General features: G+C 62.4%; 110 protein-coding genes, 1 tRNA gene and 1 pseudogene (2 of these 112 cut by a window edge). 42 read left to right on the plus strand and 70 right to left on the minus strand.

The window, feature by feature from the left end:
• The 4 genes from J4P02_RS14705 to J4P02_RS14720 form a co-directional block, all read right to left on the minus strand.
• Positions 1–591, minus strand: the start of a protein-coding gene (locus J4P02_RS14705; RefSeq protein WP_426191408.1) for an ATP-binding protein. 780 nt of this gene lie to the left of the window's left edge; 591 of the gene's 1,371 nt are visible here — the first part of the coding sequence; its start codon is at positions 589–591; the stop codon falls past the left edge of the window.
• Positions 567–1,232: a response regulator gene (locus J4P02_RS14710; RefSeq protein WP_426191410.1), complete on the minus strand. Its 666-nt coding sequence runs from the start codon at positions 1,230–1,232 to the stop codon at positions 567–569. The genes J4P02_RS14705 and J4P02_RS14710 overlap by 25 nt, the downstream gene beginning before the upstream one ends.
• Before the next feature lie 115 nt (positions 1,233–1,347).
• Positions 1,348–1,782: a hypothetical protein gene (locus J4P02_RS14715; RefSeq protein ID WP_426191412.1), complete on the minus strand. Its 435-nt coding sequence runs from the start codon at positions 1,780–1,782 to the stop codon at positions 1,348–1,350.
• Positions 1,783–1,810: 28 nt separating this feature from the next.
• Positions 1,811–2,578, minus strand: a complete 768-nt coding sequence (locus J4P02_RS14720; RefSeq protein ID WP_426191414.1) for a hypothetical protein — start codon at positions 2,576–2,578, stop codon at positions 1,811–1,813.
• A gap of 314 nt (positions 2,579–2,892) precedes the next feature.
• Between J4P02_RS14720 and J4P02_RS14725 the strand changes: the two genes are divergently transcribed.
• The 3 genes from J4P02_RS14725 to J4P02_RS14735 are packed head-to-tail and all read left to right on the plus strand — an operon-like array spanning position 2,893 to position 5,176.
• On the plus strand, positions 2,893–4,134 hold the full coding sequence (locus tag J4P02_RS14725; RefSeq protein ID WP_426191416.1) for a type II and III secretion system protein family protein: 1,242 nt from the start codon (positions 2,893–2,895) through the stop codon (positions 4,132–4,134).
• A 47-nt stretch (positions 4,135–4,181) separates the two neighbouring features.
• Positions 4,182–4,910, plus strand: coding sequence for a tetratricopeptide repeat protein (locus tag J4P02_RS14730; protein WP_426191650.1), 729 nt, complete (start codon positions 4,182–4,184; stop codon positions 4,908–4,910).
• Between the two features lie 2 nt (positions 4,911–4,912).
• The gene (locus J4P02_RS14735; protein ID WP_426191418.1) at positions 4,913–5,176 is read left to right on the plus strand and encodes a DUF3613 domain-containing protein; all 264 of its coding nucleotides are present in this window, start codon (positions 4,913–4,915) and stop codon (positions 5,174–5,176) included.
• Between the two features lie 118 nt (positions 5,177–5,294).
• On the opposite strand, the gene J4P02_RS14740 is transcribed toward J4P02_RS14735, so the two are convergent.
• From J4P02_RS14740 to J4P02_RS14800, 13 genes are all read right to left on the minus strand, one after another.
• Positions 5,295–6,257 (minus strand): type II secretion system F family protein, encoded by a 963-nt coding sequence (locus tag J4P02_RS14740; protein ID WP_426191420.1) that lies wholly within the window; start codon positions 6,255–6,257, stop codon positions 5,295–5,297.
• Positions 6,258–6,284: 27 nt separating this feature from the next.
• Positions 6,285–7,271, minus strand: coding sequence for a type II secretion system F family protein (locus tag J4P02_RS14745; protein WP_426191422.1), 987 nt, complete (start codon positions 7,269–7,271; stop codon positions 6,285–6,287).
• Complete coding sequence (locus J4P02_RS14750) at positions 7,268–8,704, minus strand: CpaF family protein (RefSeq protein WP_426191424.1); 1,437 nt, start codon at positions 8,702–8,704, stop codon at positions 7,268–7,270. Before J4P02_RS14750 ends, J4P02_RS14745 begins: the two co-directional genes overlap by 4 nt.
• 3 nt (positions 8,705–8,707) lie before the next feature.
• A complete protein-coding gene (locus J4P02_RS14755) occupies positions 8,708–9,925 on the minus strand; it encodes an AAA family ATPase (RefSeq protein WP_426191426.1) in 1,218 nt (405 codons plus the stop codon).
• Positions 9,919–10,422, minus strand: a complete 504-nt coding sequence (locus J4P02_RS14760) for a TadE/TadG family type IV pilus assembly protein (protein WP_426191428.1) — start codon at positions 10,420–10,422, stop codon at positions 9,919–9,921. Before J4P02_RS14760 ends, J4P02_RS14755 begins: the two co-directional genes overlap by 7 nt.
• Positions 10,422–10,892 carry a TadE/TadG family type IV pilus assembly protein gene (locus J4P02_RS14765; RefSeq protein WP_426191430.1) on the minus strand — a complete coding sequence of 157 codons (471 nt, stop codon included), beginning with the start codon at positions 10,890–10,892 and terminating at the stop codon, positions 10,422–10,424. The genes J4P02_RS14760 and J4P02_RS14765 overlap by 1 nt, the downstream gene beginning before the upstream one ends.
• A 9-nt stretch (positions 10,893–10,901) precedes the next feature.
• A complete protein-coding gene (locus J4P02_RS14770; protein WP_426191432.1) occupies positions 10,902–12,236 on the minus strand; it encodes a TadE/TadG family type IV pilus assembly protein in 1,335 nt (444 codons plus the stop codon).
• Between the two features lie 36 nt (positions 12,237–12,272).
• Positions 12,273–13,079 (minus strand): Flp pilus assembly protein CpaB, encoded by an 807-nt coding sequence (gene cpaB / locus J4P02_RS14775; RefSeq protein ID WP_426191434.1) that lies wholly within the window; start codon positions 13,077–13,079, stop codon positions 12,273–12,275.
• Between the two features lie 12 nt (positions 13,080–13,091).
• A complete protein-coding gene (locus J4P02_RS14780; RefSeq protein ID WP_426191436.1) occupies positions 13,092–14,414 on the minus strand; it encodes an AAA family ATPase in 1,323 nt (440 codons plus the stop codon).
• A gap of 14 nt (positions 14,415–14,428) precedes the next feature.
• On the minus strand, positions 14,429–14,947 hold the full coding sequence (locus tag J4P02_RS14785; protein WP_426191438.1) for an A24 family peptidase: 519 nt from the start codon (positions 14,945–14,947) through the stop codon (positions 14,429–14,431).
• Positions 14,948–14,976: 29 nt separating this feature from the next.
• Positions 14,977–15,168, minus strand: a complete 192-nt coding sequence (locus J4P02_RS14790; protein ID WP_426191440.1) for a Flp family type IVb pilin — start codon at positions 15,166–15,168, stop codon at positions 14,977–14,979.
• A gap of 439 nt (positions 15,169–15,607) precedes the next feature.
• Positions 15,608–15,826: a hypothetical protein gene (locus J4P02_RS14795; RefSeq protein ID WP_426191442.1), complete on the minus strand. Its 219-nt coding sequence runs from the start codon at positions 15,824–15,826 to the stop codon at positions 15,608–15,610.
• Positions 15,771–15,962 carry a Flp family type IVb pilin gene (locus J4P02_RS14800; RefSeq protein WP_426191444.1) on the minus strand — a complete coding sequence of 64 codons (192 nt, stop codon included), beginning with the start codon at positions 15,960–15,962 and terminating at the stop codon, positions 15,771–15,773. Before J4P02_RS14800 ends, J4P02_RS14795 begins: the two co-directional genes overlap by 56 nt.
• Positions 15,963–16,292: 330 nt before the next feature.
• Between J4P02_RS14800 and J4P02_RS14805 the strand changes: the two genes are divergently transcribed.
• On the plus strand, positions 16,293–17,168 hold the full coding sequence (locus J4P02_RS14805; protein WP_426191446.1) for a response regulator transcription factor: 876 nt from the start codon (positions 16,293–16,295) through the stop codon (positions 17,166–17,168).
• Between the two features lie 80 nt (positions 17,169–17,248).
• On the opposite strand, the gene J4P02_RS14810 is transcribed toward J4P02_RS14805, so the two are convergent.
• From J4P02_RS14810 to J4P02_RS14890, 17 genes are all read right to left on the minus strand, one after another.
• A tRNA-Lys gene (locus tag J4P02_RS14810) sits at positions 17,249–17,324 on the minus strand.
• A 63-nt stretch (positions 17,325–17,387) separates the two neighbouring features.
• Positions 17,388–18,089 carry a 7-cyano-7-deazaguanine synthase QueC gene (queC, locus tag J4P02_RS14815; protein ID WP_426191448.1) on the minus strand — a complete coding sequence of 234 codons (702 nt, stop codon included), beginning with the start codon at positions 18,087–18,089 and terminating at the stop codon, positions 17,388–17,390.
• 1 nt (position 18,090) lies between these two features.
• A complete protein-coding gene (gene queE, locus J4P02_RS14820) occupies positions 18,091–18,738 on the minus strand; it encodes a 7-carboxy-7-deazaguanine synthase QueE (RefSeq protein WP_426191450.1) in 648 nt (215 codons plus the stop codon).
• 166 nt (positions 18,739–18,904) lie between these two features.
• Positions 18,905–19,729, minus strand: a complete 825-nt coding sequence (gene ybgF, locus J4P02_RS14825) for a tol-pal system protein YbgF (protein ID WP_426191452.1) — start codon at positions 19,727–19,729, stop codon at positions 18,905–18,907.
• A gap of 6 nt (positions 19,730–19,735) precedes the next feature.
• Positions 19,736–20,233: a peptidoglycan-associated lipoprotein Pal gene (gene pal / locus J4P02_RS14830; RefSeq protein ID WP_003227510.1), complete on the minus strand. Its 498-nt coding sequence runs from the start codon at positions 20,231–20,233 to the stop codon at positions 19,736–19,738.
• A gap of 53 nt (positions 20,234–20,286) precedes the next feature.
• On the minus strand, positions 20,287–21,567 hold the full coding sequence (tolB, locus tag J4P02_RS14835) for a Tol-Pal system beta propeller repeat protein TolB (protein ID WP_426191455.1): 1,281 nt from the start codon (positions 21,565–21,567) through the stop codon (positions 20,287–20,289).
• A gap of 17 nt (positions 21,568–21,584) precedes the next feature.
• Positions 21,585–22,646: a cell envelope integrity protein TolA gene (tolA, locus tag J4P02_RS14840; RefSeq protein ID WP_426191457.1), complete on the minus strand. Its 1,062-nt coding sequence runs from the start codon at positions 22,644–22,646 to the stop codon at positions 21,585–21,587.
• The gene (gene tolR / locus J4P02_RS14845) at positions 22,646–23,098 is read right to left on the minus strand and encodes a protein TolR (protein WP_426191459.1); all 453 of its coding nucleotides are present in this window, start codon (positions 23,096–23,098) and stop codon (positions 22,646–22,648) included. Before tolR ends, tolA begins: the two co-directional genes overlap by 1 nt.
• Positions 23,099–23,111: 13 nt before the next feature.
• Positions 23,112–23,807: a protein TolQ gene (tolQ, locus tag J4P02_RS14850; protein WP_426191460.1), complete on the minus strand. Its 696-nt coding sequence runs from the start codon at positions 23,805–23,807 to the stop codon at positions 23,112–23,114.
• Positions 23,797–24,264, minus strand: coding sequence for a tol-pal system-associated acyl-CoA thioesterase (gene ybgC / locus J4P02_RS14855; protein ID WP_426191461.1), 468 nt, complete (start codon positions 24,262–24,264; stop codon positions 23,797–23,799). The genes tolQ and ybgC overlap by 11 nt, the downstream gene beginning before the upstream one ends.
• Positions 24,265–24,402: 138 nt before the next feature.
• On the minus strand, positions 24,403–25,461 hold the full coding sequence (gene ruvB / locus J4P02_RS14860) for a Holliday junction branch migration DNA helicase RuvB (protein WP_426191463.1): 1,059 nt from the start codon (positions 25,459–25,461) through the stop codon (positions 24,403–24,405).
• On the minus strand, positions 25,462–26,070 hold the full coding sequence (gene ruvA, locus J4P02_RS14865; RefSeq protein WP_426191465.1) for a Holliday junction branch migration protein RuvA: 609 nt from the start codon (positions 26,068–26,070) through the stop codon (positions 25,462–25,464).
• A 114-nt stretch (positions 26,071–26,184) separates the two neighbouring features.
• Positions 26,185–26,709 (minus strand): crossover junction endodeoxyribonuclease RuvC, encoded by a 525-nt coding sequence (ruvC, locus tag J4P02_RS14870; RefSeq protein ID WP_426191467.1) that lies wholly within the window; start codon positions 26,707–26,709, stop codon positions 26,185–26,187.
• 126 nt (positions 26,710–26,835) lie between these two features.
• Positions 26,836–27,582, minus strand: coding sequence for a YebC/PmpR family DNA-binding transcriptional regulator (locus tag J4P02_RS14875; protein WP_426191469.1), 747 nt, complete (start codon positions 27,580–27,582; stop codon positions 26,836–26,838).
• A 113-nt stretch (positions 27,583–27,695) separates the two neighbouring features.
• Complete coding sequence (gene aspS, locus J4P02_RS14880; protein ID WP_426191471.1) at positions 27,696–29,471, minus strand: aspartate--tRNA ligase; 1,776 nt, start codon at positions 29,469–29,471, stop codon at positions 27,696–27,698.
• A gap of 97 nt (positions 29,472–29,568) precedes the next feature.
• Entirely contained in the window at positions 29,569–29,790 is a 222-nt protein-coding gene (locus tag J4P02_RS14885; protein WP_426191473.1) for an FmdB family zinc ribbon protein, read from the minus strand.
• A gap of 187 nt (positions 29,791–29,977) precedes the next feature.
• The gene (locus J4P02_RS14890; RefSeq protein ID WP_426191475.1) at positions 29,978–30,451 is read right to left on the minus strand and encodes a Dps family protein; all 474 of its coding nucleotides are present in this window, start codon (positions 30,449–30,451) and stop codon (positions 29,978–29,980) included.
• 463 nt (positions 30,452–30,914) lie between these two features.
• On the opposite strand from J4P02_RS14890, the gene J4P02_RS14895 reads away from it, so the two are divergent.
• Positions 30,915–31,520 (plus strand): cold shock domain-containing protein membrane protein, encoded by a 606-nt coding sequence (locus J4P02_RS14895; protein ID WP_426191477.1) that lies wholly within the window; start codon positions 30,915–30,917, stop codon positions 31,518–31,520.
• Positions 31,521–31,587: 67 nt separating this feature from the next.
• Here the strand turns inward: J4P02_RS14895 and J4P02_RS14900 are convergent, their stop codons facing one another.
• Together J4P02_RS14900 and J4P02_RS14905 are read right to left on the minus strand one after the other, a co-directional pair.
• Entirely contained in the window at positions 31,588–31,794 is a 207-nt protein-coding gene (locus J4P02_RS14900) for a SlyX family protein (RefSeq protein ID WP_426191479.1), read from the minus strand.
• Between the two features lie 3 nt (positions 31,795–31,797).
• A complete protein-coding gene (locus J4P02_RS14905; protein ID WP_426191481.1) occupies positions 31,798–32,223 on the minus strand; it encodes an HIT domain-containing protein in 426 nt (141 codons plus the stop codon).
• Positions 32,224–33,157: 934 nt separating this feature from the next.
• On the opposite strand from J4P02_RS14905, the gene J4P02_RS14910 reads away from it, so the two are divergent.
• Entirely contained in the window at positions 33,158–34,471 is a 1,314-nt protein-coding gene (locus J4P02_RS14910; RefSeq protein WP_426191483.1) for an OprD family porin, read from the plus strand.
• 284 nt (positions 34,472–34,755) lie between these two features.
• On the opposite strand, the gene J4P02_RS14915 is transcribed toward J4P02_RS14910, so the two are convergent.
• Together J4P02_RS14915 and J4P02_RS14920 are read right to left on the minus strand one after the other, a co-directional pair.
• On the minus strand, positions 34,756–35,595 hold the full coding sequence (locus J4P02_RS14915; protein WP_426191485.1) for a mechanosensitive ion channel family protein: 840 nt from the start codon (positions 35,593–35,595) through the stop codon (positions 34,756–34,758).
• A gap of 137 nt (positions 35,596–35,732) precedes the next feature.
• Positions 35,733–36,218 (minus strand): YajQ family cyclic di-GMP-binding protein, encoded by a 486-nt coding sequence (locus J4P02_RS14920; protein ID WP_426191487.1) that lies wholly within the window; start codon positions 36,216–36,218, stop codon positions 35,733–35,735.
• A gap of 143 nt (positions 36,219–36,361) precedes the next feature.
• Between J4P02_RS14920 and J4P02_RS14925 the strand changes: the two genes are divergently transcribed.
• From J4P02_RS14925 to J4P02_RS14935, 3 genes are read left to right on the plus strand one after another with little or no spacing between them, the layout of a single operon-like run.
• Entirely contained in the window at positions 36,362–37,279 is a 918-nt protein-coding gene (locus tag J4P02_RS14925; protein ID WP_426191489.1) for a putative 2-dehydropantoate 2-reductase, read from the plus strand.
• Between the two features lie 45 nt (positions 37,280–37,324).
• Positions 37,325–39,361 carry a sensor histidine kinase gene (locus J4P02_RS14930; protein WP_426191491.1) on the plus strand — a complete coding sequence of 679 codons (2,037 nt, stop codon included), beginning with the start codon at positions 37,325–37,327 and terminating at the stop codon, positions 39,359–39,361.
• A 2-nt stretch (positions 39,362–39,363) separates the two neighbouring features.
• Complete coding sequence (locus J4P02_RS14935; protein WP_426191493.1) at positions 39,364–39,951, plus strand: cob(I)yrinic acid a,c-diamide adenosyltransferase; 588 nt, start codon at positions 39,364–39,366, stop codon at positions 39,949–39,951.
• 51 nt (positions 39,952–40,002) lie between these two features.
• Here J4P02_RS14935 and J4P02_RS14940 read toward each other — a convergent pair whose 3' ends face one another.
• The 3 genes from J4P02_RS14940 to secA form a co-directional block, all read right to left on the minus strand.
• Positions 40,003–40,947, minus strand: coding sequence for a Nudix family hydrolase (locus J4P02_RS14940; protein ID WP_426191495.1), 945 nt, complete (start codon positions 40,945–40,947; stop codon positions 40,003–40,005).
• A 97-nt stretch (positions 40,948–41,044) separates the two neighbouring features.
• On the minus strand, positions 41,045–42,262 hold the full coding sequence (argJ, locus tag J4P02_RS14945) for a bifunctional glutamate N-acetyltransferase/amino-acid acetyltransferase ArgJ (protein ID WP_426191497.1): 1,218 nt from the start codon (positions 42,260–42,262) through the stop codon (positions 41,045–41,047).
• A gap of 119 nt (positions 42,263–42,381) precedes the next feature.
• On the minus strand, positions 42,382–45,123 hold the full coding sequence (gene secA / locus J4P02_RS14950; protein ID WP_426191499.1) for a preprotein translocase subunit SecA: 2,742 nt from the start codon (positions 45,121–45,123) through the stop codon (positions 42,382–42,384).
• A gap of 322 nt (positions 45,124–45,445) precedes the next feature.
• Here secA and J4P02_RS14955 point away from each other — a divergent pair, with 322 nt between their 5' ends.
• Positions 45,446–45,901: a DUF721 domain-containing protein gene (locus J4P02_RS14955; protein WP_426191501.1), complete on the plus strand. Its 456-nt coding sequence runs from the start codon at positions 45,446–45,448 to the stop codon at positions 45,899–45,901.
• Between the two features lie 14 nt (positions 45,902–45,915).
• On the opposite strand, the gene J4P02_RS14960 is transcribed toward J4P02_RS14955, so the two are convergent.
• Positions 45,916–47,397: a helicase HerA-like domain-containing protein gene (locus J4P02_RS14960; protein ID WP_426191503.1), complete on the minus strand. Its 1,482-nt coding sequence runs from the start codon at positions 47,395–47,397 to the stop codon at positions 45,916–45,918.
• A gap of 194 nt (positions 47,398–47,591) precedes the next feature.
• Here J4P02_RS14960 and J4P02_RS14965 point away from each other — a divergent pair.
• Together J4P02_RS14965 and J4P02_RS14970 are read left to right on the plus strand one after the other, a co-directional pair.
• Positions 47,592–48,623: pseudogene (locus tag J4P02_RS14965) on the plus strand (HAMP domain-containing protein); the annotation flags it as partial.
• A gap of 93 nt (positions 48,624–48,716) precedes the next feature.
• Positions 48,717–49,481 carry a methyl-accepting chemotaxis protein gene (locus tag J4P02_RS14970; RefSeq protein ID WP_426191652.1) on the plus strand — a complete coding sequence of 255 codons (765 nt, stop codon included), beginning with the start codon at positions 48,717–48,719 and terminating at the stop codon, positions 49,479–49,481.
• Between the two features lie 306 nt (positions 49,482–49,787).
• Here J4P02_RS14970 and purU read toward each other — a convergent pair whose 3' ends face one another.
• A complete protein-coding gene (gene purU, locus J4P02_RS14975) occupies positions 49,788–50,636 on the minus strand; it encodes a formyltetrahydrofolate deformylase (protein WP_011063040.1) in 849 nt (282 codons plus the stop codon).
• A gap of 348 nt (positions 50,637–50,984) precedes the next feature.
• On the opposite strand from purU, the gene mvaT reads away from it, so the two are divergent.
• Positions 50,985–51,359 (plus strand): histone-like nucleoid-structuring protein MvaT, encoded by a 375-nt coding sequence (gene mvaT, locus J4P02_RS14980; RefSeq protein WP_426191506.1) that lies wholly within the window; start codon positions 50,985–50,987, stop codon positions 51,357–51,359.
• 104 nt (positions 51,360–51,463) lie between these two features.
• Here the strand turns inward: mvaT and sbcB are convergent, their stop codons facing one another.
• Positions 51,464–52,891 carry an exodeoxyribonuclease I gene (gene sbcB, locus J4P02_RS14985; protein ID WP_426191508.1) on the minus strand — a complete coding sequence of 476 codons (1,428 nt, stop codon included), beginning with the start codon at positions 52,889–52,891 and terminating at the stop codon, positions 51,464–51,466.
• Between the two features lie 182 nt (positions 52,892–53,073).
• Here sbcB and J4P02_RS14990 point away from each other — a divergent pair, with 182 nt between their 5' ends.
• Genes J4P02_RS14990 through J4P02_RS15015 form a run of 6 tightly spaced genes read left to right on the plus strand, consistent with a single transcriptional unit; the run spans position 53,074 to position 59,846 of the window.
• Complete coding sequence (locus J4P02_RS14990; protein WP_426191510.1) at positions 53,074–53,799, plus strand: RDD family protein; 726 nt, start codon at positions 53,074–53,076, stop codon at positions 53,797–53,799.
• Positions 53,796–54,776 carry a stage II sporulation protein M gene (locus tag J4P02_RS14995; protein WP_426191512.1) on the plus strand — a complete coding sequence of 327 codons (981 nt, stop codon included), beginning with the start codon at positions 53,796–53,798 and terminating at the stop codon, positions 54,774–54,776. Before J4P02_RS14990 ends, J4P02_RS14995 begins: the two co-directional genes overlap by 4 nt.
• Positions 54,763–56,313 (plus strand): DUF4129 domain-containing protein, encoded by a 1,551-nt coding sequence (locus tag J4P02_RS15000; protein ID WP_426191514.1) that lies wholly within the window; start codon positions 54,763–54,765, stop codon positions 56,311–56,313. Before J4P02_RS14995 ends, J4P02_RS15000 begins: the two co-directional genes overlap by 14 nt.
• Entirely contained in the window at positions 56,310–57,479 is a 1,170-nt protein-coding gene (locus J4P02_RS15005) for a DUF4350 domain-containing protein (RefSeq protein WP_426191516.1), read from the plus strand. Before J4P02_RS15000 ends, J4P02_RS15005 begins: the two co-directional genes overlap by 4 nt.
• The gene (locus tag J4P02_RS15010; RefSeq protein WP_426191518.1) at positions 57,476–58,501 is read left to right on the plus strand and encodes an AAA family ATPase; all 1,026 of its coding nucleotides are present in this window, start codon (positions 57,476–57,478) and stop codon (positions 58,499–58,501) included. Before J4P02_RS15005 ends, J4P02_RS15010 begins: the two co-directional genes overlap by 4 nt.
• Before the next feature lie 13 nt (positions 58,502–58,514).
• Positions 58,515–59,846, plus strand: a complete 1,332-nt coding sequence (locus J4P02_RS15015) for a DUF58 domain-containing protein (protein ID WP_426191520.1) — start codon at positions 58,515–58,517, stop codon at positions 59,844–59,846.
• Between the two features lie 13 nt (positions 59,847–59,859).
• Here J4P02_RS15015 and J4P02_RS15020 read toward each other — a convergent pair whose 3' ends face one another.
• Positions 59,860–60,219 (minus strand): PilZ domain-containing protein, encoded by a 360-nt coding sequence (locus J4P02_RS15020; RefSeq protein WP_426191522.1) that lies wholly within the window; start codon positions 60,217–60,219, stop codon positions 59,860–59,862.
• Positions 60,220–60,436: 217 nt separating this feature from the next.
• A complete protein-coding gene (locus J4P02_RS15025; protein ID WP_426191524.1) occupies positions 60,437–60,811 on the minus strand; it encodes a tetratricopeptide repeat protein in 375 nt (124 codons plus the stop codon).
• 157 nt (positions 60,812–60,968) lie between these two features.
• On the opposite strand from J4P02_RS15025, the gene pyk reads away from it, so the two are divergent.
• The gene (pyk, locus tag J4P02_RS15030) at positions 60,969–62,420 is read left to right on the plus strand and encodes a pyruvate kinase (RefSeq protein WP_426191526.1); all 1,452 of its coding nucleotides are present in this window, start codon (positions 60,969–60,971) and stop codon (positions 62,418–62,420) included.
• A gap of 97 nt (positions 62,421–62,517) precedes the next feature.
• Here the strand turns inward: pyk and J4P02_RS15035 are convergent, their stop codons facing one another.
• Genes J4P02_RS15035 through J4P02_RS15045 form a run of 3 tightly spaced genes read right to left on the minus strand, consistent with a single transcriptional unit; the run spans position 62,518 to position 65,333 of the window.
• Positions 62,518–63,267, minus strand: coding sequence for an enoyl-CoA hydratase-related protein (locus tag J4P02_RS15035; RefSeq protein WP_426191528.1), 750 nt, complete (start codon positions 63,265–63,267; stop codon positions 62,518–62,520).
• A gap of 28 nt (positions 63,268–63,295) precedes the next feature.
• On the minus strand, positions 63,296–64,234 hold the full coding sequence (locus J4P02_RS15040; protein ID WP_426191530.1) for an iron-sulfur-binding ferredoxin reductase: 939 nt from the start codon (positions 64,232–64,234) through the stop codon (positions 63,296–63,298).
• Positions 64,227–65,333, minus strand: coding sequence for a diguanylate cyclase domain-containing protein (locus J4P02_RS15045; protein ID WP_426191532.1), 1,107 nt, complete (start codon positions 65,331–65,333; stop codon positions 64,227–64,229). The genes J4P02_RS15040 and J4P02_RS15045 overlap by 8 nt, the downstream gene beginning before the upstream one ends.
• Before the next feature lie 337 nt (positions 65,334–65,670).
• Here J4P02_RS15045 and J4P02_RS15050 point away from each other — a divergent pair, with 337 nt between their 5' ends.
• From J4P02_RS15050 to J4P02_RS15065, 4 genes are all read left to right on the plus strand, one after another.
• A complete protein-coding gene (locus J4P02_RS15050; protein WP_426191534.1) occupies positions 65,671–67,194 on the plus strand; it encodes a fumarate hydratase in 1,524 nt (507 codons plus the stop codon).
• 151 nt (positions 67,195–67,345) lie between these two features.
• Complete coding sequence (locus tag J4P02_RS15055) at positions 67,346–69,112, plus strand: ATP-binding protein (protein WP_426191536.1); 1,767 nt, start codon at positions 67,346–67,348, stop codon at positions 69,110–69,112.
• Positions 69,106–70,440 carry a sigma-54-dependent transcriptional regulator gene (locus J4P02_RS15060; protein ID WP_426191538.1) on the plus strand — a complete coding sequence of 445 codons (1,335 nt, stop codon included), beginning with the start codon at positions 69,106–69,108 and terminating at the stop codon, positions 70,438–70,440. The genes J4P02_RS15055 and J4P02_RS15060 overlap by 7 nt, the downstream gene beginning before the upstream one ends.
• Before the next feature lie 252 nt (positions 70,441–70,692).
• The gene (locus J4P02_RS15065; RefSeq protein WP_426191540.1) at positions 70,693–72,015 is read left to right on the plus strand and encodes an MFS transporter; all 1,323 of its coding nucleotides are present in this window, start codon (positions 70,693–70,695) and stop codon (positions 72,013–72,015) included.
• A gap of 98 nt (positions 72,016–72,113) precedes the next feature.
• On the opposite strand, the gene J4P02_RS15070 is transcribed toward J4P02_RS15065, so the two are convergent.
• Entirely contained in the window at positions 72,114–72,869 is a 756-nt protein-coding gene (locus J4P02_RS15070; RefSeq protein WP_426191542.1) for a hypothetical protein, read from the minus strand.
• Positions 72,870–73,244: 375 nt separating this feature from the next.
• Between J4P02_RS15070 and J4P02_RS15075 the strand changes: the two genes are divergently transcribed.
• A complete protein-coding gene (locus J4P02_RS15075) occupies positions 73,245–73,541 on the plus strand; it encodes a hypothetical protein (RefSeq protein ID WP_426191544.1) in 297 nt (98 codons plus the stop codon).
• Positions 73,542–73,702: 161 nt separating this feature from the next.
• Positions 73,703–74,332, plus strand: coding sequence for a flavin reductase family protein (locus J4P02_RS15080; RefSeq protein WP_426191546.1), 630 nt, complete (start codon positions 73,703–73,705; stop codon positions 74,330–74,332).
• A gap of 8 nt (positions 74,333–74,340) precedes the next feature.
• On the opposite strand, the gene J4P02_RS15085 is transcribed toward J4P02_RS15080, so the two are convergent.
• Complete coding sequence (locus J4P02_RS15085; RefSeq protein WP_426191548.1) at positions 74,341–74,580, minus strand: hypothetical protein; 240 nt, start codon at positions 74,578–74,580, stop codon at positions 74,341–74,343.
• 42 nt (positions 74,581–74,622) lie between these two features.
• Entirely contained in the window at positions 74,623–74,988 is a 366-nt protein-coding gene (locus J4P02_RS15090; protein ID WP_426191550.1) for a putative quinol monooxygenase, read from the minus strand.
• Between the two features lie 331 nt (positions 74,989–75,319).
• On the opposite strand from J4P02_RS15090, the gene J4P02_RS15095 reads away from it, so the two are divergent.
• Entirely contained in the window at positions 75,320–76,255 is a 936-nt protein-coding gene (locus J4P02_RS15095) for an AraC family transcriptional regulator (RefSeq protein ID WP_426191552.1), read from the plus strand.
• A 43-nt stretch (positions 76,256–76,298) separates the two neighbouring features.
• Here the strand turns inward: J4P02_RS15095 and J4P02_RS15100 are convergent, their stop codons facing one another.
• A complete protein-coding gene (locus J4P02_RS15100) occupies positions 76,299–77,936 on the minus strand; it encodes a 5-guanidino-2-oxopentanoate decarboxylase (RefSeq protein WP_426191554.1) in 1,638 nt (545 codons plus the stop codon).
• Between the two features lie 139 nt (positions 77,937–78,075).
• Here J4P02_RS15100 and J4P02_RS15105 point away from each other — a divergent pair, with 139 nt between their 5' ends.
• Entirely contained in the window at positions 78,076–78,957 is an 882-nt protein-coding gene (locus J4P02_RS15105; protein ID WP_426191556.1) for a LysR substrate-binding domain-containing protein, read from the plus strand.
• Positions 78,958–79,011: 54 nt separating this feature from the next.
• Here the strand turns inward: J4P02_RS15105 and J4P02_RS15110 are convergent, their stop codons facing one another.
• A complete protein-coding gene (locus tag J4P02_RS15110) occupies positions 79,012–79,626 on the minus strand; it encodes an NAD(P)-dependent oxidoreductase (protein WP_426191558.1) in 615 nt (204 codons plus the stop codon).
• Positions 79,627–79,695: 69 nt separating this feature from the next.
• Positions 79,696–80,580 (minus strand): MBL fold metallo-hydrolase, encoded by an 885-nt coding sequence (locus tag J4P02_RS15115; protein WP_426191560.1) that lies wholly within the window; start codon positions 80,578–80,580, stop codon positions 79,696–79,698.
• 113 nt (positions 80,581–80,693) lie between these two features.
• On the opposite strand from J4P02_RS15115, the gene J4P02_RS15120 reads away from it, so the two are divergent.
• The gene (locus J4P02_RS15120) at positions 80,694–81,599 is read left to right on the plus strand and encodes a LysR family transcriptional regulator (protein WP_426191562.1); all 906 of its coding nucleotides are present in this window, start codon (positions 80,694–80,696) and stop codon (positions 81,597–81,599) included.
• Positions 81,600–81,692: 93 nt separating this feature from the next.
• Positions 81,693–81,872 (plus strand): hypothetical protein, encoded by a 180-nt coding sequence (locus J4P02_RS15125; RefSeq protein WP_426191564.1) that lies wholly within the window; start codon positions 81,693–81,695, stop codon positions 81,870–81,872.
• Here J4P02_RS15125 and J4P02_RS15130 read toward each other — a convergent pair.
• Positions 81,865–82,770, minus strand: coding sequence for a helix-turn-helix domain-containing protein (locus J4P02_RS15130; protein WP_426191566.1), 906 nt, complete (start codon positions 82,768–82,770; stop codon positions 81,865–81,867). The genes J4P02_RS15125 and J4P02_RS15130 overlap by 8 nt on opposite strands.
• A 455-nt stretch (positions 82,771–83,225) precedes the next feature.
• Here J4P02_RS15130 and J4P02_RS15135 point away from each other — a divergent pair, with 455 nt between their 5' ends.
• A complete protein-coding gene (locus tag J4P02_RS15135; RefSeq protein WP_426191654.1) occupies positions 83,226–84,677 on the plus strand; it encodes an MDR family MFS transporter in 1,452 nt (483 codons plus the stop codon).
• 33 nt (positions 84,678–84,710) lie between these two features.
• Here the strand turns inward: J4P02_RS15135 and J4P02_RS15140 are convergent, their stop codons facing one another.
• The 4 genes from J4P02_RS15140 to J4P02_RS15155 all read right to left on the minus strand — a co-directional run bounded on the left by J4P02_RS15140 (position 84,711) and on the right by J4P02_RS15155 (position 88,593).
• Positions 84,711–85,547 (minus strand): cache domain-containing protein, encoded by an 837-nt coding sequence (locus J4P02_RS15140; RefSeq protein WP_426191568.1) that lies wholly within the window; start codon positions 85,545–85,547, stop codon positions 84,711–84,713.
• 116 nt (positions 85,548–85,663) lie between these two features.
• Complete coding sequence (locus J4P02_RS15145) at positions 85,664–86,500, minus strand: ATPase (RefSeq protein ID WP_426191569.1); 837 nt, start codon at positions 86,498–86,500, stop codon at positions 85,664–85,666.
• 105 nt (positions 86,501–86,605) lie between these two features.
• On the minus strand, positions 86,606–87,598 hold the full coding sequence (locus J4P02_RS15150; RefSeq protein ID WP_426191571.1) for an NAD-dependent epimerase/dehydratase family protein: 993 nt from the start codon (positions 87,596–87,598) through the stop codon (positions 86,606–86,608).
• Positions 87,599–87,693: 95 nt separating this feature from the next.
• Entirely contained in the window at positions 87,694–88,593 is a 900-nt protein-coding gene (locus J4P02_RS15155; RefSeq protein WP_426191573.1) for a LysR family transcriptional regulator ArgP, read from the minus strand.
• Between the two features lie 111 nt (positions 88,594–88,704).
• Between J4P02_RS15155 and J4P02_RS15160 the strand changes: the two genes are divergently transcribed.
• The 8 genes from J4P02_RS15160 to J4P02_RS15195 all read left to right on the plus strand — a co-directional run bounded on the left by J4P02_RS15160 (position 88,705) and on the right by J4P02_RS15195 (position 98,164).
• Entirely contained in the window at positions 88,705–89,109 is a 405-nt protein-coding gene (locus J4P02_RS15160; RefSeq protein WP_426191575.1) for an ACT domain-containing protein, read from the plus strand.
• A 2-nt stretch (positions 89,110–89,111) separates the two neighbouring features.
• Positions 89,112–89,714, plus strand: coding sequence for a LysE/ArgO family amino acid transporter (locus J4P02_RS15165; protein ID WP_426191656.1), 603 nt, complete (start codon positions 89,112–89,114; stop codon positions 89,712–89,714).
• Between the two features lie 176 nt (positions 89,715–89,890).
• Entirely contained in the window at positions 89,891–90,487 is a 597-nt protein-coding gene (locus J4P02_RS15170) for a superoxide dismutase (protein ID WP_426191577.1), read from the plus strand.
• A 302-nt stretch (positions 90,488–90,789) separates the two neighbouring features.
• On the plus strand, positions 90,790–92,841 hold the full coding sequence (locus J4P02_RS15175) for a putative bifunctional diguanylate cyclase/phosphodiesterase (protein ID WP_426191579.1): 2,052 nt from the start codon (positions 90,790–90,792) through the stop codon (positions 92,839–92,841).
• A 163-nt stretch (positions 92,842–93,004) separates the two neighbouring features.
• Complete coding sequence (locus J4P02_RS15180; RefSeq protein ID WP_426191581.1) at positions 93,005–94,345, plus strand: imelysin family protein; 1,341 nt, start codon at positions 93,005–93,007, stop codon at positions 94,343–94,345.
• A gap of 190 nt (positions 94,346–94,535) precedes the next feature.
• Positions 94,536–95,957, plus strand: a complete 1,422-nt coding sequence (locus tag J4P02_RS15185; RefSeq protein ID WP_426191583.1) for a di-heme oxidoredictase family protein — start codon at positions 94,536–94,538, stop codon at positions 95,955–95,957.
• 42 nt (positions 95,958–95,999) lie between these two features.
• Positions 96,000–97,064 (plus strand): imelysin family protein, encoded by a 1,065-nt coding sequence (locus J4P02_RS15190; RefSeq protein WP_426191585.1) that lies wholly within the window; start codon positions 96,000–96,002, stop codon positions 97,062–97,064.
• A 2-nt stretch (positions 97,065–97,066) separates the two neighbouring features.
• On the plus strand, positions 97,067–98,164 hold the full coding sequence (locus J4P02_RS15195; RefSeq protein ID WP_426191658.1) for a DUF1513 domain-containing protein: 1,098 nt from the start codon (positions 97,067–97,069) through the stop codon (positions 98,162–98,164).
• 92 nt (positions 98,165–98,256) lie between these two features.
• On the opposite strand, the gene J4P02_RS15200 is transcribed toward J4P02_RS15195, so the two are convergent.
• From J4P02_RS15200 to colR, 5 genes are all read right to left on the minus strand, one after another.
• Positions 98,257–98,481 (minus strand): hypothetical protein, encoded by a 225-nt coding sequence (locus tag J4P02_RS15200; protein ID WP_426191587.1) that lies wholly within the window; start codon positions 98,479–98,481, stop codon positions 98,257–98,259.
• Between the two features lie 2 nt (positions 98,482–98,483).
• Complete coding sequence (locus J4P02_RS15205; RefSeq protein ID WP_426191589.1) at positions 98,484–99,197, minus strand: lipopolysaccharide kinase InaA family protein; 714 nt, start codon at positions 99,195–99,197, stop codon at positions 98,484–98,486.
• 4 nt (positions 99,198–99,201) lie between these two features.
• On the minus strand, positions 99,202–99,882 hold the full coding sequence (locus J4P02_RS15210) for a class I SAM-dependent methyltransferase (RefSeq protein ID WP_426191591.1): 681 nt from the start codon (positions 99,880–99,882) through the stop codon (positions 99,202–99,204).
• A 196-nt stretch (positions 99,883–100,078) separates the two neighbouring features.
• Positions 100,079–101,359: a sensor histidine kinase gene (locus J4P02_RS15215; RefSeq protein WP_426191593.1), complete on the minus strand. Its 1,281-nt coding sequence runs from the start codon at positions 101,357–101,359 to the stop codon at positions 100,079–100,081.
• Entirely contained in the window at positions 101,349–102,032 is a 684-nt protein-coding gene (colR, locus tag J4P02_RS15220; RefSeq protein WP_426191595.1) for a two-component system response regulator ColR, read from the minus strand. The genes J4P02_RS15215 and colR overlap by 11 nt, the downstream gene beginning before the upstream one ends.
• A gap of 202 nt (positions 102,033–102,234) precedes the next feature.
• Between colR and J4P02_RS15225 the strand changes: the two genes are divergently transcribed.
• Positions 102,235–104,184, plus strand: a complete 1,950-nt coding sequence (locus J4P02_RS15225) for an LTA synthase family protein (RefSeq protein WP_426191597.1) — start codon at positions 102,235–102,237, stop codon at positions 104,182–104,184.
• A gap of 142 nt (positions 104,185–104,326) precedes the next feature.
• On the opposite strand, the gene groL is transcribed toward J4P02_RS15225, so the two are convergent.
• The 4 genes from groL to J4P02_RS15245 form a co-directional block, all read right to left on the minus strand.
• On the minus strand, positions 104,327–105,973 hold the full coding sequence (groL, locus tag J4P02_RS15230; RefSeq protein ID WP_426191599.1) for a chaperonin GroEL: 1,647 nt from the start codon (positions 105,971–105,973) through the stop codon (positions 104,327–104,329).
• Positions 105,974–106,022: 49 nt separating this feature from the next.
• Positions 106,023–106,316, minus strand: a complete 294-nt coding sequence (locus tag J4P02_RS15235; protein WP_011063093.1) for a co-chaperone GroES — start codon at positions 106,314–106,316, stop codon at positions 106,023–106,025.
• Positions 106,317–106,567: 251 nt separating this feature from the next.
• Entirely contained in the window at positions 106,568–107,044 is a 477-nt protein-coding gene (locus J4P02_RS15240) for an FxsA family protein (RefSeq protein ID WP_426191601.1), read from the minus strand.
• Between the two features lie 66 nt (positions 107,045–107,110).
• A complete protein-coding gene (locus J4P02_RS15245; protein ID WP_426191603.1) occupies positions 107,111–107,842 on the minus strand; it encodes a HugZ family protein in 732 nt (243 codons plus the stop codon).
• A gap of 165 nt (positions 107,843–108,007) precedes the next feature.
• On the opposite strand from J4P02_RS15245, the gene J4P02_RS15250 reads away from it, so the two are divergent.
• Positions 108,008–108,766 (plus strand): SDR family oxidoreductase, encoded by a 759-nt coding sequence (locus J4P02_RS15250; RefSeq protein WP_426191606.1) that lies wholly within the window; start codon positions 108,008–108,010, stop codon positions 108,764–108,766.
• Between the two features lie 157 nt (positions 108,767–108,923).
• Here J4P02_RS15250 and apbC read toward each other — a convergent pair whose 3' ends face one another.
• Positions 108,924–110,018, minus strand: a complete 1,095-nt coding sequence (apbC, locus tag J4P02_RS15255; RefSeq protein WP_426191609.1) for an iron-sulfur cluster carrier protein ApbC — start codon at positions 110,016–110,018, stop codon at positions 108,924–108,926.
• 163 nt (positions 110,019–110,181) lie between these two features.
• On the opposite strand from apbC, the gene metG reads away from it, so the two are divergent.
• Positions 110,182–111,747, plus strand: the 5' portion of a protein-coding gene (gene metG / locus J4P02_RS15260; RefSeq protein ID WP_426191611.1) for a methionine--tRNA ligase. The gene runs 480 nt beyond the window's last position; 1,566 of the gene's 2,046 nt are visible here — the first part of the coding sequence; its start codon is at positions 110,182–110,184; the stop codon falls past the right edge of the window.

Consider the following 111,747-nt stretch of genomic DNA (forward strand, 5'->3'; position numbering starts at 1 on the left):
CTCCTGCTCGTCACGCAGATCGATCTCCGCCGCCAGCACCGCGATGGGGCGAAACAGCTTGCGCACCAGATCGGCCAGCACCAGTAATAGCACCGGGAACAGGATCAGGAATGGCAGCAGCCCGCGCCACGCACTTTCACGTGCGTCCTTGTCACGGGCGCCGGTTTCCTGGGCCACGGCAATGCGCTCGCCGCTACGGGTGGTCTTGACCAGTACGCGAAACGGCTCTCCGGCGACCATCAGGGTCGAGAGGCCATCGGCCAGGGTGGTGGGCAACGGCAATGGCGCATCGGCATCACTGTCCGTCTGAGCCCGAGCGCCATCGGCCAGGTACTGGATGACCACCCTGGACTCCTCATTGTCATCGGCAATCACCTGACCAGAGGCCGGGTACCCCAGGGTCATCTGCTGACGCTCGAACAGCGCAGCGACCTGGCGCAGGGTATTGTCCTGCATCTCCAAGGCCTCATCGAAAGCCGAGACATAAGCGAAGATCCCGGCCAGCAGGGCGACCACCAACACCGCCGCCGACAAGGCCACGGACAGCCTGAGCTGGACCGACTCGCTCAGGCGCCTTTTGAAACCATCCATCCCATTCCCCTGACATTCTTGATCACCTGGCTGCCCAGCTTGCGGCGCAAGGTGTGAATCAGATACTCCACCGCATTGCTTTCCACTTCCTCGCCCCAGCCGTAGATGCGGTCCTCGAGCTCGGCACGCGAAAGAATCGCCCCCGGCCGGATCAACAGCGCCTGCAACAGGCTGAACTCGCGGTTCGACAGTTGCACATCGGCCTGCTGCGCAGTGCTCGCCAGCTTCGATACCGGGTCCAGCGACACCAGGCCATTGCTCAACAAGGGCGTAGCACTGCCGCCCTTGCGACGCATCACCGCCCGCATGCGCGCCAGCAACTCGGCCATGGCGAAGGGTTTCAGCAGATAGTCATCCGCACCACCGTCCAGACCGCGCAAGCGATCATCCAGGCTGTCGCGGGCGGTAATGATCAATAACGGCACCGGGTTGTTGCCACGCCGTATGGCATCGAGCACCTGCAGGCCGTCCTTGCCCGGCAGGCCAAGATCGAGCAGCACCTGGTCGTAATGCTGGGCCTCAAGGGCGGCCAGGGCGGTCAGCCCATTGCCAACCCAGTCGGCGGCGTAACCCGCGTCCTTGAGCGCCCCCTGGATGGCCTCGCCGATCATCGCATCGTCTTCCACCAGCAAGATCCGCATAGAGCCTCCGCAATCAATCAGGCGCGGCGTTCTCCTGGAAGAACGCCGCGCCTGGATTGAAGCACCTTCAGGGCCGATCCCCCAGCCTGTTATCGACCTGCCGTGTCTGGCGAGCTCATGACTTGCCTTGCAACGAGTTGAAGGTCTTCAGCAACTCATCCATCGCCAGTTTGCAATCGGCCTGCGTCGGGCTGCCGGCGCGCAAGGCATCCAGGGCCCGGTCGATGCCTTTGTCGAGCAAGTGCCAGTCGGCGGCGGCACGGGGCTTCAAGCCGGCCTCGGCACTGTCCCAGGCCACTTCCAGGTCCTTGATCCGGCCCTTGGCGCCAGCCAGGTCATTCTTGTCCACCAGGGCCGCGACCTCGGCACTGATGCCCTGGAAGGCCGATAGGTCTCCCAGCTTCGACACCGAAGCCTGGCCAGCCGCTGCCGAGCCCGATGCAGCGGCCTGGGGTGCGTCGGCCGGTTTCGAACAACCTGCGGCCATTCCCAGCAGGGCCAGGACGGACAGCAGCATGACCTTGCGGGTAACGGAATGAATAACGTCCATGGTGACTCCTTGATCGAATGTCAGAAAATTATTGACTGAGGCGCTGGCGGTTGCCGACGCCGAGCTGCGCAGCAGTCACCAGCATGAGAATCACGCAGAGGAAAATCGCACTGGTCCAGGTCGCGCCCATGCCCAGGCCGCCGTAGGTCTTGGCCTGGGTCAGAAGATCTCCCAGGGAGGCACCGAAAGGCCGGGTCAGGATGTAGGCGATCCAGAAGCTCAGCACCGCATTGCCTCCCAGGCGCCAGGCGGCGAAGGTCAGGGCCAGCAGCGCGGCGAAGATCACCACGCCCAGGCTGAAGCCCAGCCCCAGGGCCTCGGTGGCCAGGTCGCCGGCAGCGGTACCCAGGGCAAAGGTGCACAGCACCGTCGTCCAGTAGAACAACTCACGCCGCGGGGTGACGATTTGCTGGATCGACAGGCTGCGCTCGAGCCGATACCAGAGCGCAAAGTTGCCGGCCAAGAGCACCGCGAACACCGCGGTGCTGGCGTACAGGCTGACTCCCAGTTTGTCAGTCAATACATCGGTGATCTGGGTACCAACAATGCTCACCAGCACCACGCTGAGCCAGTAGATCCAGGGCGTGTAGGCCCGGGTGCGGAACTGGCCGAACAGTGCCAGCGCCAGCAGCAGGGCCATGCCGATACTGGTTACCCCCTGCCCCAGCCCGGCATCCACCGCCAGGTAGTCGGCGCAGGTTTCGCCCACGGTGGTGGACATGATCTTGATGATCCAGAAGGACAACGTCACTTCCGGAACCTTGTTCAGCCAATCGGCCTTGCTCAACGGCTGCATGCGAGCCTCTCCCTAACGGCACCTGAATTGGCGCAAGGGAGAGCCTACGGGGGAAAACTTAGCTGGAACTGAGCCACAAGGGCGCAGTGACAGCAGGGCCAAAACCTTTGCAGCCTGTTGTTTCTAAGGGCTCGAAATCCTGCGACAGCATTTTTTTACAACTAATAGCATTTTGAGCTTTCTGCGCTAACGTCAAATAACGAAACAGTTATCTGAAGCCTGCTGTAACAGCCGGTCTCAACAAGCGCAGATGAACGAAGCGTGACAGCCCGAGTTTTCCAGCTGATGCTCTCGACCAATCAAGGAAGCCGTTAATGAACAGTGATTTCGTGCAGGTGCTCAGACGCGTGACATGGACATTGATTATCGCGGGGCTGCCTGCGGGAATGGCCCACGCGGCGGCAGGTGGCTGTTCGGCCCTGGAGCCACTACCGGCAGTGGTCGAGGTCGGTGAAGGCATGCAGACCGCCTTGCGCTCCTCGGTAGCGATAACCCGGCTGGCCGTGGGCGATCCGAAGATCGCCGATGTGCATATCAATGGCAACAATGCCTACCTGCTCACCGGCATCGCCCCCGGAACCACTAGCCTGATGGTCTGGAGCGCCTGTTCCAGCACTCCCCGCCAGAGCATGGTGTTCGTCCGGGGCAAGGCGGCGCAATCGCTGACCGGCTCGGTGCTCCCCGCCTCCGATAACGCTGCGCTGCCCAGCCAGGTACAGACCGACATCCGCTTTGTCGAGGTCAGCCGCACCAAGCTGAAGGAAGCCAGCACCTCGATCTTCGGCAAGAGCGGCAACTTTCTGTTTGGTTCGCCCGGCACCGTTCCAGGCGTGACCGTGACCCCGGGGCGGCTAGGCAACCTGGCACCGAACATTCCACTGGCCAATGGCAGCTACAACATCGGCTTCGGCGGCGGCAACGTGCTGGGCCTGATCAATGCCCTGGAAGGCAGCGGTTTCGCCTACACACTGGCCCGCCCCAGCCTGGTGGCCCTGAGTGGACAAAGCGCAAGTTTCCTGGCCGGCGGCGAGGTGCCGATCCCAGTGCCCAGCAGTGGCAGTGACAGCATTTCCATCGAGTACAAGGAGTTCGGCATCCGCCTGACCCTGACCCCCACCGTGATCGGGCAAGACCGCATCGCCCTGAAAGTGGCACCGGAGGTCAGCGAGCTCGACTACAACAATGGCGTGACCATCTCCGGCACCACGGTACCGGCGCTAATCGTTAGGCGCACCGACACCAGCATCTCCCTGGCCGACGGCGAAAGCTTCATGATCAGCGGCCTGATCAGCACGGCCAACAGCTCTTCGGTGAGCAAACTGCCGGGCCTGGGCAATATTCCGGTGCTTGGCGCGTTCTTTCGCGACTCCAACATCAAGCGCGAAGAAAAAGAGCTGTTGATGATAGTGACGCCGCACCTGGTGCAGCCGCTGGCGGTCAATGCCCAACTGCCAACCTTGCCTGGCGAGCAGATGCGTAACTATGACCCGAACTGGTTCCGCATGTACTTCCTGGAAGACGGCGAATTCGATCACCGCAGTGGGTTATCGCAATGAACCAGCCTCTGCTTTCGCTCTCCCGCCAGGTTGTTCGCAAGCGCAAGATCAACGGCCTGGCGCTGGCGCTCGGCCTGGCGCTGCTCAGTGGCTGCGCCAGCCATGGCGGCGCTTCCTGGTCGTCGCAAAGCGCGCCACCGAGCTGCGCCAAGGTCGATTCCGACCAGGAGCTGTCCCTGAGCCTGGCGGACGAGATGATCAACAATGGCAAGCTGCATGCCGGCCTGGCCAACCTGCAGCGCCTGCCGGACGACCTGCCGGCGGTGCGCCTGCGCAAGGCCAAGATCTATCGCCTGCTGGGCCAGCCCGAGGCCGACACCCTGTACCGCAGCCTGCTCAGTGGCTGCCTGGCCGCCGAAGGCGAGCATGGCCTGGGGCAACTGGCAGCGGCACACAACGATAACGAGCTGGCCCTGCGTTATCTGCAGCGAGCCGCCCGCCTGTCGCCCACCGACGAGAAAATTCGCAACGACCTGGGCGTGGTCTACCTCAATCAACGACGTTTGAAGGAGGCCCGCTTCGAGTTCATCACGGCCATGGAGCTCAAGCAGGGCGACCCCCTGGCCGCGCTCAACCTGGTGACCCTGCTGATTTACCAGGGCAACTGGAAGCAGGCCTCGGAAGTGGTCAGTCGCATCGGCCTGAGCCCCGGGCAAGTCACCGAGGCCCAGGCCCGGGCGGAAAAGCTCAAGAGCACCGCCCCCAACAAGGATCGAGTGGCTAGCACCCTCGATCCGTCATCTCCCCAAGCCAGCGCGTCAACAACGCAGAGGTAGCGATGAAACCGCACATGCTCAACTGCCTGGGACTCCTGCTGTTGCCCCTCGCCGCTCAGGCCATCGAACCCGGCCCCTCCTCGCCACAGCAGCATCACACCGAAGTCTGGTTGCAGATGCAGGCCCGCAATCAACTGGCCTCCAACCATGCGCAACCGGCCTCCCCCGGTGAACGGGAACTGAGCCTGCAACGCTGGATGGAAAGCTTCAAGCACCCGATCCCCGAGTACTACAAGGAGTACTCGACAGGGGGCAAGGGCAAGTAAAACCTCATAAGACCTCGCTTCACTCCGGTTGCCGGAGTGAAGTGCAAACACCCCGGCCGGTCAGCGCAACTGACCGGCCGGGGTGTTTTCCTGCGTGGGCCACAGCCCGGCGCCCGCCTCAGAGCTTTCCGAAAACCTTGAACACGCCAATGATCGCAGGGCCTATGGCCACCAGGAAGAAGCTCGGCCACAGGCAGAAGATCAGCGGGAACACCAGCTTGGTGCCCACCTTGGCCGCCTTCTCCTCCGCCAGCTGGGTGCGCCGGTCGCGAAACTCTTCGGCATAGATGCGCAAGGTGGTCCCCACGCTGGTACCGAAGCGGATGCTTTGCGCCAACAGGCTCACCAGGCCGCGAATATCCTCCAGCCCGGTGCGATCGGACAGATGCTTCAGCGCCTCGGTACTGGGAATCCCCGCGCGAATCTCGGAGTTGACCAGCGCCAGCTCCAGGGCCAGGTCCGGCTGGCTGACCGCCATTTCCTCGGACACCCGCTCGATCGCCTGGGGCAGGGCCAGGCCTGACTCCACGCAGACCACCATCAGGTCCAGCGCATCCGGAAAGGCCACCAGCAACCGGGTCATGCGCGACTGGCGGCGCATGTTGACGTAGATGGCCGGGACCAGCCAGCCCACGCCTGCGGCCAGAATCAACAGACCCAACCCCAGCAGCAGCGACAGCTTGGGAATCAGCGGCAACGCCACGACCGCCAGGCCGAGCATGCACAGCGGCGCCAGCAGTCGCAGCGCCCAGTACATCTGCACCGCTGCGGGCGAACGGTAGCCCGCGTGCAGCAACAGGGTGCGGGTAGCCGACGCCTGTTCCTGCTCGCCCGGGCTGAAGCGCTGGCCAACTTGCTCGAGCATCAATTGCAGGTTGCTCGGAGCTTCTGTGTTGCCTGCGCCATGACCGCGCTTGATCAACAACAGGCGACGTTGCACTGGGTCTTGCAAGCCCATGACCAGCAGCACCAGGGTCACCGCTGCAAACACCACGCTCAGCCCGACGGCGGCGGAAAACAGCACACGCGCCAGTTCCTGATTACCCACTACTCGATTGATCAGACTCAACAGATAATCCATGGCCTTGCCCCCTTCCTACGCCTTAGTTCACACCTGGATCCGGATGATCTTGCGTATCCAGAGAATGCCGATCAGCATCGCGACAAAGGCGCCGATGATCAGTTTTTGCCCCAACGGTTCCTGGAACAGCAGCGGCAGGTAGCTGGGGCTCGAAATCACGATCGCCGCGGCCAGCACAAAGGGCATCGACACCAGTATCCAGCCGGACATGCGCCCCTCGGCGGACAGGGTCCTGACCTTGCGATGGAAGCGGAAGCGCCCGCGAATCAGGCTGCTCAGGCGATCCAGAACCTCCGTCAGGTTGCCCCCCGTCTCGCGATGGATCAGCACCGTGGTCACCAGCATCATCACCGTCATGCTCGGCATGCGCTCCAGCAGCCCGAGCATGGCCCGCCGCACGTCGTTGCCATAGTTGATATCGGCAAAGGTCAGGCCGAACTCATGGGCCACTGGGCCTTGATGCTCATCGGCCACCAACTGCAGGGTTTCGTTGAACGGATGCCCGGCACGCAAGGCCCGGCACACCGCATCCAGGGCATCGGGCAGGCCTTCCTCGAACAGCGCGAAACGCTTGCCGCGGTCACGGGAAATCTTCAGCACCGGCAGCCAGAACACCGCCAGCGCCACCGGAATCGCCACCCACCAGAGTTGCAGCAGCAGCCACAGCAGCAGGCCCGACACCGTCGCCAATACCAGGCCCAGCAACAGTACCCGGTAGGCTCGATATTCATGACCGGACTGCTCGATCATCTGCGCCAGGGCCTCCATCGCCGGCAACTGCTCCAGCCGTGCCTCCAGCGGAGACAGGCGTCGCAGGTACTTCTGACGCAGTATCGACTGCATGTTCGGCAGGTTGCTGGCACGCTCCAGCACACCCAGGCGACCACGAATGCGCTTGCGTACCTTGCTGGCCTCGCCGAACACCGGAATCACCAGCCCCTGGCTGAGCAGGAATATGGCGGTGAACACCATGCCCAGGAACGCCAGGATGAACTCGGTGGGAATCTGGTTCATGACTGCTCCTCCATCCACTCCGGCCGAAACAGGCTCAGCGGCAGCTCGATGCCGCGCTTGGCCAGCACATTGCGAAATGCCGGCACCATGCCAGTGGGACGGAACTCGCCAAGCACTTCGCCCTTCTCGCCGATACCGCGGCGCACGAAACCGAAGATCTCGGTCATGGTGATGATTTCACCCTCCATGCCGTTGATCTCTTGCACGCTGACCAGCCGCCGCTTGCCGTCTTCCTGGCGCTCCAGCTGGATCACCACGCCGATGGCCGAGGCAATCTGCTGGCGCATGGCCTTGATCGGGAAGGTCGCCCCGGACATCGACACCATGTTCTCGATCCGCCCCAGGGCATCGCGGGCGGTGTTGGCGTGAATGGTGGTCAGGGAGCCGTCGTGGCCGGTGTTCATCGCCGTGAGCATGTCCAGCGCCTCGGCACCACGCACCTCGCCGATGACGATGCGATCGGGGCGCATCCGCAGGCTGTTGCGCACCAATTCGCGCTGGCTCACCTCGCCACGTCCCTCGATGTTCGACGGCCGGGTTTCCAGGCGCACCACGTGGGGCTGCTGCAATTGCAGCTCGGCCGAGTCCTCGATGGTGACGATCCGCTCGTTGTGCGGAATGAAGCTGGACAGCACATTGAGCATGGTGGTCTTGCCGCTGCCGGTACCGCCGGAAATCAGCACATTGAGCCGCCCGCGCACTATGGCCTTGAGCATCAGGGCGATGGCCGGGGTCAAGGTGCCCATCTGCACCAGGCTCTCGGTGTTGAGCAGATCCACGGCGAAGCGCCGGATCGACATGCTCGGCCCATCGATCGCCAGGGGCGGAATGATCGCATTGACCCGGGAACCGTCTTTCAGGCGAGCATCCACCAGCGGTGAGGACTCGTCAATGCGCCGTCCCAGGCTGGAAACGATACGGTCGATGATGTTCAGCAGGTGATGGTCGTCGCGAAAATGCACGTCGGTTCTCTGCAGCTTGCCGAAGCGCTCCACATAGACCGAGGCATGCCCGTTGACCAGGATGTCGGACACCGTGTGATCCGCCAGCAATGGCTCCAGGGGCCCAAGCCCCAGCACCTCGTCGGTGATCTGCTTGATGATCAGTTGGCGGCTGCTAGCACTGACCGGCGCCGAATGCTCGTCCAGCAGGCGCTGGCTTATTTCACGAATCTGCCGCGCGGCGTCGGCCGGCTCCAGGGTGTCGAGCAACGACAGGTCCATGACCTTGAGCAGTTGCTGGTAGATCTTCTCCCGCCACTCGGTGTCCATCGGGCTGAGCTTGGTCCTGGTTTCGTAGAGCACGTCCGGCACGCTGGCTTCCCAGGCCATCAGCACATTGACGCACTCTTCGGTGCTGGCGGGTTCTTGCTCCGTGGCCGGGACGGGCTTGCCGGACTGCTGACGCAAACGATTACGAAAGTCGCTGAGCATGGCTTACCCTCCGAAAAGGCGGCTGAAAGTGCGTTTGAGCAAGCCCTGCTGGTGGGCTTGGACTCCGATCAGGTTCTGGCTCAACTCGCGCATGGCCTGAGTGATGGCTGCACGCGGCGCGTGCAGTTCCAGTGGGGTGCCGGTGTTCTGGCTCTCGGCGACTACCGTGTAGTCGTTGGGCAGCCGGTACGGATCGGGGCAGCGCAAGGCCTCGGAAATATCCTTGAGGCTGACGGCTGCGGACTTGTCGTAGCGGTTGACCACTATCTGCAGGCGCTGGCTCTGCACCCCCAGGTCGTCACGCAGGATGCGCAACAGATGGGTGGCGTCCTTCAGATGACTGAGGCTCTGCTGCAGCACTATGTAGATGTGATCGGCATGTTCCAGGGTGGCGCCGGTCAGGTGATCGATCTGCCGTGGCAGATCCGCCACCACCCAGTCATAGGTACTGCGTCCCAGGCGCAACAGGCCTTCCAGCTGTTCCATGCGCACATCCTGGGCCAGGCACAACTCGCCGCTACGGCCCCCCAGCACATGCAGGCTCGGGCTGAAATGGCTGCAGTAACCGCGCAGCGCCATGCCGTCCAGGGACTCGATCTGCTGCAGCACCTCCATATGGCTGTGGGTCGGCTGCACGTCCAGGCAGTGGGTGACGCTGCCAAATTGCAGGTCCAGGTCCAACAGCTGGGTCCTGCCGGCGCGCACGCTGAGCTGATGAGCCAGGTTGCAGGCCAGCATGGAAGCACCCGAGCCGCCCTTGGCATTCATCACCGCCACCAGCTTGCCTCCCGCCCCGTGTTCGGCATGGGCCTCCATCAGCATGCGGCCAAGCGCCGCCTGCAACTCTTCGGGCGCCACCGGCTCGGGGAGGAAATCCCGGGCGCCGGCCTGCATCGCCAGGCGCATGCCTTCGCGCTCGTCCAGGGGCCCGCAGACCAGCAGCGGCGGACGCATCTTGAGGGGATGCAGCAACAGCGCCGCCAGTTCCTCGCGCCACAGGTGACTGACCCGCAGCAACAGGAAGTCCGGCATCTGCTCGAGCCCGTACAGGGGGTCGGTATGCCCGTTGCTCACCAGCCGGGTACTGACCTGCAATCCCGGTAGGCTCTGGCTCAAGGTTTTCAGATGATTCAAGGCGTTCTGGTCACGCGCACTGATCAGCAGGCGCATCGCGGTTTTTTCTTCGGGCGCCGCCACGGGCGCTACTCGGCTACTCAGCATGGTGTGATCCCCGGATTGGCCGTGGCATCAGGTTGCCGGCCGAGGCTCTCACGCGGCGCGGTGGACCTGAATGCAGGCAGGATGAACACCCCGTTGAATCCGGGGATCAGCAGGTTGAAGCTGAAATTCGTCACTTCCAGATGGACATAACGAATCGCCCGGAACCCGGCACTGCCGGTGAGATCGCCGGGGTTGGCGACCACCGCGCCGTTGGCGTCCAGATAGACCAGGTTCAGGTTGGCGCTCGTGAGGCTGGCGATCAGGCTGCTGGGCCCGGTATTGGTCGCCGAGTTGAACATGGCCCGACGCAGGATCACCGGGTCCTTGATATCGCAGACTGCAGCCAGGCGCGCGCCACGACGCACCGTTTCATTGAGGGTGTTGACGGTGAAATACAGCCGGCCCATTTCCAGCGCGCCGAACAGCAGCACGAACAGCACCAGGCTGGTAATGGCGAACTCGACGGTATACACCCCGCGCATGCGTTTGCTGTTCATCACAGGGCCCTCATCACGACAGTGGAGGTCAACGCCAGGCCCAGCGGTACGCTACTGCCATAAAGGGCGGGTAGCGCACTGCCGATCACCGGCACGAAGGTGTAGCTGATGCTGACCTGAAGATGATCGGTCCCCACTGCACTCACGGTCACATTGCCGGTGGTCAGCCCCGACACCACCGCCGGGTAGCCGTTGGGGTTGGCCGGTACGCCATAGACCGCGACGTTCTTGGTCTGGGCGATCAGCGTGGCATTCAGGTCGAGCGTGCCCAGGGTCGCGTTCCACGCCTGGCCGGCGGCAAAGCGACTGGCGTCGCGGCTGGCCTGCAGCAGGCTGTTGTACTGGAACAGCATGCGTCCGAACTCACCGAGGCTGAGCATCAACAGCGCCAGCAACGGCAAGGTCAGCGCCAGCTCAATCATCGCCATGCCGCCCTGGGCCTTTGGCAATCTGAATCCACTGCGAGCCATGGCAGCCTCCTAGGAGTCGGTGCTCGGTGTCTGGTTGTTGTCGATATAGGTCTTGTACAGCTGGATGATCTGCGGTCCCGTGGAACTGGCGGGGTTGGCATCGGGCACGTTGTCACCTTCGCAGGCGCTGACGAACTGACCGAAGATCTGCGCCGAATTGCCCTGCTGTGCCTCGGGCTGCAGTACGAAGTAGCAGCCGAATCCCAGCACCGGTATGGAAGAAGCGCCATCGTTCTTGCCCGAGCAATTGCCGATCACGATCTTCAGGATGCGCCGCTCGAACGCCCCATTGGCCTGGCAACCGCCGCCCGTACCGGCGGCGCAGGCAGCCGAGGCCTGGAGCCAGTTGTTGTAGCCGTACAAGGCGCCACTGGAGGTGGACAGGTTGCCATTGCTCGAGGTGACGGCCTGGCCGTTGTACTGGATCTGCGCCGGCGAGCCGGTGTAGGTAAAGGACTTGGAGTTGACCGTGATCACCAGGTCCGGTGGATAGTCGCTGGCGCTCAGGCCGCCCGAATACTGGTTGAAGCGGGTATTGAGACCCTGGGCGGAAGGGCCCACGGTGTTGCCGGGTTTGGTCAGGACGGTCGAGCCGACGCTGTCGCACTGGTTGATCCCGCCCGCCAGGCCCTGCCTGACGGTGTTGCCGCCCGAGCCGAAGTCCAGCAGTTGGAAATTTCCCGGGCCAATGGCCGAGTTGTTGTTGGCAGCGGTTTTCAGCACCTGCAGATCACCGAACTTGAAGCCCCAGAACATACCCGTGGCCGGGTTGTTCTGGCTGGGATCGCCGCACACCATCAAGGGCGTCAGGTCGCATGGGCTGGTGGGGCTCGGGCCGGCAGTGGCCACTGCCGCCACGGCCTTGCTCATGGAGCTGTTACCCAGGGTCTGGAACACCCCCCAGAGAAAGCTGCTCAAGGGATAGTTGCTGACCGTTACCCGGACGTAACTGGCATTGCTCGGCCCCGGGAAAGAGAAAGGCCCATAGACACTGGAGGCCAATTCCACCTTGGCGAAGGTCGAGGCATTGCCGGCGATGGCCGTGGCCAGTTCCTGGTTGCCGCTGGCATTGGCATTGAGCGTCAGGGTATTGAGCGCCGCGGTCTGGGTCAGGCTGGCGGCGCCGGTCACCCCCTGCACCATGCTCAGGGTCTTGGCGCCACTCAAGGCCGCCGCATCCACGGCATTCTGCAGCCGGGTCTTGTTCAGCAGCATATGGCTGCCGTCCAGGGCCAGGGCGCCCAGCAGCAACAGCGAGGCCATGCCGATCACCACCAGGACCAGCATCGATCCCCGTTGACGCGATGGGAACGCGCTGAGCGGCTGTCGAATAGTTGAATTCATTTTCAAGCCCTCCCCTTCAGGCCCGCTCCGGAGCCATTACAGCGACTTCACCACGTTGACCTCAACACCGCGGATCACGGTGATATCCGCCCCTTCAGGCGCGGTGCGACGACGGATGATCGGCTTGGCGACCACCACCGGCGGTGCCTCTTGAATCATCGCCACCGGCTCGGTAAGCGCGGGTTGCTTGTGATTGTCCAGCGGGTTGCGCAGGGCCAACTGCAACTTGCCGGCAGTCATGCCCTTGACCAATTCCTCGGCCTGCACCGGGGTCATTTCCAGGGTCACCGCCCGTACCACCACCGGCTGGGTCTTGTCGGTGCTGGCGGTCTGGTCCACGGCCAGCACCCGCAGGTCCTCGAGAATGGTCTTGGACACGGCGTTGCCATCGTTGCCGGTCTGGCGGGTGGCCAGCACATCGACCCGGTTGCCGGGCAACAGGAAACCGCCGACCCCGACCACATCGTCCACCCGCACCGAAATGGCCCGCTTGTCGGGCTCGATCAGCGATGCCAGGGTGCTGCCGCCCAGGTGCTCGGCCAGGCGCGCACCCCGCAGGATGTCGCCGCGCAGCATGGAAAAGGTCGCGATCTTGCCCACCACCTTGTCGGTGGAGTCAAAGGCGTCATCCGGCACCGTGTCCTTGGGCATGCGTACCACTCCCACCTGCTGAGCCTCGACCATCTGTCCAAAGGCAATTTCCACGGTGGCCACCACCACGTTGCGCTGGTTGTCGTCGGGGCTGGTATTGAGCCTGGCGTTGATCCAGTTGTTAGCCATCCAGGCGGCGCCCAGTCCGAGAAGCACCGACAAGGCGATGAGAGTGAAGGTACGAGAGCTCATTGGGCTGTCTCCTCAATCAAGAAAGTCAAGCTGGACGAAGTAGTTGCGCCATGCCCACTCCAGCTCCTGGGTTGACAAGGGGCCGGTGCCGCCGAGATAGCGTTGCCGATCGAGTGCCATGTTCAGGAGGTCGCGAGGGTGACAAGGCACCAGCGGCATGTTTTCCGCGCCATACAGCTCGTGAAGCGCGTACCCCAGCAGCTCTGGGTCATAGAAGGTGCCCAGGCGCTCGGTCTCCTGGATCCAGATACGCCGGTATTCATCGGATTTCAGGTAACCGAATTGCAGCTTGTAGCCAATGCGTCGCAGGAAAGCTTCATCGGCCAGTTCCAGGGGATTGATGTTGGTGGAGAACACCAGCACCAGATCGAACGGCAATTCGCAGTGGCGACCGCCACCGAGGTTGAGGAAGTCGCGCTTTTCTTCCATTGGCACTATCCAGCGGTTCAGCAGTTCGGCCGGAGCCATGCGCTGGCGCCCCAGGTCGTCGATGATGAACAGGCCGTTGCTGGCCTTGAGCTGCAGGGGGGCCTGGAACAGGCGGGTGCTGGGGTCGTAGCGCACGTCCAGCTGTTCCATGGTCAACTCGCCACCGGTGATGATGATCGGACGCTCGCAGCGCAACAGCCGGCGGTCTATTCCTTCGTTGAGCAACAGGTTGTTCTGCTGCTCGTCATCCTCCAGGCGCCGATGCACCTGGGGATCGAAGATCTCGATCACCGCATCATTGATGGCGATGGCATGGGGCACCCAGATGGAGTCGTCGAACAAGCGGATCAGACGGCTGCTGACATAGGTCTTGCCAGTGCCGGCTGGGCCGTAAATCATGATGGCTCGCCCGGAATTCAGGGCCACGCCCAATTGATCGAGCATGTCCTGGGCCAGTACCAGCGAGCCCAGGGAACGCTGCATATCCGGAGCGCTGACACCGCCATGGTGAATGGTCTGGACCTTGAGCAGGGAACGATAGGTGCTCACCGGAAACGGTGCCGCGCCGATATAACCACTGCGTGCCAGTGCATCACGGGCGGCGCTGCGACCACGCTCGGTCAGGCCGTAACGCAATGCCTGGCCAGGAGTCTGCCCCAGCACTTCTACTCGGTGATCCTTGCGCAGGAAGGTCAACACTTCGTCCAGCACTGCGCCCGTCAGCGCCAGGCGCTCCACCAGTCGCGACATGTCCAGCACGCCGGCATCGTACAGATGCTTGCACACCAGATCGCCGAGAAAGTTGTCTGCCAGGCCGGTCTCGAGAATCGTGCAAGGCTGTGGCGCCAATCGCCGCACCGCTTCACGTTCAGAAGAGGACACATGGCTGTTACTCATAGCGTACATAGTGCTCTCCTGAACTAATGGCTGAATGGCAGCCAGAAGAGGCTGATCGAGGTGCCAAGCATGATCGCGACCGAGTAGGGAAAGGGCTTGCCCGCGACCTCATCGGTCGCCGGCGAGAAGTAGGCCCTGGCTCGCAACATCAGCCAGTAACGCCCGACGGTCTGCTGCGCCTGGCCACGGATCAGGACTATCAGGACCCCGCACACACCACCGGCAATCAGGCTGCAGGCAGCAGCCCAGAGCGCCGTGTGCGGGGTCAGGAAAGCCCCGACCATGGCCATTAACTTGACGTCCCCGGCTGCCATCCCGCCAAAGGCGTACATCGGCAAAAACACGGCGAAGCCAGTCAGCATGCCCAGCACCCCATATCCCAACCCGAGCGCTCCAGAGGAGTAGGCATGGCCCACTAGGCCCAGGCCCAGGCCCAGCAGGACCAGGGCATTGGGAATGCGGTGGCGACGAAGGTCGCTCACCACCGCCACGCTCAGCAGGCCCAGCAACAATGCCACAGCAATAAAAGGCTCTTTGTCCATGACCCTGTTCCTCTGTGGAGATTGCCCTGCTAGCAGGTTTTACCCTGGACAGCGCATCCCAGGCTGGTGATGGCGGTTTTCACGTTGGTGCCCAGGGTAATGAACGCGGCAACCGCACCCAGGGTGATCAGGCCCCCCGCCACTGCATACTCAACAATGGTCAGGCCATCTTCGTCTTTGATGAACTTCACTACCGAAGTTTTGATCGATTGCAGATTCATTTTGTCCACCTCACTGAAGTTGTTTGCTTTTTAAGAGCAACACTTTTCGTGCTGCCTGGGACAAACCTTAGTCAGTTGGATAAACCATGGGTTAGGAGTTTTTTGCTGATCGCTAGGACTTTATTGCGCTGTCAGGTACATCAATAAAGGCGCCAGGCAAGTATCTGAAAGAAAGGTGAAAAATCGGCGAAAGAAAAGTCAGCACATAAAATCGACACTCATTTCCTGCATTAATACCTGCCTGGAATAGCCAACGACATCGCCAGCAGGCTGCGTCAATACATAGTGCGCAATGGACTAAGCTGGCAAAGACTTATCAGGATTGGGTCTTCAATGCGAAGGTACAGCGACGATACTAATGGACAGCGAACAGAGGTGGCGACCCGACACCAGCCCGGGGCAAATCCTGGTCAGGAGGGAAATCAATCGACAGAGGAACTCAAGGACAGATGCCAGATCCATTGCGGATGCTGCTTGATCCCGAGCCCATGCTGGACCTCAGCCCTACGGAGATCGCCCACCAGAGCCTCGCAGTGCAAGACCTGCAAAGCGAGGATGAGCCTCTCCGAGCCTGGGCTGAGACCAAAGAGCTACGGATAGCGTTAGCAGGTCTTGCCCTGGACCGCGCAGCCGAGGCTGGTGATAGCCGTGCTGACATTGCCCCCCAGGGTGATGAATGCGGCAACTGCACCCAGGGTAATCAAACCGCCGGCTACCGCGTATTCAACTATGGTCAGGCCATCCTCATCCTTGATGAATGTCAGAACCGAAGACTTGATCGATTGCAGATTCATCTTGTCACCTCATCTCTAAGTATTGTTTTCAAAGCGGTTAGTTGGTTTGCCGCCTGATGCAATCCTAGTCAGGGGCAACAGCAAGGGTTAGGAGTTTCTTGTCGATAACTAGGACTTTTTTGCGAAGACCGGCAAACCCGAGGAAAACTGGCTACAACACCTTAAGAAGAACGAAGCAAGCAATGAGAGAGTATTAATGACAATAATTCTCTGCAGCATTTGAATTTGAACAGCCAGCCCGTGAAGTACCGAAAACCGGGCCGGAGCTCTCAGGGTACAAGGCGAGTATGACGGGATAAGCCAGCGCAAAACCCAGGAAGGAATAGGGAAATGAAATCTGAGGTGATCAAGAAGCCATACCTTTTATGGTTTGATCTGACTCGAAACCGATCGGCAGAGGAGCTGATCGCGCACTTTCGTTCCACCTGTGAATGTCGCTTGGCCAAGAACAACGCAGCCAGTACCGCGAACGGCGAACCGGCGGCGGACATGATCTGCATGCACTATGACCGCCCGGACATGCCAGGGCTGAACCTGCTGCTGGAGATCAAGCGCAAGAGCCCTTCCATCCCCATTGCCATGTTCACCGTCCAGCACTCGGAAGAACTGGCGATCTGGGCCATGCGCTCAAGGGTCTGGGAATACCTGGTGCTGCCGATCAACAATGGGGAAATCGAACGTTTCATGCTCGCCCTGAAACAGCTCTGCGAGCTGCGGCGGCAAAGCGGCAGCAGCACCAAGGCCCTGCAGATCGAACACGGCCCTGCACTGCCGGACAGCATCCGCCTGACCGCCGAACACCAGAAGAACCAGGCACTGCACAACGCGCTGGTGCATATCGACCAGCACTTTCGCGACAGCATCGATCAAAAGGAACTGGCCAAACGTTGCGGCATGACCGCCTTTCGCTTCAGCCGCCTGTTCAAGGAAGCCTATGGACTGGGCTTTATGGACTACATCCTGAGCAAGCGCATGGACAGCGCCAAGGACCTGCTCGACAACAGCCAGATGCCCATCACCAGCATCGGCTACGAGGTGGGCTTCAAGGACCCCTCCTACTTCGCCCGCGCCTTCAAGCAATTCACCGGTTCCACGCCCAGCGAGTATCGCCAGGCCAGTCGCACTTCAGCCACTGAAGAAGTGCCGTCGGCCGATGGCGAACTGTGCCATGTGATCGACAGCCTGCCCTTGCGCGCTGAATCCTGAAGGGTGATTTTCTGCAGGCAAAAAAAAACCCGGAAATCCTCACTTTCGTGGGCCTTCCGGATTTTCTAAACCGCCAAATATGGTGGGTCGTGTGGGATTCGAACCTACGACCAATTGGTTAAAAGCCAACTGCTCTACCAACTGAGCTAACGACCCGCTGTGTGGTGGCGCGTATAATACTGATTTCTAACGGTAATTCAACACCCTAGATGAAAAAAATCAAAAATAAGTGGTTGGATCACTGATACCGGCCGCCAGGAAGCCATCCGCACGCAAACGGCAGCTGTCGCACTTGGCGCAGGCATGGCCGCTATCGTCCGCCTGGTAGCAGGAAACCGTCAGCCCATAATTCACCCCCAGGGCTACCCCCGCCTGGATGATCTCGGCCTTGCTGAGGTTCTGCAACGGCGCCTGGATACGGAACCCCTGCCCTTCCACTCCAGCCTTGGTAGCCAGGTTGGCCATACGCTCGAAAGCCTCGACGAACTCGGGGCGGCAGTCCGGATAACCGGAGTAATCCACCGCATTGACGCCGATAAAGATATCCCGGGCATCCAGCACTTCGGCCCAACCCAGGGCCAGCGCCAGGAACACCGTGTTGCGTGCCGGCACGTAGGTCACCGGAATACCCTCGCTCGGGGCCTCGGGAACGTCGATGGAGCTGTCGGTCAGCGCCGAGCCGCCAATACCGTTGAGATTCAGGCCCACCACCTTGTGTTCCACCACCCCCAGGTCCCGGGCGACCCGCTCGGCGGCGTGCAACTCGGCCCGATGACGCTGGCCGTAATCGAAGCTCATGGTGTAGCAGCGGTAACCCTGGGCACGGGCCATGGCCACCACGGTGGCCGAATCAAGGCCGCCGGACAGGAGAATCACCGCACGTTTTTCAGTTGCGGCCTGGTTGTTTGCTTGTTCAGTCATTTCAGCGCCCCGGCTCATCGTTCCAAAGGTATTTATGCAACTGCAGTTGCAGTCGCACCGGCAGGTTATCGGCCACTATCCAGTCGGCCAGGTCCCGTGCATTGAGGTCGTGATGGCTGGGCGAAAACAGCACCTCGCCGGCACGCCGCTCAAGACCGTACTGGATCAGCTTGGACACCGCCCAGTCGTAATCCTCACGGGAACAGATGACGAACTTGACCTGATCATTTTCCGTCAACAGCTCGATATTTTCGTAGCGGTTGCGCTGCACTTCCTGGGAGCCTGGAGTCTTGAGGTCAAGGATACGGCTGACCCGTGGGTCCACCGCGGAGATATCCAGGGCGCCACTGGTTTCCAGCGACACCTCGTATCCGGCATCACACAGCTGCTTGAGCAAGGGAATGGCATTGGGCTGCGCCAGCGGCTCACCGCCGGTGACACAGACATAGCGCGGGCGGAAATCGGCAACCTGCTGCAGCAGGCTGTCGAGGGTGCGCTGGGTGCCGCCGCTGAAGGCGTAGGCACTGTCGCAGTACTGGCAGCGCAACGGGCAACCGGTCAGGCGCACAAAAACCGTGGGCAGCCCGGCAGTCCGAGTCTCCCCCTGCAACGAGTAGAAAACTTCGGTGATTCTCAATGTGTCTTGCATAGTCGCCACGGGCGTAACAGCTAAACAGGCTGTCCGCCTCCGTCAGGCACTTCGAGGAACCCCGCCATCGCGCAGATCCCAGGAAGCGTGTTTCAGAAAAAGGGCATGGATTCTAACGAAAAAACCCGCGACAAGCGCGGGTTTCTTGTAACCGGACCCAGCACAGTTACATGCGCTGCAGGTCCCGTTGTGCCAACTGCGCAGCCGAGGTGCCCGGATACTGGGCCACGACCTGCTGCAGAATGCCCTTGACCCGGTCGGTATGACCCAGGCGACGTTCCACGTCAGCCAGCTTGTACAGCGAGTCCGGCACTTTGGCGTGCTTGGGATAGAGCTGGGAAACCTTGGCGAAGGCCTGGCCCGCGCCTTGCAGATCACCCTTGGCCAGGTTCACTTCACCCAGCCAGTACTGGGCATTGCCGGCGTACTGGCTGTTGGGGTACTTGCGCAGGAAGGCCGAGAAGGCCTGGCTGGCCTTGTCGAAATCCTTGGCCTTGATCAGGTCGAAGGCAGCATCGTAGTAGAGCTTTTCCTTGGCCGGATCACCCGGTTCGCTGCTCGCGGCAGGCGCTTGGGCAGGTGCTGCTGCGGCGGCACCGGCGGCACTTGCATCGCCACCGGCAGAAGAATTCTCAGGAGTCGCGGCAGGTGCAACACCGCTTCCTATGCGCCGATCAAGATCCTGGTAACGCTCCAGGCTTTCTTGTTTCATGCGCGCTACATCATTTTGCAGAACCTCGATCACACCCTGTTGGCGTGCAATCTGTTCCTGCATTTGCTGCAGTTGCTGGAACAGCTCGCCCTGTGCCGAGACAGGGGTCGAAACCCCTCCCCCGGCATAGGCGCCGTTCGTGCCATAACCCGCTGGCGGATAACTACTCCCGCTATTGCTATAGCCAGAGTTGCTATCGACCACAGGAACCGCAGCCCACGCCGCAAGCGGCGCAAGGCTGAGAGTCAAAACAGTTAGAGCACGACGGCACGTTCGCATGACGAATTACTTACGCAGTTCGACGCGACGGTTTTGAGCCCAGGACTGCTCGTCGTGGCCAGTGGCAACTGGACGCTCTTTACCGTAGGAAACCAGCTCCAGCTGAGCAGGGGAAACGCCCTGCAGAACCAGGTAGCGCTGAACGGCTTTCGCACGACGCTCGCCCAGAGCCATGTTGTACTCACGAGTACCACGTTCGTCGGTGTTGCCTTCCAGAACAACGCGAGCGCCGTTTGCTTTCAGGTCTTTGGCGTGAACGTCCAGAGCGCGCATGGCTTCTGGCTTCAGGTCCGAGCTGTCGTATTCGAAGTAGAAGGTGGTGATTGCGCGCAGAGCTGCTTCTTCGCTCAGGGAGCCATCAACAGCACCGGTGTTAGCGCCGTAACCAGCGTTTGGATCAACAGCGCCTTCACCGGCGTTGTCGCCACCTTTGGAGGAGCAACCTACTGCTACAGCCATGGCCAGAGCCAGCGCAGCAAACTTACCAAACTTCAACATTTCCATCGTGAAACTCCTAATGAACCCCAGTGTGTTAAGTGAAACATTGTAGCGCCGCGTCAGTTCAGGTAAGGGGACCAGGACGGTTCTCTGACTTCGCCTTGAGCGGTAGGAAGCGGGAGCCTCACACGTCCATTAATGGACACGAGCATCAAGACTCCCCGGCCCTGCTGGCGGGTGGCGTAGATTACCATGGTGCCGTTGGGCGCAACAGTAGCTGACTCATCTAGGTTGGTGTCTGTAAGGATTTTTACGCTACCGCGTTGCAAATCCTGAGCCGCCACCCGGAAGTTGGTGAAACCGTCCTGGCGGTGAATCATTACCAGGGTCTTTTCGTCAGCAGAAAGTTTCGGGTTGGCGTTGTAGTTACCAATAAAGGTCACACGCTCAGCGCCACCGCCATTGATATTGCTTTTATAAACTTGCGGTTTGCCGCCCCGGTCGGAAGTGAAGTAGATGGTCGAACCATCCTTGCCCCAGAACGGCTCGGTGTTGATGCCCGGGCCGCTGGTAACACGGTTGATCTGGCGCGAAGCCATGTTCATCACGTAGATGTCCGGGTTGCCGTCCTTGGACAGCACGAACGCCAGGCGACTGCCATCCGGCGACCAGGCTGGAGCACCGTTGAGGCCTTCGAAGTTGGTGATCTGCTCACGACGCCCGGTGTCGATGTGCTGGACGAAGATGCGCGGACGCTTCTGCTCGAACGACACATAGGCGATGCGCTTGCCATCGGGGGCAAAACGCGGCGACAGGATCGGCTCGCGGGACTGCAACAGGGTCACTGCCCGGGCACCGTCGTAGTCCGAACGCTGCAGGGTGTAGCGAGTGTTGTTCACCGAGAAACGCTCGGCGGTCACGTACAGCAGACGCGTGGAGAACGCGCCCTTGATACCGGTGAGCTTTTCAAAGGACTGGTCGGAGATGTAGTGCGACATGTCCCGCAGTTGGTCGACACTGCCCGACACGCTGCCGGTCAGCACTTGCTGCTCGGTGGCGACGTTGAACAGGGCGTACTGCACCTGCAGGCGACCGCCCGCCGGAACAATGCTGCCGACCATCACGTACTGTGCGCCCAGGGCCTTCCAGTCACGGAAGATGACTTCGCTGGCCTGGGTCGGCAGGCTGATCATGTTCTGCTTTGGAATCGGCGCGTAGTAGCCGGAGTTGCGCAGGTCATCGGCAATGATCTGCCCCATGTCGTCCGGCAGCACGCTACCGCCCTGCCAACCGAACGGCACGACCGCGATCGGCGTCGCCCGGTCACTGCCACTGGTGACCAGAATGTTTTTTTCATCCGCTGCCGCTATCCCTGCCATACAGCAAATAACGACAAGCATTCCTCGAAGAAGGTTTCTCACAAGGCTAGATCCTCAGGTGTGAATGTCATCTTGAATGAACGATAGGGTGCGAAATCCTTCGGACTCAGCCCCTGCATTTCTGTCAAACGCCCAATGTTCTTGACTGCCGCCACCGCCGAAGCGTCGAACTGGCCGTCACCACTGGACTTGATCACGCTGACCGTAGTCACCGTGCCATCAGGCAACATGCCGATCCGCAGTTCCACCGTCATGCCCTTGCGCGCCGATGGCGGACGAGTCCAGCCTTCTGCCGCACGGATACGAATCAGGTCATCGAAGCTGCCGGCAACACTGTCACCCACTTCATCCGACTTGGTGGCCTCGCGCTCCGGCTTGTCGGACAGCAAGTCCGCCAGGGCCTGGGCCTTTTTCTCCTCGGCCGATTTGCGCGCCGCGTCCTGAGCCTTCTTCTTCGCCGCATCGGCAGCCGCTTTCTTCTTGGCGTCCTCGGCGACTTTCTTCTTCGCCTCTTCGGCCTCGGCCTTCTTCTTGGCGTCTTCCGCGGCTTTCTTCTTGGCGTCCTCGACGATCTTCTTCTTCGCCTCTTCGGCAGCCTTTTTCTTGGCCTCTTCTTCAGCGGCCTTCTTGGCTTCCTCTTCGGACTTCTTCTTGGCTATATCAGCCAATTGTTTCTCTTCGGCCTTTTTCGCTTCTTCGACCTTTTTCGCTTCGGCGGCTTTCTTGGCGTCATCGGCTTTCTTGGCCTCTTCGGCCTTTTTCGCCTCATCGGCTTTTTGAGCAGCCTCTTCTTTCTTTTGTTCCGCAGCCTTGATCTCTTCCTGCTCGACCTTCTTCTGCTCCAGCTGCTCGGCTTCGGTCTGGCGCGCAGCCGACTTCTTCGCCTCACCGGCAATCTTGTGATTGGTCTGGGTGGTCGCCGGGCTCTTGGACTTGAGCTGGTACAGGGTCGCCTGGACGATCGGTTGCGCCGGCGGCAGTTCCGGGGTCATGGCAAAGCTGACGAACAGCATGCCAAACACCAGCACGTGCAGGGCAATCGCCCAGACACTAGGCCAGAAGTAGCTTTCCGAGGCGGACGGCTCTCGCTGTTGGTGCATCAGGGCGCCTCGGTAATCAGGCCAACGTTGCCGACGCCGGCTTTCTGCAGGCCGCCCATGGCACCCATCACGGCGCCGTAGTCGACGGACTTGTCACCACGGATAAACACCTGGGTGCGCTTGCCGCCTTCATTGCCGGCACGGATGATCTTGGTCACCGCGTCGGTCATTTGCGGCAGGGTCATCGCCCTGTCCTGTTGCTTCTCGGTGTCGACTTCACTGCCAAGGTTCCAGTAGTAGGTCTTGTCAGCCTTGATCGAGATGGTCAGCACCTGGGTGTTGTTGTCCTGGGGCAAGGCTTCGCTGGAAACCTTGGGCAGGTCGACTTTGACACCCTGGTTGAGCATCGGCGCGGTGACCATAAAGATGACCAGCAGTACCAACATCACGTCGATGTAGGGCACCACGTTCATCTCGGCGACCGGCTTGCGTTTGTGGCGAACTCGGGCCATGGGGTCTACCTGCTCACTCTTCGCTGGTGTGCACTTTGCGGTGCAGGATCGCCTGGAACTCGTCGGCGAAGGTGTAGTAACGGCTGATCAGGGTTTCGCCACGGGCCGAGAAACGGTTGTAGGCGATAACGGCGGGAATCGCCGCGAACAGGCCGATGGCGGTAGCGATCAGGGCCTCGGCGATACCCGGGGCCACGGTGGCCAGGGTCGCTTGCTGGGCGGAAGCCAACCCGCGGAAGGAGTTCATGATGCCCCACACGGTACCGAACAGGCCGATGTACGGGCTGACCGAACCCACGGTGGCGAGGAACGGCAGGCTTTGCTCGAGCTTCTCTTCCTCGCGGGAAATGGCCACGCGCATGGCCCGGGCTACACCCTCCATAACCGCCTCAGGATCAACCCCCGGTTGCTGGCGCAGACGGGAGAACTCCTTGAAGCCGGCACGGAAGATCTGCTCGACGCCGGAATCCGGATCAGGGTTGCTGCCCGCCTGGCGGTACAGCTTGGACAGGTCGATACCGGACCAGAAGCGCTCCTCGAAGCTCTCCAGGGCACGTCGACCGGCGCGCAGCAGGTTGCTGCGCTGAAAGATCATGATCCATGAAGTCACCGATGCGGCTACCAGGGTCAGCATTACCAACTGCACTACAACGCTGGCATTGCTGACCAGGCTCCACATGGAGGAATGGTCGACGACGTTAGCTTCCACGCTTTATCTCCTGCTCTGAGTGTGTACCCGCGCTGCTCTCGTCGACAAAGGCCGTACGCAGAGCGTCTGGAATGGCGCGGGGTTTGAAATTGTCGGCGCGCACACAGGCCACCAGGAACTGCCCCTCACAGAGCAACGCATGATCCGCAGCTCGCCTGACCTGCTGAGTGAAGCGCAGGCTGACTCGGTTCAATTCGGTAACTTGGGCACTGACCAGTAGCTCGTCGTCCAGTCGCGCCGGCGCGTGGTAGCGCGCTTCGCTGGAATGCACGACAAACAACAGGTTCTCCCCTGCCAGCTGCGATTGGGCAAAGCCCAGGTGTCGTAGCCGCTCGGTTCGAGCCCGCTCCATAAACTTAAGGTAATTGACGTAATACACGATGCCGCCGGCGTCGGTGTCCTCGTAATAAACGCGACAACGATGTGCGAACGGCTCAAGCCCGTTTTGCGCGCGCATACTCTAGTGCTTACTCCTCAGGTTGCCAATCCGGCCAGGCAACTGTTTTTTCATTCTTGTACGACTTTTCGTGAAGTTTTCGTCATGCCAGCCCCTAGGACAGCACAAACCCCGAATAAATCGCGCAAAAGCCTCTGATTAATCGTCCACGGCATCGAGAAACTCGTCTACCACGGGCATGTCCCCCAATCGTGACGGGATGTTTAGACCAAAGTGCAGATAGGCATGCCGGGTCACCACCCGACCCCGCGGGGTACGCATGATATAGCCCTGCTGGATCAGATAAGGCTCCAGCACATCCTCGATGGTATGACGCTCCTCGCTGATGGCCGCGGCCAGACTGTCGACCCCCACCGGCCCACCGTCGAACTTCTCGATCATGGTCAGCAATAGACGCCGGTCCTGGTGATCGAAGCCACGCTCATCGACGTCCAGCAGATTCAGTGCCAGGTCGGCGATCGGCTTGGTGATATGCCCCTTGGCCCGCACCTCGGCGAAATCCCGCACCCGGCGCAACAAGCGGTTGGCAATCCGCGGGGTGCCGCGGGCACGCCGGGCCACTTCGAAGGCGCCTTCCGGGTCCAGCGGCAAACCGAGAATCCCCGCGGAACGGCCGACGATGGTGGCCAGGTCCTGGGTGCTGTAGAACTCCAGGCGCTGGACGATGCCGAAGCGATCACGCAACGGGTTGGTCAGCATCCCGGCACGGGTGGTGGCGCCCACCAGGGTGAAGGGCGGCAGATCCAGCTTGATCGAGCGCGCCGCCGGCCCTTCACCGATCATGATGTCGAGCTGGAAGTCCTCCATGGCCGGGTACAGCACCTCTTCGACGATCGGCGACAGCCGGTGGATTTCGTCGATGAACAGCACGTCATGGGGTTCAAGATTGGTCAGCAGCGCAGCCAGGTCTCCGGGACGCTCCAGCACCGGTCCGGAGGTGCTCTTGATCGAAACCCCCATTTCCTCGGCGATGATATTGGCCAGGGTGGTCTTGCCCAGCCCCGGCGGGCCGAAGATCAGGGTGTGATCCAGGGATTCGTTGCGCCCGCGCGCGGCCTGGATGAACAGCTCCATCTGCTCGCGCACGCTGGGCTGGCCGATATAGTCGGCGAGGCTGACTGGGCGTATTGCCCGGTCCTGGACTTCCTCGCGCTCACGGGGGCCCGTGGCGGCGATCAGACGATCAGCTTCAATCACTTAAATCATTCCCTTCAGGGCTCGGCGGATCATGTCTTCACTGCTCAAGCCTTTGTCTTTGATCGCGGACACGGCCTTGCTCGCTTCCTGGGGCTTGTAGCCCAGGGAAATCAGCGCGCTGACCGCATCCGACTCGGCACTGGCCACCGGCGCCGGTGCGTCCGGCTGGTTGGGCACCAGGGCGAACATGGCGGGCACCGTTTCCCAGGCCTTGAAGCGGTCCTTGAGTTCCACCAGCAAGCGCTCGGCGGTTTTCTTGCCCACCCCGGGCACCCGGGTCAGGGCCGAGGTTTCCTGGGCCTGCACGCAGCGCACCAGTTCATCCACTTCCAGGCTGGACATCAAGGCCAGGGCCAGTTTTGGACCCACCCCATTGAGACGAATCAACTCCCGGAAAAAGTCTCGCTCACGCTTGCTGGCAAAACCGTAGAGTAACTGCGCGTCCTCGCGCACCACCAAATGGGTGTGCAAGGTCAGGGGTTCGCCGACCGACGGCAGGCGATACAGGGTGGTCATGGGCACTTCCACCTCATAACCCAGCCCGTTGACATCCAGAATCAGGTGCGGCGGCTGTTTTTCAGCCAGTGTGCCGCGCAAGCGTCCAATCACGTTTCGAATCCTTAAGCGATGGCCAGCACGGGGCTGGCGACTCACTGAGCGAGCATGGGCAACGCTTGAATCCGCGCGCCACGCCTCGCTCCTGAAATGAATGCGCTGATGCTATCAGAGACGCAGGCGACCGCCACGACTGCGTGCCGTTCCCAGACCATGGGGCACCAGGCTGGAACGGGTATGGGCATGGCATATGGCAATGGCCAGGGCATCCGAGGCATCGATCTGCGGCTTGCTGGTGAGCTTGAGCAGGTGCATGACCATCATCTGTACCTGTTCCTTGTTGGCGCCACCGGTGCCGGCCACCGCCTGCTTGACCTGGGTCGCGGTGTACTCGGCAATCTCCAGGCTCTCCTCGGCGCCTGCGACTATCGCCGCGCCCCGCGCCTGGCCAAGCTTGAGGGCCGAATCGGCGTTGCGCGCCATAAACACCTTTTCGATGCCCATGGTCACCGGACCGTAGGTCTGGATCACCTCGCGCACCCCGCGATAGACGATCTGCAGCCGCTCAGGCAACTCGCCGGCGCCGGTACGGATGCAGCCGGAGGCCACATACACACAGCCACGCCCAGTGTCGCGAACCACGCCATAACCGGTAATCCGCGAACCGGGGTCGATGCCAAGAATAAGAGTCATAACGCCTGCTGCTTGAATTGAAAGTCCCTGTGCACCGGTCAGGGGCACAAAGGCAGAAGCCGGAAGCGCCCCGCCACTCAATGATCACGGCGTTGCCCATCCGGCTTCAAGGTTAGTGCAGATGAATCAGCCCAGCTGTGCAGCCACCGATTCAGGGATGTCGGCGTTGGAATAGACGTTCTGCACGTCGTCCAGGTCTTCCAGCATATCGATCAGCTTGAGAACCTTCTCGGCGCCTTCCAGGTCCAGCTCGGCACTGGTGGTGGGCAGCATGACGATTTCCGCGTCGGCCGCCTTGAAACCAGCAGCCTCCAAGGCGTTACGCACCCCGTAGAAACCGGCGAACGAGGTGAACACATCCACCGAACCGTCCTCGTTGCTGACCACGTCGTCAGCATCGGCTTCCATCGCCGCTTCCATCAACGCGTCTTCGTCAACGCCCTCGGCAAAGGTGATCTGCCCCTTGCGCTCAAACAGGTAGGCCACCGAACCGTCGGTGCCCAGGTTGCCGCCGCACTTGCTGAAGGCATGGCGAACAGCTGCCGCAGTGCGGTTGCGATTGTCGGTCATGCATTCGACCATCACTGCCACGCCATTCGGGCCGTAGCCTTCATAGGTCAGCTCGACCACATCGTCGCTGCCCGCAGCGCCGGTGCCGCGAGCGATGGCGCGGTCGATGATGTCGCGGCTCATGTTGGCGCCCAGGGCCTTGTCCAGGGCCAGGCGCAACCGTGGGTTGGAGTTGGGATCGCCACCACCCTGACGGGCGGCGACGGTCAGCTCACGAATCCACTTGGTGAAGATCTTGCCTCTCTTGGCATCCTGACGCTCTTTGCGGTGCTTGATGTTCGCCCACTTGGAATGACCTGCCATAACGTGCTCCAGATTCTCTTTGCAACAGTGCCCGCGCACGCCCCGCGGCGGACGGACAACAAAACTCGACCCATAGAAAAAGCGCACCCGAAGGTGCGCCTTGTCGGGCCGGCTTATTCAGCCTTTGGCTGTTCGCGCAGGCGGATATGCAGCTCGCGCAGCGCCTTGGCATCCACCAGACCCGGTGCCTGAGTCATGACACAGGCCGCGCTCTGGGTTTTCGGGAAGGCGATCACTTCGCGGATCGACTGGGCGCCGGTCATCAGCATCACCAGGCGGTCCAGGCCGAAGGCCAGGCCACCGTGGGGCGGCGCGCCGTACTTGAGGGCGTCCAACAGGAAGCCGAACTTCTCTTCCTGCTCTTCTTCGGCGATGCCCAGCAGACGGAATACCGCTTGCTGCATTTCCTTGCGGTGGATACGGATCGAACCGCCACCCAGCTCGGTGCCGTTCAGAACCATGTCGTAGGCGCGAGACAGAGCGGTGGCCGGGTTGGCTTCCAGCTCTTCAGGCGAGCATTTGGGCGCGGTGAACGGGTGGTGCAAGGCGGTGAAGCTGCCGTCGTCGTTCTCTTCGAACATCGGGAAGTCGACCACCCACATCGGTGCCCATTCGCAGGTCAGCAGGTTCAGGTCGTGACCCAGCTTGATCCGCAGCGCGCCCAGGGCTTCGCTGACGATCTTGGCCTTGTCGGCACCGAAGAACACGATGTCGCCATCGACCGCGCCAACGCGATCGAGGATCACATTGAGGTTGGCTTCAGGAATGTTCTTGACGATCGGCGACTGCAGGCCCTCGACACCCTTTGCGCGCTCGTTGACCTTGATGTAGGCCAGGCCCTTGGCACCGTAGATGCCGACGAACTTGGTGTAGTCGTCGATCTGCTTGCGCGGCATGCTCGCCCCGCCCGGAACGCGCAAGGCGGCGATACGGCACTTGGGATCATTGGCCGGGCCGCTGAACACCTTGAAGTCCACTTCCTTGAGCTGGTCGGCAACGTCCACCAGTTCCAGCGGGTTGCGCAGGTCGGGCTTGTCGGAACCGTAGCGGCGCATGGCTTCTTCGAAGGTCATGTGCGGGAACTCGCCGAATTCCAGATCCAGCACTTCCTTGAACAGGTTGCGGATCATGCCTTCGGTCAGGCCCATGATGTCTTTTTCGTCGAGGAAGCTGGTCTCGATGTCGATCTGAGTGAACTCAGGCTGACGGTCGGCACGCAGATCTTCGTCGCGGAAGCACTTGGCAATCTGGTAGTAGCGATCGAAGCCGGCCACCATCAGCAGCTGCTTGAACAGCTGTGGCGATTGCGGCAGGGCGAAGAAGCTGCCGGCGTGGGTGCGGCTCGGCACCAGGTAGTCACGGGCACCTTCAGGGGTGGCGCGAGTCAGGATCGGGGTTTCCACGTCGAGGAAACCGTTCTCGTCCAGGTAGCGACGGATGCTGGTGGTCATGCGCGAACGCAGGCGCAGCTTCTCGGCCATTTCCGGACGGCGCAGGTCGATAAAGCGATAGCGCAGGCGGGTCTCTTCGCCGACGTCGGAGTATTCGTTGAGCGGGAACGGCGGGGTTTCCGCTTCGTTCAGCACTTCCAGCTCGTAGCCGAGGATTTCGATCATGCCAGACGCCATGTTGGCGTTGCCGGCACCGGCCGGGCGCAGACGCACCTTGCCGGTGATCTTGACGACGTATTCGCTGCGCACGCGGTCGGCGGCGGCGAAGGTTTCAGCGCGGTCCGGGTCGAACACCACCTGGGCCAGACCTTCACGATCACGGATATCGAGGAAAATCACCCCGCCGTGGTCACGGCGACGGTGAACCCATCCGCAAAGGGTGACTTCCTGACCTTCCAGGCTTTCGTTCAGTTGGCCGCAATAATGGCTGCGCATCATGGTAGTGGTTTCACTTCTCGTAATTCGAAATTCGATGGAGGCCTTGCGCACCTTTCAGGGTGCCGGAGAGTGCAAGAGCTCGCGCGTGTGCTTCAACTTAGTCAGCTTTGTCGCCACCGGCCAGGTTCTTCTTGGAGCCGGTCTTGAAGTCGGTTTCATACCAGCCGTTACCGCTCAGGCGAAAACCGGGCATGGACAGCAACTTTTTCAGCTCGGGCGCCTGGCAGGCTGGACAGTCGACCAGCGGCGCTGCGCTGATCTTTTGAATGGCTTCCAACTGATGGCCACAGGAAGCGCATTGGTAATCGTACATGGGCATGGGGGCGTCTCGGCAATCCAGATTACTGCTTGAACTACAGCCAGAGCCCACGCCAAAGCCGGGGCTACGTAGCAAAGAGCGGGATTATATCCATTAAATCGGCCCTGTGCAGCCGAATGACCATATAGATAGCGGACCTGATCAAAAGCCGCGAATGGCGCCCAGGGCGCCATTCGCGGTTGCAGACTTATCGGTGTTCCAGCAGCGAGCGCAGCATCCAGGCGGTTTTTTCATGCACCTGCATGCGCTGGGTCAGCAGATCGGCCGTGGGCTCGTCGCTGACCTTGTCCAGCAACGGGAAGATGCCACGGGCGGTACGGGTGACCGCTTCCTGGCCGGCGACCAGTTGCTTGATCATCTCTTCAGCCGCTGGCACGCCCTCCTCCTCCTTGATCGAGGACAGCCGGGCATAGACGGAATAGGCACCCGGCGCCGGGAAGCCCAGGGCGCGAATGCGCTCGGCAATCAGGTCGACGGCCAGGGCCAGCTCGTTGTACTGCTCTTCGAACATCAGGTGCAGGGTGCGAAATTGCGGGCCGGTGACGTTCCAATGGAAGTTATGGGTCTTCAGGTACAACACGTAGGTGTCCGAAAGCAGGCGGGACAGGCCGTCGACTATGGATTTACGGTCTTCTTCGCTGATACCTATATCAATTGCCATGTTTCTCTCCGTTAACGGGATGGATTCATCCAATCAGCTGCCGCACCACTCTAGCAAGAGCTGTCCACAGCTGCCGCCCAGGGCCTTCGATCTGCCTGCGGTAGATTGTCCCGTGTCCTGGGCGGTGATCTTGAGCACAAGGCTCGAACCCGGTCTGACCCCGGGGAAATACCGGCGTTCCCCGAAAAGCCCAAGGCTACCCGTCTAGAACGAGCCTTTGCCCGATGCTCCGAAGCGCCACTCGAGAGCCGATATTTCAGCCGCCCTCGGGCTCTGCGCGGCTGATTTGAGAAGGCCTGGGCTTTGCTGTTAAATAGACCCCGTGTCGCTGTTGCCTATTTCTCGGCCAGCGCAGCATAGGCTGACACCGCGTACGTACCTGCCGCCTCACCTATTTATTCAGAAGCGAACCGTGCGTGATCAGCTCTTCCTTGTGCTTCCTTCTTAACGTGAGTTACTCAAAATGTTGAAAATCGTCCACCTGCTGACAGGCATTGCAGCCTTGCTGCTGTCCTTGATGCCGAGCCTGAAATCCGACGCAATTCCCTACCTGCAACAACCCGATGCCATCTACCTGGCCTTGTTCGGCCTGCTCAACCTGATCCTGGCTCCAGTTATCCCGCACTGGAACAAAGGCTCGCGCCAACACCTGCAAAACCTGGCCTGCGCCCTGCTGGTGCTGGTTGTCGTCCTGCAAACCCTGACCCTGCTGGCCCCCATGCCAGTGATTGGTGGCCAGCCGGCGGTGCTGGTCAGCTTGCTGACTGCCGTGCTCGCCGTGGCCCTGCACCTGGCCGTCAGCTTCTATAAGTCCTCGCCCACCGCTTCTGCCGCCCCCACCTACGACATGAGCAATCGCGATACCGGTACCGTGAAGTGGTTCAACACTTCCAAGGGTTTCGGTTTCATTTCCCGGGATTCCGGCGATGACATCTTCGTGCACTTTCGCGCCATTCGCGGAGAAGGCCATCGCGTCCTGGTCGAGGGCCAGCGGGTGGAGTTCTCGGTGATGAATCGCGACAAGGGCCTGCAAGCCGAAGACGTGATCGCCGCCCTGCCACGCCGCTGATCGACAGCTTGAAAAAAAACCGCGCCAAGGCGCGGTTTTTTTATGCGTGTACAACCTGTGCTGACACTTAATAATGCGGAGGGGGTGCCTCATCCTCAAAGGACCCGAACTGCCCGACCATTTCCTCCTGGCGCTTGAGCAGGGCCGCCATCTGCAACTGCAGGCGCTCGAGCACCTTCTGTTGTGCCACCAGCTCATCGTTCAGGGCCTGGATGGTGTCATCCTGAAACGCCAGGCGGCTTTCCAGGTCGGTTACGCGATCTTCCAGACTCATGAATCAGCCCTCCAGAAACTGGAAATCATCGGTCAGCACCACCCGCAGACGATCACGGATAGCCGCAACCTGCTCCGCACTGTAGGGCTTGGCCGGATGCTTGCCCCAGACCGGCGCCGGCCAGGCGGCATCGTCACGCTTGCGGACGATCACGTGCATGTGCAACTGGCTGACCACGTTGCCCAGGGTTGCCACATTCAGTTTGTCGGCATCAAAGGAGTCCTTGAGCAACTCGGCCAGAGCGGTGGTTTCCTGCCATAGCTGCGCCTGGTCGGTGACATCCAGTTGAAACAACTCGCTGATATCTTCACGACGCGGCACCAGGATGAACCAGGGATAGTTGGCGTCGTTGGACAGCAGCAGCCGACAGAGGGGGAAATCCCCAATGGGCAATGTGTCTTGTTGCAACCGTGAATCTAACGTGAACACCGCGCTTACTCCCGCTCAACTGATTCCAGCCTGGTGTTCAGTATCACTGACAGTCACCAAGCGACAGATGTGCAGCATACCTGCGAATGCCCAGCGCTTCATGGGCAATGCGCCAGAACCCGGGTGGCGCTCTCACCCGGAACCGGCAAGGAGCCGATCGCGATGCAACCGACACGCCCTATCGCAGGACATTCTCCAGCACGGCGCACCATTTGCGCACACAAGCTATTCCAGTTTCGAGAAATACCCCCAGGCACGCCTGGCACTCGAAACCCCACCCGCACCTGACGGCATGAACCTCGTACAGCGTTGCAAAAGTTTTGCAGCAAAACCGCAAAGGCGGTCTACGCTGATCAACTCAAGCATCCGCCGTTTACTCACTTCGCAGTGTGAACCGGTAACGTTTTGCTCGACTGTGCAACTTAATGCACAGCCCTGCACCATCGAAACCCTGGAGTCAAGCCAAACAAAACGACTCTTGAAACGGCGGTTTTATGCGGTTTTTACAGGACCCTTTGGTCCATTGAAGAAAAATCAGTGTGCAGAAGCAGTTTGTGCACGCTTGTTGCATTCTCGCCTACATCGTCTGCTAGGGGTCACGGGAAACGTGACCTTACAGACTCATAATAATAGTGGCAGGGTTGCCCCGAAGTGCTTCGCAGACGGTGTTAGTGGGGGAGCTCGTTACCTTCATTATTGCCTTCGAAGAGCACGGATTTAGTTGTCCAACTGGACACAGATCGGCTGCAGAATTACGACACTGATCAATCAATTTGCGACAGGGTCGTAAAGAAGCTGAAAGGATAGATCGGCAAGTATCGCCAACATTGTCAGCGTGATATAAGTTTGCGCCGACACAAAAAGAAAGAGCCGCCCAGATAATAAAACAGGTGGGACGGCAGTACTCTTCTAAAAACCAAAGGAGCAAATCACGATGCGCGTGATGAAGTGGAGCATGATCGCCCTGGCTGTATCAGCAGGCACCTCGCAGTTCGCAATCGCGTCCTCCCAGGACGATGCAAAGGGCTTTATCGAAGATAGCACCCTGACCGCGAAAACCCGTCTTGAGTACATGAACCGTGATTACAAGAGCGGTGTAGGTAACCATGAACGCGCCGACGGCACTTACAAAAGCGGCTATCGCCAAGACACCGGCCTGAGTGAACTGTTGCAGTACAGCTCTGGCTTCACTCAAGGCACCGTAGGTGTAGGCGTTGACGCTTTCGCCATGGGTGTGGTCAAGCTGGACGGTGGCGCTGGCCGTTCTGGCAACGGTCTGGCAGCCAACAACAGCCGTGGCGAACCAGAAAAAGACTCGTCCGCTGTAGGTGGCGCAGTCAAGTTCCGTATCTCCGATACCGTACTGAAGTACGGCAACCAAATGGTTGCCAGCCCGGTATTCACTACCGACGACAGTCGCCTGCTGCCTGAAGTCGCTACCGGCACCCTGATCACCAGCAAAGAGATCAAGGGCCTGGAACTGAACGCTGGTCACTTCACCGCCCTGCGTTCGCAAACCGGCCAGTACAACGACAGCATCAACGGTCGTAGCAACGGCCTGAAAAACCCGGGCCTGACTGCCGCCGACTTCGCCGGCGCCACCTACCAGTTCACCGACAACTTCGTTGGTGGCGTGGCAGCGTCCAAGGTCGATGACTACTTCAAGAAGCAATACATCAACCTGAACTACACCTTCCCTATTGCCAGCAACCAGTCGCTGAACGTCGACTTCAACGGCTACCGCAGCAAGGACGACGGGAAGAAACTGGCAGGCGATCTGGACAACCGTGTATGGAGTCTGGCAACCGCTTACAGCATCGACGCCCACAAGTTCACCGTGGCGTACCAGCAATCCAGTGGTAAAACCGGCTACAAGTACGGTGTTGACGGTAACGGCACTATCTACGTAGCCAACTCGGTGCAGATCTCCGACTTCGTTGGCGAAGATGAAAAATCCTGGCAGGCTCGCTACGACCTGAACATGGCCTCCTTCGGCGTTCCTGGCCTGAGCTTCATGACTCGCTACATTCGCGGCACCAACGTCACTGTTGCCGATTCCAGCGATGGCAAGGAACACGAGTGGGACCTGGAAGCCAAGTACGTGCTGCAAGAAGGTCCAGCTAAAGACCTGTCCTTCCGCCTGCGCAATGCTATCTACCGTGGCAGCAACGCCGACTACCGCGCGACCAACTACGACAACCTGAACGACCTGCGTCTGATCGTGGAGTACCCGCTGAGCATCTTGTAATTTCAGCGCTCAGCTAGCTGATTGCGCTAACGCGCAACTTAAATAGAAACCGCCGCCCTGGATCAGGTCGGCGGTTTTTTTATTCCCGCTAAACATGCCGCGGCGAAACCACAAATCAAATAGCAAGCTAACTAAACAAGCTATCCATGCTAGTTACTTCCACGCAATACCGATTAGAACTTGATAGTTATCGACGCCTGTTACCGAAAACAAACAAGGGGCCTATAGCCCCTTGTCTTCAACAGTATTAACTGACCGAACGGCCAAGTTATGCAAGCACCCAGTTAAACAGTGGCTTCCTGAACCACTCGAATCACCCGCTGCGGAAAGGGAATATCGATTCCCGCCGCCTTCAGGCGATCACGCGACTGCTCGTTGAACTGGAACATCACGTCCCAGTAGTCCGCGGTCTTGACCCAAACCCGTAGCGACAAGGTAATAGCGCTGTCGCCCAGGGTCGAAACCACTGCTACCGGCGCCGGGTCGGCCAGCACTCGCGGATCCTTGGCCAACTCCAGCAGCACCTCGCGAGCCTTCTGCAGGTCGGCGTCGTAATCCACGCCCACATCGAATACCACTCGCCGCGTTGGCTGACGGTTGTAGTTGGTGATGATGCCGTTGGACAGGTTGCCGTTGGGCACTATCACCGTCTTGTTGTCGCCAGTGCGCAGCACGGTGTGGAAGATCTGGATGCTGTCCACGGTGCCGCTGATGCCTTGGGCTTCAATGAAGTCGCCAATGCGAAACGGCCGGAACAGCAGGATCAACACGCCACCGGCGAAGTTCGCCAGACTGCCTTGCAAGGCCAGGCCAATGGCCAGGCCGGCAGCGCCGATCGCCGCGACGAACGAGGTGGTTTCAACGCCGATCATCGACGCCACACTGACAATCAGCAGCACCTTGAGAATGATATTGGCCAGGCTGCTGATAAAGCCCTGCAGTGCCTGGTCGGCATTGCGCAACGCCAGCAGCTTGCCCACCTTGTGGGTCAGCTTGTTGATCAGCCACCAGCCGATGGCCAGAGTAAGCACCGCTAGCAGCACCCGGCTGCCGTACTCCATGATCATCGGAATCCAGGCCTGGGAAACTCGGACCAGGTTGTCTACTTCAGCGTTCAAATCCATCTATCTCTCCAGTTCCAGGAAATTGCGGCGTACATGACTGACCGGCAGAACGACCGGCTCCAGGGGAAGCTCAATCGTTTCTGCCACTGCTCCGGCCTCGGACGCCAAAAAGCCCTAGAGGTTCCCGGAAACAGGGGTCAGTCGCGGAAGTTGTTGAACTGCAACGGCATGCCGAACTCTTTGGCACGCAAGGCGGCGATAGCCTCTTGCAGGTCGTCGCGCTTCTTGCCGGTAACCCGCACCTGCTCGCCCTGAATGGCGGCCTGCACTTTCAGCTTGGCATCCTTGATATGGCCGACGATCTTCTTCGCTAGCTCCTTGTCGATGCCTTCCTTGAGCACCGCTTCCTGCTTCATCACCTTGCCCGAGGCAAAGGCGTCCTTGACCTCCAGGCACTGCACGTCGATCTTGCGCTTGACCAGCGCCAGCTTGAGGATCTCGATCATCGCTTCCAGCTGGAACTCGGCCTCGGCGGTCAGGTTGACGGTCAGGTCCTTGTCCTTGAACTCGAAGCTGCCCTTGCCCTTCAGGTCATAGCGGCGGTCCAGTTCCTTGACGGCGTTTTCCACGGCGTTGGTGACTTCGTGCTTGTCCAGTTCGGATACCACGTCAAACGACGGCATGTAATCTCTCCAAATAAAAAGGGGCGCTGCTCAGAACATCGAACACGCCCGGCTTGCGGTTAAAATCCGCGCTCATTATAACGGGTCTTTTCCCTCCTTCACCGCGCGCCCGACCCGGGCCCGCCAAACAGAGCGCAAACCTGATGTCCAGCACTTGGCATGTACTCGGCGCCGGTAGCCTCGGCACCCTGTGGGCAACCCGCCTGGCTCGCGCCGGCTTGCCGGTGCGCCTGATCCTGCGTGATCAGACGCGCTTGCAGGCCTACCAGGCGGCTGGCGGGCTGACCCTGGTGGAACAGGGGCACAGCAGCCTGCTGGCGATTCCCGGAGAAACCGCCGACAACGCCACCCCCATCAAACGCCTGCTGCTGGCGTGCAAGGCCTACGACGCCGAGGCCGCGGTGGCCAGCATCGCCCAGCGCCTGGCCCCAGGAGCGGAACTGATCCTGCTGCAGAATGGCCTCGGCAGCCAGGACGCGGTAGCCGCCAGGGTGCCCCAGGCGCGCTGCATCGCAGCCTCCAGTACCGAGGGGGCGTTCCGTGACGGCGATTGGCGTGTGGTCTTCGCCGGCCATGGCTATACCTGGCTGGGGGATAGCGCCCACCCCACCCCGCCCATCTGGCTCGACGACTTGAGCGCCAGCGGCATCCCCCATGAATGGAGCACCCAGATCCTCACTCGCCTGTGGCGCAAGCTGGCGCTCAACTGTGCGATCAACCCCCTGACCGTGTTGCACGACTGCCGCAACGGCGGCCTGCAACAGCATCATTGCGAAGTCGCCACCCTGTGTGCCGAGCTCAGCGAACTGCTGCACCGCTGCGGACAACCCGCCGCGGCAGACAACCTGCAGCAGGAAGTGGAACGGGTGATCCAGGCCACCGCCGCCAACTACTCCTCGATGCATCAGGACGTGGCCAGCCATCGCCGCACCGAAATCAGCTACCTGCTGGGCTATGCCTGCCAGGCTGCGGCCCGCCACCAGTTACCATTGCCGCACCTGCAGCAGTTGCAACAACGCCTGGTGCAGCAACTGCAACGGCGCGGATTGCCCAGCGACTGAGCAGCGGCTACGCTGCCCACTTGCTCATCTCCAGCGATATCGCCAATGCCATTGCGCCAGCGCCTTGAAAACCTGCCAGTGGGCCAAAAGCTCCTGGCTGCCCTGCTTGTCCTGCTGACCACCGTATTGCTGGTCGCCAACCTGACCTTTATCAGCGCCGCCTACTGGATCTCCCAAGAAAGCATGGCGCCCCAGGCCCTGCAGACCATCGGCCGGCTGGTGTCCAATCCAACCCTCGCAATACAGGCGCTGAATTCGCCAGAGGACGCGGAGAAACTGCTCAACGAGCTCGACAGCTATACACCGCTGCGGGCTGCCGCGCTGTACGACGGCAAGGGCGAGCGCCTGGCCCAGCTGCAACACGGCGAACACCTGAAGTTGCCGGAACGCTATCGGCATATCGAAGGCTGGCAACTCACCGAATTTCGCAGCAACCAGGTGATCACCCTGCCGCGCCCGGGTCAGGCACCGGGCCACCTGCTGCTGGTGGCTACCAGCGAACTGCCGATGGCCTTCTATACCGGCACCCTCACCGCCAGCCTGGGAATCCTGATTTTCAGCGTGCTGCTGTGGCTGATCATCGCCCGGCAGATCAAGCGCCTGATCACCCGGCCTATCCACCAGCTCGAAGAGCTGTCGCGCCAGGTCACCCGCGAAGAGAACTATGCGCTGCGTGCTGCCCGGGGCAACCACGATGAAATTGGCAGCCTGGCGGAAGCCTTCAACACCATGCTGTCGCGCATCGAAGCCCGGGAGCAGCAGCTCAAGCGCGCCCGCGACGATTCCCAGGCGGCCTACGATCAGGCCCAGGGCCTGGCGGAGGAAACCCGCCACACCAACCGCAAGCTGGAACTGGAAGTCCAGGTGCGAAGCAAGATCGAGAAGAAGCTCACCGGTTTCCAGAACTACCTCAACAGCATCATCGACTCCATGCCCTCGGCACTGATCGCCTTGGACGAACAGCTCTATGTCACCCAGTGGAACCAGGAAGCCAGCGCCCTGTCCGGCACCCGCCTGGACGAAGCCCTGAACCAGCCGATATTCCTCGCCTTCGAACCGCTCAAACCCTTCCTCCCGCAACTCAAGGAAACCGTCGAGCAGCATACGGTGACCAAGGTCGAGCGGGTCACCTGGTTCAAGGACGAGGAAGCCCGGCACTACGCCCTGACCTTCTACCCCTTGATGGGCGGCGCCGGGCGCGGGGTGGTGATCCGTATCGACGACATCACCCAGCGCCTGTCACTGGAAGAAATGATGGTGCAATCGGAAAAGATGCTCTCGGTCGGCGGCCTCGCGGCAGGCATGGCCCACGAGATCAACAACCCGCTGGGGGCGATCCTGCACAACGTACAGAACATCCGCCGCCGGCTGTCCCCCGAACTGCCGAAAAACCTCGAACAGGCGCAGCAGATCGGCGTCGAACTCGAGACCGTCAACCGCTACCTGGAAAGCCGCGAAGTGCCGCAACTGCTCGATGGCATCGCCCAAGCCGGGGGCCGAGCGGCGAAGATCGTTACCCACATGCTCAGCTTCAGCCGCCGCAGCAACCGGCAGATGGCGCCTTGCGACCTGCCGGCGCTGATCGACCAGGCAGTGGAAATCGCCAGCAACGACTTCGACCTGGCCATCGGCTTCGACTTCAAGGGCCAGGCGATCATCCGTCAGTTCGACCCGAACCTGGGCCCCGTGCCCGGCACCGCCAACGAGCTGGAGCAAGTGCTGCTCAACCTGCTGAAAAACGCCGCCCAGGCGATCCATCAACGTGACGACGACAGCGAACCGGGACGCATCATCCTGCGCACCCGACTGAACCCGCCTTGGGCGGAAATCCAGGTGGAAGACAACGGCATCGGCATGAGCGAGAGCGTGCGTAAACGCACCTTCGAGCCCTTCTTCACCACCAAGGAAATCGGCCAGGGCACCGGGCTCGGGCTGTCGGTCTCGTACTTCATCATCACCAACAATCACAAGGGCCAGATGGAGGTGCAATCGGCCCGTGGCCAGGGCACCTGCTTCACCCTGCGCCTGCCCCTGGCCGGCAGTCAGCCGCCGGTCCAAGAACCGCTACCACTGGAGAATTGAGCATGGGTTTTCGCTTGTCGAAGATTTACACCCGCACCGGCGACAAAGGCGAGACCGGCCTCGGCGACGGCCGCCGAGTGCCCAAGGACCACCCCCGGGTGGAGGCCATAGGTGAAGTCGACAGCCTGAACAGCCAGGTTGGCGTGCTGCTGGCCGCCCTCGATGAACAGAGCGCCGGCTGCCCGGGCCTCAAGGAAGTGATAGAGGTGCTAGCGCCTTGTCAGCACCGATTGTTCGACCTGGGCGGCGAACTGGCGATGCCGGAGTACCAGGCCCTGAACCAGGTCGAGGTACAGCGCCTGGAAGCGGCCATCGATATCTGGAATGAAGAATTGGGGCCGCTGGAGAATTTCATCCTTCCCGGCGGTTCGGCACTGATTGCCCAGGCCCATGTCTGCCGCAGCCTGGCCCGCAGCGCCGAGCGGCGCTGCCAGCACCTGAATGCCGTCGAGCCCTTGCAGGGCGTCGGGCTGGCCTATATCAACCGCCTGTCGGACCTACTGTTCGTCGCGGCCCGGCTGATTGCCAAGCGCCAAGGCGTTGCCGAGATCCTCTGGCAGGCCGCAGCCAAGCCAGCCCCCTCTGCGTAGGAGCCGGCTTGCCGGCGAATCGGCCATTGAGTCTTACCCCTGGGGGATGTTTCAGCCCTGGGGCCAGAAGGCACGGATGCCCGCCACGCCCTGGGCACCGCTGTCCCAGGCCCGCTGGCAATCGTCGGACCCGACACCGCCCAGCAGATACACCGGCTTGTTAAAGCCACTGATCAATTGCCTGGCTTGCTCCCAACCCAGAGGTTGTGCCTCGGGATGGGTCTGGGTCGGCTGTACCGGCGACAGGGTCACGAAGTCCACATCCATCTGCTGCGCCAGGGACAGCTCCTCGGCGCTATGACAGGAAGCCGCCAACCAGCGCTCCTTGCCGAAAGGCCGCCCGGCGCTGGCATACTTGCGCAGTTGGGCTGCAGTGATGTGCCAGCCTGCCGAAGGGAAATCCCCCAGCCATTCGAACGGCCCCTTGAGCATCAGTTGCGCCTTGGCGGCACACAGGCCCACGGCGTCCACCGCCAGGTCGCGATACTGCGGATCGTAGCCACCCGGGGCGCGCAGCTGGATCAGCTTGCAGCCCTGGGCAATGGCCTTCTGCATGCCACGCAACAGGGCCGGGGTTTCGAGGCCTTCAGGGGTGATCAGGTAGCTGGCCGGCAAACGTGCTGCCGCGACAATCGGCTGATTGGCCGCGGGAAATTCATAGTCGGCCAGCTCACGGGCACTGACCCAGGCCAGGGGTTGCCCCTCGGCACCATGGGGTTCGCCGTTGAACGCGGAAACCTCCCAGACATCCAGCAGCACCTGCTTGTCCGGGTAATCGTGCTGCACCTTGATCAGCGGGCGCGCCGCGGTCACGGCAATCCCCAGCTCTTCTTGCAGCTCACGGGCCAACGCGGCCTCGACCGCTTCCCCATCCTCGACCTTGCCTCCGGGAAACTCCCACAGGCCACCTTGATGCTGAGTATCGGCACGCCGGGCAATCAGGATCTTGCCATGGGCATCCCGGATAACGGCCGCAGCCACATGTACTCGTTTCACCGCAGTTTCCTCTATTCCGGTATTGCTGCCGGGCCTGGTCGGGCCCGGCATTGGAATCACCGTGTCGCCGGCACGCCGGCGGTCACAGGCGAGATGATCAAGTGCGGTATTCCGCGTTGATCTTCACGTATTCGTGGGACAGGTCGGTGGTCCAGATGGTTTCGCTGCAAGCACCACGACCCAGTTCGATACGGATGGTGATTTCTTCCTGCTGCATCACCGCCGCACCCTGGGCTTCGGTGTAGCTGGCAGCCCGCGCACCACGGCTGGCGATGCAGACTTCACCGAGGAAGACGTCGATCTTGCTGACATCCAGATCCGCCACGCCGGCACGACCGACGGCGGCAAGGATACGCCCCCAGTTCGGGTCGGAGGCGAACAGCGCGGTTTTGATCAGTGGCGAGTGGGCCACGGTGTAGCCCACATCCAGGCATTCCTGATGATTGGCGCCGCCATTAACCTGGACAGTGACGAACTTGGTCGCGCCTTCGCCGTCACGGACGATGGCCTGGGCCACCTCCATGCAGACTTCGAACACCGCCTGCTTCAGCGCGGCGAACAGCAGGCCTTCGGCCTTGGTGATTTCCGGCAACTTGGCTTGGCCGGTGGCGATCAGCATGCAGCAGTCGTTGGTCGAGGTGTCGCCGTCGATGGTGATGCGGTTGAAGGACTTGTTGGCACCGTCCAGCAACAGGTTCTGCAGCACTTCGCGGGAAACTTTAGCGTCGGTGGCGATATAGCCGAGCATGGTGGCCATGTTCGGACGAATCATCCCCGCGCCCTTGCTGATGCCGGTCACGGTGATGGTCACGCCTTCGTGCTGGAACTGACGGCTGGCACCCTTGGGCAGGGTGTCGGTGGTCATGATCCCGGTGGCGGCCGCGGCCCAGTTGTCCACGGACAGGTCATCCAGCGCGGCTTGCAGGGCGCCTTCGATCTTTTCCACGGGCAGCGGTTCGCCGATCACCCCGGTGGAGTACGGCAGCACGGCGCTGGCATCAACCCCGGTCAGCTCGGCCAGCTTGGCGCAGGTACGGCTGGCAGCGGCCAGGCCCGGCTCACCGGTACCGGCATTGGCATTGCCGGTGTTGGTCAGCAAGTAACGCACCGGGCCCTGCACCCGCTGCTTGGCCAGGATCACCGGCGCGGCGCAGAACGCATTGAGGGTAAATACGCCGGCCACCGTGGAGCCTTCGGCACAGCGCATGACCACCACATCCTTGCGCCCCGGGCGCTTGATGCCGGCCGAAGCGATACCGAGTTCGAAACCGGCAACCGGGTGCAACGTTGGCAAAGGACCAAGACCAACAGCCATGAATGCGCTCCTCTCATCAGTGTCTGCACCGTCGTCTCAAATGACGGTGCCGCAAATGGAAAAACGCCGCGACGGCTGAAGCCGTCACGGCGTGGGTGTTTCAGTGTCCGGCGTGGATCTTAGTTGATCTGGCCGTGACAGTGTTTGTACTTCTTGCCCGAACCGCAGTAGCACAGTTCGTTGCGGCCCAGCTTCTGTTCATTGCGTACCGGCGCGGAAGCCAGGGCGACATCCACATCGACGCCTTCTTCCAGGGCTTGCGCCTGATCCAGGCCAGGGGCTTCGGCGTGTTCGAACTGCATGCGCTGAGCCAGGGCCTCGGCTTCCTGGCGCAGGCGCGCCTCTTCCTCGGCCGGGTCTTCGCGACGTACCTGAACATGGGACAGGACGCGGATCGAATCGCGCTTGATGGAATCCAGCAATTCAGAGAACAGGGTGAAGGACTCGCGCTTGTACTCCTGCTTCGGGTTCTTCTGCGCATAACCGCGCAGGTGAATCCCGTGACGCAGGTGGTCCATGGTCGACAGGTGGTCTTTCCACAGGTCGTCCAGCACCCGCAGCACGATCTGCTTCTCGAAGGTGCGCAGGGCTTCGGCGCCCGCCTGGTCTTCTTTCTCGTTGTACGCGGCGATCAGCTCGGCCAGGAGTTTTTCGCGCAGGGTTTCTTCGTACAGGTGATCGTCTTCGTCGAGCCATTGCTGGATCGGCAGGCTGACACCGAAGCCGCTCTGAATGGCTTCTTCCAGGCCAGCCACGTCCCACTGCTCAGGCAGCGACTGTGGCGGGATGTGGGCGCTGACGGTGGCATTGAGCACGTCCTGGCGGAAGTCGGCGATGGTTTCGCCAATGTTGTCCGCCGCCAGCAAGGTGTTGCGCATGTGATAGATCACTTTACGCTGTTCGTTGTTGACGTCGTCGAACTCCAGCAACTGCTTGCGGATGTCGAAGTTGCGGCCTTCGACCTTGCGCTGGGCCTTCTCGATGGCGTTGGTCACCATGCGGTGCTCGATCGCCTCGCCGGACTGCATGCCCAGGGCCTTCATGAAGTTCTTCACCCGGTCCGAGGCGAAGATACGCATCAGGCTGTCTTCCAGGGACAGGTAGAAACGACTGGAACCGGCGTCCCCCTGGCGACCGGCACGGCCACGCAGCTGGTTGTCGATACGCCGCGATTCGTGACGCTCGGAAGCGATCACCTGCAGGCCGCCGGACTCCAGCACTTGCTGGTGGCGCTTCTGCCAGTCGGCCTTGATCTGGGCGATCTGCTCGGGGGTCGGGTCTTCCAGGGAAGCCACTTCCACTTCCCAGTTGCCGCCCAGAAGGATGTCGGTACCACGACCGGCCATGTTGGTGGCGATGGTCAGGGCCCCAGGACGGCCGGCCTGGGCAATGATTTCGGCTTCTTTTTCGTGGAACTTGGCGTTCAGGACCTTGTGCTCGATGCCTTCCTTGTTGAGCAGGTTGGACATGTGCTCGGAGGTCTCGATGGTGGCGGTACCCACCAGCACCGGACGGCCCTGGGTCATGCATTCCTTGATGTCATTGATGATCGCGGCGTATTTCTCATCCGCGGTCAGGAACACCAGGTCGTTGTAGTCCTTGCGCGCCAGCGGCTTGTTCGGCGGGATCACCATCACCTGCAGGCCGTAGATCTGATGGAACTCGAAGGCTTCGGTGTCGGCGGTGCCGGTCATGCCGGACAGCTTGGTGTACAGGCGGAAGTAATTCTGGAAGGTGGTAGAGGCCAGGGTCTGGCTCTCGGCCTGGATATTCAGGTTTTCCTTGGCCTCGATGGCCTGGTGCAGGCCTTCGGACAGGCGACGACCCGGCATGGTGCGGCCGGTGTGCTCGTCCACCAGTACCACTTGGCCTTCCTGGACGATGTACTCGACGTTGCGGTTGAACAGCTTGTGCGCGCGCAGGCCGGCATAGACGTGGGTCAGCAGGCCCAGGTTATGGGCCGAGTACAGGCTTTCGCCCTCGGCCAGCAGGCCGACCTGGGTCAGCATCTCTTCGATGAACTGGTGGCCGGCTTCGTTGAGCTCGACCTGGCGGGTCTTCTCGTCGACGGTGAAGTGACCGGCCTGGGTGACCTGGCCTTCCACTTCTTCGATGTGCTGTTTCAGGCGCGGGATCAGCTTGTTGATCTCGATGTACAGGCGGGAACTGTCTTCAGCCTGGCCGGAAATGATCAACGGGGTACGGGCTTCGTCGATGAGGATCGAGTCGACTTCGTCGATCACGGCAAAATTGAGCTCGCGCTGGAATTTTTCTTCCATGCTGAAAGCCATGTTGTCGCGCAGGTAGTCGAAACCGAATTCGTTGTTGGTGCCGTAGGTGATGTCGGCGGCGTAGGCGGCACGCTTCTCTTCAGGCGGCTGGAACGGCGTGACCACGCCGACGCTCAGGCCGAGGAACTCGTACAGCGGACGCATCCAGTTGGCGTCGCGGCGGGCCAGGTAGTCGTTCACCGTGACCACGTGCACGCCCTTGCCGGACAGTGCGTTGAGGTAAACGCCCAGGGTCGCTACCAGGGTCTTGCCCTCACCGGTGCGCATCTCGGCGATCTTGCCTTCATGCAAGGTCATGCCACCGATCAGCTGCACATCGAAGTGCCGCATCCCCATGATCCGCTTACCGGCTTCACGGGCAACAGCGAAGGCTTCGGGAAGCAGTTTGTCGAGGGATTCACCCTTGGCGATACGGGCCTTGAACTCAGCGGTCTTGGCGCGCAATTGATCGTCCGAAAGGGCCACCATTTGCTCTTCGAAGGCATTGACGATCTGTACCGTCTTGAGCATGCGTTTGACTTCACGCTCGTTCTTGCTTCCAAAAAGTTTCTTTAACAAAGGCGCAAACATATCGGCAGGATCTTCCACACATAGGGTTGGAGGGCGGCCCCGTGAGTCGCCCGAGCAGCCCTCATGGCCGCATGCGAACGAGCATTCTACCCGGAAACGATGGTGAGGAAAGTGGCGTTATTCCACGATGCTGGCACAGCGCTGTGACGGGGCTCACCTAAAATAAGGGCTTTTTGCCGAAGTTCAAGCCCAGTGCCCCCATAAGTTAATGATTACGATCAGCAAAGAGCCAGAAACTCGTCAAAGTACGAAAAATGCCAGCAACCCGGTGCCTCGACGCTTTCTGCTACCATGGCGGCTCTGTAACTTCAGGTTTCTGATCATGGCATTTCGCCCCCTTACCGCACGGGCTCCCGCCGTCCTGCTTCGCGAAGCCAAGCCTCTGAAAGCCATACTGGGCCACGCCCAGCGCCTGGCGCATCTGCAGCGCCTGCTGGAGACCCAGTTGCAACCGGCGGCGCGCGAACACTGTCACGTTGCTTCCTGGCGCGAGGGCAACCTGCTGCTGATCGTCACCGACGGCCACTGGGCCACGCGCCTGCGCTACCAGCAAAAACGCCTGCAACGCCAGTTGCTGGAATTCAGCGAGTTCGCCCACCTGACCCGCATCCAGTTCAAGGTCCAGCCGCCCACTGTCCAGAGCAGCGCGGCGGGCCACAGCATAGACCTGTCGAGCCGCGCCGCAGAAACCATTCAGGCCACGGCCGAAGGCATCAGCGACCCCAACCTGCGGGCCGCCCTGGAGCGCCTGGCCAGCCACGCCAAACCCCGCGACTGAGCCGGCGCCTCACCTCAGCGGCGCTTGCTGCCGCCCAGCAACGAACCCATCAGACCGCGCACCAGTTGTCGCCCCAGTTGATTGGCCGCCTGGCGCATGGCCGACTTCAGGGCCTGCCCGGCCGCCGTGCCGAGAAACTCGCCGGCGCGGTCAACCAGGCTCGGCTCGCCAGCCGCCGGCTGCTCGGGTGCGGCCTGCGGCGCCAGGTCCTTGCGCCCCATCAGCACTTCATAGGCGGACTCACGATCGATCGGCTGGTCATAGCGCCCCAACAGCGGCGAGCTGGCAATCAGCGCCTTGCGCTCGGCCTCGGTCAGCGGCCCGATCCGCGATTGCGGCGGCGCCACCAGCACCCGCTGGACCCTCTCCGGCGTGCCCTTGTCCTGCAAGGTCCCCACCAGCGCCTCGCCAATCCCCAGTTCGGTCAGCACCGCCAGGGCATCGAAGGCCGGGTTAGGACGAAACCCGTCGGCTACCGCCCGCAAGGACTTCTGCTCCTTGGCGGTAAAGGCCCGCAGGCCGTGCTGGATGCGCAAACCGAGCTGCGCCAGCACATCGTCCGGCAAGTCTCCTGGCGACTGGGTAACGAAATACACCCCCACGCCCTTGGAGCGGATCAGCCTAACCACCTGCTCCAGGCGATCCTGCAAGGCCTTGGGGGTACCGGTGAACAGCAGGTGCGCCTCATCGAAAAACAGCGCCAACAGCGGTTTTTCCGCATCGCCCCGCTCCGGCAGTTGCTCGAACAGTTCAGCCAGCAGCCATAAAAGGAAGGTCGCATAGACCTTGGGCGCCTCATGCACCAGGCGACTGGCATCGAGCAGGTGAATTCGCCCACGACCGTCGGCCGCCGGTTGCAGGATATCTTCCAGTTGCAGCGCCGGTTCGCCGAACAGGGCCTCGGCCCCCTGCTGCTCCAGGGTCGCCAGGCGTCGCAACAGCGCCTGGCTGGAGCCGGTGGTCATCAACGCCGCGTCATCTCCGAGCAACTGCGGATTGTCCTTGAGGTGATTGAGCAGCGCCTTGAGATCCTTCAGGTCCAGTAGCAACAAGCCTTCTCTGTCCGCCACCTTGAAGGCGGCATACAAGGCCGACTGCTGGCTATCGGTGAGTTCCAGCAAACTGCCCAGCAACAGCGGGCCCATTTCGCTCAAGGTGGTACGCAACGGATGACCCGATTGACCATGGATATCCCACAGGGTTACCGGATAAGCCTGGGGCCGATGCTGAAGCCAGGGCATGCCGGCGATCCGCTCGGCAACCTTGCCCTGGGGATTGCCCGCCGCACCCAGGCCGCACAGGTCACCCTTGATATCCGCGGCGAACACCGCCACCCCGGCATCACTGAAGGCTTCCGCCAGGCGTTGCAGGGTGACGGTCTTGCCGGTACCGGTGGCACCCGCCACCAGGCCATGACGGTTGGCCAGGCGCATGGCCTGGGCGATCGGCTGGCCAGTGAGGTCGGCACCGATAACGAGTTGCGATGAGTCAGGCATTTTGTCACCCCTGGTTAATCTTTGGCCTTACACGGTCGATATGAAGAAATGATGGATCAGAAGTATCTGAAATAAAGGTCAGGTAATTCCTCTGGGATAGATGGAGATATCAGCTTACTTATAACAACGCCCACTTTGCGCGCCTTTCCAACCCGATGCCCTGGACTCAAAGACCTTAGCGGACACCCCAAGCCATGAACAAAAATCTGCGCTTCAGCCACAAGATCCTGCTTGCCGCCTCGCTGATCGTCATAGCTGCCTTTGCACTATTCACGCTCTATAACGACTACCTGCAACGCAATGCCATTCGTGATGATCTGGACAACTATCTTCAGGAAATGGGCGACGTCACGGCAAAAAATATTCAGACCTGGCTCGCCGGCCGCGCCTTGCTGATCGAAAACCTCTCACAGTCGGTCGCCCTCAACCCCGACCCGGGCAATGTCAGCAACCTGCTGGAACAGAAGTCCGTGAGTTCGACCTTCATGGGCGCCTACCTGGGTAACAAGGATGGCTCGTTCATCATCCGCCCGGACAGCAAGATGCCGGACGGCTACGACCCCCGTGCCCGCCCCTGGTACAAAAGCGCCGAAAGCACCAGCGGCTCGGCCCTGACCGAACCCTATATCGACCTGGCGTCCGGCCAGTTGGTGATTTCCATCGTCGACAGCGTGGTCAAGGCCGGCCAGCGGATCGGCGTGGTGGGCGGCGACCTGAGCCTGCAGGTGATTGCCGACAGCATCAACGCCCTGGACTTCGACGGCATGGGCTACGCCTTCCTGATCAGCGCCGACGGCAAGATCCTGGTGCACCCGGACAAGAACCTGGTGATGAAGAACCTCAAGGACGTCTACCCCCAGGACACCCCGCGCATCAGCAATGAGCTGAGCGAGATCCGCGTCGACGGCAAGCCACGCATCGTCACCTTCACCCAGATCAAGGGCCTGTCCTCGGTGAACTGGTACATCGGCCTGTCGGTGGACAAGGACAAGGCCTTCGCCATGCTCAGCGAATTCCGCACCTCGGCGATCATCGCCACCCTCACCGCCGTGGCCCTGACCATTGCCCTGCTGGGCCTGCTGATCCGCCTGCTGATGCAACCCCTGCACGTAATGACCCGCGCCATGCAGGACATCGCCGACGGCGAAGGCGACCTGACCCGCCGCCTGAACATCCACAACCAGGACGAATTCGGCATCCTCGGCACCGCCTTCAACCGCTTTGTCGAACGCATCCACAGCTCGATCCGCGAAGTGTCCTCGGCCACCGAGCAGGTCAACGAAGTGGCCCTGCGGGTAGTCAGCGCCTCCAACTCGTCGATGCACAACTCCGATGAACAGGCCAGCCGCACCAGCAGCGTCGCCGCCGCCATCAATGAGCTGGGTGCCGCAGCCCAGGAAATCGCCCGCAACGCCGCCCAGGCCTCGCAGCAGGCCAGCGATGCGCGCAACCTGGCTGAAGACGGCCAGCAAGTAGTGGATCGCAGCATCCAGGCGATGAATCAGCTGTCGGACATGATCAGCGCCTCCAGCAGCAATATCGAGACCCTCAACAGCAAGACCGTGAACATCGGGCAGATTCTCGAAGTGATCACCAGCATTTCCCAGCAAACCAACCTGCTGGCGCTCAATGCGGCGATCGAAGCGGCCCGGGCCGGGGAAGCCGGACGCGGTTTTGCCGTGGTGGCTGATGAAGTGCGCAACCTGGCGCACCGCACCCAGGAGTCGGCGCAGCAGGTGCAGACCATGATCGAGGAGCTGCAGGTGGGCGCCCGGGAATCGGTGAGCACCATGAGCAACAGCCAGCGTCACAGCCAGGACAGCGTGGAAATCGCCAACCAGGCCGGCGAGCGGCTCAACAGCGTGACGGTGCGCATCGGCGAGATCGACGGCATGAACCAATCGGTGGCCACGGCGACCGAAGAACAGACCTCGGTGGTGGAGTCGATCAATATGGACATCACCGAGATCAATACGCTGAACCAGGAAGGCGTGGAAAACCTGCAAGCGACCCTGCGCGCCTGTTCCGACCTGGAGCAGCAGGCAGCACGCCTCAAGCAGCTGGTGGGCAGTTTCAGGATCTGAGGAATAGCCGAGGGCGCTGTTCGCCGGCGAGCCGGCTCCTACAGAGGGGGCCGATTGCCGGTGCAGCACTCAGCGGTCTGGCGCCGCCGGCTCCTGCTGCAACTGCCGCCACAACTCGGCGGCACCCGGAAACTCGGTGCCGTCATCGGCATCCAGCTCGTCAGGATCGTAACGACTCAGGCAGCCCTCGCCGAGGGTGGCGGGGCCTGGGAAGTGGCTTTATCCAGTGGATCGGTCATGGGGCTGACCTCGACAATCGATTAACCAGGACCGGGGCATTGCACCCCCGCTCCTGGTTTTTTTCAATCAGAACACCACGGTCTTGTTGCCGTGCACCAGCACTCGGTCTTCCAGGTGGTAGCGCAGGCCGCGAGCCAGCACCATCTTCTCCACGTCACGACCGAAACGCACCATGTCCTCGATGCTGTCGCTGTGGCTGACCCGCACCACGTCCTGCTCGATGATCGGACCGGCGTCCAGTTCCTCGGTGACGTAGTGGCAGGTGGCACCGATCAGTTTCACCCCACGCAGGGAAGCCTGGTGGTAAGGCTTGGCGCCGACAAAGGACGGCAGGAAGCTGTGGTGGATGTTGATCACCTTGTGCGCGTATTCGCTGCACAGTTCCGGCGGCAGGATCTGCATGTAGCGCGCCAGCACCACCACTTCGGCGTCATGCTGCTTGACCAGGCGCGAAACCTCGGCGAAGGCCGGTTCCTTGTCCTGGGGGTTGACCGGTACGTGGTAGTAGGGAATGCCGTGCCACTCGACCATGCTGCGCAGGTCGTCGTGGTTGGAAATCACACAGGCAATCTGGCAATCCAGCTCGTCGCTGTGCCAGCGGTGCAGCAGGTCGGCCAGGCAATGGGATTCACGGCTGGCCATCAGCACCACGCGTTTCTTCTCGGCGGTGTCGGTGATCCGCCAGTCCATCGAGAACTCTTCGGCGATGGGCGCAAAGGCCTCGCGGAAGGCTTCCAGGCCAAAAGGCAGGGAGTCGGCACGGATCTCGTGACGCATGAAGAACCAACCACTGAGGTTGTCCGAGTGGTGGCTCGCTTCGGTGATCCAACCATTGTGGGAGGCCAGAAAGTTACTGACTTTGGCAACGATGCCAACGCGGTCAGGGCAAGAAATCACCAACCGAAAGGTGCGCATGAGGGGGAAACTCCAGAACTTCGCAAAGGTCGCCATTCTAGCCATTACGCGACAAAACTGCAGTATTCATTGCGCCAATGGCGTTGATCGGACTGGCGATAACGCCGCTGATCCGGCTTGTCGCCCGCGGCCCCCCAGACTCGCAGCAACACTTGTAAATAGCGCCTAACTAATTCGTGAATATCCTCGCTGCACGCACCAAGCTATTAAATAGCGAAATGGCTTTTACGCCTAAACACACTAAGAGAGACGAATAAAAACAGCCCTATTATGTTTACTTGCACAAACTCCCTGACTATTATTGCCGCACTGTCACCCTGCCACTCAGCGCTCAATAAGGTAGTCCTCATGTCTCTGATCAACGAATACCGTGCTACAGAAGAAGCCATCAAAGAACTGCAAGCACGTTTGAAGAACCTGTCCCAAGACGACAAACTGAAAGCCGAGCTGGAATTTGAAGGCAAACTGCGCAGCCTGATGGGCGAGTACTCCAAGTCCCTGCGCGACATCATTGCCCTGCTGGATCCAGATTCGAAAGTTAAAGCACCTCGCGCTCCGGTAAAAACCACCGGCACCAAGCGCGCGCGCAAAGTTAAACAGTACAAGAACCCGCACAACGGCGAAGTCATCGAAACCAAAGGCGGCAACCACAAGACACTGAAAGAGTGGAAAGCCAAGTGGGGCGGCGATGTAGTTGAAGGCTGGGCCACCCTGCTGGGCTAAGCCCCACAGGTGAGCGCCCGGGTGCTCGCTACCCTGTAGAAAAACGCCAGCCATGCTGGCGTTTTTTATTTCCGGGCAAGCCGTTCAACTACCGCAACAAAGCGTCACAGCGCCAGGCGCGATCTCAGCTCGGCAACATACTTTTGCCACTCATCCAGCACCTGCCGTTGCCGTGGGTCGGCATCTAACAAGGCTTGCTCCAGCCCCTGCCGGAAACTTTCCAAGGTATTCGGGGCACCCAATTGCGGATCCAACAAACGTTGCTGGCAGAATTCTCGCCAACGTTCTTGCTCGCTTTTATCCAGGGTCTGCGGAAAGTTTCGGGCACGGTAGCGAAAGAGCAGTTCAGGCAAACGCTCATCATCGAAAGGCCATTGTTGCTGGGCCAAGTGCGATGGGTCGGCGTCGCGCACTTGCTCGCACAAACGCCGATCGCGATCTGCAATAAACCCGTCGTACAACTGTTGCTCCGGGTCCTCGCTGGCGGCGAACTCGTCAGGCCCGTAAATCACTGAAAGTTTATCTTGCCAAACTTGCTGGGCCGCGCTCAGCTGCGACGCCCGCTGCTGATACAGGTCCATGTCCAAGTGCAGTCGCTGTTGATCTTCGCCACGTAACACACTCAGTGGTGCAACCACCGGGCAACGATTGATATGGATGAGTTTCAAGGGCACCGGCAATTCGCCTTCGGCCAATTCTTCCCGGCGCGTGTAAAGGCGCTGGCGCAGGGTTTCGGCATCCAGGTCCAGCAGCCCCTGCGGGTCCAGATGCAAGTCACAGACGATCAGCGCATTGCGGTTGCGCGGATGCCAGGCCAGGGGCAGGACCACGCCGATGTAGTGGCGCGCCGCCGAAAAACGCCCGGAAATATGCACCATCGGCTGCAACAGGCGCACCTGATCCATCACCCGCTGCTTGCTGCGCAGCTGGAACAGCCAGTCGTAGAGCTTGGGTTGCCGATCGCGCAGCAGTCGGGCCAGGGCGATGGTCGCGCGCACATCGGACAGCGCATCGTGGGCCTGGCCATGGTCGATGCCATTGGCCGCGGTCAGGCGTTCCAGCTTGAGGCTGACCCGGCCCTCTTCCTCGGGCCAGACGATGCCCTCGGGACGCAGGGCATAGGCGGTGCGCACCACATCGATCAGGTCCCAGCGACTGTTGCCGCCCTGCCACTCCCGGGCATAGGGATCGAAGAAGTTGCGATACAGGCTGTAGCGGGTCACCTCGTCGTCGAAGCGCAAGGTGTTGTAGCCGACTCCGCAGGTCCCCGGGCGCGCCAGTTGGGCATGCACCCGGGTCATGAAATCCGCCTCGCTCAGCCCCTGCTCGGCCAGGCGCGTCGGGGTGATGCCGGTGATCATGCTCGCCATGGGGTGCGGCAGGATATCGTCGCTGGGCTGGCAGTAGAGGTTGACTGGCTCGTCGATCTCGTTGAGCGCCAGGTCGGTGCGAATACCGGCCACCTGCAGCGGACGATCGCTGCGCGGATTGATGCCAGTGGTTTCGTAGTCGTACCAAAAAAGGGAAGTCACGGCCTGTTCCTGAACTGAAAGACCGCCGCAGTCTAGGCGCTGGAGCGGCTTCAGGGCCAGCCGCAGCCGAACGCGGAACAAACAAAGCACCGGCAATTTCGCAGTTAAGGATTCGTTTGCCCCGCAGACACTGCTAGCATCGGCGCTGGATTTTTCTCCCCGGTCAAGCCGACACGCTACCCATGCTTGAGAAGACAGCAACGCCAAGGAACGCATCGCTGCACCCGCCACTGGATACGCGCTACCAGGTCGAGACCCCCGAGGGCATCGACCTGCCGCTGCGGCCGGCGGGCTTGCTCGTGCGCAGCCTGGCGTTCAGCCTCGACCTTGGGGTACGCGGGCTGATCCTGAGCCTGTTGCTGATCGTCCTGGGCTTTTTCGACGAGGTCGGCATCGGCCTCGGTTCGATCCTGCTGTTCCTGGTCAGTTGGTGGTACATGGTGCTGTTCGAAGTGCTGAACCAGGGCCGTTCCCCCGGCAAACAGCTGATGGGCCTGCGGGTGGTGCAGGACGACGGCACCCCCATCGGCTGGAGCGCCTCGCTGACCCGCAACCTGCTGCGCTTCGTCGACATGCTGCCGTTCGGCTATTTCCTGGGTGCTGTCAGTTGCCTGCAACACCCGACCTTCAAGCGCCTCGGCGACCTGGCCGCCGGCACCCTGGTGATCTACCGCGAACAAGCGGTGCCACGCCCGCAGTTGCCGACAGCCGCACCACGCACCGCCCCCTTCGCCCTGAGCCTGAACGAACAGCGAGCGATCCTCGGCTTTGCCGAACGCCAGGGCCAGCTGTCCGCCGAACGCATCCGCGAGCTGGCGGCAATCCTCGCCCAGCCGCTGCAGGTGCCCAGCGCCCAGGCCACGGCCGAACTCAACGGCATCGCCCGCGGCTTTCTGGGAACCTCATGAAACAAAGCCTCTTCGAAAGCCGCCACCAGGCGCAATGGCAGCAGTTCGAGCAACGGCTCGAGCAGCTTGAACGACGCAAGGCCAAGGCCGAGGACTGCCAGAGTTTCGTCCAGGACTACCGGCGCCTGTGCCAGCACCTGGCCCTGGCCCAGGAACGTGGTTACAGCAGTTACTTGATCGACCCGCTGCAACAGCTGGCATTGCGTGGCCACCAGCAGCTGTACCGCCAGCGCACCGCCATCAGTGCCAATATCCTGGGGTTCGTGCTGGCCGGCTTTCCCCGCCTGGTGCGCCAGGAATGGCGCCTGGTGCTGATCGCCAGCCTGCTGTTCTTCGGCAGCCTGCTGCTGATCGGCCTCTTGGTGTACCTGTACCCCGACCTGGTCTACAGCCTGGTGAGCGCGGAACAGGTGGCGCAGATGCAAAGCATGTACGACCCCAGCTCCGGACGCCTGGGGCGGGCCGCCGAACGCGCCTCCAGCGAAGACTGGGTGATGTTCGGCTACTACATCATGCACAACATCGGCATTGCCTTTCAGACCTTCGCCAGCGGCCTGCTGTTTGGCCTGGGCAGTGTGTTCTTCCTGTTCTTCAACGGCCTGATGATCGGCGCCATCGCCGGCCACCTGACCCAGATCGGCTCCGGCCAGACCTTCTGGCCCTTTGTCATCGGCCATGGCGCCTTCGAACTCAGCGCCATCGCCCTGTCTGGCGCTGCCGGGCTGAAACTCGGCTGGGCATTGATTGCCCCCGGTCGCCTGCCCCGCGGCGAGGCCTTGTTGCAGGCAGCGCGAGTCAGCGTGCAACTGATCTACGGGGTGATCCTGTTGCTGCTGATCGCCGCCTTTGTCGAGGCCTACTGGTCGTCCATGACCTGGCCGGCGCCCTGGATCAAATACAGCGTCGGCGCCGCCCTCTGGGGCCTGGTGGCGACCTACCTGAGCCTGGCCGGACGAGAATCCCATGCGCCTGAGTGATGCCAGCGTAGCGATCCGTCCGCGCAACGCCTGGGAAGCCATGGATCTGGGCATCCTCCTGAGCCAACGCCACCGCCGCCTGCTGATGACCAGTTGGGCCATCGTCAGCCTGCCCGTGTTCGCCGTCCTGAGCCTGCTGCTGTGGCAATCGCCGTCCTTGGCGGTGCTGCTGTTCTGGTGGCTCAAGCCGGCCTTCGAACGCCTGCCGCTGTTGATCCTATCCCAGGCGCTGTTCGGCGAGGCGCCCAGCCTAGGCCAGGCCCTGAAGCAATGGCCGCGGGTGCTCAAGCCACAATTGCTGGCCAGCCTGACCTGGCGCCGCTTCAGCCTGAGCCGCAGCTTCGCCCTGCCAGTGGTGCAGCTTGAAGGCCTCGGCGGCGATGCCCGGCAACAGCGCCTGGGCGTGCTGTTGCAGCGCAATGGCGGGGCCGCACGCTGGCTGACCCTGATCGGCATGCACCTGGAAGGCGCGCTATGGATCGGCCTGATGGTGCTGTTCTACCTGCTGCTGCCGCAACGGATCGAACTGGACTGGGACTGGCAGAGCCTGATCGCCGCCGCCCAGCAGGACTGGCTGTGGCTGGAACACCTGACCAATGCCATGTATGCCCTGGTCCTGGTGTTCTGGGAGCCCATCTATGTGGCCTGCGGCTTCAGCCTGTACCTCAACCGCCGCACCGAGCTGGAAGCCTGGGACATCGAGCTGGTGTTCCGCCGCCTGCGCCAGCGCCTGACAGTTGCCGCGCCACTGCTGCTGGTGCTGGCCCTGACGCTGCTGGCGCCCGGTCAGTCGCTCTGGGCCGCCAACTCCAACCCTTCCGTGCCAGGCCCCGAAGCGCCACGGTTGCTGCAACAAGCCCTGACCAGCAAGGCCTCGAAGGACAGCATCCAGGGCCTCCTCGATAAACCGCCGTTCAAGAACCAGGAATCGGTCACCCGCTACCGCTTCGGCGACGAGCAGGCGCAGAAGAAAGAAGCCAAGGGCAAGCCTTCCGGCTGGCTGAAGAACCTTCTGCAAAACCTTGGGCAAAGCAACTTCGGCGGTTTCGCCAAGGCCCTGGAAATCCTTCTCTGGGGCTTGCTGCTAGGCGCTGTGGCCTGGCTGATCTGGCGCTATCGCGAGTGGTTGCGGGCCTTTGTCGGACGCCGTCCGCTGCCGCGCAAGAAGCGCCCGGCCGCCATGCCCCAGCAGCTGTTCGGCCTGGAAGTCAGCAGCCAAAGCCTGCCCGCCGACGTGGCCGGCCATGCTGCCGAGCTCTGGTCCAGCCAGCCACGGGAAGCCCTGGGCCTGCTCTATCGGGCACTGCTCAGCCGCCTGCTGGAAGACTTTCAACTGCCCCTCAGCGTGGCCGATACCGAAGGCCAGGTACTGGAACACATCAGTGCCTTGCAACAACCGGCCCTTGAAGCCTTCAGCCAGGAACTGACCCGCCACTGGCAGAACATGGCCTACGGGCATCAGATTCCCGGCGCCGAGCTGCAAGCACAATTGTGCAATGGTTGGCGTCGCCTGTTCGGCCCCGGAGCCACCCCATGAAGCGCGTACTCTGGGGCACCCTGGCCCTGCTGCTGGTGCTGCTGCTCGGCAGCGCTGGCTATTACCTGTACCGGCATGCCACGCCCTACCAGGAGCTGGTCGATCACGGCCCCTCACCTGAAGCCCGCGCCAACCCTTACCTGGCCGCGGAATTTTTCCTGCGCGAGCGAGGCCTCAAGGTTGAGCACGCCAACGGCCTGGAAGTGCTGAGTAGCCTGAAACCCGTCGGCAACAGCCTGCTGATGCTGGGCGAACGCTCGAACATGAGCCCGCGCCAGGTCGACCAGGTGCTGAACTGGGCCCGTGCCGGCGGCCACCTGCTGTTCGTCGCCGAAGCCCTGTGGGACGAGGATCGCCAGCAAAGCGGCGACCTGCTGCTGGACCGGGTGCAAATCCACCAGCTGCTCAGCGAGGACCTCGAGCAAGACACGCCACCAACGCCAGCCAAAAAAGACGCCTATCCAAAGCTGACCAAGGTCTACCTGGAAGACGAGCAGGCCCCGGCCTATGTCGGCTTCGACACGGCTTTCCACCTGGACGACCCGGACGACCTTGCCCGCTCCTGGGCCGACAGCGCCGCCGCCACCCACATGATCCAGCTCGACTACGGCCAGGGCTCGATCACCGTGCTGACCGATGCCGATATCTGGAAGAACTCGGCCATCGGCCTGTACGACAACGCCTGGCTGCTGTGGTACCTGAACAGCGAAAAGGCCGTGACCCTGCTGTTCAACAGCGATCATCCCAGCCTCTGGCAACTGCTCTGGCGCTACTTCCCCCAGGCCCTGGTAGCCCTGGCACTGCTGCTCGGCCTGTGGCTGTGGCAAGCCAGCGCGCGCCAGGGCCCGCTGCTGGCGCCTGCGCCCAAGGCCCGCCGCCAACTGCGCGAACACCTGCGCGCCAGTGCCGACTTCCTTCTGCGCCACGCAGGCCAGGGGCCCTTGCTGCACGCCCTGCACCTGGATATCCGGCGCCGTGCGCGACGCCGCCATCCAGGCTTCGAACAACTGCCGGCCGAGGCCCAGTGGGAAGTCCTTGCCCTGCTTAGCCAACAGCCGCTCGACAGCGTGCAACAGGCCCTGCAACCCTGGGCCGGGAAACGCCTTTCCAGCGCCGACTTCAGCCAGCAGGTCGCCCACCTGCAAACTCTCAGGAATGCCCTATGAGCGAACAACCCGTCGAATCCCTTGACTCCTCCGAGGTGCTCCTGCCCCCGCTCGATACCGCCCAGCAGCGGCAGCGGGCCAGCCAGCTGGCCCAGGCCGTGCGCCAGGAATTGCAGAAGGTGGTGATCGGCCAGCAAGCGGTGATCGATGATGTGCTGACCGCCCTGATCGCCGGTGGCCACGTGCTGCTCGAAGGGGTTCCCGGCCTGGGCAAGACCTTGCTGGTGCGGGCCCTGGCCCGTTGCTTCGGTGGGGATTTCGCGCGCATCCAGTTCACCCCGGACCTGATGCCCAGTGACGTCACCGGGCATGCGGTGTACGACCTGCAGACCGAGCAGTTCAAGCTGCGCAAGGGGCCGCTGTTCACCAACCTGCTGCTGGCGGACGAGATCAACCGCGCCCCGGCCAAGACCCAGGCCGCCCTGCTGGAAGCCATGCAGGAACGCCAGGTGACCCTGGAGGGCCAGGCCTTGCCGATTGCCCAGCCGTTCATGGTGCTGGCAACCCAGAACCCCATCGAGCAGGAAGGCACCTACCCGCTGCCGGAAGCCGAGCTGGACCGCTTCATGCTCAAGCTGCGCATGGATTACCCGGACGCCGAACAAGAGCTGGACATGGTGCGTCAGGTGGCCCGTTCGACCCGCGCCGACATGCTCGACGTGCAGCCGTTATGCACCGTGCTCCAGGCCAAGGACGTGCTGGCCCTGCAACGCATCGCCAGCGACCTGCCCCTGGACGAGCAGGTACTCGACTACGCCGTGCGCCTGGCCCGAGCCACCCGCAGCTGGCCGGGATTGATCCTCGGTGCCGGGCCACGAGCGTCCATCGCCCTGGTGCGCGGCGCCCGGGCCCGCGCCTTGTTGCGGGGCGGCGAATTCGTGATTCCGGATGACATCAAGGGCTGCGCCATGGCAGTGCTGCGGCACCGGGTACGAGTCGCCCCGGAGCTGGATATCGAAGGCCTGTCGGTGGAACAGGTGCTCAAGCAAATGCTCGAGCAGATTCCGGCACCACGCCTGTGAGCCTGTCGCGCCGATGAAACCGACCCGACTGCTGTTGATCTGGCTGGGCACCCTGGCCGGCCTGGACATCCTTCTGGGTGCCGCCCGCGCCCTGGGTATCGAGGCCCTGCCGCGCCTCGACTCGATTGCCTGGGGCCTGCTGCTGGCGCTGTTGCTGCTGGCCCTGCTGGATGCCCTGCGCCTGCTGCGCCTGGCCTCCCCCGAAGTCCGCCGCCAGTTGCCCGGCAGCCTGCCCCTGGGACGCTGGAGCGAGGTGCAGTTGGAAATCCGCCACAGCTACCCGCAGGCACTTGCCGTACAGGTGTTCGACCATCCGCCCCAGGGCCTGGGCTTCGAGCACCTGCCCCAGGCCCTGAGCCTGGAGCCCGGCCAGGCCAGCCGCATCGGCTACAGCGTGCGGCCACTGCAACGCGGCCACTTCCAGTTCCAGCAGTGCGAGATCCAGCTGCCCAGCCCCTTGGGCCTGTGGAGCGCCAGGCGCCTGCTCAAGGTCGAGGACAGCACCCGGGTCTATCCTGACTTCGCCCGTCTCTACGGCGCCCAATTGCTGGCGGTGGACAATTGGCTGAGCCAACTCGGGGTGCGCCAGCGGCAACGCCGGGGCCTGGGCCTGGAGTTCAATCAGTTGCGCGAATTCCGCGAAGGCGACAGCCTGCGGCAGATCGACTGGAAAGCCACCGCCCGCCAGCGCACCCCCATCGCCCGGGAGTATCAGGACGAACGCGACCAGCAGATCATCTTCATGCTCGATTGCGGGCGCCGCATGCGCAGCCAGGACGGCGAGCTGGCGCACTTCGACCACGCCCTCAACGCCTGCCTGCTGCTCAGCTACGTGGCCCTGCGCCAGGGCGATGCGGTGGGCTTGTACAGCTTTGCCGGCGAGCACTCGCGCTATCTGGCACCGGTCAAGGGCTCGGCCCAACTGAGCGTGCTGCTCAATGGTGTCTACGACCTGGATACCAGCCAGCGCCCTGCCGACTATCAGGCGGCGGCCAGCGAACTGCTGGCCCGGCAGAAACGCCGGGCCCTGGTGGTGCTGATAAGCAACCTGCGGGACGAAGACGATCAGGAGCTGCTGACCGCGGTCAAGCGCCTGGGCCGTCAGCACCGGGTGCTGGTGGTCAGCCTGCGCGAGGAAGTCCTCGACCAGTTGCGCCAGAGCCCGGTGCAAACCCTGGGCGAAGCCCTGGCCTACAGCGCCACGGTGAACTACCTGAATAGCCGGGACGAGCTGCACGAACGCCTCGGCGCCCACGGCATCGCCCTGCTCGATGCCCGACCGGGGGAGCTGGGGGCCGAGCTGGTGAGCCGTTATCTGAGCTGGAAGAAAGCCGGCAGCCTGTAACGGCCGCGGCGTATCAGGCCGAGGTCTGCAACGGGTGGAAGCTGAAGTAATGGCGCAGGGCCTGCTCCAGCTCGGCGAGTTCCGGGGGGACCCGGCGCAGGCTGAAACCGCTGTCGTACTGATGGGGCGTGAGGTCCTCGTGGCACCACAGGCAGCAGGCGTTGAAATCCACCAACTGCACCTGGCCACCGCCCAGGGGGACTTTCACCCGCAACTCGAATTCGGCACCAACCAGCATCGGCAACTGACTGATGAGCATCAAGCCATCGGCCGACAGATTGCCGAGAAAACCCACCGGCTTGTCGGTGAAACGGTTGAAGACTTTCAAGCAAGACGGCAACTGATGCCGTTCGATCCGACGTTCAATGAACATGCTGGGTATCGCTATGAAAGGTCATTAAGCATGACCGCACTAGTGCTTCGGAACATGCCGCGAACCGCGGCATCTTCACCTGGATTCGAGCTGCGAAGAAAATCGCCAGAAGGATTCCAACGCCACTGCCACGGAAGGGCCCGGGCAGTGTTCGAACAACCTGGGTCAATGTTAGCTCAGACCCGAGGAGCAATTACACCGCTCCGACGGTTGCAATTCACAGCGCCGCAGGGCGCGCCTGTGCAGCACTGCCCGTTGGCAGGTGCCCCAGTTGCTGCAAGGTATCCAGGCGCGCTCGGGCGCGGAAGGCGTATTCGCTGCTGGGGTACTGGGTGATGATGAACTGGTAGGTCTGCACCGCGTCGACGAACAGCTTCTGCCGCTCCAGGCATTGCCCGCGCAGCATCGACACTTCCGGCTGGATATAGCGCCGCGCACGACTGTCACGGTCGACCTGGCTCAGCTCGAGCATCACGCTTTCGCAGTTGCCACGGTCGTAGGCACGGTAGGCGTTGTTCAAATGATGGTTCATGGACCAGCGGGTGCAGCCGACGACACTGACGGCCAGGGCAGCAATGAGTACGAATCGCATGGGGGTTCTCCTGTCTTGTGCAGTGTATCGACTCATTGGCAAAAATCTTCAAGGTTGTTGCTGCAAACAAACAAAGCGATAAGTAGTGCAAACGAACAATGACTACAACTTCGCAGCATAGTAGCCTCTCGTTGCGCTTGAACTCAGGAGTCCGTGCATGTCCGTTCGTCGTACCAAAATCGTCGCCACCCTTGGCCCGGCCAGTAACTCGCCGGAAGTTCTCGAACAACTGATTCTCGCGGGGCTGGATGTTGCCCGCCTGAACTTCTCCCACGGCACTCCGGACGAGCACAAGGCTCGCGCCAAACTGGTCCGCGACCTGGCAGCCAAGCACGGGCGCTTCGTGGCCATCCTCGGTGACCTGCAAGGCCCGAAAATCCGTATCGCCAAATTTGCCAACAAGCGTATCGAGCTGAAGATCGGTGACAAGTTCACCTTCTCCACCAGCCACCCGCTGACCGAAGGCACCCAGGACATCGTCGGCATCGACTATCCGGACCTGGTCAAGGACTGCGGTGTAGGCGACGAACTGCTGCTGGACGACGGCCGCGTGGTGATGCGCGTAGAAACCGCCACCGCCACTGAGCTGCACTGCGTGGTGACCATCGGCGGCCCGCTGTCCGACCACAAGGGCATCAACCGTCGTGGCGGCGGCCTGACCGCTCCGGCCCTGACGGAAAAAGACAAGGCCGACATCAAGCTCGCGGCCGAGATGCAAGTCGATTACCTGGCGGTGTCCTTCCCCCGTGATGCCGCCGATATGGAATACGCGCGCAAGCTGCGTGACGAAGCCGGTGGCAGCGCCTGGCTGGTGGCCAAGATCGAACGCGCCGAAGCCGTGGCCGACGATGAAACCCTCGACGGCCTGATCAACGCCAGTGACGCGGTGATGGTGGCTCGTGGCGACCTGGGCGTGGAAATCGGCGACGCCGAACTGGTGGGCATCCAGAAGAAAATCATTCTGCACGCCCGTCGCCACAACAAGGCGGTGATCGTTGCCACCCAGATGATGGAGTCGATGATCCAGAACCCGATGCCGACCCGTGCCGAAGTGTCCGACGTGGCCAACGCCGTGCTCGACTACACCGACGCGGTCATGCTCTCGGCGGAAAGCGCCGCCGGTGCCTACCCGCTGGAAGCGGTACAGGCCATGGCGCGAATCTGCGTCGGTGCGGAAAAACACCCCACCAGCAAGACCTCCAGCCACCGCATGGGCAAGGTGTTCGAAAGCTGCGACCAGAGCATCGCCCTGGCCGCCATGTACACCGCCAACCACTTCCCGGGCGTGAAGGCGATCATCGCCCTCACCGAAAGTGGCTACACCCCGCTGATCATGTCGCGCATCCGTTCCTCGGTGCCGATCTACGCCTACTCTCCGCACCGTGAGACCCAAGCCCGCGCGGCCATGTTCCGCGGCGTCTACACCGTGCCGTTCGACCCGGCTTCGCTGCCACCGGAGCAGGTCAGCCAGGCCGCGATCGACGAGCTGCTGAAGCTGGGCGTAGTGGAAAAAGGCGACTGGGTGATTCTCACCAAGGGCGACAGCTACCACACCACCGGCGGCACCAACGGCATGAAGATCCTGCACGTTGGCGACCCGATGGTCTGAGCCTCGCAGCCTGAATGAAAAAGCCCCGGCGGTGAAAACCCCGGGGCTTTTTCATGCCTGCGCCACATAGCCTCGCCCCGGCGCCCAGGGCGAACAATCAGCCCTTGGCGAGAAACCCCGACAACGCGGCAATCGCTTCCGGCGAACGCAGGCGCTGGGTGAACAGCTCGCCTTCCTGTTCAATGACCTGGCGCAGCAACTGGCGATCCGGCGCCTTCATCAACTGCTTGCTCACCTGCACCGCCTGCGGTGGCAAGCGCCCCAGGCGCAGCGCCGCCTCCCGAGCCTTGGCCAGGGCCGCCGCGCCATCCCCCAACGCCGCAGTGGCGATGCCCCAGGCCGCCGCCTGTTCGCCACTGAAACCTTCGCCAAGCAGCAGCAACTCGGCCGCCTTGGCCTGCCCCAACAGGCGCGGCAGGATCAGGCTGGAACCGAACTCCGGGCACAGGCCCAGGTTGACGAAGGGCATGCGCAAGCGCGCATCGCGGCTGACATACACCAGGTCGCAATGCAGCAGCAAGGTAGTACCAATGCCCACCGCCGCGCCGGCCACCGCCGCCACCACCGGCTTGCGGCATTCCAGCAGGCTGCGCATGAAATGAAACACCGGGCTGTCGAGATCGCTGGGGGGCTGTTGCAGGAAGTCGGCGATGTCATTGCCCGCGGTAAAGCATTCGCTGCTGCCACAGATCAGCAGCGCATTGATGTGCGGGTCGGTGTCCGCCTCCACCAGGGCCTCGGCCAAACGGCTGTACATGGCCCGGGTCAGGGCATTTTTCTTGTCGGGGCGGTTCAGGCGCAGGGTCAGCAGCCCGCCCTCGCGTTGCAGCTCGATGGCATCGGTCATGGGGATCTCGCTCAGGAAGAATCAGCGCTCAACCACGGGGCAGGAACACATCGGCCAGCAGTTGATTGCGCGGCAACCCCGCCAGGTACAGGCGCCGGGCAAAGGCGTCGACACTCTCGGGGTGGCCGCAGAGTAAAGCCTGGGTTTGCCGGGAAACAAGCCGCAGTTGCGCCAAAGCCGCTGTCAGCTCGGCCCCCTGCCATAGCTCCACGCTCAGTTGCGGGCGGCTCAAAGCCAAGGCAGCCAGGGGTTTGGCCAGATAATGCTCGCTGTGATCATGGGCCAGGTGAATAACCCGGATAGGCCCCTGATGATCCTGGCGCAGGGCCTCGCGCAGCACACCGAACAGCGGCGCCAGCCCGGTGCCCGCCGCCAACAGCCAGAGCGGTCGTTGCTGCCAGTCCGGGTCGTAGTGCAAGGCGCCCCCACGCAGCTCGCCCAGGCGCAGCGGGTCACCCAATTGCAATTGCCGAGCGGCATCGCAGAACTGCCCCGGCAGCCGGCAATCCAGGTGAAATTCCAGGAAGCGGTCTTCCTCCGGCAGGCTGGCCAGGGAATAAGGCCGGGCGACCTGGCCGGCGGCCCACAGCACCAGATGCTGGCCAGCACGGTAGCGCAGCGGCCGCTCGGGTTGCAGGCGCAAGCGCAGGACAGTGGCCGACAGCCAGTCGAGGCCGACCACCTGGGCCGGCAGGCCATCACGCGCAGGATCGAAAGCCTCGACCTCGAGGTCCTCCTGCACCTGGCACTGACAGGCCAGGCGCCAGCCGCGACGACGTTGTTCATCGCTCAAGGCATCCGGTCGGCTGTCGCTGGGCAGGCCTTTGACGCAATGCACCAGGCAGGCATGACAACTGCCGGCACGGCAGCTGTAGGGCACCGCCACGCCGGCCTGATTCAGGGCGTCCAGCAGATTGCTTCCAGGCGCCACCGACCAGCGCCGATCACCCACGGTCAACTCAGGCATCGAGGTTTTCCCAGGCAGCAAAACAGCGGTTGCGGCCATCGCGCTTGGCCCGGTACAGCGCCTGGTCGGCCCGTTGCAGGGCAGCGTCCAGATCGTCGCCGGCCTGCAACAGGGTCATCCCCGCCGACAGGCTCAGGTCAGGAATATGCAAGCCCACTAGTTGCACCTCCATAAAGGCCAGGCGCAGGCGTTCACAGCAGGAAGTCAGGCGCTCGGCGTTGCATTCGGGCAACAGCACCACGAACTCCTCGCCGCCGTAGCGGGCCAGCACATCGCCGTCCCGCAGGCAGGCCGTGGCCACAGCGGCGAAGGCTTGCAGCACCTGGTCGCCGGCGGCGTGGCCATGCAAGTCGTTGATGCGCTTGAAATGGTCCAGATCGATCAGTGCCAGCCCGTGCACCTGGCCGCGAGTCATGGCCTGCAGTTCGCGACTGGTGATGCGCAGGAAATGCCGGCGGTTGAACAGGCCGGTCAACTCGTCGGTGGCCACCAGGTCCTCCAGTTGCCGCATCATGCCGCGCAGGGTGTCCTGATGGGCCTGCAAGGCGAAACGCCGCTGGCGCATCCGTGAACGCGACGCCTGGACGTAGGCGGCATACAGGCACATCCACACCAGCATCACCAGCAACACGCAAAGTTGCAGCGCCGCCAGTTGCGGATCATCGAGCAACTGGCGGTAGCCATCCCACAGGTTGACCCCGGCAAAGCAGAAGAAGATCAGCACCGCGCAGCGCAGGTAGGCCCGGCGCGATAAATGAAACAGGCCAAACAGCAAGGGCAGGATATAGAACACCAGGAACACCCCGCGAGCCTGATCCAGGTGGGCGATCAGCCAAGTCTGCCAGGCGATGCCCAGCACCACCTGGGTCTCGGTCAGGCTGGGATCGGCAAAGCGCAAATTGCGCCCGCTGAGAAACACCCAGCACAGCAGCCCCTGAGTGGCCAGCACCCATGCCGTGGCCCACAGCGCGTTGCTGGCGGAGGCACGATAGTGCCCCGTGAGAACGGCCAGCCAGAACAGCAGCAGGATCAGTCCATAGGTGCCCGCAGCAATGGTGAAGCGCTTGAATAACAAGCTCTGGATGGCTTTATGGGTCAATCGTTGACTCACCGTGAGAAAGGAGGCTTAAAGAGGTTCCTACCCTGCAGGCCAGTTGCCACTTTAGTGCTGCGCCGGGCAAATGACTATCCAAATTTTAAGCCCGAACCTGCGCTTTCGCCGCTGTTTCACGCAAGAACGGTGCCTATCCGATAGGCGACTTTGGTTTGCCTGCCTGGCGGGTGTACCGGGCACCCAGGCGCGCTATACTGCCGCGCCTTTTTAGCGTCGCGCCAGTTGTCTGTCCGGCGTGCCTTAGAAGGTGCCTGCATCCGACCGATCCACCCAAGTGCCGGCACCTTATTAAATGTTCCCGTCTTTTAGAGGAGCGCGACTCATGACCGTGATCAAGCAAGACGACCTGATTCAGAGCGTTGCCGACGCCCTGCAGTTCATTTCCTACTACCACCCCGTGGACTTCATCCAGGCGATGCACGAGGCCTACCTGCGCGAAGAATCGCCGGCCGCTCGTGACTCCATGGCACAGATCCTGATCAACTCGCGCATGTGCGCCACCGGCCATCGGCCGATCTGCCAGGACACCGGTATCGTCACCGTCTTCGTTCGCGTGGGCATGGACGTGCGCTGGGACGGCGCCACCATGGGCCTGGACGACATGATCAACGAAGGCGTGCGTCGCGCCTACAACCTGCCGGAAAACGTCCTGCGCGCCTCGATCCTGGCCGACCCGGCAGGCGCCCGTAAGAACACCAAGGACAACACCCCGGCGGTGATCCACTACTCCATCGTTCCCGGCAACACCGTGGAAGTGGACGTGGCGGCCAAGGGCGGCGGTTCCGAGAACAAGTCGAAGATGGCGATGCTCAACCCGTCCGACTCCATCGTCGACTGGGTACTGAAAACCGTGCCTACCATGGGCGCTGGCTGGTGCCCGCCGGGCATGCTCGGCATCGGCATCGGCGGTACCGCCGAGAAGGCCGCGGTGATGGCCAAGGAAGTGTTGATGGAATCCATCGACATCCACGAGCTCAAGGCTCGCGGCCCACAGAACCGTATCGAAGAGATGCGCCTGGAGCTGTTCGAGAAGGTCAACCAGCTGGGCATCGGCGCCCAGGGCCTGGGTGGCCTGACCACCGTGCTCGACGTGAAGATCATGGACTACCCGACCCACGCCGCATCCCTGCCGGTGTGCATGATCCCCAACTGCGCCGCCACCCGTCACGCACACTTCGTGCTCGACGGTTCGGGCCCGGCTGCCCTGGAAGCACCGCCCCTGGACGCCTACCCGGAAATCGTCTGGGAAGCCGGCCCGTCGGCGCGTCGGGTCAACCTCGACACCCTGACCCCGGAAGACGTGCAGAGCTGGAAGCCGGGCGAAACCGTATTGCTCAACGGCAAGATGCTCACCGGCCGCGACGCCGCGCACAAGCGCATGGTGGAGATGCTCAACAAGGGTGAAACCCTGCCGGTGGACCTCAAGGGCCGCTTTATCTACTACGTTGGCCCGGTCGATCCGGTAGGCGACGAAGTGGTGGGCCCGGCCGGTCCGACCACCGCCACGCGGATGGACAAGTTCACCCGGCAGATTCTCGAGCAGACCGGCCTTCTGGGCATGATCGGCAAGTCCGAGCGCGGCCCAACCGCGATCGACGCGATCAAGGACAGCAAGGCCGTGTACCTGATGGCCGTCGGCGGTGCCGCCTACCTGGTGGCCCAGGCGATCAAGAAGTCCAAGGTGCTGGCGTTCGCCGAGCTGGGCATGGAAGCGATCTACGAGTTCGAGGTCAAGGACATGCCGGTAACCGTCGCAGTCGACAGCAAGGGTGAGTCGGTGCACATCACCGGTCCCGCCATCTGGCAGAAGAAGATCAGTGACAGCCTGGCGGTAGAGGTGCAGTAAGCCCTTCCCCGCTCGGCCCAGGCGGCGGTGCTGTTGATCCAACGGCCCGCCGCTTTTTTTTGCCCCGGCCTTTCTCCACACTGTCGGCGGTCAACGTTCCACCCGGCGCTCATGCTATCGTTCCCGCCCCCATTGCAGCCTGCCCCGACTCATGGCCCAGATCTCTCGCCCACTCCGCTTGACGTTCTATATCCTGGTGATTCTCGCCGGCACGGCAGTCAGCGCCGGCCTGGCCATGCGCCACGCCGAACGCCAGGCGCTGGTGGAAGACGCCGCCCGTGCCAACGAGCAACTGGGGCTGTATGCCAACTCCCTGCACACCCTGATCGAACGCTACCGCGCCCTGCCGGCGGTACTGGCGCTGGACCCGGAGCTGCGTGCCGCGCTGCAAGGGCCGGTTGCCGCCGAGACCCAGGACGCCCTGAACCGCAAGCTGGAGAAGATCAACGGCGCCGCCCGCTCCTCGACCCTGGAACTGCTGAACCACGATGGCCTGGCCGTGGCCGCCAGCAACTGGCGCCTGCCCAGCAGCTATGTCGGCCACAACTATGGCTTTCGCCCCTACTTCCAGCAGACTCGCAGCCAGGGCAGCGGCCGCTTCTATGCAGTGGGCGTGACCAGTGGCATTCCCGGGTATTTCCTCGCCAGCGCGGTCAAGGCCGACAACGACGGCTTCCTCGGCGCCATGGTGGTCAAGCTGGAGTTTCCCGAGCTGGAGCACGAGTGGAGCCAGGGCAGCGACACCCTGCTGGTCAGCGATGCGCGGGGCATCGTGTTTATCGCCAACCAGCCCGGCTGGCGCTATCGCCATCTGCAGCCGCTGTCGAGCAATGACCTGGCGGAGATCAAGCAGACTCGCCAGTACGACAAGCAACCCCTGGTCCCCCTGCAACATGACGCCCTGCAGGAATTCGACAACAACAGCCGCCTGGTGCGGGTCGACGGCCCTGAAGGCCGCGCCAACTACCTCTGGGAATCCCTGCCGTTGACCGCCGAGGGCTGGACCCTGCACCTGTTGCGCAAGCCGGCGAATGCCTTCGAGGACAGCCGCAATGCCGGGCTGGCCGCTGCCGGCGCCTGGCTGGCGCTGGTGTTCCTGCTGCTGTTCCTCAGCCAGCGCTGGCGCCTGGGGAAAATCCGCCAGCGCAATCGCCAGGAACTGGAACTGCTGGTACAGGAACGCACCCGCGACCTGCGCACCGCCCAGGAAGGCCTGGTGCAATCGGCCAAGCTCGCCGCCCTGGGGCAGATGTCCGCGGCACTGGCCCATGAAATCAACCAGCCCCTGACCGCCCAGCGCATGCAACTCGCAACCCTGCGGCTGCTGCTGGAACACGGTCGGGTGGACGAAGCCTACAAGGCCCTGCGGCCTCTGGACGACATGCTCAGCCGCATGGCCGCCCTCACCAGCCACCTCAAGACCTTCGCCCGCAAGAGCCCCGGCGGCCTGCGCGAACGCCTGGACCTGGCGGCGGTGGTGGACCAGTCGCTGCACCTGCTGGAAGCCAGGTTGCGCAGCGAAGCGATCGAGGTGGTGCTGCACCTGGCTCGCCCGGCCTGGGTCCGCGGCGACGCCATCCGCCTGGAACAGGTGCTGATCAACCTGCTGCGCAACGCCCTGGATGCCATGCAGGACAAGCCTTCCCGGCGCCTGGAGATCAGCCTCGAAGCCGAAGACCAGCTGTGGCAATTGCGAGTGGCGGACAACGGTGGCGGCATCGCCGAGGAACACCTGCTTAGCGTCTTCGATCCCTTCTTCACCACCAAGCCGGTGGGCGACGGCCTGGGCCTGGGGCTGGCGGTGTCCTACGCCATAGTCCATGAGTTGGGGGGCCGCCTGAGCGCGGCCAACCAGGACCAGGGCGCGGTGTTCACCCTGAGCCTGCCCATCGACCTGGAGGCGCATATCCAATGCTGAACTCGGTGATAGTGGTGGATGACGAGGCCAGTATCCGCAGCGCCGTCGAACAATGGCTGAGCCTGTCGGGTTTCGAAGTCCAGCTGTTCAGCCGTGGCGAAGACTGCCTGGCAGAGCTGCCGCGTAACTTCCCCGGGGTGATCTTGAGTGACGTGCGCATGCCCGGCATCAGCGGCCTGGAACTGCTGGCCCAGGTCCAGCGCCTGGACCCCGACCTGCCGCTGATTCTACTCACCGGCCACGGCGACGTGCCGATGGCGGTGGAGGCCATGCGTGACGGCGCCTACGATTTCCTGGAAAAACCCTTCAGCCCCGAGACCCTGCTCGGCAGCCTGCGCCGGGCCCTGGACAAGCGCCACCTGGTTCTGGAAAACCGTCGCCTGCACCAGCAGGCCGACAGCCGGGCTAAGCTCGATGCCACCCTGCTCGGCGTGTCCCGGGCCTTGCAGACCCTGCGCCAACAGGTGCTGGAACTGGCGTCCCTGCCGGTGAATGTGCTGATCCGTGGCGAAACCGGCAGCGGCAAGGAAATGATTGCCCGCTGCCTGCACGATTTCGGTCCCCGGGCCGGCAAGCCCTTTGTCGCCCTGAACTGCGCGGCTATCCCGGAACAACTGTTCGAGGCCGAATTGTTCGGTCACGAAAGCGGCGCCTTTACCGGTGCCCAGGGCAAGCGCATCGGCAAGCTGGAATACGCCGATGGCGGCACGCTGTTTCTCGACGAGATCGAAAGCATGCCCCTGGCTCAGCAGGTCAAGCTGCTGCGGGTGCTGCAAGAGCAGAAACTGGAGCGCCTGGGTTCCAACCAGAGCATCAAGGTCGACTTGCGAATCATCGCCGCCACCAAGCCCGACCTGCTGGAAGAGGCCCGCGCCGGACGTTTCCGCGAAGACCTGGCCTACCGCCTGACCGTCGCCGAACTGCGCCTGCCGCCACTGCGCGAGCGCCGCGAGGATATTCCGCAACTCTACGAACACTTCGCCCGCACCGCCGCCGAGCGCCTGGGGCGCAGCGTCACGCCCTTGAGCGGCGCACAGCTGAGCCGCCTGCTCAGCCACGACTGGCCGGGCAATGTGCGCGAACTGGCCAATGCCGCCGAACGCCAGGTGCTGGGGCTTGGCGAACCGCAGGCACAGTCGGTCGAAGTTGGCCAATCCCTGGCGGCCCAGCAGGAAGCCTTCGAGGCCCAGTGCCTGCGCGCCGCCCTGACCCGGCACAAGGGCGAGATCAAGGCGGTGCTCAACGAACTGCAACTGCCCCGTCGCACCCTCAACGAAAAGATGCAGCGCCACGGCCTGGCCAGAGAAAGCTTCCTCAAAGAAAGCTAAAGCAAGAGCAGCGGCAAGCTTCAAGCGGCAAGTCATGTGCGGAGTCTGCAAACTCCCTGCTCCTAGCTTGCGGCTTGCGGCTCTGGGCAGCTTTCCGCTCATGGCCGCACCGGCAATAGGCGGATTTCCGCTCATCCTTTTTCGCCCACCCCTCTATTCCGGGCCTCTGCTGCCTGGCACAGGTCCTGCTATAGCCCCGGCAGGCTGCGTCTTGCACGCACTCCACAAAAACAATGAATAGAAGGGTCCTTCATGGATATCTCTAATACCTTGCCTGCTGGGTCGGCGGCTGCGCCCGCCACAGAAAAGACCACCGCTAGCCGCCTGAAATCGATTTTCAGCGGTTCGGTCGGCAACATGGTCGAGTGGTACGACTGGTACGTCTACGCCGCTTTCTCGCTGTACTTCGCCAAGGTGTTCTTCCCCAAGGGCGACACCACCGCACAATTGCTGAACACCGCCGCGATCTTCGCCGTGGGCTTTCTGATGCGCCCTATCGGCGGCTGGCTGATGGGTTTGTACGCCGATCGCAAGGGCCGCAAGGCAGCCTTGATGGCTTCGGTGCTGCTGATGTGCTTCGGCTCGCTGATCATCGCCCTGACCCCGGGCTATGAAACCATCGGCGTCGGTGCGCCGATCCTGCTGGTACTGGCGCGCCTGATGCAGGGCCTGTCGGTAGGCGGCGAGTACGGCACTTCGGCCACCTACCTCAGCGAGATGGCGACCAAGGAACGTCGCGGCTTCTTCTCCAGCTTCCAGTACGTGACCCTGATCTCCGGCCAGCTCATCGCCCTGGCGGTGCTGATCGTGCTGCAGAACGTGCTGACCACCGAAGAGCTGCAATCCTGGGGCTGGCGGATTCCCTTCGGCATCGGCGCCCTGTGTGCAGTAGTGGCGCTGTACCTGCGGCGCGGCATGGAAGAAACCGAGTCCTTCACCAAGAAGAAAGAGAAGCCCAAGGAAAGCCTGATGCGCACCCTGATGCGCCATCCCAAGGAACTGCTCACCGTGGTCGGCCTGACCATGGGCGGCACCCTGGCCTTCTACACCTACACCACCTATATGCAGAAATACCTGGTGAACACCGTCGGCATGAGCATTTCCGACTCCACCACCATTTCCGCAGCCACTCTGTTCCTGTTCATGTGCCTGCAGCCGGTGATCGGCGCGCTCTCGGACAAGGTCGGGCGGCGGCCGATCCTGATTGCCTTCGGCGTTCTCGGCACCCTGTTCACCGTGCCGATCCTCAGCACCCTGCACAGCATCCAGACTTGGTGGGGCGCGTTCTTCCTGATCATGGCGGCACTGATCATTGTCAGCGGCTACACCTCGATCAACGCAGTGGTCAAGGCCGAGCTGTTCCCCACCGAGATCCGCGCCCTGGGCGTGGGCCTGCCCTATGCGCTAACCGTGTCGATCTTCGGTGGCACCGCCGAATACATCGCCCTGTGGTTCAAGAGCATCGGCATGGAAACCGGCTACTACTGGTACGTCACCGCCTGCATCGCCTGTTCGCTGCTGGTCTACGTGACCATGAAGGACACCCGCAAGCATTCGCGGATCGAGACCGACTGATAGAAAAACGGCGCCCGGGTGCAAGGCCCGGGCGCTTTTTCGCGATCTGTGGGGAAGCTTTCGCCGGCAAGCCGGCTCCTCCAGAAAGTGGGTGTGGCTCAGGAGAGTTCGGCGGCGCCTTGGCGCGCGTAACGGTTCTGGGCCCAGGATGCGCCGACGATCAGCGCCAGCAGTATCCCCGCCAATACCGCCGACGAGCCGATGGTACCGAAATCCAGGCCGCCCTTTTCATGGGGTTTGGTCAGGAAGTCGCCCAAGGTCGCACCAAACGGCCGGGTCAGCACGAAGGCCACCCAGAACAGCAGCACCGACGAGAGCTTGGTGCAGTACTTGAGCAACACCACCACCGCGATGGTCGAGCCAATCAGCAGCGCCCCGCCAGCAAAGCCCAGCCCCGAATCGTCCGCCAGGTAATCGCCCAGGGCCGTGCCCAGGGTGTTGGAGAACAGGATGGCCATCCAATAGAACAGCTCGCCGCGAAAACTCTGGATCTTGTTGACGTTCAGCGAGTCGCCGCTCAGGCGCCAGGCGGCGAAGATCGCCAGCAGGATACCGATCAGGATCAGCGAGCCGCTGGCGTAGCCCAGGCCCAGGGTGCGGTCCATAAAGTCCGACATGGTGGTGCCGGCGGTGCTGGTGGAGAGGATCACCATCCAGTACAGCACCGGGTTGTAGCTTTTCGAAAACAGCTGGGTCACCAGGGTCAGCAGGAACACGCTGATCAGGATCATCGAACTGATCGCGTAGCCAACGTTGAGGGTCATCGACAGCAGGTCCCCGGCGGTTTCGCCCAGGGTTGTCGCGCAGATTTTCATGACCCAGAAGGCCAGGGTGATCTGTGGAAGTTTGTTCATTCGCAAGAGAGCTCCAAGGGTCACATTCACGGTGGCCTGTCTTGGGTTGCAGGCCTGCGCGGAGGCTGCGGGGCGAGGGGTGAAAAATAGGTCGGGAGCGAATGAAAAAACCGTTGAAACGTCCTGTTACATCAATATCGATCAATTAATGATCAGTTAATCCGTAATTCATAGCCTACTAACGAATCCATTCCACTCCCTGGCCCGTATCAACAGTGAGGCTTGAATGCGCTGATCGGCTGTAAAAGGCGAACGCAGATACATCGATTTGTACGATATTTATTAGCGTTAATTTGCGCTTTTTAATCGAAATGATCGGCGTAGGATTAATCCCAAGCCCAACCTACTCAGCTCAAGCAACCTGGAGTCAACATCATGAAAAGCAAACTGATCCTCGCTCTGACCCTTTCGGTACTGGCTGCCAATACCTTCGCTGCCGACGGCTACGACCGCACCGGTTCCGCTACCTTGGCCGCCGATGGCTACGACCGCACCGGTTCCGCCACCTTGGCCGCCGATGGCTACGACCGCACCGGTTCCGCCACCTTGGCCGCCGATGGCTACGACCGCACTGGTTCCGCCACCTTGGCTGCCGATGGCTACGACCGCACCGGCTCCGCTACCTTGGCCGCCGATGGCTATGACCGCACCGGTTCCGCCAGCATCAGCTGATCAACTCGGCTGACACCACAGCCCGGCCTTGGCCGGGCTTAGTTTTTTCTCGCGGGGGTAAATCTTCCGCTTCCCGGATCACCCAGGGCGCAGCGCTGGAATTCGACCGGTGCGCGCTGCACTATGGCGCCCTTCATTGGCCCCAGCAGGAACCTTGCGTCATGTCCGACGACATCCACTACTACGAACCCGCCCAGGGCCACGGTCTGCCCCATGACCCGTTCAATGCCATCGTCGGGCCGCGCCCCATCGGCTGGATCTCTTCCCAGGACCGCGAAGGCCGGCTGAACCTGGCGCCCTACAGCTTCTTCAATGCCTTCAACTACATTCCGCCGATCATCGGTTTCTCCAGCGTCGGTCGCAAAGACAGCCTGAACAATATCGAACAGACCGGCGAGTTCGCCTGGAACCTGGCCACCCGGCCCCTGGCCGAGCAGATGAACCAGAGCTGCGCGGCGGTTGCGCCACAGGTAGACGAGTTTCAACTAGCGGGCCTGACGCCCGTAGCATCGAAGGTCATCAGCGTGCCGCGGGTGGGCGAAAGCCCGGTGTCCTTCGAGTGCAAGGTCACCCAGATCATTCAGTTGCAGCGTGCGGACCGGGAGTTGGTGCCCAGTTGGCTGATTCTCGGCGAAGTGGTCGCCGTGCATATCGCCAAGTGGCTGCTCAAGGACGGGATCTACGACACCGCCGCGGCAGAACCCATTCTGCGCGGCGGCGGGCCGGCGGATTACTTCCAGCTGGGGCCAGAGGCCCTGTTCAAAATGCAGCGCCCAGGGGCGCGTGGGTAGGTTGCAACTCAGTGGGCTTGAAAGCTCAGCTCGCCATCGGCATCGACGTCGATCAGTTGCTCGAGTTGCAGCGCGGCAGCCTGGTCGGCCTCATGCGCAGTGTTGAATTTCTGCTCGGGCAGAACCTTGTGAAAGCGTGGTGCGCCCGAGGCATCCAGGGCCTTGACGGCGATTGCCGCGCTGTAGCCTCCCTCCCCTGGAACGACAGCGGAAACGGCTTCGTAATGGGCAAACTCTTTGCGTGCCATGTTGCGGGTCCTGGCCTATGGAAAGTTGGCCATTCTAAACCTTCAACTGGCCAGCTGGTGTAGCGGCGCCCGATGCAGTTGCGGGTATTCGCCCCATGCGTCGAGTGCCGACACATTGCTGAAGGTATGGAAATCCAGGCTGTTGACCACCAGGTCCTGCACCAGCTCGGCGAAAATCGCCATGGCCGGTGAATTGAAGTAGGCGGTCATGTGCTGCTGGCTGCTCCAGAAACCGGACACCAGCCACAGATCGGCATCGCACTGCGAATGCTGCAGGGCGAAATGCAGGCAACCGGCGGCCTGGCGCGACGGTTCGATCAGGCTGCTCAAGCGTGCGCCCAACTCCTTGGAACGCCCGGCCCGGGCGCGGACAAAAGCCATATGGCTGACGGGAATATGCGTGGACATGTGCGACCCTCCCAGGGTGTTGACGTGGCAGCCGGGGGACGGGCTGCGACAGGATCAACGATACGGGTGAGGCTGTCCCCGGCGTTAGTCGATTCCTGCTGCCGATTTGCCCATTCCTGCGATAACCCCGGCTGGCTGCCGGGCAACCCACCCTTGCACGACAGAAGGGCTACAGCGGTGTTTCAAGCAAGTGAAGGGCCCGGTTATCGGAGCGCCTTGTCCATCGCGCGCGCAGGTAGCAGGATCAGGCAATTTTTACGCAGGAATCGCCTAGTCGGGTTGCTTGCACAAATTTAAGCTGTGCCGATCACAACTTCCGGAGGCTGCGCCCATGTCATCACTGCACCACCTGCAGCCGCCCCTGGCTCCGGAGATGGAGAAACAGCGGGTGGAGCTGGCCGCGATCATCGAGCGCCACACGATCAATGATGGCAGCCATGCCACGGCCATCGAGTCGCTGTTCGTCTCGCGCCACAGCAGTTCCCACCACTTCGCCCCGGTACTGGCCCAGCCGGCCCTGTGCATCATGGCCCAGGGCCGCAAGGAAGTGCGCCTGGCCGATGAAACCTACAATTACGATCCGCTGAACTACCTGGTGGTGTCGGTGGCCGTGCCCTTGAGCGGCAAGGTGGCGATGGTTTCCCCCGCAGAACCCATCCTGGCGCTGCGCCTGGATATCGACCCCGGCGAGATCAATGCGTTGATCGCCGATGCCGGGCCCCTGGGCGTACCGGCCCGCCCCACAGGACGCGGCCTGTATGTGGAGCACCTGGACCCGCCGATGCTCGATGCGGTGCTGCGCCTGACCCGCCTGCTCGACACCCCGAAGGACATCGCCATGCTGGCGCCGCTGGTACGCCGGGAGATTCTCTACCGCCTGCTGCGCAGCCCCCAGGGCCATCGCCTGTACGAGATCGCCACCGCCAACAGCCAGAGCCACCGGGTCAACCAGGCGATCAAGTGGCTCAACGGCCACTTCGAAAAATCGCTGCGCATCGACGACCTGGCCCGGGAAGTGAACCTCAGCGTTTCGACCCTGCATCACCGCTTCAAGGCCATGACCGCCATGAGCCCCTTGCAGTATCAGAAGCAACTGCGCCTGCAGGAAGCGCGGCGGCTGATGCTGACCGAGGGCCTGGAGGCTTCGGCCGCAGGCTATCGGGTTGGCTACGAAAGCCCGTCGCAGTTCAGCCGCGAATACAGCCGGCTGTTCGGCGCACCGCCCTTGCGGGACATGGCGCGCCTGCGGCTGGAAGCCAGGCCCTGAGCGGCGAGTTGGCAACTTGCGCGCTTGCCAACCGCTTGCGCCCTTATGCCATTACTCCCTGGGTCCAGCGATGCTGGTCAATTTCAATCAGGGTCGGCCCCTGGCGATCGGTGGCCAGACGCAACGCCGCCTGCAGTTGCTGGCGATCCTCGATGCGCTCGGCAGCGCAGCCCAGGCCCTTGGCCACGGCGACGAAGTCCGGGGTGTAGATATCCACCCCCACCGGTTCGATGGCGCGATTGACCATGTATTTCTTGATCTCTTCATAACCCTGGTTATTCCACAACAGGACGATGATCGGCGTGCGCGCTTCCACCGCGCAGGCCAGTTCCGCCAGGGTGAACTGCAAGCCGCCATCGCCGATCAGGCAGGCCACCGGCCGCCGTTCGCTGGCTTGTGCAGCGCCGCCGAGCCAGGCGCCGATGGCCGCCGGCAAGGCATAGCCCAGGGTGCCGTAGCCGGTGGAAGCGTTGAACCAGCGCCGAGGCCGTTCGGGGTTGAAGGTCAGGTTGCCGCTGTACACCGGCTGGGTGGAGTCGCCCACCAGGACGATCTCCGGCAAGGCTTCCAGCACCGCCTGTAGAAAACCGGTCTGGGCCCGGGTCGGGGCATCCCAGGAGGCCGCCAGGGTTTCGCGCAAAGCGCCGGCGCGGGTTACGCCCCAGTCGCTGCGGCGTTCACTCAAGGCTTGCCGGGACAGCTGATCCAGCAGGGCCTGGGCGGCGATCCGCGCATCGGCCACCAGGGCCACTTGCGGCGGGTAGTTGCGCACGCACTGGTCGGGGTCGATATCGATCCGCAGCAAGGCCCCGGGAATCTCGAAACCGCCGGCGAAGGTCACGTCATAGTCGGTTTCCGCCAGCTCGGTGCCGATGGCCAGCACCACATCGGCTTCTGCCACCAGGGCTCGGGTCGCCACCAGCGACTGGGTGGAACCGATCAGCAGCGGGTGCGCCGAGGGCAGCATGCCCTTGGCATTGATGGTCAGCGCCACCGGGGCCTGCAACAGTTCCGCCAGGCGGGTCAGGGGTTCGGCGGCGTCGATGGCGCCGCCTCCGGCCAGGATCAACGGCCGCCGGGCCTGGGCCAGCAACTGCGCCATGCGCGCCACGGCATCCGGGGCAGCACCGGCGCGGGCGATACTCACCGGCCGGCTGGCCAGCAGGTGGTCGGCGTCCTGCACCAGTACATCGAGGGGAATCTCGATGTGCACCGGCCGCGGGCGTCCGGCCTGGAACAGGGCAAAAGCCCGGGCCAGCACCACCGGCAATTCATCGGCAGACATCAGGGTGTGGGAAAACGCCGCCACTCCCCCCACCAGCGCGCTCTGGTTGGGCAGCTCGTGCAGCTTGCCGCGACCACCGCCCAACTGGCTGCGGCTCTGCACGCTGGAAATCACCAGCATGGGGATCGAATCGGCATAGGCCTGGCCCATGGCGGTGGTGATATTGGTCATGCCGGGGCCGGTAATGATGAAACACACACCGGGCTTGCCACTGGTACGGGCATAACCATCGGCCATGAAACCCGCGCCCTGTTCGTGGCGCGGGGTCACGTGGTTGATGGAAGAGCGGGCCAGGCCGCGGTACAGCTCGACGGTGTGCACTCCGGGAATACCGAACACCTGCTCGACCCCATAACCCTCAAGTAACTTGACCAGCACTTCGCCGCACGTTGCCATGTGTTCGCCCTTCTTATGATTGGAAACCGCGCACCTAGCAGCAGGCGTCGGGACGGGGCTATTGGAGCGGGGGGCGCTGGTGGCAACAATGGATAAAAAGTCATACTAGCCATGTCCTTACGTCATGCCTGAGCCCGCCATGAGCCGCCTGCCTCCCTTGCCCGCGTTGCACACCTTTCTGGTGACCGCCCAGTGCTGCAACTTCACCCGCGCCGCCGAGCAGTTGCATATCACCCAGGGCGCGGTGAGCCGGCAGATCGCCGGGCTGGAAAGTCATCTGGGCTACCCCTTGTTCCAGCGCCAGGCCCGGGGCCTGAGCCTGACTGCCGAAGGCCAGGAATGGTTGCCACGGGTGCAGCAGGTGTTCGAACTGATCAATGGCGCGGTGGACGAGATAGGTGGCCGCAACCGCAACCTGCGCCTCAAGGCCCCGACCTGCGTGATGCGCTGGTTGCTGCCCAGGCTGTTGCAATGGCAGAAGGAACGCCCGGAGGTGCCAGTGCAACTGACCACCACCGTCCAGCACGGCGTCGATTTCAGCCGCGAACCCTTCGATGCCGCGGTGATGTACGGCGCCCCGCCGCCACCCAGCCTCGGTTCCCAGCATCTGTTCAACGAGCAGCTGACACCGGTCTGCTCAGGCCCCCTGCTGGAAGGGCCGGTGCCGCTGAAGACCCCGGCGGACCTGCAACAGCATCTGCTGCTGCATCCTTCCCATGATCAAAGGGACTGGCAGAGCTGGTTGAAGGCGGCGGGCACTTCACTCAATACCCTGGGCAAGGGCCAGCATTTCGAGACCCTGGACTTGGCGATGTCGGTGGCATCCCAGGGAACCGGCGTGGCGATTGGCGATTGGGCGTTGATTGGCGATGACCTGAGTGCCGGGCGGCTGGTCATGCCCTTTGCACTGAAGGTGCCGACGGGACAGGCCTATTACCTGGTGTACCCGGAGCGTCCGGGGCCGTCAGCGCCGTTGCAGGAACTGCTGAATTGGCTGGTGCAGCAGGCGCAACTGCGCTGAATCGAGCGAGCTGCGTGCGCCGCTGGCACGATCGCGCCAGCGGCTGGGGCGATATCAGTAGCCGACGGTGAAACGCTGACGACGGTGAGCGGGTTTCTCCACTTCGTCGATCAGGGCAATCGCGTAGTCGGCGAAGCTGATCCAGCTGCGCCCTTCGGCGCTGAACAGCAGGTGGTCCTGGCCCAGGCGGAAATGCCCGGTACGCTCGGCTTCGACAAACTCCGCCGAGGGCGAAAGGAAGGTCCAGTCCAGTTCATGCTCCTGGCGCAGGGTGTCCAGGTAGACCGAGCCGGCACTGGCCTCGGCCTTGTACTCCGCAGGGAAACCCGGGCTGTCGATCACCCGGCTGCCGTCGGGCAGCAACAGCGAACCGGCACCGCCCACCACCAGCAGGCGCTTGACCCCGGCCTTATTCACCGGGTCGATGATGGCGCTGGCGGCGATGCTGGCGAAATGCGCGGCGCTGATCACCACATCGTGACCGGCCACTGCCGCTTGCAACGCGGCGCTGTCGGCCACATCCACGGCGCGACTGACCACACCGTCACGCTCAGCAATCGACGCGATGTTGCGGGCGATGGCCGTCACGCTGTGGCCACGGCGCAGGGCTTCTTCCAGGAGTTGGCTACCGGCACGACCGGTGGCGCCAATGATTGCAATCTTGCTCATGACAAATCTCCAGTTGGCTAAGAGAGTCGGGAGTTACCCGCCCCCGAACGGGGGCGGGTCAAAACGCTGTCACCACTGCATTTCGCCCTTGGCGACCTTGGCGCTGAGCTCCAGGGAGCTGTCTTCGCCCAGGTCCGGGTAACGCTTCTTCATGGCCGCGATCAGTTGCGCGGAGTCCTTGGCCTTGGCCGTCTCTTCGTCGAAGGCCTTGATGTAGTCGGCGGTGAAGTGCACCGGCGCCAGGGAACGTGCGCTGTCACCGAGGAAATGCCCGGGGATCACGGTCTTGGGTTGCAGGGCGTCGATGGATTTCAAGGTGCTCAGCCAGTCCGCATGGGACTCTGGGGTCTGGGTATCGGCCATCCACACATGGATGTTCTCCGCGACCACCACGCCACCGACCACCGCCTTGATCGACGGAATCCATACGAAGCTGCGGTCAGGCTGCTTGCCGTCCAGGCCGATGATGTCCAGCTTCTGCCCTTCCAGGGTCAGGCTGTGGCCCTTGAGCACGCTCGGCACAATGGTCTTGGCAGGCACGTCGGCGCCCATTTTCGGGCCCCAGAAAGCCAGCTTGCCGTCCACCGTGGCCTTGATGTGCGCCACCGTCGGCTGCGAGGCCACGACCTTGGCATCGGGGAAGGCGGCGGTCAGGGTGTCGAGGCCGAAGTAATAGTCCGGGTCACCGTGGCTGATGTAGATGGTGGTCAGGTGCTTGCCGCTGGCGCGGATCTTTTCCACCAGTTGCTGGGCCTGGGATTTGCCGAACTGGGCATCCACCAGGATCGCGTCTTTCTTGCCGCTGACCAGTACCGAAGTCACCGGGAAGATGGCGTTGGCTCCCGGGTTGTAGACATCCAGGGTCAGGCTGGGCTCGGCAGCGGCAGCATGGGCGACGAAACCCAGGGTGGCGGTGGCCAGCAGCAGGCGTTTGAGTGAAGTGAATCCGATCATGAAGGCAGCTCCGCGTAGGTAGGACTGTGTGCAAGTGGGTAAAGCTTAGTTGCCGGACTCGCTACAAAAAATGCGATGCTTGGACATAGTTTGTTTCTGAAAGCGGGCAAATCATGGATCGTCTCCAAGCAATGCGGGTCTTCGTCACCGTCGTCGACCTGGGCAGCCAATCGGCCGCCGCCGACCACCTGGACCTTTCACGGCCGGTGGTTTCACGTTACCTGGCGGAACTGGAGGACTGGGTTGGCGCGCGGCTGATGCATCGCACCACGCGCAAGCTCAGCCTGACCGCGGCCGGTGGCGAGATCCTGCCCCGCTGCCGGCAGATGCTGGAGCTGTCCAACGACATGCAAGCCGCCGTCGGCGAACCCGAGGATGCGCCCCGCGGCTTGCTGCGCATCAGCGTCAGCACCTCGTTCGGCCAGGCGCAACTGGCCGATGCCATGGCCGAGTACGTGAGGCGCTACCCGGGGGTGAGCATCGATTTGCAGATGCTCGATCGCACCGTGAACCTGGTGGACGAACGTATCGACCTGGCGATCCGTACCAGCAACGACCTGGACCCGAACCTGATCGCCCGGCGCCTGACCGTTTGTCGCTCGGTAATCTGCGCCTCCCCGGCCTACCTGCAAGAGCACCCGGCGCCGCAACGGGTGGAAGACCTGAGCCGGCACAACTGCCTGACCCATTCCTATTTCGGCAAGAGCCTGTGGCATTTTGAACAGGACGGCGAGCAGGTCTCGGTGCCGGTGCAGGGCAATATCAGCGCCAACGAGGCCAGCACCTTGCTGCGCACCGCCATGGCCGGCGCCGGCATCGCCATGCTGCCCAGCTACCAGGCCGGGAAATACCTCCAGCGCGGGGAGCTGGTACGCCTGCTGGCCCATGCCGAACCGCGACGAATGAACATGTATGCGGTCTACGCCTCACGCAAGCATATGCCCGCGACCCTGCGCAGCATGCTCGACTTCCTGGTTCTGAGATTTCCCCAGGAACCGCTCTGGGATCAAGGCCTGTAACCCCGACGGCGGCCTGGAAAGCCCCTGTAACTGACCTATGCTGATAGCAGTACCCCTGCAAAAACTGCGGGTACTGGTTCAGAGGTCACTGCCATGAATATCAAGATAAGAAGGTACCTGGCCATCTTCCTGACCTGCACCGCGACCCTGGCGTTGTACGGTACCGCCGCTTACCGCGTCGAGCAGGCCCGCATGCAGCCGCGCAGCGAATACGCCAGCTGTAACTTGGAGCACTGCATCCCCCACAACGCCACCTTGAACGCCCTCAGGTAAAGGGCGCAGATCCCTGGCCTGCGGCCTTGAGCTGGTCGCGAAAGGCCTTGGGCGAGATCCCTTCCCGGCGCCGGAACAGCCGGGTGAAGTTGGTCGGATCGGAAAACCCCAGGTCGGCGGAAATCTCGTAGATGGTCATGCCGGTATAGGTCAGCAGGCGTTTGGCCTCCAGCAGCTGACGCTGGTGCATGATCTGCAGCGCCGGTTGCCCGGCCAGTTCGCGGCAGGTGCCATTGAGGTGCGACACCGAGATGCCCAGACGCTGGGCCAGGTCTTCCACCTTCACATGCTCCCGATAGTGGGCTTCCACCAACTGCATAAAACCATTGAAGTATTCCCGCGCGCGTTGCGGACGCTGGCGCGTAGTGCTGCGCTGCAACGCCTGGCGCCCGAGCCACACCGCAATCATGCCCACCTGGGCGTGCATGAGCATTTCCCGGGCCGGCTGCTGGGCCTGGTACTCGCAGTGCAAGGCGGCGAACAAATCGTTGAGGTACTGGGCGTCGTTTCCCGCCGGGTAGCTGCCGGGAAGCTCCAGGACCTCGGCTGCGGTGCCCAGCTGGGTTTGCAGGTGGCTGAGCAACGGCGCGGCCAGGGTCACCACAAAGCCGTCGATGTCTTCGGAGAAACGAAAACCATGGACCGACAGCGGCGGCAGCACCTGCACCAGCGGCTGCTCCAGGCACGTGCGCTGCCCCTCGATCTCAAGTTCAGCCCGCCCGCGGGAGAGCAACAGCAACTGGCAAAGATCGGCATGCCGATGGGGTTTGATTTCCCAGTGATGCTCGCGGCTACGCTGGCTGATGGACTCGCAATGGAGCAGGTCCGGAGTGGGCCACTGCTGGTTCTCGCCATACAGCTTGAACACGGGAATGGCCGCAAGGGCAGGCTTGTTCATCACGGCAATCCGGGCCTCGAGGTAGCGGACGATAAGGGCTTCCCAGGAAAAAGCCGTCATTCAGGAGGGCGGGCCCCAGCCCTGCAATCGACGGATTCACCCAGGAAAAATGCAAACTCCGGCATGCCAATTAAAGACCCATCCGCTGGATTTGGAGAGGGCCGGCGCAGCGCAGACACTATACAGAATGCGTCCCATTATCGAGTAATCCCAAGTGCCACAATCTTTGTCCGCCGGGCTCTGCTTCGACCCCTAGGCACGCGGATGGACGGCCGATAAAAAACCGCTGCAAACTTCCTTGCCGAGCTATCCGATAGGCAGCTATCGAGTACACTGATGCCTATTCCCGCAGGACAGAATCTGCGGGGCCATCACCCTCTGCAGGTTCCTCCGTGACGCACTTTCAACAGCCCGCCCCGGTCAAGCCGGTCATCCGCAGTGTGCTGATCGCCCTGATGCTGGCGATCTTTCTCGGCGCCCTGGACCAGACCATTGTCGCGGTGTCCATGCCGGCGATTTCCGCCCAGTTCAAGGATGTCGGGCTGCTGGCCTGGGTGATTTCCGGCTACATGGTGGCAATGACCGTGGCCGTGCCCATCTACGGCAAGCTCGGCGACCTGTATGGCCGCCGCCGGCTGATGCTGTTCGGCATGGGCCTGTTCACCCTGGCCTCGCTGTTCTGCGGCCTGGCGCAGAACATGGAACAACTGGTGCTGGCGCGGATTTTCCAGGGCATCGGCGCTGGCGGCATGATCTCGGTGAGCCAGGCGATCATCGGCGACATAGTCCCGCCACGGGAACGCGGCCGCTACCAGGGCTACTTCAGCAGCATGTACGCGGTGGCCAGCGTCGCCGGCCCGGTGCTGGGCGGCTACATGACCGAATTCCTGTCCTGGCGCTGGGTGTTCCTGATCAACCTGCCCCTGGGCTTGGGCGCCTGGTGGGTGGCCTATCGCACCCTGGTGGGGCTGCCGGTGCCGCAGCGCAAGCCGATCATCGACTACCTCGGCACCCTGCTGTTGATCATCGGCCTCAGCGCCCTGCTGCTGGGCATCACCCAGGTGGGCCAGGGCCATTCCTGGCGTAGCGCCGAGGTGCTCGACCTGCTGGCCATTGGGCTGATCGTCCTGGCGCTGTTCGTCTGGCATGAACGCCGCACCCGGGAACCCTTGCTGCCGATGCACCTGTTCGCCAACCGCAGTGCGTTGCTGTGCTGGTGCACGATCTTCTTCACCAGCTTCCAGGCCATCTCGCTGATCGTGCTGATGCCCCTGCGCTTCCAGAGCATCACCGGGGCCGGGGCCGACAGCGCCGCGTTGCATCTGTTGCCATTGGCCATGGGCTTGCCGATGGGTGCCTACTGCGCCGGTCGCCTGACCTCGGTCACCGGCCGCTACAAGCCGATGATCCTCGGTGGCGCGCTGCTGATGCCGCTGTCGATTCTCGGCATGGCCCTGGTGCCGCCACAGGCGCTGCTGCCCAGCAGCCTGTTCATGCTGCTGTGCGGCATCGCTGGCGGCATGCAGTTTCCCACCTCGCTGGTGGGCACGCAGAATGCGGTGGAGCAACGGGATATCGGCGTGGCCACCAGCACCACCAACCTGTTTCGCGCCCTGGGTGGCGCGGTGGGCGTGGCCCTGATGTCGGCCTTGCTGCTGGCCTTGCTGCAAGACTCCAGCCTGGCTCACCTGAGCGGCGCCGGGCTGATGAGCGAAGGCTCCGGCAACGCCCTGCTCGACGGTCTGAATGCCGCACCGGGAGCCGCGCGGGATGCCCTGCGCGGCGAGCTGCTGCTGACCTTCCGCCATCTGCTGCTGGTCAGCGCCGGGGTCTCCCTGCTGGGGTTGGCGGCGGCGATCGCGATGCCCAACCGGCTGTTGCGCGGCCGCGAAGACAAGGCCCGCTGAGCCTGTAGCCCACTTCGGAGCCTGCTGGCCCGATCAGGGGCTGTAGTACCCCACCGCCACCAGCAGCTTGCCGACCTTGCGCAGGTAGGCGTGCTTGTCCTCGACCTTGCCGGTCACCGGATTCTTCCAGCGGTACTGGTATTCCCCCTGATCCTGGCCAGCCATCAGCGCCAGGATCGGCTCGCCCACCGGCTTGCCCTCCGGGTCCCTAACCTTGGCGAAATCGGTATTGAGCAGGCGCAGGTTGGTGCCATGGGCCAGGTAGCGCCGGCTGTCGAGATCCACCACGAACACATAGAGATCGTCTTCGAGAAAGCCGCCACGCAGATCGTTGATTGCCTTGAGTGTTGCCGTGCGATCAGTGCCCAGGGCCGTGGCCGCCCGTTCCAGCAGGGCCTTGGCCTGCTCCGCCGAGGCCCTGGGCAGGTAATAGCCCACCGCCAGGATGCGCTCGCCGACGCGCTGGAAATACACGTGCTTGCGTTCGATCTTGCCGTCGGCCCAGTTCTGCCAGCGGTATTCGGCCTGCTGGATACCCTGGGCCTCCGGGGTTTTCAGCGCATCCTTGAACGCCTTGCGCAGGTCCGGGCCCAGCACCTCGGACACATTGCGGCCGATCAGCGCCGAGGAAGGCCCGCCACTGGCCAGCATCACCCCCCGGGTATCCACCACGAACACATAGCGATCCTGATCAACGAACTCGCCCTGGCGACTGAAGGCGGCAAAGGCCTTGTCACCCTGCTCGTGGTAATAGCCCAGGGCCTTCTCCAGCAGGGCCCGCGCCGCCACCCCGTCATCCGCCGCCTGCACCGGGCCCAGGCACAGCAACAGCAACCAGCCCAGCCAGGTCGTTTTCTGCCAATGCCGCATCGCTCGCTCCTCGTTCCGATTGACGTTGCAAGAGCGTAGACGGCTGCAGGATATGGGTGAACATTCAGCGCACGCCAGTGCCCTGTCGCGTCGATGCGCGACAGGGCACAAGCCTTTCAAGGACGGGTGTTGATCTGCTGTTGCAGGTTCTGGATCTGGCTTTGCAGGGTGTTGATGTTGCGCGTGACCTGCCCGCGGAAAGCATCGAACTCGGCGGTGCTGGCGCCGTTCTGGGCGGCGGCGGGACGGTTGTCCTGCTGGCTCTTGAGCACGATCAGGTCCTGCTCCAGGCGCTCGATGGCGGCGCTCGGATTGCCCTGCTTCTTCAGCGCGGCCAGATCGGCACTCAGGCTCTTGAGCTGGGCATCGACCTTGCCGCTGTCGGCCTGGGCGCCCTTGAGGCCGGCCAGTTCGCCGCTCAGGGCTTTCACCTGTGCCTGTAACTGCGCATTGGCCGCCTGTTGCTCGGCAGCCTGGGCGCCGATCTGCGCCAGGCGCTTGTCCAGGTCGGTGGCCTGCCCTGCCACGCCCTGCTGCTGGCGATTCTGGTCCTGCAGACGGTTTTCCAGCTGCTTGATCTGCAGCTTCAAGGCTTCGCTGTCAGTGGTGACATTGGTCTGGCTGGCCACCACCTTGCCGGAGATATCCTGCAAGCGTCCGGCAGCTTCTTCACTGATCCTGGCGAAGCTTTCCTGGGTCGCCACCAGTTGCTGCTCCATCAGCGAGATCTGCTGGAAGCTCCACCAGGCCAGGCCCATAAAGGCAAAGAACAAGGCGCCCACCAGTGCCCAGAGCGGGCCGGTGCTGGGCCCCTTGGCCTTCACCACCGGGGCCGTGCGCGAATGCACCGTGGTGCGTTCGCGGGCAGCAGCGCTGGCGGGAAATACGTCGTCGTCCGGGTCGGCTCGCAGGCTGGGAACATCATCGAAGTCGTCGTGTGCATCGTTACGCATGGGGCAACCTTAGTGAAACGCGGTGATGGCTGAGTGCGGCGAGTATAAACCGCTAATGCATCCAACTTGTCGAGCGCACCGGGCAACGCCGCTCGCGGTTTGATTTCAGCTGATGTCCTGGGCTTTCCACCAATTGCAGAATTCATCCAGGGCGGTCCACAGGCTGACCCTGGGTTCATAGCCGAGGTAATGCCGGGCGCGGCTGATGTCGAGGGTGAAGTTGCGGTGCATCACCTGCATCCCCAGGCGCGACAGGGTCGGTTCCGGACGCCCCGGCCAGAGCTTGCAGAAGCCTTCGTTGAGGGCCGCCACGCTGTAGGCCAGGCCGAAGGAACGGTAGCGGGTCACTTGCGGCACCTGCATCTGGCGCATCACGTAGTTGACCACGTCCCACAGCGGCACCGGCGTACCGTTACTGATGTTGTAGACCTTGCCCAGGGCCGAACCGCTGGCCTGCAAGCTGCTGAACAGGGCGTCGTTGAGGTTGTGCACGCTGGTGAAATCGACCTTGTTCAGGCCGTTGCCGACTATCGCCAGACGCCCCTTGCGCTGCATCTTCAACAACCGCGGGAAGATGCTCATGTCCCCGGCGCCGGTGACGAAGCGCGGCCGCAGGGCGATGACTTCCAGGCCGAATTCCTGGGCCCCGAAGACCTTCTGCTCGGCCAGGTACTTGGTGGCTGCATAAGGGTGCTTGAAGCGCTTGGGCACCTGCTCCTCGGTCAGCCCCAGGTGATCGCGGCCATCGAAATAGACCGAGGGCGAGGACAGGTGCACCAGGCGCTGCACCCGCTGCTTGAGACAGGCTTCGACCACATTTTCGGTGACCTGCACATTGCCCTGGTGGAAGTCCTGATAGCGGCCCCACAGGCCCACGGCGCCAGCGCAGTGCACCACGCTGTCGACGTCGCGGCAGAGCTCGCGCACCAGGTCGGCGTCACCCAGGTCGCCCTGGACGAACTCGGCGCCACGGCGCACCAGATGTTCCACGGCCTCGGCACGCCGGCCATTGACCCGTACATCGAGGCCCTGCTCAAGGGCAAAGCGGGCAAAGCGCCCACCAATGAAGCCGCTTGCGCCGGTAACCAGAATCTTCATGAGTAATCCTAAAAAGCAGTGACTAGCAACGAGCTGCAAGCTGCAAGTTAAAAAGCCATGTGCAAGTTGTCCACTTGCAGCTTGAGGCTTGACGCCTAAGGCTGCTCCCAAGGCACCAGCCATTGTGCCGATGAACGCGCCAGGTGTTCGGTAAGCAAGCCCAGCAATTGGCCGCCATTGCGCCAATGATGCCAGTACAGCGGTACATCGATGGGCTTATTCGCCAGCAATTCCACCAGTTGACCGCGCTCGAGCTGCTCGCGAACCTGCAGCTCGGGCACCAGCCCCCATCCTAGGCCGGCCTCGGTAAGGCGGATAAAGCCTTCGGAAGAGGGGCACAGATGATGCTCGAAACCACCGTCCACGCCCAATGACGCCAGGTAGCGATGCTGCAGGAAATCATCGGGGCCGAACACCAGCGCCGGAGTCCGGGCCAGCTGTGCGGCGTGCACCCCCTGGGGAAAATGCCGGGCGATAAAGGCCGGGCTGGCCAGCGCCCGATAACGCATGGCCCCCAACAGCAGGCTGCGGGCACCGGCCACCGGGCGCTCGCTGGCACAGACACAGGCCGCCACCTCGCCGGCGCGCATGCGCTTGAGGCCCACGGTCTGGTCTTCCACCACCAGGTCCAGCAGCAAGTGATGCTCGGCGCAGAAGTCGCCCACCGCTTGCGCCCACCAGGTGGCCAGGCTGTCGGCGTTGAGGGCGATGCGCAGGCGCTCCGGCAAGCCTTCCTCATCCAGCGCCGGCACCAGGCTTTGCAGATCCCGCTCCAGCAGGCGCACCTGCTGCACATGGTTGAGCAAGCGTCGGCCGATTTCCGTGGGGGTCGGCGGTGTGCCCCGTACCAGCACCGGCTGGCCGACCCGGGCTTCCAGCAGCTTGATGCGCTGGGATATCGCCGACTGCGACAACCCCAGCACCTGGGCCGCCCGTTCGAAGCCTGCCTGTTCGATCACCGCGGCCAGGGCGGAGAGCAGCTTGTAGTCGAACATCAGTTTTCCTAATGAGTGATCAGCAATATTGGTTTTTCTTATATAACCTGAAACCGGAAAATAGCCAGCACAAAGCCCCTGCATTGCCTCTTCGTTCAAGGATTTCTGTTTATGGCCGGTGAAACCTCCCTCACAACCCTGCTGCGCAGCATGAGCCCGCAGCTCAATGACGGCGAATACGTGTTCTGCTCCATCGCCGAGCGCAGCCTGTTGCAGGACTGCGAAGCGCTGGGCAGTTTTCGCGAGCGGGAAGGCCTGACAGTGATTGTCCCCCGGCATGAGGCCGAGCGCCTGGGCCTGGGGTACGACTACGTGGCGGCCTGGATCACCCTCAATGTGCATTCAGCACTTGAGGCCGTGGGCCTGACAGCGGCCTTCGCCGGTGCCCTGGGGCAGGCCGGAATCAGCTGCAACGTGATTGCCGGCTACTACCACGACCACCTGTTTGTCGCTCACGCCGATGCCACGCGAGCGATGCAGGTGCTGCAACAACTGGCCGCCGGCGAGGAGCAATGACCATGTGGCAAAGCTATGTAAATGGCCTGTTGGTGGCCGCCGGCCTGATCATGGCGATCGGCAGCCAGAACGCGTTCGTCCTGGCCCAGAGCCTGCGTCGCGAGCATCACCTGCCGGTGGCAGCGCTGTGCATCACCTGCGATGCGCTGCTGGTAGCGGCCGGGGTGTTCGGCCTGGCCACGGTACTGACCCAGAGCCCGATGCTGCTGGCGGTCGCACGCTGGGGTGGCGCGGCCTTCCTCATCTGGTACGGCGCCCAGGCCCTGCGCCGGGCCTGCGCCAAGCAGAGCCTGCAACAGGGCGAAGGCCAGACCGTGCGCTCGCTGCGGGCGGTGATGCTCAGCGCCCTGGCGGTCACCCTGCTCAACCCCCACGTGTACCTGGATACCGTGCTGCTGATTGGCTCCCTGGGCGCGCAGCAGGTCGAGCCCGGCGCCTATGTGGTGGGGGCCGCGAGTGCCTCCCTGCTGTGGTTCCTCACCCTGGCTCTGGGCGCCGCCTGGCTGGCTCCGTGGCTGGCCAGGCCCGGCACCTGGAGGGTGCTCGACCTGCTGGTGGCGGTGATGATGTTCAGCGTGGCATGGCAACTGATCAGCGCTGCGTGACTTATTCCAAAAGGCTCTGGAACCTCTATCCCACACAGTTGTTGCGTGGTTAAGGCGCCCCCCCGATGCTATGATCCGAACCCTGCGCCGCAAAGAGTACAAACTCCCCGGCGCTTGTCTGGCCGCCCGTGATCGGCCTTGCGCTCACCGCAACTGACCTGATTAGGAGAATCATCATGGCTTTCGAATTGCCGCCGCTGCCCTACGCACACGATGCCCTGCAGCCGCACATTTCCAAGGAAACCCTGGAATACCACCACGACAAGCACCACAACACCTACGTCGTGAACCTGAACAACCTGGTGCCAGGCACCGAGTTCGAAGGCAAGACTCTGGAAGAGATCGTCAAAACCTCTTCGGGCGGCATCTTCAACAACGCGGCCCAGGTCTGGAACCACACTTTCTACTGGAACTGCCTGGCGCCAAACGCCGGCGGCCAACCTACCGGCGCACTGGCTGAGGCCATCAACGCCGCTTTCGGTTCGTTCGACAAGTTCAAGGAAGAGTTCACCAAGACTTCGGTTGGCACCTTCGGTTCCGGCTGGGGCTGGCTGGTGAAGAAGGCCGACGGCTCCCTGGCCCTGGCCAGCACCATCGGCGCCGGCAACCCGCTGACCAGCGGCGACACCCCGCTGCTGACCTGCGACGTCTGGGAACACGCCTACTACATCGACTACCGCAACGTGCGTCCAAAGTACGTCGAGGCGTTCTGGAACCTGGTCAACTGGAAGTTCGTGGCTGAGCAGTTCGAAGGCAAGACCTTCGTCGCCTAAGCCCGCTTGCAGTACAAAAAACCCGGCCTGGCCGGGTTTTTTTTGCCTGTGGCAATGCTGGGATCTTGTCCCGCCCGGTTGAAACGCTAAGATTCATTACAGGTAAAAAACAGCGCCACCCTCAAGTTGCAAGGCGTCGCGACCGACACACTATCCACGGCAAGCGCAATCCTGAATCCACTCACCCGGGCCTGGCCCGCGGATGTCCTGTCTTTGGCCTTGATGTCACTTTGACGGCCACCACGGGATTGCCAATACTCACGGCAACTTGGCGCTACACGCACGGAACAAGGAATAACCCTTTGAAGCTGGAACTCAAAAACAGCTTGTCGGTGAAGTTGCTCCGGGTCGTGCTGCTGTCGGCACTCATAGTAGGCGTGGTCCTGAGCTGCGCGCAGATCGTCTTCGATGCCTACAAGACTCGGCAGGCGGTGGCTAACGATGCCCAGCGCATTCTCGACATGTTTCGCGACCCATCGACCCAGGCGGTGTACAGCCTGGATCGGGAAATGGGCATGCAAGTGATCGAAGGCCTGTTCCAGGATGACGCGGTGCGCATGGCGTCCATCGGTCATCCCAATGAAACCATGCTCGCGGAAAAGACCCGCGACCTGCAGCAATCCCACAGCCGCTGGCTCACCGACCTGATCCTCGGCCAGGAACGCACCTTCACCACGCAACTGGTAGGGCGCGGCCCCTACAGCGAATACTACGGCGACCTGAGCATCACCCTGGACACCGCGACCTACGGCCAGGGCTTCATCATCAGTTCGGTGATCATCTTTATTTCCGGGGTACTGCGGGCCCTGGCCATGGGCCTGGTGCTGTACCTGGTCTACCACTGGCTGCTGACCAAGCCGCTGTCACGCATCATCGAACACCTGACCACCATCAATCCCGATCGCCCCGCCGAGCACCAGTTGCCGTTGCTCAAAGGTCATGAAAAGAACGAGCTGGGGATCTGGATCAACACCGCCAACCAGTTGCTGGCGTCCATCGAGCGCAATACCCATTTGCGTTACGAAGCGGAAAACAGCCTGTTGCGCATGGCCCAGTACGACTTCCTCACCGGCCTGCCGAACCGCCAGCAACTGCAGCAGCAACTGGACAAAATCCTGGTGGACGCCGGACGCCTGCAACGCCGGGTGGCGGTGCTTTGCGTCGGCCTGGACGACTTCAAGGGCATCAACGAACAGTTCAGCTACCAGACCGGCGACCAGTTGCTGCTGGCCCTGGCCGATCGCCTGCGCGGCCACAGCGGTCGTCTCGGCGCCCTGGCACGCCTGGGTGGCGACCAGTTCGCCCTGGTGCAGGCCGATATCGAACAACCCTATGAAGCCGCAGAGCTGGCGCAAAGCATTCTCGACGACCTGGAGGCGACCTTCGCCCTCGACCATCAGGAAATCCGCCTGCGCGCCACCATCGGCATCACCCTGTTCCCGGAAGACGGCGACTGCACCGAGAAGCTCCTGCAGAAGGCCGAGCAGACCATGACCCTGGCCAAGAGCCGGTCGCGCAACCGCTATCAGTTCTATATCGCCAGCGTCGACAGCGAGATGCGTCGGCGTCGGGAACTGGAGAAGGACCTGCGCGAAGCCCTGGCCCGAGACCAATTCCAGCTGGTCTACCAACCGCAGATCAGCTACCGCGATCATCGGGTGGTGGGGGTCGAGGCGCTGATTCGCTGGCAGCATCCAGAGCACGGCATGGTGCCCCCGGACCTGTTCATTCCCCTGGCCGAGCAGAACCGCACCATCATCGCCATTGGCGAATGGGTGCTGGACCAGGCCTGCCGGCAACTGCGCGAATGGCACGACATGGGTTTCAGCGAGCTGCGCATGGCGGTCAACCTGTCCACGGTGCAACTGCACCACGCCGAGCTGCCGCGGGTGGTCAACAACCTGCTGCAGATCTACCGCCTGCCACCCCGCAGCCTGGAACTGGAAGTCACCGAGACCGGCCTGATGGAAGACATCAGCACCGCCGCCCAGCACCTGTTGAGCCTGCGCCGCTCCGGTGCGCTGATCGCCATCGACGACTTCGGCACCGGCTACTCGTCCCTGAGCTACCTCAAGAGCCTGCCCCTGGACAAGATCAAGATCGACAAGAGCTTCGTCCAGGACCTGCTGGAAGACGATGACGACGCGACCATCGTTCGCGCCATCATCCAACTGGGCAAGAGCCTGGGCATGCAGGTGATCGCCGAGGGGGTGGAAACCGCCGAGCAAGAGGCCTACATCATCTCCGAGGGCTGTCATGAAGGTCAGGGCTACCACTACAGCAAGCCGCTGCCGGCGCGAGAGCTGGTGGCCTACCTGAAGCAGGCGCAACGCAGCAACGCGGCCATTCTCTGAAATACCCGCTGCGCAGGCCCGCCAAACGCCTGCGCAATCCCTTGCCGAACAAGAAATATTTACCGGCACAAGCCTTTACACATAATGCAAATCTTTCGCATTATGTCGCAGTTTTTGCGCGCCCCCGCGCCGTCCACTCCCCTCTCGAAGCAGGATGTTCGCCATGATTCGTATGCCTCTGGCTACCGCCAGTCTGTTGGCCATCGCTATTTCCCTCGCCGGCTGTGGCGAAGGCAAAGACGACAAGGCTGCCGTTCAAGCGCCGACCCCGGCTGCCAGCACTGCCACCCCGGCCAGCGACGCTGCCGGCAAGGTCGACGAAGCCGCCGCCAAGGCCGTGGTCGCGCATTACGCCGACATGGTATTCGCCGTCTACAGCGATGCCGAATCCACCGCGAAGACCCTGCAAAGCGCCATCGACGCCTTCCTCGCCAAGCCCAACGACGAAACCCTGAAAGCCGCCAAGGCCGCCTGGGTCGCCGCTCGCGTGCCGTACCTGCAGAGCGAAGTGTTCCGTTTCGGCAACACCATCATCGACGACTGGGAAGGCCAGGTGAACGCCTGGCCACTGGACGAAGGCCTGATCGACTACGTCGACAAGAGCTACGAGCACGCGCTGGGCAACCCGGGCGCCACCGCCAACATCATCGCCAACACCGAGATCCAGGTCGGCGAAGACAAGGTTGACGTCAAGGACATCACCCCGGAAACACTCGCCAGCCTGAACGAGCTGGGCGGTGCCGAGGCCAACGTCGCCACCGGCTACCACGCCATTGAATTCCTGCTCTGGGGCCAGGACCTCAACGGCACCGGCCCAGGCGCCGGCGCCCGCCCAGCTTCCGACTACCTGGAAGGTGCCGGTGCCACCGGCGGCCACAACGAGCGTCGCCGTGCCTACCTGAAAGCCGTGACCCAACTGCTGGTCAACGACCTGGAAGAAATGGTCGGCAACTGGAAACCGGACGTGGCCGACAACTATCGCGCCACCCTGGAAGCCGAACCGGCCGATACCGGCCTGCGCAAGATGCTGTTCGGCATGGGCAGCCTGTCCCTGGGCGAACTGGCGGGCGAGCGGATGAAGGTATCCCTGGAAGCCAACTCCCCTGAAGACGAGCAGGACTGCTTCAGCGACAACACCCACAACTCGCACTTCTACGACGCCAAGGGCATCCGCAACGTCTACTTGGGCGAGTACACCCGGGTCGACGGCAGCAAGATGACCGGCGCCAGCCTGTCGTCCCTGGTGGCCAAGGCCGACCCGGCCGCCGACGCGGCGCTCAAGGCCGACCTGGCAGCCACCGAGGCCAAGATCCAGGTCATGGTCGATCACGCCAACAAGGGCGAGCACTACGACCAGCTGATTGCCGCGGGCAACGAGTCCGGCAACCAGATCGTGCGTGACGCCATCGCCGCGCTGGTCAAGCAGACCGGTTCGATCGAGCAGGCCGCAGGCAAGCTGGGCATCAGCGACCTGAACCCGGACAACGCCGATCACGAGTTCTGATCCCCGTAGCACCTGGCAAAAAGGCGACCTTCGGGTCGCCTTTTTCATGCCCGGCAGGTTCGCCTCGCACCCAGCCGCCCCCCAAGGCCCGACTTGCTCTGGGTCAAACCAAACGATAATTCCTCTTATTCAATCCAGGCTGCCCTGTTAGACTTTGCGCCCTTGTTTTGCTCGTCTTGCAGGATGTCCGATGCCTTCGTTGCCGCTTCGCTGGTCCGCTCTGTTCATGGCCCTGTGCCTGAGTGCCTGCGATGATGCGCCGCGCTTTACCCAGGCCGAACCCGGTGAAGCCCGTGCCGGCGGCGCGACCACGGTGAACAAGAGCGATCGCAACGCCTTTTCCCTGCCCTCGGCCAACCTGCCGCCTACTCGCCGCCTGGATTTCAGCGTCGGCAACAGCTTTTTTCGCAGCCCCTGGGTCATAGCCCCATCCACCACCACCGCCCGTGATGGCCTGGGCCCGCTGTTCAACACCAATGCCTGCCAGAACTGCCACGTCAAGGACGGCCGCGGCCATCCGCCAGCGCCCGATGCGCTGAACGCGGTGTCGATGCTGGTGCGCCTGTCGATTCCGGATACCCCGGCCCTGGCCAAGCTCATCGAACAAGTCGGTGTGGTGCCTGAGCCGGTGTATGGCGGGCAGTTGCAGGACATGGCCATTCCCGGTGTCGCCCCGGAAGGACGGGTGCGGGTCGACTACGAGCCGGTGCCGGTACGCTTCAAGGACGGCACCCTGGTGGAACTGCGCCGGCCCAGGTTGCAGATCACCGACCTGGGCTACGGCCCGATGCACCCGGACACGCGCTTCTCGGCCCGAGTGGCACCGCCGATGATTGGCCTCGGGCTGCTGGAGGCGATTCCCGAAGAGGCGATCCTGGCCAACGCCAAGCCGGCCAGCAACAACGCCATTGCCGGCCGGCCCAACTGGGTCTGGGACGATGCCCGGCAACAGACCGTGCTCGGGCGATTTGGCTGGAAAGCCGGGCAGCCGAACCTCAATCAACAAAATGTTCACGCGTTTTCTGGTGATATGGGCCTGACCACCGGCCTGAGGCCCTTCGATGACTGCACCGACGCGCAAACCGCCTGCAAACAGGCCCCCAACGGCAATGGCCCGGACGGTGAGCCGGAGGTCAGTGACAATATCCTGCGCCTGGTGCTGTTCTACACGCGCAACCTGGCGGTGCCGGCGCGGCGTGATGTCGACTCGCCTCAGGTGCTGGCCGGCAAGAATCTGTTCTACCAGGTCGGTTGCCAGTCCTGTCACACCCCAAGCTTCACCACCGCGGCCAATGCCGCGGAACCCGAACTGGCCAACCAGTTGATTCGCCCTTACAGCGACCTGCTGCTGCATGACATGGGCGAAGGCCTGGCGGACCACCGCAGCGAGTTCAAGGCCAGCGGCCGCGACTGGCGCACCGCGCCGCTGTGGGGCATCGGCCTGACCGAAACCGTCAGCGGCCACACCCAATTCCTGCATGACGGCCGGGCCCGCAACCTGATGGAAGCGGTGCTCTGGCATGGCGGCGAAGCCGAAGGCGCAAAACAGCAGGTGCTGGCCTTCAATGCCGAGCAGCGTGCCGCGTTGCTGGCCTTCCTGAATTCTCTATAACGCTCGACTCATACGTTTCTCCACAATAAAGGGAGCCCGAACATGTTCCGCCCCAAACTGCTGTTCACCAGCCTTGCCGCACTCGCCCTGGGCGCCTGTTCGCCCCAGGACCCTCAAGCCGTAACCTCGGCAGCCATCGCCAAGCAGGTGATCCTGCCGACCTACAGCCGCTGGGTCGACGCCGACCGCCAACTGGCCATCAGCGCCTTGGCCTTCTGCGAAGGCAAGCAGAACCTGGAGACCGCCCGTGCCGATTTCCTCCACGCGCAGAAAGCCTGGGCCGAGCTGCAACCGCTGCTGATCGGCCCGCTGGCCGAGGGCAACCGTTCCTGGCAGGTGCAGTTCTGGCCGGACAAGAAAAACCTGGTAGGGCGTCAGGTCGAGCAACTGGTCACCGCCAGCCCGCAGATCGATGCCGCTGCGCTGGCCAAGTCCAGTGTGGTGGTGCAGGGCCTGTCGGCCTATGAGTACATCCTCTTCGACAGCAAGATCGACATGGCCAACAGCGAGCAGAAAGCCCGCTACTGCCCGTTGCTCAGCGCCATCGGCGAACGCCAGAAGCAACTGGCCGAAGAGATCCTGGCCAGCTGGAACACCAGTGACGGCATGCTGGCGCAGATGAGCAAGTTCCCCAACCAGCGCTACGCCGATTCCCATGAAGCCATCGCCGACTTGCTGCGGGTCCAGGTCACGGCTCTAGATACCCTGAAGAAGAAGCTCGGCACCCCCATGGGCCGCCAGACCAAGGGCATCCCGCAGCCGTTCCAGGCCGATGCCTGGCGTAGCCAGTCGTCGCTGCAAGGTCTGGAAGCCAGCCTCAGCGCGGCCCAAACCGTCTGGGCCGGGGTCGATAACAAGGGCCTGCGTGGCCTGCTGCCGGCCGAGCAGAAGCCGTTGGCCGACAAGATCGACGCCGCCTACGCGGCCTCGCTGAAACTCTTTGCCAGCACCCAGCGCTCGCTGACCGAAATGCTCAATGACGACGCCGGTCGCCAGCAACTGAGCGATCTGTATGACAGCCTCAACGTGGTCCATCGCCTGCACGAAGGCGAGCTGGCCAAGGCGCTGGGTATCCAGCTGGGCTTCAACGCCAACGACGGTGACTGATGATGCTGCGACGTCAGGCTTTGGCGCTGGGCAGCCTGCTGCTCAGCGCGGTGACCTTGGGCGGCTGGACGCTGTTCAGGCAAAAGGACAAGCAGCCCTTGCTGCTTTCGGCCAGGGACGATGGTGACGGCAAGCACTATGCCGTCGGGTATCGACTGGACGGCAAGCAAGTCTTTGCCACCCAGGTCGGCCAGCGTTGCCATGACATCATCAATCACCCGCAGTTGCCCATCGCCCTGTTCGTGGCGCGGCGCCCGGGCACCGAAAGCTACCTGATCGACCTGCGCGACGGCCGTCTGCTACAGACCCTGGTGTCCCGGGCCGACCGGCATTTCTATGGCCATGCGGTGATCCACAAGAGCGGCGAATGGCTGTACGCCACCGAGAATGACACCCGCGATCCGGGCCGGGGCCTGCTTGGCGTGTATCGCTTCGAAGGCGAACGCCTGGTGCACAGCGGCGAGCTGTCGACCCATGGCATCGGCCCGCACCAGGTGTCGTGGATGCCTGATGGCGAGACCCTGGTGGTGGCCAATGGCGGTATCCGTACCGAGGCCGAGAGCCGGGTGGAGATGAACCTCGATGCCATGGAGCCAAGCCTGGTGCTGATGCGGCGCGACGGCAGCCTGCTGAGTAAGGAAACCCTGGCCCAGCAGATGAACAGCGTGCGCCACATGGGGATCGCCAGCGACGGCACCATTGTCACGGGGCAGCAATTTATGGGCGCCGCCCATGAGTCCTCGGAACTGCTGGCGATCAAGCGCCCGGGCCAGCCCTTCGTGGCCTTCCCGGTGCCCGAGCAGCAGCTGCAGGCCATGGGGCACTACACCGCCAGTGTCGCCGTGCACAGCGAGCTGCGGCTGGTGGCCCTGACGGCGCCACGGGGCAATCGCTTCTTTATCTGGGACCTGGACAGCGGCGCGGTACGGGTCGACGCGCCATTGCCGGACTGCGCCGGGGTGGGTGCGGTGGCCGATGGTTTTGTGGTGACCTCGGGGCAAGGTCGTTGCCGTTTCTATGATTGCCGCCAGGCGCAGATCACCGCCAAGCCCCTGGAGCTGCCGGCCGGTCTCTGGGACAATCACCTGCATCTGGTCTGAAGCCCTCGCCGGTATCGAACGGGCGGCTAGTTCTGCAACAGGGAAAACCAAAAGCCTCGCAATGCGAGGCTTTTGACTATGGGGAGATGGATTCAGCTCTGGGGTTTCAAGCCCTGGGTCATGCCGAACATGAACAGCAGCAGATCATGATCGGGCCTGGCCGCCACCGAGGTCTTGGCGACCCGTGGCAACGGACAATGGCCGCCTTGAGCGGCGCTGAGTACCTGCATTCGCGGCTGCTCCCAGACAACCACGGCCAGAGAAGCAACTGCCAAGGCTCCTGCCAGGAACAAACCTCGTGCAATTTCTAGCTTCATAGCTATAAACCTTTGATGGAGCTGCCAAACACCGTTTTGTAAAAGTAGTAGAGCTTTTGCCAATCCGCGTCGTTCCACGACGAATGGCGACGCAACTGCTTGAGGTCGTGGGCGGCAGCTCGCTGGCTGCTCAGGCGCTGGCGGCACTTTTCGAAATCCAGCAGTGCAACGCTCGGGCGGGCCTGTTCACCCTCTCCCTCAACCCGCACGAAAACATGCTTGGCATACAAACAGCCATGTTGCCAACGCCCCTTATGCATGCGCGCCAGGGTCGTTGCCAGCTCCTGCAGTAACCGATCATGAAAGGCTTCGCCAAAGCGCTCACGCTCTCCAGCGGCGTACCAGTGGTCGATTTCCACAAAACCTTCGAGCGCTGCGGTGACCAACAAGGCCTGCCATTGGTGTTCGGGGCCACGACGGGCACCGCAGAACACCAGTTCCGGCACGCCGACATCCAGCAGGCGCAAGCCTTGCAGGGCAGCAAGCTCGCGCAGGACAGTCGGCCGACCGAAAGGATGCTGCCAGCTGCGGTAAATATGCCCGATCTGCCGCTTGGCATAGAGCAAGCGACCACTGCTGCTCAGAATGCGCTGGACACCACTCTCGCCACCTCGCCGCTGGTTGGGTTCCTCGACCCATTCACCCTGCTGGTTCCAGAAGTGTTCGAAGCAATCCGTGGGCGCAGCATCCATCTGCGAAGCACATTCAACGGTCATTCTCTTACCTCTTGCGTAGTACGTAGACCCGCCACATGGCGTAGAGCGGAAAGAAGTCCAGGTGTTCCTGGACACGAAAACCGGCTTGCCTGAATTCTTCTTCGACCGTGGCCGCCGGTAACACGAAACGATTCTGGTAACCCTGCTGCCCAGTTTCCGACTGCCGCTTGCGCTCCATGCGCTTGCGCTTCCAGGCCTTGAAGTTGCCATCAACCCACAGCGAGATGATCACGCTGTCGCGGCTAACCCGCTGAAACTCCCGTAGTAGAGCCATACGGTGCTCGGCTTGGCCTATATGGTGCAACAGCCGCATGGAGAAAATGCAGTCCACGGCGTTATCCGGCAAATCGATGGCAAATGCCGATGTTTGCAAGGCTCGTACCCGCTTCACCACTTCGGCCGGTTGCGCCACCGTGGCGGTGCTGAGCATAGCCGCTGAGTTGTCGGCGCCAATGATGACTCTATTGCTTTTCTCGGCCAGCAACGGCCAGAAACGACCTGCACCACAGGGCAGGTCCAGCACCAGGCCCGGCTCCCCGGCCAGGCTCAGGGCCGTACGCGCCAGTTGCTCATCACGCCTGTGGGACAGGCGTCGCGCCAAGCCATCCTGATGCTTGAGCAAATACTCCTGGGCGTGTTGGGCATCGTATTTGTCGGAAAACTCCAACTTGATCGGGGCAGCCATCGCAAGTCTCCTGCAATTGATGGCGCCACCTTAGGTCCGACCGTGTCAGTTGCAGGTCATCCCCTTGTGAAAACTTCGTGCTGTCCAACCCGGAAATATTTCAGCGTTTTACAGGCAGCAAACGCTGGCCTGGGGCCACTTTAAGCGAAAAATCGACAAGTGACTGTCCCTGAAAAACCGGTCCAGTCACCAAAAGTCATGCCTTGGCCGAATCCAGCTGAACGTAAAAACGACAGCCATTGGGGGTCATGGTGCTAAGGCTGACACTCCAGCCCTGGTTCTCGCAGATCCGCTGGACCAGGGACAGGCCCAGGCCCAATCCTTCGCCACGTTTTTCATCCCCGCGCACGAATGGCTGGAACATTGCCTCGCGCTTCTCCTCGGGAATGCCCACGCCACTGTCTTCCACCACAAAGCCACCCGGCTCCAGGCTCAGGCGGATATAGCCCTGCTCGGTGTAATGCAGGGCATTGCGCAACAGGTTGCCCATGACCGCGTGCAGGAAGGTGGCGTTGTAACGCTCATCACCCGGCTGGCCTGGCTCGAAGATCAGCTCGATGCCCTTGGCCTTGATCGAGTCGCTCCAGATCCCGATCAGGTCGTTGGCCGCCTGCCCCAAGGTCAGTTGCGGCGACATGCTGGCGTCTTCACGCTGGGCACGGGCCAGCATCAGGAAGGTCTGCACCAGCTCGCGCATCTCTTCGCAGGCCCTGGCAATGCGCTCGACCTGGGCGCGACCACGCGAGTCCAGGGCCGGATTTTCCAACAGCAGCTCGCAGGAGGTGGCCAGCACCATTAGCGGCGTGCGCAGTTCGTGACTGACATCGCTGGTAAACAGCCGCTCGCGATTCAGCGCCTGACGCAAACGCCCCAGGGTCGCATCGAAGGCGATGGCCAGTTCGCCCACTTCATCCGCCGCATAATCGGGCGCCAGAGGCGGTGCCAGGCCCAGTAGCTGATCCCGGTGTCGCACCTGGCGAGCCAGGCGCACCACCGGCGCCATCACCCGGCGTGCCAGGATCCAGCCGAGAAACACCGCCAGCGCCAGGCTGAGGACGAAGCCCACCAGCACCACCGCGAACAGCACCCGCTCGCGCTCTTCGAAATCGCTCTGATCCTGCAGCAGCACATAACGCCGGCCGTCCACCACTTCGACCATGGCGTGATAGGACAGCTGCTCGCGGAACACTTCGTGAAACCCCGGGTCCAGGTGGCGCAGGTCCTTGGGCAGGTTGAAATCGCCAGGGCCACCGCTGTAGTAGAACAGCTGGTCGGGCTCGGGACGGTGGCTCCAGTCGCCGACGTTGTCCATCAGCAGCAGGCGTTGCAGGTCGCCCCCCAGGCCCGCGGAGATGAGTTTCTCCTCCACCAGGTGCACGGTTGCCACGATGCCCATGGCGAAGGCTCCCGCCACCAACGCACTCATCAAGGCAAAGGCGATGATGATGCGCTGGGCCAGGCTCTGCTTAAACTCCATCACGGCCCTCGGCCAGGCGGTAGCCGACACCATGCACCGTTTGCAGCAAGGGCTTGGCGAACGGTTTGTCGATCACCTGGCGCAACTGGTGCACATGGCTGCGCAGGCTGTCGCTGTCCGGGCAGTCGTCGCCCCACAGGGCTTCTTCGAGGATTTCCCGGCGTAACACATGGGGGCTCTTCTGCATCAGCACCGCCAGCAGTTTGAGACCTACCGGGTTGAGCTTGAGCAGGCGTCCTTCGCGGGTGACTTCCAGGGTGTCGAGGTCATAGCTCAGGTCGGCGACTTGCAGCGTCCTGCGGCCACCACCCTGGGTACGGCGCATCACCGCCTCGATCCGCGCCGCCAGCTCCGACAGGGCGAAGGGCTTGAGCAGGTAGTCGTCGGCCCCGGACTTGAAGCCCTGGAGACGGTCGTCCAACTGATCGCGAGCGGTGAGCATGATCACCGGGGTGTCGCGCCGGGCATCTTCGCGCAGGCGCTTGCACAGGGTGAAGCCATCGATCCCCGGCAGCATGATATCGAGCACGATCAGGTCGTAATGCTCGGTGGCGGCCAGGTGCAAACCGGACAGCCCGTCCTGGGCGCAATCCACGGTATAGCCCTTGAGCCCCAGGTAATCTGCCAGGTTGGCGAGAATATCGCGGTTGTCTTCAACCAGTAGAATTCGCATCGACTCTCTCTCCGAACACATTGCGGCCGTCTTGGCTCGCGCAGCTTAAGGCCAAGTCCGGCTCGCCGCCAGCCTTGGCCAACCACACTTGAGGTAGTTTGCCGCGCATCGGGGCTTAACGAGTTTTTCACCAGAGGTTCACAACCTGACTACAGGGACAAGCCCAGACTGCGGGCCGTTTGCCCACAAGGAACACCCCCCGATGGACCTTCTCAAGACCGCTCCAGCACGCCTGGTGCTATTGCTGACCAGCACCTGGCTGGCGATTTTCCTCCTGACCCGCAGCGTCCTGCTCATCACTCACCTCGACGAAGCCGGTAGCGGCCTGCTGCCGGTGTTCACCCTCGGCCTGCTCTACGACCTGGGTTTCCTGGCCTACGCCGCCCTGCCCCTGGGCCTCGGCCTATTGCTCTGCCCGCCGGCCCTGTGGCGCCGTCGCGGGATGCGCTGGTTGTTGCAGGGCCTGTTCAGCCTGAGCCTGTTCGCCATGCTGTTCACCGCCGTGGCCGAATGGCTGTTCTGGGACGAGTTCGGCGTGCGTTTCAACTTTATCGCCGTCGACTACCTGGTGTACTCCGACGAGGTCTTGAACAACATCCTCGAGTCTTATCCGATCGGGCTGCTGATGAGCCTCCTGGCCCTGGCCGCGCTGGTCCTCAGCCTGCTGCTGCGCAAACCGCTGCTAGCCGCCCTGAATGCACCACTGCCAGCTTTGCGCGGGCGCCTGCTCGGCGCCCTGGGCTTGCTGCTGGTGGCCGGCGCCAGCCTGCAGTGGCTGAGCCAGGACAGCCCCCGGGCCCAGGGTGGCAACGCCTACCAGAATGAGCTGGCGAGCAATGGCCCGTACCAGTTCTTCGCCGCGTTTCGCAATAACGAACTGGACTACCAGCAGTTCTACCGCAGCTTGCCGGCCGAGGTGGTGGCCCGGCAGATGCGCGCCGAACTCGCCGAACCCAATGCCCGCTTCATCGGCCAGGACCCGCTGGATATCCGTCGCGCCATCGATAACCCGGGCACCCCGCGCAAGCCGAACATCGTGCTGGTAACCCTGGAAAGCTTCAGCGCCAAGTACATGGGCAGCAACGGCGACGCGCGCAACCTGACCCCCAACCTCGATGCCCTGCGCGCCCAGAGCCTGTACTTCAACAATTTCTACGCCACGGGCACCCGCACCGATCGCGGCCTGGAAGCCATCACCCTGGCAATCCCGCCAACGCCCGGACGCTCGATCGTCAAGCGCATCGGGCGCGAAAGCGGCTTTGCCAGCCTCGGCCAGCAACTGCAGGCGGTGGGCTACGACAGTGTGTTCGTCTATGGCGGGCGCGGCTACTTCGACAATATGAACGCCTTCTTCAGCGGCAACGGCTACCGGGTGGTGGACCAGAGCAGCGTCGACGAGTCCGAGATCCACTTCAAGAACGCCTGGGGCATGGCCGACGAAGATCTGTACGCCCAGACCCTGAAACTGGCGGACGCCGACTATGCCCAGCAGCGGCCCTTCCTGCTGCAACTGATGAGCACCTCCAACCATCGCCCATACACCTACCCTGACGGTCGGATCGACATCAAATCCGGCAATGGCCGTGACGGTGCAGTCAAATACACCGACTACGCCATCGGCGAGTTCCTCAAGGCGGCGCGGCAGAAACCCTGGTTCGACAACACCATTTTCGTGTTCGTCGCCGACCACACTGCGGGCAGCGCCGGCAAGGAAGACCTGCCCATCAGCAACTACCAGATCCCCCTGTTCATCTATGCCCCCGGGTTGATCCCGGCGCGGGAAAGCGCCCAGCTGGCCAGCCAGATCGATCTGGCGCCAACCTTGCTGGGCCTGCTGAACCTGGATTACGAGTCGACCTTTTTCGGCCGCAACTTGCTGCAGGACAACCCGCTGCCGCCCCGGGTACTGGTGGGCAACTACCAGCACCTGGGCCTGTTCGACGGTCAGGACCTGGCAATTCTCAGCCCGCGCCAGGGGCTGCGCCGGCATGACCAGGCCCTGGGAGCCAGCCAGGAATCCCGGGCAGCGGACAACGACCCACTGATCCAGCGCGGCATCAGCTATTACCAGAGCGCCAGCTACGGCTTCAAACAGCAGCTGCTGGGCTGGAAGGCGCCCAAGGCCACGGCGGGCGAACTGAGCCAGCGCTGACGCCCGGCGCCGGCAAACCCGTTCCTGACGACAGGAGCGGGCTCACCCGCCAAGCCCCTGCTGCCAAGCGCTTTGTGCAGATGTAAAAAAGCCCCGCCGGTTTTCACCGGCGGGGCTTTTTAGTTGCAGGGGTAAGGCTGGCTTACATCATGCCGCCCATGCCACCCATGCCGCCCATGTCTGGCATGCCGCCGCCAGCTGGAGCATCTTTCTTCGGAGCCTCGGCCACAGCGGCTTCGGTGGTCAGGATCAGACCGCCGATGGAAGCAGCAGCTTGCAGTGCCGAACGGGTTACCTTGGTTGGGTCCAGGATGCCCATTTCGATCATGTCGCCGTATTCACCGGAAGCAGCGTTGTAACCGAAGTTACCTTTGCCGTTCTTCACTTCGTTGACCACAACGCTTGGCTCGTCACCGCTGTTGGCGGCGATCTGACGCAGCGGAGCTTCAACGGCACGGCGCAGAACCGCGATACCTACGTCCTGGTCAGCGTTGTCGCCTTTCAGGTCGACGAGTGCTTGCAGGGCACGGATCAGGGCCACGCCACCGCCAGGCACCACGCCTTCTTCAACGGCCGCACGGGTAGCGTGCAGGGCGTCTTCAACGCGGGCTTTCTTCTCTTTCATTTCAACTTCGGAGCCAGCGCCAACCTTGATCACTGCTACGCCGCCGGACAGCTTGGCCAGACGCTCCTGCAGTTTTTCACGGTCGTAGTCCGAGGAAGTCTCGGCCACTTGAGCACGGATCTGAGTGATGCGGGCTTCGATGTCGGACTGGTTGCCGGCGCCGTCGACCACGGTGGTGTTTTCCTTGGACAGGGTGACGCGCTTGGCGCTGCCCAGGTGCTCCAGGGTGGTGCTTTCCAGGCTCAGGCCGATCTCTTCGGAGATGACGGTACCGCCGGTCAGAACGGCGATGTCCTGCAGCATGGCCTTGCGACGATCGCCGAAGCCTGGTGCCTTGACGGCAGCGACCTTGACGATACCGCGCATGTTGTTCACCACCAGGGTGGCCAGGGCTTCGCCTTCAACGTCTTCAGCCACGATCAGCAGTGGGCGGCCGGCTTTGGCAACGGCTTCCAGCACAGGCAGCATTTCGCGGATGTTGGAGATCTTCTTGTCCACCAGCAGGATCAGCGGGCTGTCCAGCTCGGCAACCATGGTGTCTGGCTTGTTGACGAAGTACGGGGACAGGTAGCCACGGTCGAACTGCATGCCTTCAACGACCGACAGTTCGTTTTCCAGGCCAGTGCCTTCTTCAACGGTGATCACGCCTTCCTTGCCCACTTTCTCCATGGCTTCGGCAATGATGTCGCCGATGGAGTTGTCGGAGTTGGCGGAGATGGTGCCTACCTGAGCGATGGCCTTGGTGTCGGCGCATGGCTTGGACAGAGCCTTGAGCTCCTTGACCACAGCGATGGTGGCCTTGTCGATGCCGCGCTTGAGGTCCATCGGGTTCATGCCGGCAGCGACGGCTTTCAGGCCTTCGTTGACGATCGACTGAGCCAGAACGGTAGCGGTGGTGGTGCCGTCGCCAGCGTCATCGTTGGCACGGGAGGCAACGTCTTTGACCAGCTGCGCGCCCATGTTTTCGAAACGGTCTTCCAGTTCGATTTCCTTGGCTACGGAAACGCCATCCTTGGTGATGGTCGGAGCGCCGAAGCTCTTTTCCAGGATCACGTTACGGCCTTTCGGGCCCAGGGTAGCCTTTACCGCGTCAGCCAGGACGTTGACACCGGTGAGCATTTTCTTGCGGGCGGAATCGCCGAATTTAACTTCTTTAGCAGCCATGATCGATATTCCTTAAATACTGTGTAGTAGCGGGAAAATACGCGGGGAATCAGCCTTCGATAACAGCGAGAATCTCGTTCTCGGCCATTACCAGCAGATCTTCGCCATCGACTTTCACGGTGTTGCTGCCGGAGTACGGGCCAAACACCACTTTGTCACCCACTTTCACGGCCAGCGCACGTACTTCACCGTTGTCCAGCACACGGCCGGTGCCTACAGCGACGATTTCGCCACGGTTAGGTTTTTCAGCGGCCGAACCAGGCAGAACGATACCGCCGGCAGTTTTCGATTCTTCTTCGCTGCGACGGATGACGACGCGGTCATGCAGAGGACGAAGCTTCATTGTCGATCTCTCCTAATTGTGGTTTTCAGCGGCCGGTGTCGATACCGGCGGGTTAACAAATCCGGCGTGGCCGGTTGCGGCTCGACGAGCGAGACGCGGAAGTCTGTCTGGTGTCAGCACCAGAAACCTTGCGGTGACCGTTACATAAGGGCGCATAAGGTTATTACAAGGGCTGCTCGATGAATTTTTTTACATTGCCCGTGCAGAAACGAACACGGCACCCGAAGGTGCCGTGTTTTACCGCGCAACGCTTATGAATCGCGGCGCTCGAACTCGCCTTCGATCACGGCGGATTCACGCCCCAGCGGCTGCTGTGGCGCAGAGCCACCGCGGGCGGCGCGCATGTCATCGGCAAAAGCGCGCTGGCGCAGGGCCTGCTCCTCGGCACGCTGGCGCATTTTATTGGCCAGCAGACGACGACTGATCGGCAGCAGCATCAGCAGGCCGAATACATCACTGATAAAACCCGGCAGGATCAGCAAGCCGCCACCCAGAGCCAGCATCAGGCCCTCGAGCATCTGCTGAGCGGGCAGTTCGCCGCGGTTGATACTTTCACGGGCACGCAGGGCGGTGGCCAAGCCGGCCACGCGCAGCACCAGCACGCCGAGCAGCGAACCCAGGATGATCAGCAGCAGGGCCGGGAAAAACCCGATGGCCGAGCTGACCTTGACGAAGACGAACAGCTCCAGCACCGGGAACAGGAGAAAGAGCAACAGAAAAGGGCGCATCAAATGGTTTCCTCTACGGAAGAATGCCTTCCAGTAGACCGTAAATGACGTCGCCAATTCGTGAATTCAAGCATCCGCGGGGGGATTTTTCGGCCATTGATCGGCCCGGGCCAGGAAAACCAGGGCTTCGCGCACTTGTGTCGGCGTGTTGCAAGGCGCCTGGAACGGCAGCCAGTACAGCGCCTGGCCAATGCGCAGGTGCATGCCTTCGGTGTCGATCCCGGCCATAAGCGCAGGTTCGCGATCCGGCAGCCCGGTGAGCGTCACGTAGTGGGCGATGGCCTTGGCATGATCGCTGTTCATGTGCTCGACCATGCTCAACTCAGCCTTGCCGGCGAAAGGGTTGGCCAGGGTCACTTGATCGACCCAATGGATCGCGCCGAAACCGCCGATGTAGCGATGGCGCACTGGCTTGAGCACCCAGAAATCGAAATCGTGGGCCTGATGGTAGTTCTGCGATTCAGGGAAGTAGCGGTAGTAGCGTTCGGCGGCGGCCTCGATCTGCTCTGCATCGGCCAGCTTCTCGGCTTCGGCCAAGTAGGTCAGGCGCCCCACGGCCTGCACATCATCGGCATCACGCTCGCCCACCAGCAGCGAACACTTGGGGTCCTTCTGCAAATTGTGGGTGTGCTGGGCAATGCGGCTGATCAGGATCAGCGGCCGGCCCTCGGCGTCCAGGCAGTAAGGCACCACGGAACCGAAGGGAAAACCGGGCATGGCCTTGGAGTGCGTCGACAACACGCCACGGTATTCCTTGAGCAGCAATTCTCGTGCATTCTTGGCAGCTTCAACGCTCACTTTATGACTCCTTTTGTAAATTCCGTCTAAAACGGACGGGCGCCTGGAGCATTGTTCCAGCTACGCCAACGGGGCAATTCTCTTCTGCAGCCAGGCCAGATCCGGCAGCCGGTCGAGGTTCCTCGCAAAGGACCCTTTTCAACGACCTGCTAGCGGGACATGCGAATGCAACTCACTGACAAAGTAATCATTATCACCGGCGGTTGCCAAGGTCTGGGCCGCTCCATGGCCGAGTATTTCGCCGCCAAGGGCGCGCGGCTGGCCCTGGTCGACCTGAACCAGGAAAAACTCGACCAGGCCGTCGCCGCGTGCAAGGCCCTGGGCGTCGAGGCCCGTGCCTACCTGTGCAATGTCGCCGATGAAGAACAGGTGACCCATATGGTGGCCCAGGTCGCCGACGACTTCGGCGCCATCCATGGCCTGATCAACAATGCCGGGATTCTGCGCGACGGCCTGTTGCTCAAGGTCAAGGACGGCCAGATGACCAAGATGAGCCTGGCCCAGTGGCAGACGGTGATCGATGTCAACCTGACCGGGGTGTTCCTCTGCACCCGGGAAGTGGCGGCGAAGATGGTGGAGTTGAACAACAGCGGCGCGATCATCAACATCTCGTCGATTTCCCGCGCCGGCAATATCGGCCAGACCAACTACTCGGCGGCCAAGGCCGGCGTGGCAGCGGCCACCGTGACCTGGGCCAAGGAACTGGCGCGCTACGGGATCCGCGTGGCGGGCATCGCCCCGGGCTTTATCGAAACCGAAATGACCCTGGGCATGAAGCCCGAAGCGCTGGAGAAGATGACCTCAGGCATCCCGCTCAAGCGCATGGGCAAGCCGCAAGAGATCGCCCACTCGGCGGCCTATATCTTCGAGAACGACTATTACACCGGCCGTATCCTGGAGATGGATGGCGGTTTGCGGCTCTGACCTGTAACACCCGCTGTATGTGGGGCAGGCTTGCGGACGACTTCGCCGGCAAGCGGAACGCCGCCCGGCCAGTTCCTACAGCAGCCAGCCCGATGCAAGCTGGCTCTCAGCCAGGCCTGCTCCCCGCAGGCCAGTAGCGGCGGGGAGCGTTCGGGCGTCAGTCGTCGCTGATGGTGATGTTGGGCATCGCCGGTGCGGCGGCTTCCTGCAGGACGATGCGCGCGCCCACATGGCGCGCCAGTTCCTGGTAGACCATGGCAATCTGGCTGTCCGGCTCGGCGATCGCCGTTGGCTTGCCGCCGTCGGCCTGCTCGCGAATCAGCATCGACAGCGGCAGCGAGGCCAACAGCTCGACGTCGTACTGGCTGGCCAGCTTCTCGCCGCCGCCTTCGCCGAACAGGTGCTCGGCATGGCCGCAGTTGGAGCAGATATGCACCGCCATGTTCTCCACCACGCCCAGCACCGGGATATTGACCTTGCGGAACATCTCCACGCCCTTGCGCGCATCCAGCAGGGCCAGGTCCTGCGGCGTGGTGACAATCACCGCACCGGCCACCGGCACCTTTTGCGCCAGGGTCAGCTGGATATCGCCGGTGCCCGGCGGCATGTCGATCACCAGGTAGTCGAGGTTGCCCCAGTCGGTCTGGGTCACCAGTTGCAACAGGGCGCCGGAAACCATCGGGCCGCGCCAGACCATCGGCGTGTTGTCGTCGGTGAGGAAGGCCATGGACATCACCTCCACGCCATGGGCCTGGAGCGGCACGAACCACTTCTGGTCCTTGATCTTCGGCCGGGTGCCTTCGGCGATGCCGAACATGATGCCCTGGCTCGGGCCATAGATATCGGCGTCGAGAATCCCCACCTTGGCGCCTTCGCGGGCCAGGGCCAGGGCCAGGTTGGCGGCGGTGGTGGACTTGCCCACCCCGCCCTTGCCGGAAGCCACGGCGACCACGTTCTTGACGTTGGCCAGGCCGGGAATCTGCGCCTGGGCCTTGTGCGCGGAAATCTGGGTTTCGATCTCGACCTTGGCCGAACTCACGCCATCCAGGCCCTCGATGGCCAGTTGCAGCATCTGCGCCCAGCCGCTCTTGAACAGGTCGGCGGCATAACCCAGCTGCAGCTGGACGGTCACGCGGTCGCCCTGGACTTCGATGGCCCGCACGCAGCCGGCGCTGACCGGGTCCTGGTTCAGATAAGGGTCGGTGTACTGGCGAAGAACGGCTTCCACCGCTGCGCGATTGACGGCGCTCATGGGCAACTCCGATAACAAGACAGGAAAATCAGCCGGCTATCCTACGCCGCCGGCTGGGTTGTGGCGAGGGAGCTTGCCCGCTTTCAGGGCACGTCGAAGGGTGAAAAATCCGCGCTGGCGTTTTATAGTGGCCGACCTTCGTTTCATCAAGTAGCCGAGCCCCATGTCCGAGCCACGCAAGATCCTCGTCACCAGCGCCCTGCCCTATGCCAATGGTTCCATCCACCTTGGCCACATGCTCGAGTACGTCCAGACCGACATGTGGGTGCGCTTCCAGAAGCACCGCGGCAACCAATGCATCTATGTCTGCGCCGACGACGCACACGGCTCGGCCATCATGTTGCGCGCGGAAAAGGAAGGCATCACCCCGGAACAGCTGATCGCCAATGTCCAGGCCGAGCACAGCGCCGACTTTGCCGACTTCCTGGTGGACTTCGACAACTTCCACTCGACCCACGCCGAAGAAAACCGTGAGTTGTCGAGCCAGATCTACCTCAAGCTGCGGGATGCCGGGCATATCGCCACGCGCTCCATCACCCAGTATTTCGACCCGGAAAAGAAAATGTTCCTGGCCGACCGCTTCATCAAGGGCACTTGCCCGAAATGCGGCACTGAGGACCAGTACGGCGACAACTGCGAGAAATGCGGCGCCACCTATGCCCCGACCGATCTGAAGGATCCGAAGTCGGCGATCTCCGGCGCCACCCCGGTGCTCAAGGAGTCCCAGCACTTCTTCTTCAAGCTGCCGGACTTCCAGCAGATGCTGCAAAGCTGGACCCGCAGCGGCACCCTGCAGGACGCCGTGGCCAACAAGATCGCCGAATGGCTGGACGCCGGCCTGCAGCAGTGGGACATCTCCCGCGATGCGCCGTACTTCGGCTTCGAGATCCCGGATGAGCCGGGCAAATACTTCTACGTGTGGCTGGATGCGCCGATCGGCTACATGGCCAGCTTCAAGAACCTCTGCGCCCGTCGTCCGGAGCTGGACTTCGATGCGTTCTGGGGCAAGGACTCCAGCGCCGAGCTGTACCACTTCATCGGCAAGGACATCGTCAACTTCCACGCCCTGTTCTGGCCCGCCATGCTGGAAGGTGCCGGCTACCGCAAGCCCACCGCCATCAACGTGCACGGCTACCTGACGGTCAACGGGCAGAAGATGTCCAAGTCCCGCGGTACCTTTATCAAGGCCCGCACCTACCTGGAGCACCTGGCGCCGGAATACCTGCGCTACTACTACGCCTCCAAGCTGGGCCGCGGCGTCGACGACCTCGACCTGAACCTCGAAGACTTCGTGCAGAAGGTCAACTCCGACCTGGTGGGCAAGGTGGTGAACATCGCCAGCCGTTGCGCCGGCTTCATCCACAAGGGCAACGCCGGGCTATTGGTGGCCCAAAACGCCGCGCCCGAGCTGACCGACGCTTTCCTGGCCGCCGCGCCAAGCATCGCCGACGCCTATGAAGCCCGTGATTTTGCCCGTGCCATGCGCGAAACCATGGCCCTGGCAGACCGCGCCAACGCCTGGATCGCCGACAAGGCGCCCTGGTCGCTGAACAAGCAGGAAGGTAAGCAGGATGAAGTCCAGGCCATCTGCGCCACCGGCATCAACCTGTTCCGCCAGCTGGTGATCTTCCTCAAGCCGGTGCTGCCGCTGCTGGCCGCCGACGCCGAGGCCTTCCTCAACGTTCCGGCGCTGACCTGGAACGACCACCAGCAGTTGCTGGCCAACCAT

Source organism: Pseudomonas sp. NFXW11 (genome assembly GCF_049887815.1).
GTDB lineage: Bacteria > Pseudomonadota > Gammaproteobacteria > Pseudomonadales > Pseudomonadaceae > Aquipseudomonas.

Coding starts and splice junctions, on each gene's coding strand:
- J4P02_RS14710 (WP_426191410.1), bottom strand. CDS start 1,232: ATGCGGATCTTGCTGGTGGAAGACGATGCGATGATCGGCGAGGCCATC.
- J4P02_RS14715 (WP_426191412.1), bottom strand. CDS start 1,782: ATGGACGTTATTCATTCCGTTACCCGCAAGGTCATGCTGCTGTCCGTC.
- J4P02_RS14720 (WP_426191414.1), bottom strand. CDS start 2,578: ATGCAGCCGTTGAGCAAGGCCGATTGGCTGAACAAGGTTCCGGAAGTG.
- J4P02_RS14725 (WP_426191416.1), top strand. CDS start 2,893: ATGAACAGTGATTTCGTGCAGGTGCTCAGACGCGTGACATGGACATTG.
- J4P02_RS14735 (WP_426191418.1), top strand. CDS start 4,913: ATGAAACCGCACATGCTCAACTGCCTGGGACTCCTGCTGTTGCCCCTC.
- J4P02_RS14740 (WP_426191420.1), bottom strand. CDS start 6,257: ATGGATTATCTGTTGAGTCTGATCAATCGAGTAGTGGGTAATCAGGAA.
- J4P02_RS14745 (WP_426191422.1), bottom strand. CDS start 7,271: ATGAACCAGATTCCCACCGAGTTCATCCTGGCGTTCCTGGGCATGGTG.
- J4P02_RS14750 (WP_426191424.1), bottom strand. CDS start 8,704: ATGCTCAGCGACTTTCGTAATCGTTTGCGTCAGCAGTCCGGCAAGCCC.
- J4P02_RS14755 (WP_426191426.1), bottom strand. CDS start 9,925: ATGCTGAGTAGCCGAGTAGCGCCCGTGGCGGCGCCCGAAGAAAAAACC.
- J4P02_RS14760 (WP_426191428.1), bottom strand. CDS start 10,422: ATGAACAGCAAACGCATGCGCGGGGTGTATACCGTCGAGTTCGCCATT.
- J4P02_RS14765 (WP_426191430.1), bottom strand. CDS start 10,892: ATGGCTCGCAGTGGATTCAGATTGCCAAAGGCCCAGGGCGGCATGGCG.
- J4P02_RS14770 (WP_426191432.1), bottom strand. CDS start 12,236: ATGAATTCAACTATTCGACAGCCGCTCAGCGCGTTCCCATCGCGTCAA.
- cpaB (WP_426191434.1), bottom strand. CDS start 13,079: ATGAGCTCTCGTACCTTCACTCTCATCGCCTTGTCGGTGCTTCTCGGA.
- J4P02_RS14780 (WP_426191436.1), bottom strand. CDS start 14,414: ATGTACGCTATGAGTAACAGCCATGTGTCCTCTTCTGAACGTGAAGCG.
- J4P02_RS14785 (WP_426191438.1), bottom strand. CDS start 14,947: ATGGACAAAGAGCCTTTTATTGCTGTGGCATTGTTGCTGGGCCTGCTG.
- J4P02_RS14790 (WP_426191440.1), bottom strand. CDS start 15,168: ATGAATCTGCAATCGATCAAAACTTCGGTAGTGAAGTTCATCAAAGAC.
- J4P02_RS14795 (WP_426191442.1), bottom strand. CDS start 15,826: ATGTCAGCACGGCTATCACCAGCCTCGGCTGCGCGGTCCAGGGCAAGA.
- J4P02_RS14800 (WP_426191444.1), bottom strand. CDS start 15,962: ATGAATCTGCAATCGATCAAGTCTTCGGTTCTGACATTCATCAAGGAT.
- J4P02_RS14805 (WP_426191446.1), top strand. CDS start 16,293: ATGAAATCTGAGGTGATCAAGAAGCCATACCTTTTATGGTTTGATCTG.
- queC (WP_426191448.1), bottom strand. CDS start 18,089: ATGACTGAACAAGCAAACAACCAGGCCGCAACTGAAAAACGTGCGGTG.
- queE (WP_426191450.1), bottom strand. CDS start 18,738: ATGCAAGACACATTGAGAATCACCGAAGTTTTCTACTCGTTGCAGGGG.
- ybgF (WP_426191452.1), bottom strand. CDS start 19,729: ATGCGAACGTGCCGTCGTGCTCTAACTGTTTTGACTCTCAGCCTTGCG.
- pal (WP_003227510.1), bottom strand. CDS start 20,233: ATGGAAATGTTGAAGTTTGGTAAGTTTGCTGCGCTGGCTCTGGCCATG.
- tolB (WP_426191455.1), bottom strand. CDS start 21,567: ATGCTTGTCGTTATTTGCTGTATGGCAGGGATAGCGGCAGCGGATGAA.
- tolA (WP_426191457.1), bottom strand. CDS start 22,646: ATGCACCAACAGCGAGAGCCGTCCGCCTCGGAAAGCTACTTCTGGCCT.
- tolR (WP_426191459.1), bottom strand. CDS start 23,098: ATGGCCCGAGTTCGCCACAAACGCAAGCCGGTCGCCGAGATGAACGTG.
- ybgC (WP_426191461.1), bottom strand. CDS start 24,264: ATGCGCGCGCAAAACGGGCTTGAGCCGTTCGCACATCGTTGTCGCGTT.
- ruvC (WP_426191467.1), bottom strand. CDS start 26,709: ATGACTCTTATTCTTGGCATCGACCCCGGTTCGCGGATTACCGGTTAT.
- J4P02_RS14875 (WP_426191469.1), bottom strand. CDS start 27,582: ATGGCAGGTCATTCCAAGTGGGCGAACATCAAGCACCGCAAAGAGCGT.
- aspS (WP_426191471.1), bottom strand. CDS start 29,471: ATGATGCGCAGCCATTATTGCGGCCAACTGAACGAAAGCCTGGAAGGT.
- J4P02_RS14885 (WP_426191473.1), bottom strand. CDS start 29,790: ATGCCCATGTACGATTACCAATGCGCTTCCTGTGGCCATCAGTTGGAA.
- J4P02_RS14890 (WP_426191475.1), bottom strand. CDS start 30,451: ATGGCAATTGATATAGGTATCAGCGAAGAAGACCGTAAATCCATAGTC.
- J4P02_RS14895 (WP_426191477.1), top strand. CDS start 30,915: ATGTTGAAAATCGTCCACCTGCTGACAGGCATTGCAGCCTTGCTGCTG.
- J4P02_RS14900 (WP_426191479.1), bottom strand. CDS start 31,794: ATGAGTCTGGAAGATCGCGTAACCGACCTGGAAAGCCGCCTGGCGTTT.
- J4P02_RS14910 (WP_426191483.1), top strand. CDS start 33,158: ATGCGCGTGATGAAGTGGAGCATGATCGCCCTGGCTGTATCAGCAGGC.
- J4P02_RS14915 (WP_426191485.1), bottom strand. CDS start 35,595: ATGGATTTGAACGCTGAAGTAGACAACCTGGTCCGAGTTTCCCAGGCC.
- J4P02_RS14920 (WP_426191487.1), bottom strand. CDS start 36,218: ATGCCGTCGTTTGACGTGGTATCCGAACTGGACAAGCACGAAGTCACC.
- J4P02_RS14925 (WP_426191489.1), top strand. CDS start 36,362: ATGTCCAGCACTTGGCATGTACTCGGCGCCGGTAGCCTCGGCACCCTG.
- J4P02_RS14930 (WP_426191491.1), top strand. CDS start 37,325: ATGCCATTGCGCCAGCGCCTTGAAAACCTGCCAGTGGGCCAAAAGCTC.
- J4P02_RS14935 (WP_426191493.1), top strand. CDS start 39,364: ATGGGTTTTCGCTTGTCGAAGATTTACACCCGCACCGGCGACAAAGGC.
- argJ (WP_426191497.1), bottom strand. CDS start 42,262: ATGGCTGTTGGTCTTGGTCCTTTGCCAACGTTGCACCCGGTTGCCGGT.
- secA (WP_426191499.1), bottom strand. CDS start 45,123: ATGTTTGCGCCTTTGTTAAAGAAACTTTTTGGAAGCAAGAACGAGCGT.
- J4P02_RS14955 (WP_426191501.1), top strand. CDS start 45,446: ATGGCATTTCGCCCCCTTACCGCACGGGCTCCCGCCGTCCTGCTTCGC.
- J4P02_RS14960 (WP_426191503.1), bottom strand. CDS start 47,397: ATGCCTGACTCATCGCAACTCGTTATCGGTGCCGACCTCACTGGCCAG.
- J4P02_RS14970 (WP_426191652.1), top strand. CDS start 48,717: ATGCACAACTCCGATGAACAGGCCAGCCGCACCAGCAGCGTCGCCGCC.
- purU (WP_011063040.1), bottom strand. CDS start 50,636: ATGCGCACCTTTCGGTTGGTGATTTCTTGCCCTGACCGCGTTGGCATC.
- mvaT (WP_426191506.1), top strand. CDS start 50,985: ATGTCTCTGATCAACGAATACCGTGCTACAGAAGAAGCCATCAAAGAA.
- J4P02_RS14990 (WP_426191510.1), top strand. CDS start 53,074: ATGCTTGAGAAGACAGCAACGCCAAGGAACGCATCGCTGCACCCGCCA.
- J4P02_RS14995 (WP_426191512.1), top strand. CDS start 53,796: ATGAAACAAAGCCTCTTCGAAAGCCGCCACCAGGCGCAATGGCAGCAG.
- J4P02_RS15000 (WP_426191514.1), top strand. CDS start 54,763: ATGCGCCTGAGTGATGCCAGCGTAGCGATCCGTCCGCGCAACGCCTGG.
- J4P02_RS15005 (WP_426191516.1), top strand. CDS start 56,310: ATGAAGCGCGTACTCTGGGGCACCCTGGCCCTGCTGCTGGTGCTGCTG.
- J4P02_RS15010 (WP_426191518.1), top strand. CDS start 57,476: ATGAGCGAACAACCCGTCGAATCCCTTGACTCCTCCGAGGTGCTCCTG.
- J4P02_RS15015 (WP_426191520.1), top strand. CDS start 58,515: ATGAAACCGACCCGACTGCTGTTGATCTGGCTGGGCACCCTGGCCGGC.
- J4P02_RS15020 (WP_426191522.1), bottom strand. CDS start 60,219: ATGTTCATTGAACGTCGGATCGAACGGCATCAGTTGCCGTCTTGCTTG.
- J4P02_RS15025 (WP_426191524.1), bottom strand. CDS start 60,811: ATGCGATTCGTACTCATTGCTGCCCTGGCCGTCAGTGTCGTCGGCTGC.
- pyk (WP_426191526.1), top strand. CDS start 60,969: ATGTCCGTTCGTCGTACCAAAATCGTCGCCACCCTTGGCCCGGCCAGT.
- J4P02_RS15035 (WP_426191528.1), bottom strand. CDS start 63,267: ATGACCGATGCCATCGAGCTGCAACGCGAGGGCGGGCTGCTGACCCTG.
- J4P02_RS15040 (WP_426191530.1), bottom strand. CDS start 64,234: ATGCCTGAGTTGACCGTGGGTGATCGGCGCTGGTCGGTGGCGCCTGGA.
- J4P02_RS15050 (WP_426191534.1), top strand. CDS start 65,671: ATGACCGTGATCAAGCAAGACGACCTGATTCAGAGCGTTGCCGACGCC.
- J4P02_RS15055 (WP_426191536.1), top strand. CDS start 67,346: ATGGCCCAGATCTCTCGCCCACTCCGCTTGACGTTCTATATCCTGGTG.
- J4P02_RS15060 (WP_426191538.1), top strand. CDS start 69,106: ATGCTGAACTCGGTGATAGTGGTGGATGACGAGGCCAGTATCCGCAGC.
- J4P02_RS15065 (WP_426191540.1), top strand. CDS start 70,693: ATGGATATCTCTAATACCTTGCCTGCTGGGTCGGCGGCTGCGCCCGCC.
- J4P02_RS15070 (WP_426191542.1), bottom strand. CDS start 72,869: ATGAACAAACTTCCACAGATCACCCTGGCCTTCTGGGTCATGAAAATC.
- J4P02_RS15075 (WP_426191544.1), top strand. CDS start 73,245: ATGAAAAGCAAACTGATCCTCGCTCTGACCCTTTCGGTACTGGCTGCC.
- J4P02_RS15080 (WP_426191546.1), top strand. CDS start 73,703: ATGTCCGACGACATCCACTACTACGAACCCGCCCAGGGCCACGGTCTG.
- J4P02_RS15085 (WP_426191548.1), bottom strand. CDS start 74,580: ATGGCACGCAAAGAGTTTGCCCATTACGAAGCCGTTTCCGCTGTCGTT.
- J4P02_RS15090 (WP_426191550.1), bottom strand. CDS start 74,988: ATGTCCACGCATATTCCCGTCAGCCATATGGCTTTTGTCCGCGCCCGG.
- J4P02_RS15095 (WP_426191552.1), top strand. CDS start 75,320: ATGTCATCACTGCACCACCTGCAGCCGCCCCTGGCTCCGGAGATGGAG.
- J4P02_RS15100 (WP_426191554.1), bottom strand. CDS start 77,936: ATGGCAACGTGCGGCGAAGTGCTGGTCAAGTTACTTGAGGGTTATGGG.
- J4P02_RS15105 (WP_426191556.1), top strand. CDS start 78,076: ATGAGCCGCCTGCCTCCCTTGCCCGCGTTGCACACCTTTCTGGTGACC.
- J4P02_RS15110 (WP_426191558.1), bottom strand. CDS start 79,626: ATGAGCAAGATTGCAATCATTGGCGCCACCGGTCGTGCCGGTAGCCAA.
- J4P02_RS15115 (WP_426191560.1), bottom strand. CDS start 80,580: ATGATCGGATTCACTTCACTCAAACGCCTGCTGCTGGCCACCGCCACC.
- J4P02_RS15120 (WP_426191562.1), top strand. CDS start 80,694: ATGGATCGTCTCCAAGCAATGCGGGTCTTCGTCACCGTCGTCGACCTG.
- J4P02_RS15125 (WP_426191564.1), top strand. CDS start 81,693: ATGAATATCAAGATAAGAAGGTACCTGGCCATCTTCCTGACCTGCACC.
- J4P02_RS15130 (WP_426191566.1), bottom strand. CDS start 82,770: ATGAACAAGCCTGCCCTTGCGGCCATTCCCGTGTTCAAGCTGTATGGC.
- J4P02_RS15135 (WP_426191654.1), top strand. CDS start 83,226: ATGCTGGCGATCTTTCTCGGCGCCCTGGACCAGACCATTGTCGCGGTG.
- J4P02_RS15140 (WP_426191568.1), bottom strand. CDS start 85,547: ATGCGGCATTGGCAGAAAACGACCTGGCTGGGCTGGTTGCTGTTGCTG.
- J4P02_RS15145 (WP_426191569.1), bottom strand. CDS start 86,500: ATGCGTAACGATGCACACGACGACTTCGATGATGTTCCCAGCCTGCGA.
- J4P02_RS15150 (WP_426191571.1), bottom strand. CDS start 87,598: ATGAAGATTCTGGTTACCGGCGCAAGCGGCTTCATTGGTGGGCGCTTT.
- J4P02_RS15155 (WP_426191573.1), bottom strand. CDS start 88,593: ATGTTCGACTACAAGCTGCTCTCCGCCCTGGCCGCGGTGATCGAACAG.
- J4P02_RS15160 (WP_426191575.1), top strand. CDS start 88,705: ATGGCCGGTGAAACCTCCCTCACAACCCTGCTGCGCAGCATGAGCCCG.
- J4P02_RS15165 (WP_426191656.1), top strand. CDS start 89,112: ATGTGGCAAAGCTATGTAAATGGCCTGTTGGTGGCCGCCGGCCTGATC.
- J4P02_RS15170 (WP_426191577.1), top strand. CDS start 89,891: ATGGCTTTCGAATTGCCGCCGCTGCCCTACGCACACGATGCCCTGCAG.
- J4P02_RS15180 (WP_426191581.1), top strand. CDS start 93,005: ATGATTCGTATGCCTCTGGCTACCGCCAGTCTGTTGGCCATCGCTATT.
- J4P02_RS15185 (WP_426191583.1), top strand. CDS start 94,536: ATGCCTTCGTTGCCGCTTCGCTGGTCCGCTCTGTTCATGGCCCTGTGC.
- J4P02_RS15190 (WP_426191585.1), top strand. CDS start 96,000: ATGTTCCGCCCCAAACTGCTGTTCACCAGCCTTGCCGCACTCGCCCTG.
- J4P02_RS15195 (WP_426191658.1), top strand. CDS start 97,067: ATGCTGCGACGTCAGGCTTTGGCGCTGGGCAGCCTGCTGCTCAGCGCG.
- J4P02_RS15200 (WP_426191587.1), bottom strand. CDS start 98,481: ATGAAGCTAGAAATTGCACGAGGTTTGTTCCTGGCAGGAGCCTTGGCA.
- J4P02_RS15205 (WP_426191589.1), bottom strand. CDS start 99,197: ATGACCGTTGAATGTGCTTCGCAGATGGATGCTGCGCCCACGGATTGC.
- J4P02_RS15210 (WP_426191591.1), bottom strand. CDS start 99,882: ATGGCTGCCCCGATCAAGTTGGAGTTTTCCGACAAATACGATGCCCAA.
- J4P02_RS15215 (WP_426191593.1), bottom strand. CDS start 101,359: ATGGAGTTTAAGCAGAGCCTGGCCCAGCGCATCATCATCGCCTTTGCC.
- colR (WP_426191595.1), bottom strand. CDS start 102,032: ATGCGAATTCTACTGGTTGAAGACAACCGCGATATTCTCGCCAACCTG.
- J4P02_RS15225 (WP_426191597.1), top strand. CDS start 102,235: ATGGACCTTCTCAAGACCGCTCCAGCACGCCTGGTGCTATTGCTGACC.
- groL (WP_426191599.1), bottom strand. CDS start 105,973: ATGGCTGCTAAAGAAGTTAAATTCGGCGATTCCGCCCGCAAGAAAATG.
- J4P02_RS15235 (WP_011063093.1), bottom strand. CDS start 106,316: ATGAAGCTTCGTCCTCTGCATGACCGCGTCGTCATCCGTCGCAGCGAA.
- J4P02_RS15240 (WP_426191601.1), bottom strand. CDS start 107,044: ATGCGCCCTTTTCTGTTGCTCTTTCTCCTGTTCCCGGTGCTGGAGCTG.
- J4P02_RS15250 (WP_426191606.1), top strand. CDS start 108,008: ATGCAACTCACTGACAAAGTAATCATTATCACCGGCGGTTGCCAAGGT.
- apbC (WP_426191609.1), bottom strand. CDS start 110,018: ATGAGCGCCGTCAATCGCGCAGCGGTGGAAGCCGTTCTTCGCCAGTAC.